General features: G+C 54.3%; 100 protein-coding genes and 2 pseudogenes (1 of these 102 running past the window's edge). 58 read left to right on the forward strand and 44 right to left on the reverse strand.

Annotated features, from left to right (window positions below):
- Positions 1 to 558: pseudogene (locus AOY24_RS01700) on the reverse strand (autotransporter outer membrane beta-barrel domain-containing protein); the annotation flags it as partial.
- A gap of 879 nt (positions 559 to 1,437) precedes the next feature.
- On the opposite strand from AOY24_RS01700, the gene yahO reads away from it, so the two are divergent.
- Positions 1,438 to 1,713 (forward strand): DUF1471 family periplasmic protein YahO, encoded by a 276-nt coding sequence (gene yahO, locus AOY24_RS01705; RefSeq protein ID WP_043001665.1) that lies wholly within the window; start codon positions 1,438 to 1,440, stop codon positions 1,711 to 1,713.
- Positions 1,714 to 1,791: 78 nt separating this feature from the next.
- Here yahO and prpR read toward each other — a convergent pair whose 3' ends face one another.
- Entirely contained in the window at positions 1,792 to 3,387 is a 1,596-nt protein-coding gene (gene prpR, locus AOY24_RS01710) for a propionate catabolism operon regulatory protein PrpR (protein ID WP_054176047.1), read from the reverse strand.
- Positions 3,388 to 3,637: 250 nt separating this feature from the next.
- On the opposite strand from prpR, the gene prpB reads away from it, so the two are divergent.
- The 5 genes and pseudogenes from prpB to AOY24_RS25305 form a co-directional block, all read left to right on the forward strand.
- A complete protein-coding gene (gene prpB / locus AOY24_RS01715) occupies positions 3,638 to 4,516 on the forward strand; it encodes a methylisocitrate lyase (RefSeq protein ID WP_054176048.1) in 879 nt (292 codons plus the stop codon).
- 79 nt (positions 4,517 to 4,595) lie between these two features.
- Positions 4,596 to 5,765 (forward strand): 2-methylcitrate synthase, encoded by a 1,170-nt coding sequence (gene prpC / locus AOY24_RS01720; protein WP_043001662.1) that lies wholly within the window; start codon positions 4,596 to 4,598, stop codon positions 5,763 to 5,765.
- A 40-nt stretch (positions 5,766 to 5,805) separates the two neighbouring features.
- Complete coding sequence (locus tag AOY24_RS01725; protein WP_044327221.1) at positions 5,806 to 7,257, forward strand: bifunctional 2-methylcitrate dehydratase/aconitate hydratase; 1,452 nt, start codon at positions 5,806 to 5,808, stop codon at positions 7,255 to 7,257.
- Between the two features lie 39 nt (positions 7,258 to 7,296).
- The gene (prpE, locus tag AOY24_RS01730) at positions 7,297 to 9,183 is read left to right on the forward strand and encodes a propionate--CoA ligase (RefSeq protein ID WP_054176049.1); all 1,887 of its coding nucleotides are present in this window, start codon (positions 7,297 to 7,299) and stop codon (positions 9,181 to 9,183) included.
- A 39-nt stretch (positions 9,184 to 9,222) separates the two neighbouring features.
- Positions 9,223 to 9,336: pseudogene (locus AOY24_RS25305) on the forward strand (hypothetical protein); the annotation flags it as partial.
- Between the two features lie 39 nt (positions 9,337 to 9,375).
- Here AOY24_RS25305 and AOY24_RS23360 read toward each other — a convergent pair.
- From AOY24_RS23360 to AOY24_RS01750, 5 genes are all read right to left on the reverse strand, one after another.
- Positions 9,376 to 9,792, reverse strand: a complete 417-nt coding sequence (locus tag AOY24_RS23360; RefSeq protein WP_054176177.1) for a hypothetical protein — start codon at positions 9,790 to 9,792, stop codon at positions 9,376 to 9,378.
- Positions 9,761 to 11,641 (reverse strand): hypothetical protein, encoded by a 1,881-nt coding sequence (locus AOY24_RS01735; RefSeq protein ID WP_054176050.1) that lies wholly within the window; start codon positions 11,639 to 11,641, stop codon positions 9,761 to 9,763. Before AOY24_RS01735 ends, AOY24_RS23360 begins: the two co-directional genes overlap by 32 nt.
- A gap of 362 nt (positions 11,642 to 12,003) precedes the next feature.
- On the reverse strand, positions 12,004 to 15,081 hold the full coding sequence (locus tag AOY24_RS01740) for a beta-galactosidase (RefSeq protein ID WP_054176051.1): 3,078 nt from the start codon (positions 15,079 to 15,081) through the stop codon (positions 12,004 to 12,006).
- Between the two features lie 100 nt (positions 15,082 to 15,181).
- A complete protein-coding gene (locus tag AOY24_RS01745; RefSeq protein ID WP_054176052.1) occupies positions 15,182 to 16,150 on the reverse strand; it encodes a GlxA family transcriptional regulator in 969 nt (322 codons plus the stop codon).
- 19 nt (positions 16,151 to 16,169) lie between these two features.
- A complete protein-coding gene (locus AOY24_RS01750) occupies positions 16,170 to 16,946 on the reverse strand; it encodes an MBL fold metallo-hydrolase (RefSeq protein ID WP_054176053.1) in 777 nt (258 codons plus the stop codon).
- Between the two features lie 584 nt (positions 16,947 to 17,530).
- On the opposite strand from AOY24_RS01750, the gene AOY24_RS01755 reads away from it, so the two are divergent.
- On the forward strand, positions 17,531 to 21,304 hold the full coding sequence (locus AOY24_RS01755) for an autotransporter outer membrane beta-barrel domain-containing protein (protein WP_054176054.1): 3,774 nt from the start codon (positions 17,531 to 17,533) through the stop codon (positions 21,302 to 21,304).
- Positions 21,305 to 21,656: 352 nt separating this feature from the next.
- Positions 21,657 to 22,589: a homocysteine S-methyltransferase gene (gene mmuM / locus AOY24_RS01760; RefSeq protein ID WP_044259070.1), complete on the forward strand. Its 933-nt coding sequence runs from the start codon at positions 21,657 to 21,659 to the stop codon at positions 22,587 to 22,589.
- Positions 22,590 to 22,629: 40 nt separating this feature from the next.
- Here the strand turns inward: mmuM and fbpC are convergent, their stop codons facing one another.
- From fbpC to AOY24_RS01790, 6 genes are all read right to left on the reverse strand, one after another.
- A complete protein-coding gene (gene fbpC / locus AOY24_RS01765) occupies positions 22,630 to 23,676 on the reverse strand; it encodes a ferric ABC transporter ATP-binding protein (protein ID WP_044259069.1) in 1,047 nt (348 codons plus the stop codon).
- 11 nt (positions 23,677 to 23,687) lie between these two features.
- Positions 23,688 to 25,766: an iron ABC transporter permease gene (locus AOY24_RS01770; RefSeq protein ID WP_044259080.1), complete on the reverse strand. Its 2,079-nt coding sequence runs from the start codon at positions 25,764 to 25,766 to the stop codon at positions 23,688 to 23,690.
- 139 nt (positions 25,767 to 25,905) lie between these two features.
- Positions 25,906 to 26,937, reverse strand: coding sequence for an ABC transporter substrate-binding protein (locus AOY24_RS01775; protein ID WP_043001654.1), 1,032 nt, complete (start codon positions 26,935 to 26,937; stop codon positions 25,906 to 25,908).
- Positions 26,934 to 28,262 carry an MFS transporter family glucose-6-phosphate receptor UhpC gene (gene uhpC / locus AOY24_RS01780; protein ID WP_255352580.1) on the reverse strand — a complete coding sequence of 443 codons (1,329 nt, stop codon included), beginning with the start codon at positions 28,260 to 28,262 and terminating at the stop codon, positions 26,934 to 26,936. The genes AOY24_RS01775 and uhpC overlap by 4 nt, the downstream gene beginning before the upstream one ends.
- 60 nt (positions 28,263 to 28,322) lie before the next feature.
- The gene (locus tag AOY24_RS01785) at positions 28,323 to 29,864 is read right to left on the reverse strand and encodes an MASE1 domain-containing protein (RefSeq protein ID WP_054176056.1); all 1,542 of its coding nucleotides are present in this window, start codon (positions 29,862 to 29,864) and stop codon (positions 28,323 to 28,325) included.
- Positions 29,864 to 30,493 carry a response regulator transcription factor gene (locus tag AOY24_RS01790; RefSeq protein ID WP_043001651.1) on the reverse strand — a complete coding sequence of 210 codons (630 nt, stop codon included), beginning with the start codon at positions 30,491 to 30,493 and terminating at the stop codon, positions 29,864 to 29,866. The genes AOY24_RS01785 and AOY24_RS01790 overlap by 1 nt, the downstream gene beginning before the upstream one ends.
- Positions 30,494 to 30,827: 334 nt before the next feature.
- Between AOY24_RS01790 and tauA the strand changes: the two genes are divergently transcribed.
- From tauA to tauD, 4 genes are read left to right on the forward strand one after another with little or no spacing between them, the layout of a single operon-like run.
- On the forward strand, positions 30,828 to 31,790 hold the full coding sequence (gene tauA, locus AOY24_RS01795) for a taurine ABC transporter substrate-binding protein (RefSeq protein WP_043001650.1): 963 nt from the start codon (positions 30,828 to 30,830) through the stop codon (positions 31,788 to 31,790).
- A gap of 11 nt (positions 31,791 to 31,801) precedes the next feature.
- Positions 31,802 to 32,569 (forward strand): taurine ABC transporter ATP-binding subunit, encoded by a 768-nt coding sequence (gene tauB, locus AOY24_RS01800; RefSeq protein WP_054176057.1) that lies wholly within the window; start codon positions 31,802 to 31,804, stop codon positions 32,567 to 32,569.
- Positions 32,566 to 33,393, forward strand: a complete 828-nt coding sequence (gene tauC / locus AOY24_RS01805; RefSeq protein ID WP_054176058.1) for a taurine ABC transporter permease TauC — start codon at positions 32,566 to 32,568, stop codon at positions 33,391 to 33,393. Before tauB ends, tauC begins: the two co-directional genes overlap by 4 nt.
- On the forward strand, positions 33,390 to 34,241 hold the full coding sequence (tauD, locus tag AOY24_RS01810) for a taurine dioxygenase (protein ID WP_043001647.1): 852 nt from the start codon (positions 33,390 to 33,392) through the stop codon (positions 34,239 to 34,241). Before tauC ends, tauD begins: the two co-directional genes overlap by 4 nt.
- A gap of 42 nt (positions 34,242 to 34,283) precedes the next feature.
- On the opposite strand, the gene AOY24_RS01815 is transcribed toward tauD, so the two are convergent.
- The gene (locus tag AOY24_RS01815) at positions 34,284 to 36,005 is read right to left on the reverse strand and encodes a lysophospholipid acyltransferase family protein (protein WP_043001646.1); all 1,722 of its coding nucleotides are present in this window, start codon (positions 36,003 to 36,005) and stop codon (positions 34,284 to 34,286) included.
- 120 nt (positions 36,006 to 36,125) lie between these two features.
- On the reverse strand, positions 36,126 to 37,100 hold the full coding sequence (gene hemB / locus AOY24_RS01820; RefSeq protein ID WP_043001645.1) for a porphobilinogen synthase: 975 nt from the start codon (positions 37,098 to 37,100) through the stop codon (positions 36,126 to 36,128).
- A 510-nt stretch (positions 37,101 to 37,610) separates the two neighbouring features.
- Here hemB and ehaB point away from each other — a divergent pair.
- Positions 37,611 to 40,532 carry an autotransporter adhesin EhaB gene (gene ehaB, locus AOY24_RS01825; protein ID WP_044259058.1) on the forward strand — a complete coding sequence of 974 codons (2,922 nt, stop codon included), beginning with the start codon at positions 37,611 to 37,613 and terminating at the stop codon, positions 40,530 to 40,532.
- An 88-nt stretch (positions 40,533 to 40,620) separates the two neighbouring features.
- On the forward strand, positions 40,621 to 41,244 hold the full coding sequence (gene iprA / locus AOY24_RS01830; protein ID WP_043001643.1) for a hydrogen peroxide resistance inhibitor IprA: 624 nt from the start codon (positions 40,621 to 40,623) through the stop codon (positions 41,242 to 41,244).
- On the opposite strand, the gene ampH is transcribed toward iprA, so the two are convergent.
- Positions 41,245 to 42,402, reverse strand: coding sequence for a D-alanyl-D-alanine-carboxypeptidase/endopeptidase AmpH (gene ampH / locus AOY24_RS01835; RefSeq protein WP_044259053.1), 1,158 nt, complete (start codon positions 42,400 to 42,402; stop codon positions 41,245 to 41,247). It abuts the gene before it with no gap.
- Positions 42,403 to 42,603: 201 nt separating this feature from the next.
- Here ampH and AOY24_RS01840 point away from each other — a divergent pair, with 201 nt between their 5' ends.
- The 3 genes from AOY24_RS01840 to AOY24_RS01850 all read left to right on the forward strand — a co-directional run bounded on the left by AOY24_RS01840 (position 42,604) and on the right by AOY24_RS01850 (position 45,585).
- Positions 42,604 to 43,137, forward strand: coding sequence for an isochorismatase family protein (locus tag AOY24_RS01840; protein ID WP_043001641.1), 534 nt, complete (start codon positions 42,604 to 42,606; stop codon positions 43,135 to 43,137).
- A gap of 118 nt (positions 43,138 to 43,255) precedes the next feature.
- On the forward strand, positions 43,256 to 44,476 hold the full coding sequence (gene sbmA, locus AOY24_RS01845; RefSeq protein WP_043001640.1) for a peptide antibiotic transporter SbmA: 1,221 nt from the start codon (positions 43,256 to 43,258) through the stop codon (positions 44,474 to 44,476).
- Positions 44,477 to 44,490: 14 nt separating this feature from the next.
- Positions 44,491 to 45,585, forward strand: a complete 1,095-nt coding sequence (locus AOY24_RS01850; RefSeq protein WP_054176059.1) for a DUF1615 domain-containing protein — start codon at positions 44,491 to 44,493, stop codon at positions 45,583 to 45,585.
- An 11-nt stretch (positions 45,586 to 45,596) separates the two neighbouring features.
- Here the strand turns inward: AOY24_RS01850 and AOY24_RS01855 are convergent, their stop codons facing one another.
- A complete protein-coding gene (locus tag AOY24_RS01855; protein WP_054176060.1) occupies positions 45,597 to 45,905 on the reverse strand; it encodes a YaiY family protein in 309 nt (102 codons plus the stop codon).
- Positions 45,906 to 46,162: 257 nt separating this feature from the next.
- Between AOY24_RS01855 and AOY24_RS01860 the strand changes: the two genes are divergently transcribed.
- Positions 46,163 to 46,369 (forward strand): DUF2754 family protein, encoded by a 207-nt coding sequence (locus AOY24_RS01860; protein WP_043001637.1) that lies wholly within the window; start codon positions 46,163 to 46,165, stop codon positions 46,367 to 46,369.
- Between the two features lie 42 nt (positions 46,370 to 46,411).
- On the opposite strand, the gene ddlA is transcribed toward AOY24_RS01860, so the two are convergent.
- Positions 46,412 to 47,506, reverse strand: a complete 1,095-nt coding sequence (gene ddlA / locus AOY24_RS01865; RefSeq protein ID WP_054176061.1) for a D-alanine--D-alanine ligase — start codon at positions 47,504 to 47,506, stop codon at positions 46,412 to 46,414.
- Between the two features lie 128 nt (positions 47,507 to 47,634).
- Here ddlA and AOY24_RS01870 point away from each other — a divergent pair, with 128 nt between their 5' ends.
- The 6 genes from AOY24_RS01870 (at position 47,635) to adrA (ending at position 53,361) form a co-directional block, all read left to right on the forward strand.
- Positions 47,635 to 48,294, forward strand: a complete 660-nt coding sequence (locus AOY24_RS01870; RefSeq protein WP_082010113.1) for an extensin family protein — start codon at positions 47,635 to 47,637, stop codon at positions 48,292 to 48,294.
- Between the two features lie 168 nt (positions 48,295 to 48,462).
- A complete protein-coding gene (locus AOY24_RS01875) occupies positions 48,463 to 49,686 on the forward strand; it encodes a multidrug efflux MFS transporter (RefSeq protein WP_054176062.1) in 1,224 nt (407 codons plus the stop codon).
- Between the two features lie 235 nt (positions 49,687 to 49,921).
- Positions 49,922 to 50,182 (forward strand): anti-adapter protein IraP, encoded by a 261-nt coding sequence (iraP, locus tag AOY24_RS01880; protein WP_043001633.1) that lies wholly within the window; start codon positions 49,922 to 49,924, stop codon positions 50,180 to 50,182.
- Between the two features lie 98 nt (positions 50,183 to 50,280).
- On the forward strand, positions 50,281 to 51,696 hold the full coding sequence (gene phoA / locus AOY24_RS01885; protein WP_054176063.1) for an alkaline phosphatase: 1,416 nt from the start codon (positions 50,281 to 50,283) through the stop codon (positions 51,694 to 51,696).
- 127 nt (positions 51,697 to 51,823) lie between these two features.
- Positions 51,824 to 52,144, forward strand: coding sequence for a phosphate starvation-inducible protein PsiF (psiF, locus tag AOY24_RS01890; RefSeq protein ID WP_043001631.1), 321 nt, complete (start codon positions 51,824 to 51,826; stop codon positions 52,142 to 52,144).
- Positions 52,145 to 52,260: 116 nt separating this feature from the next.
- Positions 52,261 to 53,361 (forward strand): diguanylate cyclase AdrA, encoded by a 1,101-nt coding sequence (adrA, locus tag AOY24_RS01895; protein ID WP_054176064.1) that lies wholly within the window; start codon positions 52,261 to 52,263, stop codon positions 53,359 to 53,361.
- 15 nt (positions 53,362 to 53,376) lie between these two features.
- On the opposite strand, the gene proC is transcribed toward adrA, so the two are convergent.
- Positions 53,377 to 54,186, reverse strand: coding sequence for a pyrroline-5-carboxylate reductase (proC, locus tag AOY24_RS01900; protein ID WP_054176065.1), 810 nt, complete (start codon positions 54,184 to 54,186; stop codon positions 53,377 to 53,379).
- 148 nt (positions 54,187 to 54,334) lie between these two features.
- Between proC and AOY24_RS01905 the strand changes: the two genes are divergently transcribed.
- The 5 genes from AOY24_RS01905 (at position 54,335) to ppnP (ending at position 57,024) form a co-directional block, all read left to right on the forward strand.
- Complete coding sequence (locus tag AOY24_RS01905; protein WP_043001628.1) at positions 54,335 to 54,793, forward strand: YaiI/YqxD family protein; 459 nt, start codon at positions 54,335 to 54,337, stop codon at positions 54,791 to 54,793.
- 182 nt (positions 54,794 to 54,975) lie between these two features.
- Entirely contained in the window at positions 54,976 to 55,521 is a 546-nt protein-coding gene (gene aroL, locus AOY24_RS01910) for a shikimate kinase AroL (RefSeq protein ID WP_044326523.1), read from the forward strand.
- A 25-nt stretch (positions 55,522 to 55,546) separates the two neighbouring features.
- Complete coding sequence (gene yaiA, locus AOY24_RS01915; RefSeq protein WP_043001626.1) at positions 55,547 to 55,738, forward strand: protein YaiA; 192 nt, start codon at positions 55,547 to 55,549, stop codon at positions 55,736 to 55,738.
- 253 nt (positions 55,739 to 55,991) lie between these two features.
- Positions 55,992 to 56,669, forward strand: coding sequence for an AroM family protein (locus AOY24_RS01920; protein ID WP_054176066.1), 678 nt, complete (start codon positions 55,992 to 55,994; stop codon positions 56,667 to 56,669).
- Positions 56,670 to 56,739: 70 nt separating this feature from the next.
- Positions 56,740 to 57,024 (forward strand): pyrimidine/purine nucleoside phosphorylase, encoded by a 285-nt coding sequence (ppnP, locus tag AOY24_RS01925; protein ID WP_042324593.1) that lies wholly within the window; start codon positions 56,740 to 56,742, stop codon positions 57,022 to 57,024.
- 37 nt (positions 57,025 to 57,061) lie between these two features.
- On the opposite strand, the gene rdgC is transcribed toward ppnP, so the two are convergent.
- On the reverse strand, positions 57,062 to 57,973 hold the full coding sequence (gene rdgC, locus AOY24_RS01930; RefSeq protein ID WP_044259030.1) for a recombination-associated protein RdgC: 912 nt from the start codon (positions 57,971 to 57,973) through the stop codon (positions 57,062 to 57,064).
- A gap of 125 nt (positions 57,974 to 58,098) precedes the next feature.
- On the opposite strand from rdgC, the gene mak reads away from it, so the two are divergent.
- Complete coding sequence (gene mak / locus AOY24_RS01935) at positions 58,099 to 59,007, forward strand: fructokinase (RefSeq protein ID WP_054176067.1); 909 nt, start codon at positions 58,099 to 58,101, stop codon at positions 59,005 to 59,007.
- 39 nt (positions 59,008 to 59,046) lie between these two features.
- Here mak and sbcC read toward each other — a convergent pair whose 3' ends face one another.
- Both sbcC and sbcD read right to left on the reverse strand, forming a co-directional pair.
- Entirely contained in the window at positions 59,047 to 62,190 is a 3,144-nt protein-coding gene (gene sbcC / locus AOY24_RS01940) for an exonuclease subunit SbcC (protein WP_054176068.1), read from the reverse strand.
- Positions 62,187 to 63,389, reverse strand: coding sequence for an exonuclease subunit SbcD (sbcD, locus tag AOY24_RS01945; protein ID WP_054176069.1), 1,203 nt, complete (start codon positions 63,387 to 63,389; stop codon positions 62,187 to 62,189). Before sbcD ends, sbcC begins: the two co-directional genes overlap by 4 nt.
- A 196-nt stretch (positions 63,390 to 63,585) precedes the next feature.
- Here sbcD and phoB point away from each other — a divergent pair, with 196 nt between their 5' ends.
- The 5 genes from phoB (at position 63,586) to malZ (ending at position 70,744) form a co-directional block, all read left to right on the forward strand.
- Positions 63,586 to 64,275, forward strand: coding sequence for a phosphate response regulator transcription factor PhoB (gene phoB / locus AOY24_RS01950; protein ID WP_043001622.1), 690 nt, complete (start codon positions 63,586 to 63,588; stop codon positions 64,273 to 64,275).
- Between the two features lie 41 nt (positions 64,276 to 64,316).
- On the forward strand, positions 64,317 to 65,612 hold the full coding sequence (phoR, locus tag AOY24_RS01955; RefSeq protein WP_043001621.1) for a phosphate regulon sensor histidine kinase PhoR: 1,296 nt from the start codon (positions 64,317 to 64,319) through the stop codon (positions 65,610 to 65,612).
- A 406-nt stretch (positions 65,613 to 66,018) separates the two neighbouring features.
- Positions 66,019 to 67,338, forward strand: a complete 1,320-nt coding sequence (gene brnQ, locus AOY24_RS01960; RefSeq protein ID WP_044259012.1) for a branched-chain amino acid transporter carrier protein BrnQ — start codon at positions 66,019 to 66,021, stop codon at positions 67,336 to 67,338.
- Positions 67,339 to 67,415: 77 nt separating this feature from the next.
- Positions 67,416 to 68,789: a proline-specific permease ProY gene (gene proY / locus AOY24_RS01965; RefSeq protein ID WP_043001619.1), complete on the forward strand. Its 1,374-nt coding sequence runs from the start codon at positions 67,416 to 67,418 to the stop codon at positions 68,787 to 68,789.
- Between the two features lie 137 nt (positions 68,790 to 68,926).
- Positions 68,927 to 70,744 carry a maltodextrin glucosidase gene (gene malZ / locus AOY24_RS01970; protein WP_054176070.1) on the forward strand — a complete coding sequence of 606 codons (1,818 nt, stop codon included), beginning with the start codon at positions 68,927 to 68,929 and terminating at the stop codon, positions 70,742 to 70,744.
- Here malZ and AOY24_RS01975 read toward each other — a convergent pair.
- Positions 70,738 to 71,640 (reverse strand): LysR family transcriptional regulator, encoded by a 903-nt coding sequence (locus AOY24_RS01975; protein WP_044259007.1) that lies wholly within the window; start codon positions 71,638 to 71,640, stop codon positions 70,738 to 70,740. The genes malZ and AOY24_RS01975 overlap by 7 nt on opposite strands.
- A gap of 269 nt (positions 71,641 to 71,909) precedes the next feature.
- Between AOY24_RS01975 and AOY24_RS01980 the strand changes: the two genes are divergently transcribed.
- The 5 genes from AOY24_RS01980 to AOY24_RS02000 all read left to right on the forward strand — a co-directional run bounded on the left by AOY24_RS01980 (position 71,910) and on the right by AOY24_RS02000 (position 79,310).
- Positions 71,910 to 72,551: a hydrolase gene (locus AOY24_RS01980; RefSeq protein WP_043001616.1), complete on the forward strand. Its 642-nt coding sequence runs from the start codon at positions 71,910 to 71,912 to the stop codon at positions 72,549 to 72,551.
- A gap of 139 nt (positions 72,552 to 72,690) precedes the next feature.
- On the forward strand, positions 72,691 to 73,236 hold the full coding sequence (locus tag AOY24_RS01985) for an antibiotic biosynthesis monooxygenase (protein WP_043001615.1): 546 nt from the start codon (positions 72,691 to 72,693) through the stop codon (positions 73,234 to 73,236).
- Between the two features lie 21 nt (positions 73,237 to 73,257).
- On the forward strand, positions 73,258 to 75,126 hold the full coding sequence (locus tag AOY24_RS01990) for an amidohydrolase (RefSeq protein ID WP_043001614.1): 1,869 nt from the start codon (positions 73,258 to 73,260) through the stop codon (positions 75,124 to 75,126).
- Positions 75,127 to 75,240: 114 nt separating this feature from the next.
- Complete coding sequence (locus tag AOY24_RS01995) at positions 75,241 to 77,919, forward strand: DUF2339 domain-containing protein (RefSeq protein WP_054176071.1); 2,679 nt, start codon at positions 75,241 to 75,243, stop codon at positions 77,917 to 77,919.
- Positions 77,916 to 79,310, forward strand: coding sequence for a DUF3999 domain-containing protein (locus AOY24_RS02000; protein WP_044259000.1), 1,395 nt, complete (start codon positions 77,916 to 77,918; stop codon positions 79,308 to 79,310). Before AOY24_RS01995 ends, AOY24_RS02000 begins: the two co-directional genes overlap by 4 nt.
- Before the next feature lie 100 nt (positions 79,311 to 79,410).
- On the opposite strand, the gene fba is transcribed toward AOY24_RS02000, so the two are convergent.
- From fba to acpH, 7 genes are all read right to left on the reverse strand, one after another.
- Positions 79,411 to 80,271 carry a class II fructose-1,6-bisphosphate aldolase gene (gene fba, locus AOY24_RS02005; protein WP_044327308.1) on the reverse strand — a complete coding sequence of 287 codons (861 nt, stop codon included), beginning with the start codon at positions 80,269 to 80,271 and terminating at the stop codon, positions 79,411 to 79,413.
- A 29-nt stretch (positions 80,272 to 80,300) separates the two neighbouring features.
- Entirely contained in the window at positions 80,301 to 81,263 is a 963-nt protein-coding gene (locus tag AOY24_RS02010) for a carbohydrate kinase family protein (protein ID WP_043001610.1), read from the reverse strand.
- 66 nt (positions 81,264 to 81,329) lie between these two features.
- The gene (locus tag AOY24_RS02015; protein ID WP_044258993.1) at positions 81,330 to 82,721 is read right to left on the reverse strand and encodes a PTS ascorbate transporter subunit IIC; all 1,392 of its coding nucleotides are present in this window, start codon (positions 82,719 to 82,721) and stop codon (positions 81,330 to 81,332) included.
- A 20-nt stretch (positions 82,722 to 82,741) separates the two neighbouring features.
- The gene (locus AOY24_RS02020) at positions 82,742 to 83,029 is read right to left on the reverse strand and encodes a PTS sugar transporter subunit IIB (protein ID WP_004099415.1); all 288 of its coding nucleotides are present in this window, start codon (positions 83,027 to 83,029) and stop codon (positions 82,742 to 82,744) included.
- Positions 83,030 to 83,034: 5 nt separating this feature from the next.
- Complete coding sequence (locus tag AOY24_RS02025; protein WP_044268241.1) at positions 83,035 to 83,478, reverse strand: PTS sugar transporter subunit IIA; 444 nt, start codon at positions 83,476 to 83,478, stop codon at positions 83,035 to 83,037.
- A gap of 460 nt (positions 83,479 to 83,938) precedes the next feature.
- Positions 83,939 to 84,541, reverse strand: coding sequence for a peroxiredoxin (locus AOY24_RS02030; RefSeq protein WP_043001608.1), 603 nt, complete (start codon positions 84,539 to 84,541; stop codon positions 83,939 to 83,941).
- Positions 84,542 to 84,745: 204 nt separating this feature from the next.
- Positions 84,746 to 85,327 carry an ACP phosphodiesterase gene (gene acpH, locus AOY24_RS02035; RefSeq protein WP_044268238.1) on the reverse strand — a complete coding sequence of 194 codons (582 nt, stop codon included), beginning with the start codon at positions 85,325 to 85,327 and terminating at the stop codon, positions 84,746 to 84,748.
- Positions 85,328 to 85,419: 92 nt separating this feature from the next.
- Here acpH and queA point away from each other — a divergent pair, with 92 nt between their 5' ends.
- The 7 genes from queA to AOY24_RS02070 all read left to right on the forward strand — a co-directional run bounded on the left by queA (position 85,420) and on the right by AOY24_RS02070 (position 92,111).
- Positions 85,420 to 86,490, forward strand: a complete 1,071-nt coding sequence (gene queA / locus AOY24_RS02040) for a tRNA preQ1(34) S-adenosylmethionine ribosyltransferase-isomerase QueA (RefSeq protein WP_044258985.1) — start codon at positions 85,420 to 85,422, stop codon at positions 86,488 to 86,490.
- 54 nt (positions 86,491 to 86,544) lie between these two features.
- The gene (gene tgt / locus AOY24_RS02045) at positions 86,545 to 87,672 is read left to right on the forward strand and encodes a tRNA guanosine(34) transglycosylase Tgt (RefSeq protein ID WP_012133574.1); all 1,128 of its coding nucleotides are present in this window, start codon (positions 86,545 to 86,547) and stop codon (positions 87,670 to 87,672) included.
- Between the two features lie 22 nt (positions 87,673 to 87,694).
- Positions 87,695 to 88,027 (forward strand): preprotein translocase subunit YajC, encoded by a 333-nt coding sequence (gene yajC, locus AOY24_RS02050; protein WP_042324569.1) that lies wholly within the window; start codon positions 87,695 to 87,697, stop codon positions 88,025 to 88,027.
- Between the two features lie 27 nt (positions 88,028 to 88,054).
- Positions 88,055 to 89,902 carry a protein translocase subunit SecD gene (gene secD, locus AOY24_RS02055; RefSeq protein ID WP_071888433.1) on the forward strand — a complete coding sequence of 616 codons (1,848 nt, stop codon included), beginning with the start codon at positions 88,055 to 88,057 and terminating at the stop codon, positions 89,900 to 89,902.
- A gap of 10 nt (positions 89,903 to 89,912) precedes the next feature.
- Complete coding sequence (secF, locus tag AOY24_RS02060; protein ID WP_043001604.1) at positions 89,913 to 90,884, forward strand: protein translocase subunit SecF; 972 nt, start codon at positions 89,913 to 89,915, stop codon at positions 90,882 to 90,884.
- A gap of 153 nt (positions 90,885 to 91,037) precedes the next feature.
- On the forward strand, positions 91,038 to 91,403 hold the full coding sequence (locus AOY24_RS02065; RefSeq protein ID WP_054176072.1) for a VOC family protein: 366 nt from the start codon (positions 91,038 to 91,040) through the stop codon (positions 91,401 to 91,403).
- A 15-nt stretch (positions 91,404 to 91,418) separates the two neighbouring features.
- Positions 91,419 to 92,111, forward strand: coding sequence for a YafY family protein (locus AOY24_RS02070; RefSeq protein WP_043001602.1), 693 nt, complete (start codon positions 91,419 to 91,421; stop codon positions 92,109 to 92,111).
- A 43-nt stretch (positions 92,112 to 92,154) separates the two neighbouring features.
- On the opposite strand, the gene AOY24_RS02075 is transcribed toward AOY24_RS02070, so the two are convergent.
- Positions 92,155 to 93,039 (reverse strand): nucleoside-specific channel-forming protein Tsx, encoded by an 885-nt coding sequence (locus AOY24_RS02075; protein WP_044258980.1) that lies wholly within the window; start codon positions 93,037 to 93,039, stop codon positions 92,155 to 92,157.
- A 298-nt stretch (positions 93,040 to 93,337) separates the two neighbouring features.
- Positions 93,338 to 93,877, reverse strand: coding sequence for a DUF3251 domain-containing protein (locus AOY24_RS02080; RefSeq protein ID WP_043001600.1), 540 nt, complete (start codon positions 93,875 to 93,877; stop codon positions 93,338 to 93,340).
- A gap of 152 nt (positions 93,878 to 94,029) precedes the next feature.
- On the opposite strand from AOY24_RS02080, the gene nrdR reads away from it, so the two are divergent.
- From nrdR to pgpA, 6 genes are all read left to right on the forward strand, one after another.
- The gene (gene nrdR, locus AOY24_RS02085; protein WP_042324561.1) at positions 94,030 to 94,479 is read left to right on the forward strand and encodes a transcriptional regulator NrdR; all 450 of its coding nucleotides are present in this window, start codon (positions 94,030 to 94,032) and stop codon (positions 94,477 to 94,479) included.
- Positions 94,480 to 94,482: 3 nt separating this feature from the next.
- Positions 94,483 to 95,586, forward strand: a complete 1,104-nt coding sequence (gene ribD / locus AOY24_RS02090) for a bifunctional diaminohydroxyphosphoribosylaminopyrimidine deaminase/5-amino-6-(5-phosphoribosylamino)uracil reductase RibD (protein WP_054176073.1) — start codon at positions 94,483 to 94,485, stop codon at positions 95,584 to 95,586.
- Positions 95,587 to 95,681: 95 nt separating this feature from the next.
- Positions 95,682 to 96,152, forward strand: a complete 471-nt coding sequence (gene ribE / locus AOY24_RS02095) for a 6,7-dimethyl-8-ribityllumazine synthase (RefSeq protein WP_001021161.1) — start codon at positions 95,682 to 95,684, stop codon at positions 96,150 to 96,152.
- A gap of 19 nt (positions 96,153 to 96,171) precedes the next feature.
- Positions 96,172 to 96,591, forward strand: a complete 420-nt coding sequence (gene nusB / locus AOY24_RS02100) for a transcription antitermination factor NusB (RefSeq protein WP_042285962.1) — start codon at positions 96,172 to 96,174, stop codon at positions 96,589 to 96,591.
- A 77-nt stretch (positions 96,592 to 96,668) separates the two neighbouring features.
- On the forward strand, positions 96,669 to 97,646 hold the full coding sequence (thiL, locus tag AOY24_RS02105; RefSeq protein ID WP_054176074.1) for a thiamine-phosphate kinase: 978 nt from the start codon (positions 96,669 to 96,671) through the stop codon (positions 97,644 to 97,646).
- Positions 97,624 to 98,139: a phosphatidylglycerophosphatase A gene (pgpA, locus tag AOY24_RS02110; protein ID WP_043001597.1), complete on the forward strand. Its 516-nt coding sequence runs from the start codon at positions 97,624 to 97,626 to the stop codon at positions 98,137 to 98,139. Before thiL ends, pgpA begins: the two co-directional genes overlap by 23 nt.
- A gap of 98 nt (positions 98,140 to 98,237) precedes the next feature.
- On the opposite strand, the gene AOY24_RS02115 is transcribed toward pgpA, so the two are convergent.
- The 4 genes from AOY24_RS02115 to xseB are packed head-to-tail and all read right to left on the reverse strand — an operon-like array spanning position 98,238 to position 102,301.
- Complete coding sequence (locus AOY24_RS02115; protein ID WP_054176075.1) at positions 98,238 to 99,212, reverse strand: aldo/keto reductase; 975 nt, start codon at positions 99,210 to 99,212, stop codon at positions 98,238 to 98,240.
- Positions 99,213 to 99,268: 56 nt separating this feature from the next.
- Entirely contained in the window at positions 99,269 to 101,131 is a 1,863-nt protein-coding gene (gene dxs / locus AOY24_RS02120; RefSeq protein ID WP_054176076.1) for a 1-deoxy-D-xylulose-5-phosphate synthase, read from the reverse strand.
- Positions 101,132 to 101,158: 27 nt separating this feature from the next.
- Positions 101,159 to 102,058 (reverse strand): (2E,6E)-farnesyl diphosphate synthase, encoded by a 900-nt coding sequence (gene ispA / locus AOY24_RS02125; RefSeq protein ID WP_043001594.1) that lies wholly within the window; start codon positions 102,056 to 102,058, stop codon positions 101,159 to 101,161.
- Positions 102,059 to 102,301, reverse strand: a complete 243-nt coding sequence (gene xseB / locus AOY24_RS02130; RefSeq protein WP_042324547.1) for an exodeoxyribonuclease VII small subunit — start codon at positions 102,299 to 102,301, stop codon at positions 102,059 to 102,061.
- Between the two features lie 320 nt (positions 102,302 to 102,621).
- Here xseB and thiI point away from each other — a divergent pair, with 320 nt between their 5' ends.
- On the forward strand, positions 102,622 to 104,070 hold the full coding sequence (gene thiI / locus AOY24_RS02135; protein WP_043001593.1) for a tRNA uracil 4-sulfurtransferase ThiI: 1,449 nt from the start codon (positions 102,622 to 102,624) through the stop codon (positions 104,068 to 104,070).
- Between the two features lie 36 nt (positions 104,071 to 104,106).
- On the opposite strand, the gene AOY24_RS02140 is transcribed toward thiI, so the two are convergent.
- A complete protein-coding gene (locus AOY24_RS02140; RefSeq protein WP_044267669.1) occupies positions 104,107 to 104,802 on the reverse strand; it encodes an IclR family transcriptional regulator in 696 nt (231 codons plus the stop codon).
- Between the two features lie 170 nt (positions 104,803 to 104,972).
- Here AOY24_RS02140 and AOY24_RS02145 point away from each other — a divergent pair, with 170 nt between their 5' ends.
- From AOY24_RS02145 to AOY24_RS02155, 3 genes are read left to right on the forward strand one after another with little or no spacing between them, the layout of a single operon-like run.
- Positions 104,973 to 107,306 carry a molybdopterin-dependent oxidoreductase gene (locus AOY24_RS02145; protein WP_054176077.1) on the forward strand — a complete coding sequence of 778 codons (2,334 nt, stop codon included), beginning with the start codon at positions 104,973 to 104,975 and terminating at the stop codon, positions 107,304 to 107,306.
- Between the two features lie 4 nt (positions 107,307 to 107,310).
- Entirely contained in the window at positions 107,311 to 107,856 is a 546-nt protein-coding gene (locus AOY24_RS02150; RefSeq protein WP_044258969.1) for a 4Fe-4S dicluster domain-containing protein, read from the forward strand.
- A gap of 10 nt (positions 107,857 to 107,866) precedes the next feature.
- Positions 107,867 to 108,655, forward strand: coding sequence for a DmsC/YnfH family molybdoenzyme membrane anchor subunit (locus AOY24_RS02155; protein ID WP_054176078.1), 789 nt, complete (start codon positions 107,867 to 107,869; stop codon positions 108,653 to 108,655).
- Positions 108,656 to 108,730: 75 nt separating this feature from the next.
- Here the strand turns inward: AOY24_RS02155 and yajL are convergent, their stop codons facing one another.
- Both yajL and panE read right to left on the reverse strand, forming a co-directional pair.
- The gene (gene yajL / locus AOY24_RS02160) at positions 108,731 to 109,321 is read right to left on the reverse strand and encodes a protein deglycase YajL (RefSeq protein ID WP_044327295.1); all 591 of its coding nucleotides are present in this window, start codon (positions 109,319 to 109,321) and stop codon (positions 108,731 to 108,733) included.
- Positions 109,284 to 110,195, reverse strand: a complete 912-nt coding sequence (gene panE / locus AOY24_RS02165) for a 2-dehydropantoate 2-reductase (RefSeq protein WP_044258965.1) — start codon at positions 110,193 to 110,195, stop codon at positions 109,284 to 109,286. Before panE ends, yajL begins: the two co-directional genes overlap by 38 nt.
- A gap of 113 nt (positions 110,196 to 110,308) precedes the next feature.
- Here panE and AOY24_RS02170 point away from each other — a divergent pair, with 113 nt between their 5' ends.
- Positions 110,309 to 110,800: a YajQ family cyclic di-GMP-binding protein gene (locus AOY24_RS02170; protein WP_043001587.1), complete on the forward strand. Its 492-nt coding sequence runs from the start codon at positions 110,309 to 110,311 to the stop codon at positions 110,798 to 110,800.
- A gap of 36 nt (positions 110,801 to 110,836) precedes the next feature.
- On the opposite strand, the gene AOY24_RS02175 is transcribed toward AOY24_RS02170, so the two are convergent.
- The 5 genes from AOY24_RS02175 to cyoB all read right to left on the reverse strand — a co-directional run.
- Positions 110,837 to 112,201 carry an MFS transporter gene (locus AOY24_RS02175; protein WP_054176079.1) on the reverse strand — a complete coding sequence of 455 codons (1,365 nt, stop codon included), beginning with the start codon at positions 112,199 to 112,201 and terminating at the stop codon, positions 110,837 to 110,839.
- A gap of 148 nt (positions 112,202 to 112,349) precedes the next feature.
- Positions 112,350 to 113,240 (reverse strand): heme o synthase, encoded by an 891-nt coding sequence (gene cyoE, locus AOY24_RS02180; RefSeq protein ID WP_080343218.1) that lies wholly within the window; start codon positions 113,238 to 113,240, stop codon positions 112,350 to 112,352.
- Positions 113,241 to 113,251: 11 nt separating this feature from the next.
- Complete coding sequence (locus tag AOY24_RS02185) at positions 113,252 to 113,581, reverse strand: cytochrome o ubiquinol oxidase subunit IV (protein WP_043001584.1); 330 nt, start codon at positions 113,579 to 113,581, stop codon at positions 113,252 to 113,254.
- A complete protein-coding gene (locus tag AOY24_RS02190; RefSeq protein WP_043001583.1) occupies positions 113,581 to 114,195 on the reverse strand; it encodes a cytochrome o ubiquinol oxidase subunit III in 615 nt (204 codons plus the stop codon). The genes AOY24_RS02185 and AOY24_RS02190 overlap by 1 nt, the downstream gene beginning before the upstream one ends.
- A protein-coding gene (gene cyoB, locus AOY24_RS02195; RefSeq protein WP_043001582.1) for a cytochrome o ubiquinol oxidase subunit I crosses the window boundary here: on the reverse strand, positions 114,185 to 115,343 show its 3' portion. The gene runs 833 nt beyond the window's last position; 1,159 of the gene's 1,992 nt are visible here — the last part of the coding sequence; its start codon lies beyond the right edge, outside the window; it ends in the stop codon at positions 114,185 to 114,187. The genes AOY24_RS02190 and cyoB overlap by 11 nt, the downstream gene beginning before the upstream one ends.

The raw sequence follows: 115,343 nt of genomic DNA on the forward strand, positions 1-115,343 counted from the left end.
ATTACGACTGGTGTTACTCGTATTGCCGACGTAGCCAATGTTCATGTGTTCGCTTAAGGAGAGGGTTCCGCCGCGGGTAATCATCAGGTTGCCGCGCCCCTGATCGCCGACCACGCTCCAGACGGAAGAGACGGACGAATTTGCGCCATCGATAGTAACCGTTCCCTGCGCGTTTGCGGCATATTCTCCAATGCGCAATTCATCAATACCGCTGATTTTACTGCCGTTATTCACCCGCAGCGTACCTGAACCATCATGGGTCCCGAGTACCAGATTCAAATTGCCCAGTGTCCAGGTCGCACCATTCGTCAGCGTCACGCTGCCGTTTGCGCCATTACCGATCATACCGGCGGCGGTGGTGATAGCCCGACCATCGATCAGCAGTGAGCCGTCGGAGTTATCACCCACCCAAAGACTGCGGAAGTTATTCCATGCGGGGTCGGTATTTTCCGTGGCGGAAAGCGTAATATTTTGTCCATTATTAATAATGACAGTATCCCCCACACCTGTTGGTGGGGAAATATTATTATTGGCTACAGCAGTGGACGTTAAAGCCATGGAAATTGCAATGGCTAATAGAGTTTCAGGGAAACACTGTGCATTTATTTTCATATATTGACTCTTCCTTAAGATTTAAATATTACATCCAGGCATAAGCCAGAAAAGCCAGTGCTGAATACACGGCTATTTGTCGGGTTGCTCATGCAAATAAAATTCTGATGATTTTTAATATTATTTGCCGCGGGCGATATAGCGTAATCGTTTTGCCGCAGGCTTGCATTCGATATTGATAGGCTGAGTCTATTAACCGTCATTAACAGAGTGAAGATATTTAAGTGATGGCTAATTATTTGATTACAAATGTTTATTGTTTTTGGCTATCCTTCCAGGAATAATGCAAATATAAGGCGAAAAACAACAGGATAGATGAGGTTTTTGATAAGGAAGACTGAATAGATGCGAAGGATTAACATTAGTGTGAATATCGCTTCACTATGTTTAATTACGGACAGTAATAATGTTTTTTAAGAATTTTAGGCTGACTAATTATCATTGTTTTGATGAGTATCAATTTTTACATTGGTATTAATCTGAATGTCTTTTATCGATGTTAAGATTATTACCAATAAGTCTGTAAGGGTTTTGATAATAATCTTAAGTGGAGTTGTTTCGAACAGGGTTATGCATATTTACGCAATAATGAGAGATTTATTAAAAGACAGGGTTGTCGGTCATTATTTTATTTGTATGCAGAAAGTGACTTAACTTTACCGTAGTATGCAAAAAAGGACTGAGCAGGCCGAAATCACAAAAGCAACCTATCACTGAAAGGGCTCTGGATTTTTTCTGGAAGCTGAACTAGTTATTAATCATCCCTGAACAGCGGCATGGATTCAGCGGTGATGATAGCGTCATAACATAACCTGGAGCTTCTCTATGAAAACTGGATATAAACTCTTGATTGGTGCGTTGGCTTTTGTGGCGACAAATGCGTTTGCAGCGGAGCTGTTAACAAAAGCTGAGTTTGAGAAAGTGGAGTCGCAGTACACCCTGATTGGCAACATCAATACCAGCAATGAAACGTCCACTCAGGATGCGAAAGAAGATCTGCTCAAAAAAGCGGATGAGAAAGGGGCTGATGTGGTCGTGCTGACTTCCGGTCAAACCGACAACAAAATTCATGGCACTGCCAATATCTACAAGAAAAAGTAATTCGTAAGCGTGCCGGATGGCGCTGGCCTGGTGAAATGTGTAGGCCGGGTAAGACGCTGTGTGTCGCCATCCGGCCGTTCATTCCTTCAGCCGTCGCCAGAATGTGGTTCTGCTGACCCCCAGATAACGCGCGGCGGCGCGCTTATCGCCGTTAAACTGCGCCAGCACCTGCTGTGGCGTAGCGGAAGGCGAAGGGTATGACGGCGATTCGTTCTCCGCCAGTTCCGGCAGTATCTGCTGTAATAAATGTTCATTCAGTTGTGGCATCGGTTCAACGCTTAAAAACAGTGCCAGCCGTTCCATCATATTGCGCAATTCGCGAATATTTCCCGGCCACTGATAGTGCAACAGCGCACCGGCACTCTGCGCCAGTCCGGCGCGCACCGACTCGGTAAACGGTACGGAGAGCGCGGCCAGCGATTGTTTTAAAAAACCTTCCGCCAGCGGCAGGATATCGGCGGGGCGCTCCCGTAGAGCCGGTAACGACAGACGTAAAATACTCAGGCGATAAAACAGATCGCGACGAAACTGCCCGTGTTTCATCTCGTCTTCCAGATTGCAGTGGGTGGCGCTAATCACCCGCACTGTTACCGGAATGGGGTGATGTCCACCCACCCGGGTGACCTCTTTTTCTTCCAGCACGCGCAGCAGTCGGGTTTGCAGCGGCAACGGCATTTCGCCGATTTCATCGAGAAACAGCGTTCCGCCGTGGGCGATTTCAAACAGCCCGGCACGACCACCGCGTCGCGATCCGGTGAAGGCGCCTTCCTCGTAGCCAAACAGCTCCGCTTCCAGCAACGATTCGGCGATCGCCCCGCAATTCACCGCGACGAACGGATGCGCCGTTTTGTCGCCGCGCGTGCCAGGACGCGTACAAAACTCGCGGTGAATGGCCTGGGCTGCCAGTTCTTTCCCGGTGCCGGTTTCCCCCTGAATCAGGACAGAGGCGGGTGAACGGGCATACAGCATAATGGTATGGCGCACCTGTTCCATCTGTGCGGACTCGCCACGAATATCTCCCAGCCCATAGCGGGTGCGCAGCGCCTGATCGGAGGCATAATGACCGTGGCGACGCTGGGTCAGGCGGGTCATGTCCAGCGCATCACTAAAGGCCTGACGCACCGTGGCGGCAGAATAGATAAAGATACCGGTCATGCCTGCCTCTTCCGCCAGATCGGTGATCAGTCCCGCGCCAACCACCGCGTCAATGCCGTTTGCTTTCAACTCGTTAATCTGCCCGCGCGCGTCTTCTTCGGTGATATAGCTGCGTTGTTCCAGTTGCAGGTTGAAGGTTTTTTGAAAAGCCATCAGCGCGGGGAGCGTTTCCTGGTAGGTCACCACGCCAATGGAGGCGGTCAGTTTTCCGGCCTTTGCCAGCGCCTGCAGAACGTCAAACCCGCTGGGTTTGATCAGGATAACTGGTATCGACAGGCGACTTTTCAGATACGCGCCGTTCGATCCGGCGGCGATGATCGCATCACAGCGTTCGGTGGTCAGCTTCTTACGGATATAGGTGACCGCTTTTTCAAAACCGAGCTGGATGGGGGTGATGGTCGCCAGATGATCAAACTCCAGGCTGATGTCGCGAAACAGATCGAACAGTCGCGTTACCGAGACCGTCCAGATAACCGGTTTGTCATCATTCACCCGCGGGGGAAGCGTTGTCGTCGCCATAGCCAACCCAAAATAAAAGGACAGAGTAATGGGTGTAGTCTTGTTTCATAATTGTTGCAATGAAACCGGTCGGGACGTTTCATGAAACGTTAGCTGACACGCTTTTTTTCGCTTATCGCGGTATGCTGTGGTTTATCTTATTGTTATATCGATGGTTATTTAAAACACTCTCTTTCAAAGCGCCTTTGGCATAGCCCTTGCTTTATGTGAATCAACGGTTAGTTACAAGTTGATAACACGAGGATGGACTATGTCTCTGGATTCTCCGGGTCAGGCATTTCGCGCTGCACTCACCAAAGAAAACCCCTTACAAATCGTCGGCACCATCAACGCCAACCATGCGTTGCTGGCCCAGCGCGCCGGGTATCAGGCGATTTATCTTTCGGGCGGCGGCGTCGCGGCCGGTTCGCTGGGACTGCCGGATCTGGGCATCTCCACCCTGGACGACGTCTTGACCGACATTCGCCGCATCACCGACGTCTGTCCGCTCCCGCTGCTGGTGGATGCTGATATCGGCTTTGGTTCGTCGGCGTTTAACGTTGCGCGCACCGTCAAGTCGATGATCAAAGCCGGGGCGGCGGCGCTACACATCGAAGATCAGATTGGCGCCAAGCGCTGCGGCCATCGTCCGAATAAAGCGATTGTTTCGAAAGAGGAGATGGTCGATCGCATTCGTGCGGCAGTTGATGCCCGTACCGATCCCCACTTTGTGATCATGGCGCGTACCGATGCCCTGGCGGTGGAAGGGTTAGACGCAGCGATCGATCGTGCGCAGGCCTATGTCGAAGCGGGCGCCGACATGCTGTTCCCGGAGGCGATCACGGCGCTTTCGATGTACCGCCAGTTTGCCGATGCAGTCCAGGTGCCGATTCTTGCCAATATCACCGAATTTGGCGCTACGCCGTTGTTCACGACCGACGAACTGCGCAGTGCGAACGTGGCGATGGCGCTCTATCCGCTCTCGGCATTCCGCGCCATGAACCGGGCTGCTGAAAAGGTCTACAACGTGCTGCGCCTGGAAGGGACGCAAAAGAGCGTTATCGACATCATGCAGACCCGTAACGAACTGTATGAAAGCATCAATTACTACCAGTACGAAGAGAAGCTCGACGCGTTGTATATCAAGTAGGCCGGATGGCGGCTACGCCTTATCAGGCCTGGACGAAAACCCTCAGTACCCTACATATGACAATAATGATGAGGACAACATGAGCGACACAACGATCCTGCAAAATAATACCCATGTTATTAAGCCTAAAAAATCCGTCGCGCTGTCCGGCGTACCGGCGGGCAATACCGCGCTGTGCACCGTCGGCAAAAGCGGCAACGATCTGCACTATCGCGGCTACGATATTCTCGATCTCGCCCGGCAGTGCGAATTTGAAGAAGTCGCGCATCTGCTGATTCACGGCAAACTCCCGACCCGTGACGAACTTCAGGCATACAAAAGTAAACTCAAAGCGCTGCGCGGGTTACCGGCTAACGTCCGTACCGTACTGGAAGCGCTGCCAGCGGCATCGCATCCGATGGACGTGATGCGCACCGGCGTATCGGCGCTGGGCTGTACGCTGCCGGAAAAAGAGGGGCACACCGTTTCCGGCGCGCGTGATATTGCCGATAAGCTGCTGGCCTCGCTCAGTTCCATCCTGCTCTACTGGTATCACTACAGTCACAACGGCGAGCGTATTCAGCCAGAAACCGATGACGACTCTATCGGCGGCCATTTTCTGCACCTGTTGCACGGCGAAAAACCGACGCAGAGCTGGGAAAAAGCAATGCACATTTCGTTGGTGTTGTACGCCGAGCATGAGTTCAACGCCTCCACCTTTACCAGCCGCGTGATTGCCGGCACCGGATCGGATGTTTACTCGGCCATTATCGGCGCGATTGGCGCACTGCGCGGTCCGAAACACGGCGGGGCGAATGAGGTCTCGCTGGAGATTCAGCAGCGCTACGAAACGCCGGACGAAGCCGAAGCCGATATCCGTAAGCGCGTGGAAAACAAAGAAGTGGTGATTGGTTTTGGTCATCCGGTTTATACCATTGCCGATCCGCGTCATCAGGTCATCAAACGTGTGGCGAAGCAGCTTTCCGAAGAGGGGGGCTCGCTGAAGATGTACAACATTGCCGATCGTCTGGAAGAGGTGATGTGGGAGACGAAGAAGATGTTCCCTAACCTCGACTGGTTCTCGGCGGTCTCCTACAACATGATGGGCGTTCCCACCGAAATGTTTACCCCGCTGTTTGTCATCGCCCGCGTCACCGGCTGGGCGGCACACATTATTGAACAGCGCCAGGACAACAAAATCATTCGTCCTTCCGCCAACTATACCGGCCCGGACGATCGTGAGTTTGTGCCGATCGATCAGCGTCAGTAATTCATTACCTCTAAAGATAAAAAAACAGGAAACGTACCTTATGTCCGCTCAAATTTTAAATGTTCGCCCGGAATTCGATCGTGAAATCGTTGATATCGTGGATTACGTCGTCAACTACGAGATAGCGTCAACGGTGGCGTATGACACCGCCCACTACTGCCTGCTTGATACGTTGGGCTGTGGTCTGGAAGCGCTGGAATATCCGGCCTGTAAAAAACTGATGGGGCCGATTGTTCCGGGGACCGTGGTGCCCAACGGCGTGCGCGTGCCGGGTACCCAGTTTCAGCTCGACCCGGTACAGGCCGCGTTTAACATTGGCGCGATGATCCGCTGGCTCGACTTCAATGACACCTGGCTGGCGGCGGAGTGGGGCCACCCTTCCGATAACCTCGGCGGGATCCTGGCGACAGCGGACTGGCTCTCACGCAACGCGGTCGCGGCGGGTAAAGCGCCGTTGACCATGAAACACGTGCTGACCGGAATGATTAAGGCCCACGAAATTCAGGGCTGTATCGCGCTGGAAAACGCCTTTAACCGCGTGGGGCTTGACCACGTTCTGCTGGTCAAAGTGGCCTCCACCGCCGTGGTGGCTGAAATGCTGGGGCTAACGCGTGATGAGATCCTCAACGCGGTGTCGCTGGCGTGGGTCGACGGACAGTCGCTGCGCACCTATCGCCATGCGCCGAATACCGGCACGCGTAAATCCTGGGCGGCGGGCGATGCAACCTCGCGCGCGGTGCGTCTGGCGCTGATGGCGAAAACCGGTGAGATGGGTTATCCGTCAGCGCTGACGGCGAAAACCTGGGGGTTTTATGACGTCTCATTCAAAGGCGAGTCGTTCCGCTTCCAGCGTCCATACGGCTCCTACGTAATGGAAAACGTGCTGTTCAAAATTTCGTTCCCGGCGGAGTTCCACTCTCAGACGGCGGTTGAAGCGGCAATGACGCTGTATGCGCAAATGCAGGCAGCAGGTAAAAGCGCTGCAGATATCGAAAAAGTGACCATTCGCACCCACGAAGCCTGCATTCGCATCATTGATAAGCAGGGGCCGCTGAATAACCCGGCCGATCGCGATCACTGTATTCAGTATATGGTGGCGATCCCGCTGCTGTTCGGACGCTTAACGGCGGCGGATTATGAGGACGGCGTGGCACAGGACAAGCGAATCGATTCCCTGCGCGAGAAGATCCGTTGTGTTGAAGATCCGGCGTTTACCGCGGACTATCACGATCCGGAAAAACGCGCCATCGCCAATGCGATCACCCTGGAATTCACTGACGGTTCACAGTTTGACGAGGTGGTCGTGGAGTTCCCGATTGGCCATGCACGTCGCCGTACCGACGGGATCCCGAAACTGATCGAAAAATTCAAAATTAACCTGGCGCGCCAGTTCCCGACTCGCCAACAGCAGCGCATCCTGGAGGTCTCCCTGGACAGAACTCGCCTGGAGCAGATGCCGGTCAATGAGTACATGGACCTTTATGTCATCTAGAACCCGCTTCATCAGGCGTAAGTTCAACAGGAGAGCGTTATGTCTTTTAGCGAATTTTATCAGCGTTCTGTTACGCAACCGGAATCATTCTGGGCCGAACAGGCCCGGCGGATTGACTGGCAGCAGCCGTTTATCCGCACGCTGGATCACAGCCATCCGCCGTTTGCCCGTTGGTTTTGCGGCGGTACCACCAATCTGTGTCATAACGCCATTGACCGCTGGCTGGAGAAACAACCGGATGCGCTGGCGCTGATCGCTGTCTCATCCGAGACCGAAGAGGAGCGCACCTTTACCTTCCGTCAGCTCTATGACGAAGTGAACGTGGTGGCGTCAATGCTGCAATCGCTCGGCGTGCAGCGCGGCGATCGGGTTCTGGTATACATGCCGATGATCGCTGAGGCGCATATCACGCTGCTGGCCTGCGCACGGATTGGCGCGATCCACTCGGTAGTGTTCGGCGGTTTTGCTTCGCACAGCGTGGCGGCGCGCATCGATGACGCGAAGCCGGTGCTGATTGTCTCCGCCGATGCGGGGGCGCGCGGCGGTAAAGTGTTGCCCTATAAAAAGCTGCTCGATGATGCGATCGAGCAGGCGCAACATCAGCCGAAACAGGTGTTACTGGTGGATCGCGGGCTGGCGAAAATGGCGCGTGTGGCCGGTCGCGATCTCGACTTTGCGACGTTGCGCCAGCAGCATCTCGGCGCCACGGTGCCGGTGACGTGGCTGGAATCCAATGAAACGTCCTGCATTCTTTATACCTCCGGCACCACCGGAAAACCCAAAGGCGTGCAGCGCGATGTCGGCGGCTATGCCGTGGCGCTGGCGACCTCAATGGCGACCATTTTTGGCGGCAAAGCGGGGGGCGTGTTCTTCTGCGCGTCGGATATCGGTTGGGTTGTCGGGCATTCCTATATTGTCTACGCGCCGCTCCTGGCAGGGATGGCAACCATTGTGTATGAAGGACTGCCGACGTATCCGGACTGCGGCGTGTGGTGGAAGATCGTCGAGAAATATCAGGTCAACCGGATGTTCTCGGCACCGACCGCCATTCGCGTGCTGAAAAAATTCCCGACCGCGCAGATCCGCAATCACGATCTCTCCTCGCTGGAGGTGCTCTATCTGGCAGGCGAGCCGCTGGACGAACCGACCGCAAGCTGGGTAACGGAAACACTGGGCGTGCCGGTTGTTGATAATTACTGGCAGACCGAATCCGGCTGGCCGATTATGGCGCTGGCCCGGGCACTGGATGACCGGCCGTCGCGCCTCGGCAGTCCCGGCGTGCCCATGTATGGCTATAACGTGCAGTTGCTCAATGAGATGACCGGCGAACCCTGCGGCGCCAACGAGAAGGGGATGGTGGTGATCGAAGGGCCGCTGCCACCCGGCTGTATTCAGACCATTTGGGGCGACGATGAACGGTTTGTGAATACCTACTGGTCGCTGTTCAATCGTCAGGTATACGCCACGTTTGACTGGGGTATTCGTGACGCCGACGGTTACTACTTCATTCTGGGGCGCACGGATGATGTGATTAACGTCGCCGGGCACCGGTTGGGCACGCGGGAAATTGAGGAGAGTATCTCCAGCTATCCGAACGTGGCGGAAGTGGCGGTGGTCGGGGTAAAAGATGCGCTGAAGGGGCAGGTGGCGGTAGCGTTTGTCATTCCCAAACAGAGCGACAGTCTGGAAGACCGCGATGTGGCGCATTCGGAAGAGAAAGCGATCATGGCGCTGGTGGACAGCCAGATTGGCAACTTTGGTCGTCCTGCCCACGTCTGGTTTGTTTCGCAACTGCCGAAAACCCGATCCGGCAAAATGCTCCGCCGCACGATCCAGGCCATTTGCGAAGGCCGCGATCCGGGAGATCTCACCACGCTTGACGATCCGGCGGCGCTGCAGCAAATCCGCCAGGCGATGGAGGAGTAATCTGATGGCCCGATAGGGCGGCGTAAACGCCTTATCTGGCCACATTCACCAGTAGCCGGTCCTAAAATAAATTCGAATGCTTCTGTGAGCGGGTTATTACCTGCGGCCACATATGGCTGGATTGTTGACCAGATATATGGCGCATTGAAATAAAATTAAAGAAGGGACTCTGATAACGTCCCTTCTTGCAATTTACACTATAGTTTCAATGCAAATATAACCAGATAATAGTATAGTCAATATGAACCAAATGGCAGCTTCCACTCTAAAACCTGTAATCAGATAACCAGGTAAACTGCGAATAAATCTATATCCTTCTATGCTCATATCATGATTTGTAACACGATTATATGGAAATACCAAGCTACCCATTATAAAACCAATTTTTGCATGATATGCTGCCGGGGAACCAATCAAACTTGCCCCCCTTGCCATACGCGCTGTCATAGGTAAATGGCCAAATTTTTCCTCATATAATTCCACGATTTTTCCATAACTATCTTTATTAATTACATATGAAACAAATACTAATACAACAAAACTGAAAAAAAAAGCCACACTAAATAACAACTGTATATTATCGAAGTTTTCTATCAAAAAGTTTTTCATATATTAATAAACCTGATTCTTCATTAAACGTATCGGGTGAATGGGTTAATTTATCTGGATTATTATTTATCGCGTCATTAATAGCGCCTCCCAAACGCCCCCCTAATCTTTCACCTGTTTTCTCTGCCATTTTTCCAGCTACAATTCCCGTACCGATACCTGTCACCAGGCATAGTCCCGCTCCGACCGCGCCTGCTTCTGATGTGAGAAGCCCCAGCGCCCACAGACATACACTCCTTGCTGCAGGCCCAGCGATACCTCCCGCAGTAATACCCACTCCCTGCTTACCCCCGAATTTACTATACTCAGTTATCGCTGCTTTTCTACATTCGCTCTCTCGCCCCTTTGCGCAGGCCTCATAAACGTTAGTTGTATAACTCGCAAAATCAAGACCAATACCGACATAGCCTGTTGTTCTCATTATTTTGATTAGTTTTGCGGATTTTTCTATATAGCTTGCATATCCCTCAATATCTTTTACCCCGGTTTGATCCCACTTATGCATAATGGATTTTGTGGATAAACCCAATGCTTGTTTTATTTGTTCGTATTGTTTTAAATCCAATTGTTCTTTTGAAAATTGATTCAAAAGAATATCTAACTTTTTAAATAATCTTTCTCGTTGACCGAAAAACTCCTCTCCAGAAATGAGACCGGAATTTTGGCGATATGTTTTTTTATAAAGCTCCTGAATTTCGTTTAGTATTTTATTTATTTCTTCATAATAACCCCCGCCAGCATCCTTTATGTAACCTAAGATATCTCCGCTTTGTCCTAAAGCATCACTATATAAATTAGATGAGAAAATATCTATCGAGGTTCTGTTTTCATACAATAATTTAGCTTCCTCATTAGTCAGCGGCTCAAGTGCTTTATCAATTTTGTCCCTTGCTGTTTGTACTTGCGCAATTTTTTCAGATGACCTGGATAGTGGGTCAGCAACAACTAAGATTGAACCGGGCTTTTTCTTTTTTTCCGGATTCAACTGATGATATAACTCTTTTACTCCAGATGGTGGATTAACCATTAACTCATATTCATATGATTTGGGTGTCGTCAATTCTGGTACTACACAAAAACCCGGTTCAACTGATTGTCTGGTCTCTGAAATCTTTCTTGTTGCGTGAACTGGATGTGTGGAATTTTGAGGTCTGTTTGCTGATTCATAGCTTGCTAAAATATAATTATCATATCTGTATGCAATATTTAAATGGGGTATAAATCGACAATGGCAAGGACATGTACCGCTGCTATGTGCTGAACCAGCCAGCGAACAGATAATTTCCGTCTCGTATTGAGACATATCATGCCCCATTGCTAAGTAATGATTATATAATTCGTTACTTATCCTGGTTCGGAATTGAAAATGAGACATTCTATGTGAAAAAATACCTCCTTTTTTCTCATTAACGATTGTTTTTTTTCTGAGATTAATCGTTCCTCCCACACTTCCGAGAAATCTGTTATGTTCAAAGCCAAATCCGTTTTCAAAATCCCGAAGAGAATCGGGTTTCCTCCTGTATAAAAAACTTTCTTCATTAAGCCGCTTTATCGACCCTGATGGAGGTTCTACTTTTCGCCCTTCCAAATCTATATCACTATCCCAGGAACTTAAGTAAGTCCGACGAAATGGTTCTTTCCCTCTTTCAATCCGTGAACCTTTAGGTACACCACCTTTAATCTCATATTTTTGACCATTCACCCCGCATATATATTCATCCATTTCATATACTATTTCCATGCCATCAAGAATATAGCGTTCTTTACTCTCTACTATATAACCGCCACAACTTGTTCGATCTCCCGGTGATAATAAAAAACCTTCAAAATGCCTGTCAAATGATCTCACAATGTAAACTCTCGTATGAATTATCAGAGTTTGATATCAGACTATTTTTGTGACTTTCATTGTGACTCTATCCGCATATTCGAAAAAAAACCGTGAATCACTCTATTGGAAATTCAGGTGGTAAATATAAGTTAGTGGGTTTATTGGTCTGGTAAATTAAAATTCTCGAACCTTTTCCATTATCAACTAATCTCAGCAAGACTATCTTTTGTTAGTAGTATCTGAATAGCTCTCTTCCATTTCAATGTTGTTTCACGTTTTTCAACAATATAATCATCTCTATCATAAAGTTTTTTACCTGGACTTTTATTTGAACGTTGTAGGCCTTACCCGGCCTACAACTTAAGCCGCCCATCAGGCACTTAGCTCCAGCTTACACGATAGTGATAACGCCCGGCGCTCAGCTGATATTCCGGCGACACCGAAGGACTCCAGGAGTCGTCGCCGCCGACGCCCATATGGAAACCATCAATATTCAGCCAGGCCCCGGCCTCCGGTTGTAGCAGATGTCGATGGCTGGTCTCCATCAGTTGTTTCTGGCTGAATCGGCTGATGTTGAAAAGAAAATCACCGCGCCAGACGTGCGCACCGTACTTCAGTTCACGCGTACCGCAACGCAGGCCGTTCTCACTGGGGAAAACGTAAGGGGTATACATCTCATCCAGTGATAAATCCCAGCGGTCAAAACAGGCTGAAGACAGGCGATCCGGGTAGTTTTCATGCGGACCAAGCCCCAGCCAGTTCACCCGTTCTGCTTCCTGGGCCAGTTGGCAGGTCAGACCGATACGTGCCGGATGCGGCGTGCCGCTGGCAACATCGACATCAACGGCGATCTGCATTTCGCCGTGGCCGTCGATGCGCCAGGCTTTACGGCTGATAAACAAGGTTTCACCCTGATACTGCCAGGCGTGAACGGTGGCTACCTGAATCGCGTCTGCAAGGGTATCGGCTTCGCATTGCAGCAACACCGCCTGCGCCTGGTAATGCCCGGCGGCTTTCCAGCGCTCAACCCAGGCATTAGGATCGATCCGTGTCACCTCACTGATACCAATATCGTTATCCAGCGGCGCGCGGGTAAATTGATCGCGCAGTGGCGTCAGTAACTGGGCTTCATCGCCAATCCAGTATTGCGTTAACGTGCCCTGCTGGCGGCAGAATTCCCAGCGCTTATGGCCGAGCGTGACGGTAAATGCGGCGTCGCTGACGCTGAGCTGTGGCGCAGTACTGGCGCGCGGTGAGCATACGACGCTCAGTTTTTCCTCCAGCGGCCACTGCTGCCAGGCGCTGATGTGTCCGGCAGGCGACCAGGCGGTTGCCTGCGGTTGTTCCACACGCACCGTCAACCAGAGCTGACCTGCCGCGTCAGGCTGTGTGATGTCCGGCAGGGTGATGCGCTGACGACCCTGCGGCGCGATATCCAGCGTGACCTCCCCGGTGGCAACTGGGTTGCCATCCAGAGCGAGGGTCCAGTGCAGGATCTCGTTGTCGCTATGGCGGAACAGATATTCGCTGGTGACCTCAATCTGACGTTGCGCGCCAGGCAGCCACGTGAACTGGAAAAACTGTTGCGCGTGCTTCGCCTCAAACAACGACGGATGCGGCGTGCGGTCGGCAAACACCAGCCCGTCCATACAGAACTGGCGATCGTTAGGCGTGTCGCCAAAGTCGCCGCCGTACGCGGACCAGGGGTTACCTTCGTCATCGTATTTAATCAGCGACTGATCGACCCAGTCCCAGACGAAGCCGCCCTGCAGGCGCGGGTACTGGCGGAACGCCTGCCAGTATTTGGCGAATCCGCCGAGGCTGTTACCCATCGCGTGGGCATATTCGCAGAGGATCAGCGGGCGCTGTTCGCCGGGCAGCGACAGCCATTTTTTGATTGACCACTTCGGCACTGCCGGGAACGGCTGATCCTGATCGACGCGCGCATACATCGGGCAAATTATATCCGTTGCCGCCGTGTCCGCGCCGCCACCTTCATACTGCACCGGGCGTGACGGATCGTCTGATTTCAGCCAGCGATACAGCGCGTCATGGTTGACGCCGTGACCCGATTCATTCCCCAGCGACCAGATAATAATGCTCGGATGGTTGCGATCGCGTTGCACCATGCGCGTCACGCGCTGGCTCATGGCGGGCAGCCAGGTCGGGTCGTCGCTCAGGCGATTCATCGGCACCATGCCGTGGGTTTCGATGTTGGCCTCATCCACCACATACAGACCATAGCGATCGCAGAGCGTGTACCATCGCGGATGATTCGGATAGTGGGAGCAGCGCACGGCGTTAAAGTTGTTCTGCTTCATCAGAATGATGTCCTGCACCATCGTCTCTTCGTCCATCACCTGACCGTTTTCAGGATGATGTTCATGACGGTTAGTGCCGCGAATCAGCAGTGGCTTACCGTTCAACAACAGCAGGCCATTTTCAATGCACACCTTCCGAAAGCCGACATCGCAGGCCTCGGCTTCAATCAGTGTGCCATCCGCCGTATGGAGCAGCACAACTGCGCGATAAAGATGCGGTGTTTCGGCGCTCCACAGTGAAGGCTGATCGACATGCAGACGCAGCGTCGTGCGATTGCCATAGGCTCCGCGCTCATCAACGATCTCGCTGCCAAAAGGCGCGGTGATTTCGCCCGTCAGCTCGTCGCCATCCCACAGTTGAACGGTCACGCGCAGAGTGTCACGGCATTCTCCACGCATTCTGACCTCGGCGGCAAAGATTGCCCGGCTGAAATCCTCGTTGAGGTGGGTGGTGATGCGTAAGTCGCTGATTTGCGTGGCGGGTTTGTTTAACAGGGAGACATCGCGGAAAATGCCGCTCATTCGCCACATATCCTGGTCTTCCAGATAGCTGCCGTCGCTCCAGCGTAGCACCATCACCGCCAGACGGTTCTCACCGCTGACCAGAAACTCACTGAGATCAAATTCCGACGGCAGGCGACTATCCTGACCGTAGCCCACCCAAAGCCCGTTGCACCAGAGATGAAAAGCGGAATTTACGCCATCAAAGATAATTCGCGTCTGTTCATCATGTATTTCAGCTTCGCTGATTGTAAAGGTGAGCGAATAACATCCTGTCGCATTTTCATGCGGCACATACGGCGGATCCACCGGGATCGGATAGGTCACGTTGGTATAAATGGGGGCGTCATAGCCAAGCAACTGCCAGTTTGATGGCACCGCGATCGTATCGGCATCGTCCAGATCGCCCAGACGCCAACGTTCCGGCACCGCTTCCGGCGAGGCGAACCAGATAAATTTCCACGCACCGTTCAGACTGCGAACGGAGGGTGAGGCGGTATTGTGACGCGCATCAGTCGCGTTGCGCCAACTGGCAAAAGGAGGATGCGCCTCCAGACGGTTTAGCTGCGTGACGCCGGGATTTTCCCAGTCGCGTCGGGCCAGTACGGCGGCGAGTGAATTCGTGCTGAAGGTCATGGAGGCATCCTGTTGCGCAGTTTGTTCGTTCACAGGTTGCTGAAGATACGGTGTGCGGTGAAAGCCTGTAAAGGTGAGAAAGAGGAATGAGTGAGGTCTCTCACTCAGAATCTGCTTGCGTCACACCCTGAAAGGTTTTTCGCCATTCTGCCGGGCTGACGCCGAAGCGGGACTTAAAATGCTGTCGCCAGGTCACCGGAGACAGAAAACCGACCTCTGTGGCGATACGCTCGACGGGCAGTCGGGAGGATTCCAGTAGTTCCTGGCTGCGGCGCAGACGTTCAGCAATCAGCCATTCAGCAACGCTTGAGCCAGTGGCTTTCATAAAATGACGGGTCAGAGTGCGGCGACTCATCATCACCTTTTGCGCCAGCGAGTCCAGATCGTGCTGTTCGTGGCTGTGCTGGCGAAGGTACTCCAGCAGGCCGTTAATTCGTTGATCCTGGGTGTTTTTCGCCACCGGTTGGGCAATAAACTGCGCCTGCCCCCCCTCGCGATGCGGTGGCACAATCATCCGGCGCGCAATCTGATTCGCCACCGAACTGCCAAACCGTTGGCGAATGAGATACAGACAACAGTCTAGCGCAGCGGCGGTACCGGCCGAGGTGATGATGCCATCATCGTCGACGTACAGGGCGTTGATATCCAGGCGCGCGGCGGGAAAACGCGTCTGAAAATCGGCTTCAAACTCCCAGTGGGTAGCGGCGCGTCTGCCGTCGAGCAGTCCTGCGTAACCGAGAACAAATGCGCCAAGGCATAACCCGACCACCTGGGCGCCGTTTTGCCGGGCCTGAACCAGCGCATCGAGTAGCGACTGCGGTGGGCGAATCGCGGTCGTCCCCCACCAGGGAACAATCACGATATCAGCCCCCGTCAGCGCTGCAAATCCCTGGCGGGCAGTAACGGAAAAGCCTTCAACAGAGGTGACCACGCCGGGGACTTCTGCGCAAATCTGCACCTCAAAGCGTTTCTTCGTTGCCGCTTTTTCACTGAACATGATGCACGGCACTGAGAAGTGAAACGGACTAAAATCTTCAACGGCGACGATCGCGACGGTAACAGGGCGCATACCACTCCTCGACTGGGGATTAAAACGTCAGGGTTTCTCCATCTTCCGGCACCCGGACACATTCTGCAATCTGGTTATCGCGCGCGTATTCCCTGAGCGCCGCGCGTGTTAGCAGGCAGTGGTTTATCGCCTCCATGTGAACAGCCACAATCTGCGCGTCGGGCAGAACGAAGTGGGTTTTCAGCACATCTTCTGCGCCCATGATAATCGCGCCAAAACCGATCACGTGGGCAAACCCGGCGTTCAGGACCACCACATCCGGCTGGAAGGTGATGAAGTTGCTTTCAACCTCATCGCGCCAGATCGTATCGCCAACCAGATACAGCGTTTTTTCTTGCGGATGCTGGAAGATTACCCCGCAGGCATCGCCCATCCGCTCGGCCATGGCGGGAATGGCGTACAGCCGGTCGGAACCGTGCTGACCGCCCGTTTTGCGCAGGGTTACCTCACCCAATCGGCTCTCGTCCGTCAGTACGGTGAGTTGGCTGAAACCCTGGTCCCGCAGGATTTGCGCATCCTTGTCGTTTTGCACATAAATCGGCTTCTCTTTCGGCACGACCTTTGCGGCGACCTCGTCCCAGTGATCCGCATGGAGATGGGTGACGATCAGGGCATCGGCCTGTAACAGGGTGTCGATGTCGCACGGAAGTTCCACCGTCGGATTACGGATGTCGGCTCGCGCTGTGCCGGGAAAACCGGGATACGCGCCCTGCGGGGCGAGCATAGGATCGACCAGAAAGGTTTTGCCGCCAAAGGTAATCAACTGGGTGGCGTTGCGAATATGGGTAATGTTCATAGTGATACTCCACGTGAGGGGGCCAGTGGTGTCATCGTAGAGTGTTGACCAGAAGCTGAATGTGGGCAAATGGGCGAATACCGATGGGATTGGGCCAATAGAGGGAATTTGTGCCAAATCCGAATACCGCTTCTACATTTCCCAGCTTATTTATTGGTTGCAGATGAAATAAAGAAACTTAAGGATTTATAAACGTACCACTTTATATTGTCGAGTACGAGAGGTAACAGCCTGTTTTTATCAAGAATTAAATTGATGCTGTTGCTTAAGTGATTGTCTCTATATTAATGCCATGGCGATTTGAATTCTAACTAACTTGTTGATTTTGTGTTGTTAATGTTCTTATTTATTAAAGCATAAAGTTATTTAAGAATTATTCGTTACTTTTCTTTTGCTATTTACTCTATAACGGAAGTTCGGTAGTTTTCAAATACTATGCTTGCTACCCATTCAGTGTTAAGCAAAATTCCATAATTTAAATATTCACTGTTTTTCTTACTCGTTAGTTTTTTCAGGCTTATTTATTATCTAAATAATGCATTGAAATGAATTAAATGTTGTAGAAACTAACAAAGGATTTATTTATGCAACATTTTAATAAAAATAAAATAGCGTTATTGCTTGCTTCACTCTTTATTTCCCCTGGACTGGTAATCGGTGCCACGATTCATGTTGATGGCTCATTTCCTTATACGGCGCAATCCAACACAGGGACTCACGGGATTAGCGGCAGCAGTGAAGGCGCCGGAGCCGGGTATGTCTTATCGCCGAACCCGGAAACGACCGCGGCGGATAACGGCGTAAGCGTTGGCAGCGGCACCACGATTAAAGGCGGTAATGGCTACGCTGGCGGCGACGGTGCTGACGGAATGACCGGTAATAATGTAACCATCACTAACGGCGGAGCAATTACGGGCGGTGATGGGAGCTATAGCGTTAGCGGCAGTGGCACAGGGGGGGTGGGAATCTCGGGTTCTGACCTGTCGATAACCAATTCTCGTACTGGCTCTATCACCGGTGGCGAAGGGGACAGATATTCCGCTAGCGGTGCGGGTATCTCAGGTAACAGCCTCATGATCACCAACGATGGTGCTATCACCGGAGGCGATGGCAGTTACGGTTATGATGACTACAGCGGTAGGAGCGGTATTGGCGGTGCTGGAATATCCGGCACTGACCTGACGATTATCAATACTTACCGTATTACCGGTGGTGAAGGCGATTCCAGTGGCGTGGGAGGCGATGCCATTTCGGGTTCTGCGCTGACCATAACCAACAGCGGCGCTATTCTTGGTGGCGAAGGGGGCTATGGCTATGATGGGGCTGAAGGTGGCAATGCCGGCGCCGGAATATCCGGCAGTAATATGGTGATTGATAATATTGCCCGTGGGTCAATTACGGGTGGTCGAGGCGAATCCGGCAGCGCAGGTGGCGATGCGATATCGGGTACCGACCTGAGAATCACCAACGGCGGATCCATTGTCGGGGGCGAAGGAGGGTTTGGCTACGGAGAGAATGCCGGCAATGCTGGCGCGGGAATATCCGGCAGCAATATGACCATTAACAATTTAGCCGGTGGTTCCGTGACCGGCGGTGAAGGCGGCTATGGCGGTCTGGACGATGCCGGCGGTGCCGGGATGCCCAGCGCAGGGGGCGCGGGAATACTGGGTAATAATATGACAATCACCAATGCGGGATCGGTTACCGGTGGTGATGGGGGTTTTTCTGGCGGTCAGACAACAGGCCCCGACGGCGCAGACGGTGGTGCAGGCATATATGGTAATCATCTGACCATAACCAATATGGCCAGCGGTTCGATCGTCGGTGGCGAGGGATCCTACGGTGGCGCTGGCAGTGATAGCAACAACGGTGGTAACGGTGGTACCGGAATCGTCGGCGACAGTCTGACGATTATGAATAGCGGCTCTATTGTAGGAGGGCGAGCCAGCAATGGCAGAAACGGTGGCACTAACGGTGCAGGTGGTGCAGCGATATCCGGCAGTAACCTGACGATAATCAATAACCGCGTGATTACCGGCGGTGCTCCGTACTCGAGCGGTGGCGAAGCTGGCGCGGCTATCAGTCTTAGCGGCGGCAACAACATGCTGACACTGAATACCGACTCGACTATCACCGGCGATATCAGGCTGGCCGATGGCGCGACAACGTTGCAGATCGTCAGTAATGATGAAGCAAACAGAGCCATCAACGGTAATCTGACGGTGAGTCAGGCGGCCAGCGTGACGCTGGCTGAACAGCCGATTGAATTTTCCGGTAATGCTTTGTTTGCCGATGGGGCAGCGCTCACCCTTGGCAGTGACGTCAGCCTCAAGGCGGCATCGCTTACTGTTGGCGACAACGCCTCGCTTAACGCCAACATTACCCACTGGGATATGCAGGACATTCTTCTGGTTGAAACCACAAACGGGATTACGGGCGCTTTTTCTTACAGTAATGCCCTCGTGGCAGGCATGAACCAGCCGGACTTTGCTTATATCAACGCAGGTTCTCGAGTCATTAAGTACTCTCTGTACTGGAACGGGCTGGATTCGGATGCGCACGGAACGTTCACGCTTGATGAGGGCAGAACCTTCGATCTCGGCGTCGCGCTGGCGGACAATACGGTGCAGGTCAATCCGGCCTGGGATGGTAAAAGCCTGACCAAAGCGGGAGAAGGCACGCTGATACTGTCAGCGGAAAATACCTATACGGGGTCGACTTTTGTCAGTGAAGGCATGCTGAAGACGACCACGTCGAATGCATTTGCCAGTACCTCCGGCGTCATCGTCGGCGAGGAAGGGACGCTTAACCTTCACGGCAACAGCCAGATCGTCAACGCGTTGGAGAACCGTGGCACCTTGCTGATTGATGATTATGGTGTTCCGCCTTCCTCACCTCTCAACGTCATGCTGACGGGCGATGTGACGAATAGCGGCAATATCATTCTTAACAACAGCGTGACCAGCGCCGGGAATACATTAACCATCAATGGTGACTATGCGGGTAATGGCGGTACGCTTTCGCTGGGCACCGTTCTCGGCGGCGACAACAGCTTGACGGATAAGCTGGTGATTACCGGCAACGCGACCGGCACGACCTATGTGCATGTTAACAATGAGAATGGCTCAGGAGCCTTGCTGCATGAAGGGATTAAAATTATTGAGACCGGCAGTTCAACGCCAGAGGCCTTTGTGCAACGAGGTCGTATCGTGGCGGGAAGCTATGAATATCACGTGAAGCAGGGAACGGCTTCCGGCAGTGACAGGAATAACTGGTATTTAACCCATTTGGCAGACACGCCTGTTCCTGATGATTCCCCTGATGTCATTGATAACGATCGGCCTGCGCCGGGCGAACCCTCGGATGCGGTCAACCTCTATCGCCCTGAGGGGGGAAGCTATGCCAGCAACCTGGCGGCAGCGAATACGCTGTTTAACACCCGACTGCAGGACCGTCAGGGAGGTTCCTGGTATACCGACCCTGCTACCGGGGAACGGCATATGACCAGTCTGTGGCTGCGTACGTCAGGCGGGCACAGCAAGGGGCGGATGTCGGACGATCAGAACACATTGTCTTCTAACCGCGTTGTTGTGCAGATCGGCGGCGCGTTGTTGCAGGGGAGTGTGAACGGCACGGATGGCTATCAGTTGGGCGTAATGGCAGGCTATGGTAAGCAGGATAACGACATCCATAACAGCCTGTCAGGCTACGATTCTCATGGTGAGGTGAGCGGCTACAGCGCGGGTCTGTACGGAACCTGGTATCAGAACGCCGTGGATAAAACCGGCCTGTATGTCGATTCATGGGTACTCTATAACTGGTTTGACAATACGGTTAAAGGTGATGAGATTGCTCAGGAAAGCTATAAAAGCAAGGGGCTGACGGCGTCGCTGGAATCGGGTTACGCCTTCCATCTGGGGTCATTCATGGCAGCAGACGACATAGAAAGCAACGTGTATCTTCGCCCACAGGCACAAGTCACCTGGATGGGGGTGAAAGCTAACGACCATACAGAGAAAAACGGCACGCGGGTTCAGGGGCAGGGCGACAACAATATTCAGACCCGTCTGGGCATGCGTCTTTACGTCAATGGTAAAAGCGCCGCGGAAAAAGGAACCGTACGCGAGTTTGAACCCTTTATCGAGGCGAACTGGATACACAACTCGAAGCAGTACGGCGTCAGGATGAATGACACGAGCACCTCCCTGCAGGGAAGTCGAAACGTCGGTGAAGTGAAGGTGGGCGTCGAGGGGCGGTTGACCCGGGACCTGAGCGTCTGGGGCAACGTTGCGCAACAAATGGGTCATAACGGTTTTCGCGATACGAGCGGCGTGCTGGGAATCAAATACCAGTTCTAGCCTTATGATGTGCCTCCAGCCCTCCCGGCTTTTTTGCCGGGAGGGCTGTTTCTCTCTTACTTGCCCCGCACGTTGTGGTATGAGCAATAGCACAGCATTCCTACTTTTGTCTTAGTGTCAGGCTGCTTTGCCCCTGCCAGAGTGTAGATAACCCCATGAAGTGGAGGTGTTATGAGCTGGCGACCCATTCTGTATCTGATTGTGACTCCTGATCCTGCATTAAGCGCCCGGCGCGGGTTTTTGCGACTGGTGCAACGCTGACGGTATGTCGGGAATTGCGTGCGAGCGCGGATCCCCGTCGCTGACGCTGTGTTATGGTGACTGTTCTCGTTCGCAAAACAGGAGCCTTATCATGTCGCAATATAATCCGTTAAGTGCCCTCCTGGATAAGCAGGATTTCCTGTTGCTGGATGGCGCACTGGCGACGGAGCTGGAAGCGCGTGGGTGCCATTTAGCCGACAGCCTATGGTCAGCGAAAATTCTGCTGGAAAACCCGGAGCTTATCCGCGAAGTGCACCTTGACTATTTTCGGGCGGGGGCGCAGTGCGCCATCACCGCCAGCTATCAGGCGACGCCAGCGGGATTTGCCGCCTGCGGCTTTGATGAGGCGCAGGCGAAAGCGCTGATTGGGAAAAGTGTCGAGCTGGCGCGTAAAGCGCGTGAGGCGTATCTGGCAGAAAATCCGCAGGCGGGCACGCTGCTGGTCGCCGGTTCGGTTGGGCCTTACGGCGCATTTCTGGCTGATGGTTCGGAGTATCGCGGAGATTACACGCTGAGCGGCGAAGATTTTCAGGCGTTTCACCGTCCGCGCGTGGAGGCGTTGCTGGATGCCGGAGTCGATCTGCTGGCCTGCGAAACGCTACCAAATTTTGCCGAGATTCAGGCACTGGCGGCGTTGTTAACCGCATATCCGCGTGCGCGAGCGTGGTACTCTTTTACCCTGCGCGACAGCGAGCATCTGAGCGACGGCACGCCGCTACGCGAGGTTGTGACGTTTCTCGAACACTATCCGCAGACGGTGGCGGTGGGGATCAACTGTATTGCCCTGCAACAGGCCACCGCCGCTTTGCAGCATCTGCACGGGTTAACGGCGCTGCCGCTGGTGGTCTATCCGAACAGCGGAGAGCATTACGATGCGAGCAGCAAAAGCTGGCATCATCATGATGAATCGTGTGCGCGCCTGGCGGATTACCTGCCGCAGTGGCAGGCGGCCGGGGCGAAGTTGATTGGCGGGTGCTGTCGCACCACGCCAGAGGATATTGCCGCGCTGAACGCGCAACGTTGAGTTTGTGCCGGGTGTGGCTGATGCCTTACCCGGCATTGCATCATGCCGCATCCGCTAACACAAACATGCCGTACGGGTGGATTTCCAGATAGTACGTCTCACCGACATCCGGCTGCAGGCGTGTAGCGTTGACTTGTAACAGGATCTCCTGTCCGTGCCACTCCACCGTGACTTCATACTGCGGTCCCATATAGGCGACATGACGAATCACACAGCGCTGACTCTCCTCTCCGCGATCGCTTAAGGTGATCGCTTCCGGCCTGACGCCAACGGTGCCGGTGCCCTGAGCCACAAAGTGCGTCGGGCGAGGCAGGCGATAACCAAAGATATCAACAGAGGCTTCGCTGAAGGTCGCCGGGAACAGGTTGGCGTCACCCATAAAGCTCGCCATAAAACGGGAGGCGGGTTGGCGATAGAGATCCTGCGGCGAGCCTATCTGCATGATATGCCCCTTGTTCATCACCAGCACGGTGTCGGAAACCGCAAAGGCTTCGCTCTGATCGTGGGTAACGTACAGCGAGGTGATATCAAACTGCTTTTGCAGCTCGCGGATCTTATCGCGCATGCTGCGGCGCAGGTTGGCGTCGAGGTTACTCAACGGTTCGTCAAATAACAGCACCTTCGGTTTGAGGATCAGCGCGCGCGCCAGTGCCACGCGCTGCTGCTGACCGCCGGAGATCTGATCAACATAGCGGTCCTCGAATCCTTCCAGATCGACCATTGCCAGCGCCTCTTTCACCCGCGTCTTCACATCGGCGCGCGACACGCCCAGCATCTTCAGACCGTAGCCGACGTTTTCCCCCAGCGACATATGCGGGAACAGAGCATACGACTGGAACACCATACAAATATCGCGCTGCTGAATAGAACGATGAGTGACGTCTTCGCCATCAATAAAAATTTGACCTTCGCTCGGTTTTTCCAGACCGGCGACCAGGCGCAGAATGGTGGTCTTGCCGCAGCCGGACGGGCCAAGCAGCGTCACCATCTGCCCTTGCGGGATGGTGAGATTGATATTGTCGATGACCGTGTTGCTGCCGAATCGTTTAGTGACGTTGCGCAGTTCAACGAAATTTTTCTGACTCATAGTGCGCTCCATTACGCCTGGTTTTTGGCTTTAGACCGGGAAATACGCGCTTCCCCAATCAGCCAGTCAAAGATGAAAATAATCGCCAGCATGACCACGATCAGAATCGACCCATAGGCAATCGCCACGCCGTACTCGCCGTCTTCCACGCGGTTCAGAATGTAGGCCGTTGCCACGCGGGTGTCCGGGGTGACGAGGAAGACAATCGCGCTGACGGTGGTGATGGCGCGCACGAAGCTGTAGATCAGCGCCGAGAGAATGGCCGGGCGCAGCAGCGGCAACAGAATGTGCGTGATGGTGCGTAAGCTCCCGGCACGCAGACTGAGCGAGGCTTCGTCCAGTGATTTATCGATCTGGCCGAGTCCGGCGATCCCGGCGCGAATACCGACCGGGACGTTACGCATCACCATCGAGATAATGACAATCGCCGCCGTGCCGGTGAGGTATACCGGAGCGCTGTTAAAGGCAAGGATGTACGAAACGCCCGCCACGGTGCCCGGTACGGCAAAGCACAACATGGTGGTGAACTCGATGGTCTTTTTGCCTTTGAACTGCTGGCGCACCACAATCCAGGCGATCAGCAGACCGAAGGCGGCGGTGATCGGCGCGGCAATCCCGGCATACAACAGGGTATCGAGCAGCGAAGGCCATGCGCCGTCACTCATCCCCTGACCAAACAGTTTGATGAAGTTATCCAGCGTCAGGGTGTAGTCCACGCCCCAGTTCACGGTGAAGCTGCCGTAGAAAATGCTGCCATAGAGCAGGGCGTTAAAGGCAATCCATATCGCCAGAATAGCCACCACGCTCCAGACCAGCGTCACCGGCAGCGGCTGGACGTCGCCACGGTACGATTTCCCGGAAACGGTGACGTAAGAGCGCTTGCCAATCCACATGTACTGTACGCAGAACACCAGCAGCGAGAACAGCAGCAGGAACGCGCCCAGCGTACTGGCGGCCTGGTAATCAAGCTGTGAGCCGGTGATGTAGAAGTAAATTTGCGTTGCCAGCACGTCGAAGTTCCCGCCGAGCACCAACGGGTTACTGAAGTCGGCCAGCGACTGCACGATGACAATCAGAAAGGCGTTCGCCAGCGCCGGTTTCAGCAGTGGGACAAACACGCCGTTAAACGTCTGCCAGCGGCTGGCGCGCAGGGTATATGACGCTTCTTCCAGCGACGGGTGAATGGTTTTGATCGCGCCGTCGAGGATCATAAACGCCATTGGGGTAAACGCCAGCACCTGTGCCAGCCAGATGCCGGTAAATCCGTACAGCCAGTTGGTGTTCGTCAACCCGAACCAGTCGACCATTAATTCGGTCACATAGCCGGAACGGCCCATCATCAGCGTGACGCCAAGCCCCACCACAAACGGCGGTGTGACGATCGGCAGAATCGAAAAGATACGCCCAATAATGGCGCTTCGCTGAGCGATGCGGGTAGTATAAATCGCCAGTACCAGACCGAAGAAAGTACAGCCGATACCTACCGCAATCGACAGGGCGATAGAGTTGAGGATCACCTGAATGATATGCGCCTGCGACAGCACATTCATAAACGCCAGCGGCGCGAACTCCCCGGCGTCGTTGGTGAACATTGGGATGAAAATGGCGATGCTCGGCCAGACGATAAAGATGCCGATGAGCGCCACGATAGTGACCAGCGAACCGATCACAAACCGGTCGCCGCCCAGCCATTCGAGGCGGGTCAGCGCCAGCGTCATGATCGCCCCCAGCGCGACAAACAGCACGATAGTGGCGTAGCCTAAACCGCGCCCTTCAACGGTGGCGCTGATGACGATAAACGCCATACACAACAGCGCCCAGCCCGCATCGAGGGTGTGGCGGCTGCGCTGTTCGCGTCTGGCTTCGTGGAACGGGCGTACCAGCAGCAGGCTCGGCAGCAGATACCAGAGCCAACTGATATTGAACCGTGACCAGCCGTAGGCCTCGAGGATTTCATCGCTCGTGGACTCCAGCAGACCGTAATCCAGGCTCCAGCTCGGCAGCAGAACGAATGCCAGCCAGCCGAGTAAAACCCAAAGGAATATCGCATCCCGCTTTTTCACAGGATGGAGTGCAAGTGTGTGTGACATACGTTTTCCGGTGTTCAATCCCGAGTAGGCCGGATACGCGTGAGCGCCATCCGGCATTCAGGGTGACGATGATTGCCGGGGGGCGGCGTTGCCTTACCCGGCCTACGTAACCTTAACGTCAGGAAGTCATCGTGTGGGCTTATTTACCCATCTTCACTTCGCTGACCCATTTATTGATCAACGCTTTACGGACATCCGTTGAACCGTATTTATCCATGTCATAGTTGATAAGCTTCAGGTCGTCGAGCTTCAGCGAGTTCGGCGAGGTTTCGGCGGTGGTATTGGTCAGGATCTGATAGGACTTGCCTTTCTTCCACGCCAGTTCCTGGGCGTCTTTTGACAGTACCCAATCGACAAACAGTTTGGCGTTGTCGAGGTTACGTGCCCCTTTCAGGATGCTGACGCCGCCGATTTCATAACCGGTACCTTCACACGGAGAGATCAGCTCCAGCGGTGCGCCCTGTTCTTTTTCCAGCGAGTAGTCATGCAGGAAGCCAATGCCGATGGCGGTTTCGCCACGAGCCGCGTTACGCGCCGGGGCAATACCGGATTTGGTGTACTGCGAGACGTTGGCGTTCAGTTGTTTCAGGTAATCAAAGGCCTGATCGTCACCCCAGAGTTGGGCGAAAGTGGCCAGTGCGGTGTAGGCCGTACCGGAGCTTTGCGGATCGGCAATCTGAATTTCACCTTTGTATTCCGGTTTGGTCAGGTCTTTCCAGCATTTCGGCACCGGCAGGTTTTTCTCTTTCAGGCGTTGAGTGTTGACGCCAAAACCGAGGATCCCCACGTAGACCGCTGACGAGAGGTTGCCTTTCACTTTCGCCGGATCGCGGAATTTCTCCATGACCTGTTCCAGGTTAGGGGATTTGTACGGCTGCAGCAGACCCATTTCTCCGGCCTGAGATTGTGGATCCAACGTGCCGCCGTACCAGACGTCAGCCTGCGGGTTTTTCTTCTCGGCATCAACCTTCGCCAGCGTGCTGCCGGAGCCGTTACGAATAAACGACGTTTTCACGTCATATTTTTCCCCAAAGGCTTTGGTTTCCGCTTCGCACATCTCGTTGGTGGCGCTGCAATACACCACCAGACGCCCTTTCGCGTGTGCGGCGCCCGATAAGGTCGCCAGCGCAACGGCAGAGGCAATCAGAGTAGAGGTAAGGGTCATTTTCATTGTTTTATCCTTTGACTGAGAGTGGTGGTGATGCCCGCCATCAGCAGCGGCATCAGCAGTAAACCCATAAGTACGGCGGCGACCGAGAGCAAACTGAACATCCCCGACCAGCCGTAGCGTTCAATGACCAGCGACAGAGGCCAGCCCGCCAGCGCTGCCCCCAGGTAGGCGAACAGGCCGAGAAAACCAGTGATTGAGCCTGCAGCCGCTTTGTGCCCGCATTCCACCGCCGCCAGACCAATCAACATTTGTGGACCAAAGACAAAAAAGCCCACCGTAAAGAAACAGACAGCAAGCAGGGCGTAATGATGAACGGGTGCCAGCCATAGCGCGGCGACAGAGACCATCAGGCCCAGCGTAAACAGCAAAATCATCGGCGCCCGCTGACCGCTAAACAGCAGGTCCGACCCCCAGCCGGCAAACAGCGCGCCGAGGAGTCCGCCGACTTCAAACAGCATCACCGTGGCGTTGGCGCTGAGCAGGTTGACGCCGTGGCTTTCCGTCAGCCAGATGTTGCCCCAGTCGTTAAGCGCAATGCGGATCAGATAGACCAGTACATACGAAACGCCCAGCAGCCAGATCATCGGGTTTTTCAGCATCGTGGTACGCAGCATTTGCCACAGTCCCATCGGTGGACTCTGTTGCTCCTGGCGCAGCTCCAGCGGATCGTTACGCCAGTTGCCGACGGACGGTAACCCCTCTTCCTGGGGCGTGCCTTTCAGTTGCAGCGCTAACCCCATTCCCAGCGCCATGCTAATTATCCCTGGCATCAGCATTGCGGTCTGCCAGCCCCACCAGTGGGCGGCGAAGGCGCTAATCAGCGGGATAATCGCCCCGCCAATGTTGATCGACATATTCCAGCAGCCCCACCAGAAGCCGCGTTCGTTACGCGAATACCAGTGGGTCAGCAGGCGAGCACAGGGCGGCCATCCCCAGCCCTGAAAAAAACCGTTCAGCGTCCAGACTGCCAGCAGCAGCGTCAGCGACTCGCCAAAAGCAAACACCACATTCAACAGGCCAGTAGCGAACAGTCCCGCGCCCATAAACCAACGCTGTCCGTGGCTGTCATGCCACAACCCGGCGGTAAATTTCGACAGGCCGTAGGTCAGATAAAACAAGGAACCCAGCAGACCGATGTCACTTTTATCCAGCCCGAGATCGGTTTGCAGCGCTGGCAGCACGTAGTTAACGCTTTTACGCGTCAGGTAAAACGCGGCGTAACCGATGACCATGTACATCAGCAGCCGGGGACGCAGCGTCCGGTAACGTTGTGTGATGTCAGTTGCTGCGCCTGCGTGCATAGCCGTCTCCGTTTTGTTGACTATAAGAAAGAGAAACCGAAAGGGGATGAGAGAAAGTCCGGAGTGACTAAGACTTTTTCCTGGTCAGAAGGCGATTTGTTGCAAATTTGTGGGCAAGTTAACACTTACCCGCGTACCGTGCCGCGATTCCAGCGCCAGTTCACCCCCGAGGGCGCTGACCCGCTCGCGCATTCCCTGAATGCCAAAACCGGCTATCTTGTCTGCACTGATCCCCACGCCGTTGTCGGACACGTCCAGATGCAGCATATCTCCCTGCTGACGCAGAACAATTCGTACTTCGCTGGCCCCGGCGTGTTTACAGATGTTGTTGAGCAACTCCTGTAACAGTCGATAGAGAGTGAAGCGCACCGTTTCATTCTCGGGCGTGGCGGTAAGCAGATAGTCAAACTGGCAGTGAATGCCGCGTTCCGTAAAGGCAAACTCGTTGAGCAGGTGGAGCAGCGCCTCTTTGAACGACAGTTCGTCCAGCGCGGGTGGGCGAAGCTGGCGCAACAACTGGCGGGTGGAGTGATGGATTCGCCGGGCGAGATCGTTGATCTGGCTGGCGGCGGCCTGGGCTTGCGCCGGATCGTGCGCCCGTTTTACCAGTTGCGACTGGATCTGAATGGCGGTGATGTTCTGCCCAATCTCGTCATGCAGTTCGCGCGCCAGGCTCTTGCGCGTATCCTCTTCGGTATGCACCAGTTTCTCGGCCAGCGCGCGCCGCGCCGCCAGTTCCGCTTCCAGACGCCGGCGATAATGGTGCAGGTTTTGCGCCAGATGCTGCTGACGACTGATGGCGATCCCCAGACCAATACCGAGCAGTGACTGTGTCGCGAGAAAAATCTCCAGTTCAATCAGATTGCTGAAGCCCACGCCAATCTGGCGGGCGATGGTGATCATCATGCTGCCGAGTAGCCCCGAGAGCACGCCACCCTGCCAGCCGAATTTCCACGCCATCACCACGTTGGGCAGAAACACCACAATCAACAGCAGGCGTTCAATCTCTGGCGACAGCACCATCTGGGTGCCAATGCCAATGATAAAAAACAGGCTGCACCAGATGATGAGCGAGGTACGCAGCGGCGGGTTATTGGTGTCCAGACCCAGCAGGTGATAGCGATGCTGCTGGCGCAGAAACTCGAAGATCAGATAAACGAACGGCGTCAGTAGCACGCCACCGGTAAAGGACGCCAGCCCGAGCAGCATCGCCGGACTTTTGACAAACGGCGACAGCAGAGCGGCGTTGAGCAATGAGGCGGCTGTTACCGTGGACAGCAGCAGCGTCAGCCGCTGCCAGTAAAGAGGGAAACGGTACCAGAAAGTCTGTGCGAGGCTGGCGGGAATCATGCTGATAAGCGGTGTGGTCAGCAGAATATAACCATTGAGCAGTTGCTCGCTGTGCAGCCAGAACATCATCATCATCGGTGGCAGCACCAGCGCGAGCCAGTAGCGGCGTGAAAGCAGGATCAGCAGCGCCAGGTAGACGCCGTGCGGCAGGAACAGGGCCGCCTGCTGGCCGTTGTGGGTCAGATAAAAACCAAGCGTCCACAGCATCAGCCAACCGGTACCCCAGGCCAGCACAATAAACAGTGAAATGACGACGTGGCGGAGGTTGTGCGACATCAATGCCCCGCCAGTAACTGATGGTCGAGAGCGAAATGAACCAGCTCGATGGTGCTGTGACAGTTCAGCTTGCCCAGCACGTTGGCGCGATGGACATGGACCGTTTTATGGCTGAGATCGAGTTTGAAGGCAATCTCCTTAACGCTGTCGCCTTTGACCAGTAAATCAAACACTTCCCGTTCGCGTGGTGTCAGAACTTCCAGTACCGGTGATGGCGGTTCTCCACCACGCAACGCCCGCAGCGCATCCGCGCAGAGGTAATGTCCCCCCAGTCCAACGGAACGGACGGCCTGCACTAACTCTTCCGGCCCGCAGCGTTTGGTCAGATAACCGCTGGCTCCCGCATCCAGCGCGCTCTGCACGAAGGCTGGTGTGTCATAGATGCTAAGAATAATGGCGCGAAATTGCGGCCTCTGTGCCCGCAGGCGTTTCAGCAGGCTCAGACCGTTTTCGTCCGGCATGGCGATGTCCATCACCGCAACGTTAACGTCGTCCTGCAACAACGCAGGCCAGGCTTCCGCCGCGCTGCTATACTGGCCTGCGACGTCGAGGTCTTCTTCGAGACTGAGTAACTGCGCAAAGCCGGAACGCACCACCACATGGTCGTCCACCAGCACCACACGTATCATGATTTTGCTCTCTTGCCGGATAATGATCCTATGATGCCTGGCGCCGCTGCGCTGGCAATCAATCAGGTACAGTTATGGAATGAATGTAACAAAATGGCAATATTTGGGGGCGCTGGTGGTATGTGTTTTCATGTCATTTCATTAAATGGTTCCACGGTTAGAAATACAAGGCGAACGGAACCGTTTGATACGGTGACATGAAAGTCATATCCCAACTAACCATTCCCACTTTTTTTCTAAAAACGCTTTGTTCTTAGCAAGAATTTTTAATTCCTTTATCAAATCCGGCCACAACGAAATACTGCCTCCATAACAAGACAGGGGAGCAGACACTATGGCCGTTTCATCGCGTAATACACTTCTTGCCGCACTGGCATTCATCACCTTTCAGGCGCAGGCGGTGAACGTCACCGTCGCGTATCAAACCTCCGCTGAACCGGCAAAAGTGGCCCAGGCGGATAACACCTTCGCCAAAGAAAGCGGGGCCACCGTCGACTGGCGTAAATTCGACAGCGGCGCGAGTATTGTGCGCGCCCTGGCCTCCGGCGACGTGCAAATCGGTAATCTCGGCTCCAGTCCGCTGGCGGTCGCCGCCAGTCAGCAGGTGCCGATCGAGGTTTTCCTGCTGGCGTCAAAACTCGGTAACTCCGAAGCGCTGGTGGTGAAAAAAACGATTGGTAAGCCCGAGGATCTGATCGGCAAACGCATCGCGGTGCCGTTTATCTCCACCACCCACTACAGCCTGTTGGCCGCGTTAAAACACTGGGGGATTAAACCCGGTCAGGTGGAGATTGTGAACCTGCAGCCGCCAGCGATTATCGCCGCCTGGCAGCGCGGAGATATTGATGGTGCCTACGTCTGGGCACCTGCCGTTAACGCGCTGGAAAAAGACGGCAAGGTGCTGACCGACTCGGAAAAAGTCGGTGAGTGGGGCGCACCGACGCTGGATGTGTGGGTCGTGCGCAAAGACTTTGCCGAGAAGCATCCGGAGGTAGTGAAAGCCTTCGCGAAAAGCGCCATCGACGCGCAGCAGTCCTATATCGCCAATCCCGACGAATGGCTGAAGCAACCGGAGAACATCAGCAAGCTGTCGCGTCTGAGCGGCGTTCCGGAAGCCGATGTGCCGGGACTGGTAAAAGGCAATACCTATCTCACTCCCCAGCAGCAGACGGCTGAGCTAACCGGACCGGTGAACAAAGCGATTATCGACACCGCGCAGTTTCTGAAAGAGCAGGGCAAGGTGCCTGCGGTGGCAAGCGATTACAGCCAGTACGTCACCGACCGCTTCGTGCAATAAAGGAGGCGCTGATGCTGCAACTTTCTCATCTGTACGCCGATTACGGTGGTAAACCGGCGCTGGAAGATATCAATCTGACGCTCGACAGCGGTGAACTGCTGGTGGTGCTGGGGCCTTCGGGATGTGGCAAAACAACGCTGCTGAACCTGATTGCCGGATTTGTACCGTATCAACACGGCAGCATTCAGCTGGCGGGAAAACGCGTTGACGGGCCGGGGGCAGAGCGCGGCGTGGTGTTTCAACACGAAGGGCTGCTGCCGTGGCGCAACGTGCAGGATAACGTCGCGTTGGGTCTGCAACTGGCGGGCATCGGGAAAGCGCAGCGTGTCAGCATCGCTCAGGATATGTTGAAAAAAGTGGGGCTGGAAGGCGCGGGAAAATGCTTCATCTGGCAGCTTTCCGGCGGTCAGCGCCAGCGCGTTGGCATTGCCCGCGCGCTGGCGGCGAACCCACAGCTGTTGCTGCTGGATGAACCCTTTGGCGCGCTGGACGCCTTTACCCGTGAACAGATGCAAACCCTGCTGCTGAAACTCTGGCATGAGACCGGCAAGCAGGTGCTGCTGATAACACATGATATTGAAGAAGCAGTGTTTATGGCGACCGAACTGGTGCTGTTGTCACCAGGACCTGGCCGGGTGCTGGAGCGTCTGCCGTTGACCTTTGCCCGGCGCTTTGTGGCAGGCGAAGCGAGCCGCAGCATTAAGTCCGATCCGCAGTTTATCGCGACCCGCGAATATGTCTTAAGCCGCGTCTTTGAACAACGGGAGGCCTTCTCATGAGTGTGGTGATCAACGACAAACCACGCCAACGGCCACTGAGATGGCGCTGGCCGTTCTCGCGCCAGATTACGCTGAGCCTGGCGACGCTAACGGTGATTCTGGCGGTGTGGTGGACGGTTGCCGCGCTGCAGCTGATAAGCCCGTTGTTTTTGCCGCCGCCGGACCAGGTGATGCAAAAGCTTATCACCATCGCTGGTCCGCAAGGATTTATGGATGCCACGCTGTGGCAGCATCTGGCCGCGAGCCTGACCCGCATCGTGCTGGCGCTGCTGGCTGCGGTGGTGTTCGGTATTCCGGTCGGGATTGCGATGGGGCTCAGTCCGACGCTACGCGGCATTCTCGATCCGATCATCGAGCTTTATCGTCCGGTGCCGCCGCTGGCTTATCTGCCATTAATGGTTATCTGGTTCGGGATTGGCGAAACGTCCAAGATCCTGTTGATCTACCTGGCAATTTTTGCCCCGGTCGCCATGTCGGCGCTGGCGGGCGTGAAGAGCGCGCAGCAGGTACGGATCCGCGCCGCCCGATCGCTGGGCGCGAGCCGGGCGCAGGTACTGTGGCTGGTGATCCTGCCAGGCGCGCTGCCGGAGATCCTCACCGGATTACGCATCGGACTTGGCGTGGGCTGGTCGACGCTGGTGGCGGCGGAGCTGATTGCGGCAACGCGGGGGTTAGGGTTTATGGTGCAGTCGGCCGGTGAGTTTCTGGCGACCGACGTGGTGCTGGCGGGGATCGCGGTGATTGCGATTATCGCCTTTATTTTAGAACTGGGTCTGCGTGCGCTTCAGCGCCGTCTGACGCCCTGGCATGGAGAAGTCCAATGAGTGAACGTCTGAGCATTACCCCGCTGGGGCCGTACATCGGCGCACAGATCGCCGGGGCGGATTTGACCCGTCCGCTGAGCGACAATCAGTTTGAGCAGCTTTATCACGCGGTACTGCGCCATCAGGTGGTGTTCCTGCGCGAACAGGCCATTACGCCACAACAGCAACGGGCGTTGGCCCAGCGCTTTGGCGATCTGCATATCCATCCGGTCTATCCGCATGCGGAGGGCGTCGAGGAGATTATCGTGCTGGATACCCACAATGATAATCCGCCGGATAATGACAACTGGCACACCGACGTGACGTTTATTGAGACACCGCCTGCCGGGGCGATTCTGGCGGCAAAAGCGTTGCCGTCAACCGGGGGCGACACGCTGTGGACCAGCGGCATTGCGGCGTATGAGGCGTTGTCGGAGCCGTTTCGTCAGTTGCTGAGCGGTTTGCGGGCGGAGCATGACTTCCGCAAGTCCTTCCAGGAATACAAATACCGCAAAACAGAGGAAGGGCATCAGCGCTGGCGTGAAGCGGTGGCAAAGCATCCGCCGCTGGTGCACCCGGTGGTAAGAACCCATCCGATCAGTGGTAAGCAGGCGCTGTTTGTGAATGAAGGCTTCACTACGCGCATTGTTGACGTCACGGAGAAAGAGAGTGAGGCGCTGCTTGGCTTTCTGTTTGCGCATATTACGAAACCGGAATTCCAGGTGCGCTGGCGCTGGCAGCCGAATGATGTGGCGATTTGGGATAATCGTGTGACGCAGCATTATGCGAACGCCGATTACCTGCCGCAGCGGCGTATTATGCACCGTGCCACGATTTTAGGGGATAAACCGTTTTATCGAGCGCCGTAATTTCCGCCTCGGGCCGGTATGTCATTGTCGGCCCGGTACGCGTCACGTCACCGGGCAATGGCGTGATAAATGTGCCTCAATATAGCGCTGATAACGGTTGGCCTTCAGACGGGTCAAATCCACCAATACCAGGCCATCTACGCAGTGGTTAAAATCCGGATCGCTGCCGAAATCGATGAACTGTACGCCGCCGGGTTCGCAGAGCTCTGAGTATTGCTTATAGAGTGGGGGAATACCGCAGCCCAGATTTCCCAGCAGCGACTTCAGCCGCGTCAGATCGTCGGCGTAGTCGCTACCGGTAAACTGCGCCAGCACATCCGGTAGCGAAGCGGGATACGGCTGGCGTGAGACGGCCAGCGGATGCGTGGGCGGGAACCACAGACGATAGAAGGCAACCAGCAGATCGCGCGCATCCGGCGGTAATCCTCCGGAGATAGACACGGGTCCGAACAGGTAACGATACTGCGGGTAACGCGCCAGGTATGCGCCGATTCCTGACCAGAGATAATCCAGCCCGCGACGTCCCCAGTAGCGCGGCTGAATAAAGCTACGTCCCAGCTCAATACCGTGTTTCATGATGTCCGCCATCTGCTCATCGTAATCAAACAGACTGTGACTGTAGAGCCCATCCAGCCCCTGCTTTTCCAGTTGTTGTGCGCAGGGGATAAACCGGTAAGCGCCGACGATCTCAAGATCCTCCTCGTCCCATAAGATCAAATGCAGATAGTCATCATCGTAGCGATCGATATCTCTGCGCTTGCCGCTCCCTTCACCCACGGCGCGAAAGGCGATTTCACGCAGTCGTCCCAGCTCGCGCAGGACCGTCGCTTCCTCTTGCCCGTTGCGCTGCCAGAGATAAATGTGCTTACCGTCGGCGGTTATTCCCAGACATTCCGCCTGTGCCAGCTCGCGTTTCAGTCGCGCTCTGTTTTCCGGCGGGGCGATTGTCGATTCGGTACGAAAGAGACCTGGTCGGCCTTTGCCCAGCGCAATCACGTGCTCCCGGCACTTTTCCGCCTGCTCGCGCACGCTGCTTTTGCTGGTAGACCATTGCGTCCAGGCAATTTGTTGGCCTATACGTACGGGTAGCGTGCTGCCACGGCGGCGAAACATTTGCTGCATTAACAGCAGCAGCGTGGCGCGGGAAGAAACCAGTCCGCTGGCATAGAACAGCGGACTGTTATAGGCCTGAATATGTACCGGCAGTAGCGGCGTCCGGTACTTTTCTGCCATGCGGATAAACCCGGAGTGCCAGCGGCGTTCAGCGATTCCCTTTAGCGTCAGACGCGAAACTTCCCCTGCCGGGAAGAAAACCAGCGCGCCGCCGGTCTGCAGATGGCTATCCATTTGCTGTAACGACGATTTGGGCGTGCGTCCCTGAATATTATCGACCGGGATAAACAACGAACTCAGAGGTTCCAGATGGGAGAGCAGCCGGTTAGTCACCACTTTGATGTCGCGCCGTACGCGGGAGAGGGCATAAATGAGCGCCAGTCCATCCAGCGCCCCGGTAGGGTGGTTGGCAATAATGATCAGAGGGCCATTTTCGGGGATGTTTTCAATGTGGTGCTCGGGGATTTCACAACGTATTTGGAGATGTTCCAGGACTTGTTCCACCATATCCACGCCTTTCAGATGGCAATGGCGGGCGGCAAACAGCTGGAACTCTTTTTCATACAATACGCGTTGTAACACCTTTTTCTGCCAGGGCGTGGTTCTCGCCTCGGGCCAAAGGTCGCTGAGTACGTTATCGAGACTGAACATCACAACACCTCCTTCTTCCTGTGCTGACAGTAGAAGCGGTAAGTGTCGCTGGTATGACGTTTGGGTGACGTTTTGGGGAAAGGCCGGATGGCGAGGCCACCCGGCATGTTCAGGGAAAACTTAACGCAGGATTTTTTTCTCTGCCAGATCCAGTGCGAAGTAGCTGAAGATCAGATCCGCGCCTGCGCGTTTGATAGCGCCTAAGCTTTCCAGTACCACTTTTTCTTCATCAATGGCGCCTGCCATAGCGGCAAATTTGATCATCGCGTATTCGCCGCTGACCTGATACGCGCCGAGCGGCAGCTCTGTGCGCTCACGAATGTCACGCAGTACGTCAAGATAGGCCCCCGCCGGCTTCACCATCAGGCAGTCCGCGCCCTGTGCTTCATCAAGCAACGATTCGCGAATCGCTTCACGGCGGTTCATCGGGTTCATCTGGTAGGTTTTGCGATCGCCTTTCAGCGCCGTGCCCGCCGCTTCGCGGAACGGACCATAGAACGATGAGGCAAATTTGGTGGAGTAGGACATGATGGCGGTGTCGGTAAAGCCTGCGGCATCCAGCGCCTGGCGAATCGCCTGCACCTGACCATCCATCGCCGCGGAAGGGGCGATGAAATCTGCGCCTGCGGCGGCCGCGACAACCGCCTGTTTACCCAGGTTTGCCAGCGTGGCGTCGTTATCGACGCCGTGTTCACACAGCACGCCGCAGTGGCCGTGGGAGGTATATTCGCAGAAGCAGGTGTCTGACATCACGATCATTTCTGGTACGGTCTGCTTGCAGATACGCGACATCCGCGCCACCAGACCGTCTTCCTTCCAGGCATCGCTACCGGTGTCATCGGTATGGTGTGAGATGCCAAAGGTCATGACGGAACGAATACCGGCGTTGGCAATACGCTCAATCTCGCGCGCCAGGTGTTTTTCCGGGATGCGCATGACGCCGGGCATGGCCTCAATCGCTTTGTAGTCGTCGAGTTCTTCTTCAACAAAGATCGGCAACACCAGATCGTTCAAGCTGAGTGTTGTCTCTTCAAACATGGCACGTAGCGCTGCAGATTTGCGCAGACGGCGAGGGCGATGGATTAAGTCTGTCATGGGATGCCTGATGCTTGTGAAAGTGAAGGCCATAGTATACCTGAAGCCGCGGACGAGTGTTTTACGAAAATGGGCCTTATTGTTTTGTTTTATTAATAAATAAAAGAAATCGCATGGCAATTTTTTAATATGAATAGCTAAAAATTCATATTTGAAAGTGTGATTGTTATTCGTTTGGTTATTTTGAATATCTATTTATTTGAGTTTTTATTTATTTAGGTTGGCTGGTTTTTTATTTGTTCGTTATTATCAATGCTCGCTGCATTAAGTATTGATTTATTATATGTATCCTTGTCTTTTTCCTTTTTATTGCATTGATTTATAAGTAATTTTTTATTTTTCAACTGAGTGTTTTCCTGGTTTTTGTTATTGTCCGTTTTCGGACTACGGATAAAGAATAATTGAACCTTTCATTGTGGACACCGCATAATCTTCTTCGCGAAACATAATGTTTTCTATGCATTGATATTGATGGATCAACACTATTACGTCCCTGAGGAGGGATGACAAATGCACTCCTGGAAAAAGAAACTTGTAGTCTCACAATTAGCATTAGCCTGCACTTTGGCAATCACTTCTCAGGCGAATGCTTCAACTGATATTTCTGGCAAGACGTACACCACCTTTGAACACCTTAACGACGCGACTTATGCGGATGGTGTGTACTACGATGGCTATGTCGGCTGGAATAACTACGGCACCGATAGCGTGTATAACGGAGACATCTATCCGGTCATCAATAACGCGACCGTTAACGGTGTGATTTCAACGTACTATCTGGATGATGGTCTGACGACCAACACCAACAGTAACAGCCTGACGATTAAAAACAGTACTGTTCACGGAATGATTACCTCACAGTGCATGACGGAGGATTGTGCCGGACGTGATGCGACCGGCTATGTTTATGATCGTCTGGCGCTGACCGTTGATAACTCAACTATCGACGACAACTACGAACATTATACTTACAACGGCACCCATACCGACGGCACTGCAGATACGCATGTTGTTGATGTCTACAACCTGGGCACCGCGATCACCCTGGATCAGGAAGTTGACCTGGCTATCAGCAACAACTCCCATGTTGCCGGTATTACCCTGACTCAGGGTTATGAATGGCAGGATGTTGACGATAATACCGTCAGCACTGGCGTAAACAGCAATGAAGTGTTCAATAACACCATTACGGTGAAGGACTCTACCGTGACCTCAGGCTCATTGTCTGACGAAGGCACCACGGGTTGGTTCGGCAATAACGGTAACGCCAGCGATTACAGCGGTACAAACACCGCAGATGATATTGCATTAGCTGTGATTGCAAATCCGGCGGCAGACAATGCGATGCAGACCACCGCAACTTTCAGTAATTCTACGCTGATGGGCGATGTGGTTTTCTCCAGCAACTTTGACGAAAACTTCTTCCCGAACGGCGCTGATAGCTATCGTGATACCGATGCAAATGTGGATACCAACGGCTGGGATGGCACCGATCGTCTGGATCTGACATTAGATAACGGTAGTAAATGGGTGGGTGCGGCGATGTCCGTCCACCAGGTCGATACCGATGGCGACGGTGTGTATGACAGCGTTGCTGCGGGTACTGACGCGACTGCTACGCTGATTGATATCGCGTCTAACAGCCTGTGGCCGACCTCAACGTATGGCATTGATAACGGCGACACCGCCTATGACGAAAATGGTCATGTTGTGGGGAAAGAGGTTTATCAAAGCGGTCTGTTCAACGTCACGCTGAAGAATGGTTCACAGTGGGATACCACCAAAACCTCTCTGATTGATACGCTGAGCATCAACAGCGGTTCTGTGGTGAACGTCGGCGATTCATCGCTGGTTTCTGACACCATTGGCCTGACCGGTGGCGCAGCGCTGAACATTAACGAAGATGGTCATGTCGCGACAGATACCCTGACGGTTGACAACAGTACCGTGACTATTGCTGATGATGTGGCTTCAGGCTGGAGCGTGGGTGATGCTGCGCTGTATGCCAACACCATTAAGGTCACAAACGACGGTGTTCTGGATGTCGGTAACAGCGCGGACTATGCGCTGCAGACGGATACCCTGAATCTGACCAGCACCACCGATGCGGGTGGCAATGTGCATGCCGGTGTATTTGACATTCACAGCAACAACTACGTTCTGAACGCTGATCTGGTCAACGATCGCACTGCAGACACCAGCAAGTCAAACTATGGTTACGGTGTTATCGGCATGAATTCCGATGGTCACCTGACGATTAATGGTAACGGTGATGCTTACACCGCTGATCTGTCTGAAGTGGATAACGCGGGCGACGGCATTGCGGCGGCAACCGGTAACTACAAAGTGCGTATCGATAACGCCACGGGTGCAGGCTCCATTGCCGATTACAAAGGCAAAGAGCTGATCTACGTTAACGATAAGAACAGCACCGCGACTTTCTCTGCGGCCAATAAAGCAGACCTGGGGGCGTACACGTACCAGGCTCAGCAGCAGGGTAATACGGTTGTTATGCAACAGATGGAGCTGACTGACTATGCCAATATGGCGCTGAGCATCCCGTCTGCGAACACCAATACCTGGAACCTGGAGCAGGATACCGTTGGAACACGTCTGACCAACTCTCGCCACGGTCTGGCGGATAACGGCGGCGCATGGGTAAGCTACTTCGGCGGCGGTTTCAGCGGCGACAATGGCACCATCAATTACGACCAGGATGTCAACGGCATCATGGTGGGTGTGGATACTAAAGTTGATGGTAACAACGCTAAATGGATTGTTGGTGCGGCAGCCGGTTTCGCTAAAGGCGACATGAGCGACCATACCGGCCAGGTAGATCAGGATAGTCAGTCTGCTTACCTGTACTCCTCTGCCCGATTTGCCAATGACGTCTTTGTGGATGGCAACCTGAGCTACTCTCACTTCAACAACGATCTGTCTGCCAATATGAGTGACGGTCAGTATGTCGATGGCAACACGTCAACAGATGCCTGGGGCTTCGGTTTGAAAGTGGGCTACGACTGGAAAGTGGGTGACGCGGGTTATGTTACGCCGTATGGCAGCGTGTCAGGTCTGTTCCAGTCTGGTGACGACTATCGTTTGAGCAACGACATGCATCTTGATGGTCAGTCTTACGACAGCATGCGTTATGAACTGGGTGTAGATACGGGCTATACCTTCACCTATAGCCAGGATCAGGCTCTGACGCCTTACTTCAAACTGGCGTACGTGTATGACGATCAGGGCAACCATGCGGATGTCAACGGCGATTCAATCGACAATGGCACCAAAGGTTCAGCGGTTCGCGTTGGGCTGGGTACGCAGTTCAGCTTTACCAAGAACTTCAGCGCGTATACCGATGCGAACTACCTTGGCGGCGGCGATGTTGATCAGGACTGGTCGGCTAACGCAGGCGTTAAATATACCTGGTAATCCTTCCCTTACGGAAATGGATATCGCGTCGTTAATCTAAAAAATGCCCGTCAAGAATTTGGCGGGCATTACTGCAAGGAACGCGCAGATGTTATCTCTGAATAAACCGTTAAAAGAATTTGCTCAGCTTGATAAGTCGTTGTCAAAATTTGGGACACGTTTTGAATATGTCCATGCAAAACATCTTCTTTATTCCACTGAAAAGAATCCCGACACGACGGTAGTGATTCTGGAGGGGATTATCTCATTAAGACGTAATGAACATATTCTTGTGGGTATCGCCCAGGCCCCTTTCATTATGGGATTGAGCAATGGGGTGATGAAAAATGATGCTCATTATGATCTCATCAGCGAGGGAGTATGTTCAGGCTATCACCTGCAGTCTTCACAAGCTATTGATATTATTGAAGAATATCAGCTATGGCGTGAGGCGTTTTACTGGCTGACCTGGCAGAACCGTATCCTGCAGCAGCGCGATCGCCAGTTAATTGGTAATAATTCCTACGAACAGATCCGAACCACCCTTTTCTCGATGATTGAGTGGGATGAAGGTTTACGCTCAAAAATTGGGGTGATGAGTTATATTCATCAGCGCACGCAAATTTCGCGTTCCGTGGTAGCAGAGGTCCTTGCGGCGTTACGAAAAGGCGGCTACATCGAAATGAATAAAGGCAAACTGGTGGGAATAAACCGTTTGCCTTCTGATTATTAATTAAGACGCAGGAACCTCGCGCGGTGTATTTTCGCTCAGTTCAACCACCAGTTCGTTAATACCGTCGCTCATGCTTGTGAAGCGGGTGAGCGGAGAGCGAGTGACAACGACAAACGCACCCACATTTTTTTGCGGAATCATTGCCATATAGGTAATGAACCCTCCGCCACCGCCGGTCTTTTGAATAATGCCCGGGCGTCCATTCTTCGGCGCCATATAGACCCATCCTAAGCCCAACGCATCGGCCTTGCCGGGGACATCCATACCGGTTACCCGCGTTAACTGCGCGCGCTGATAAATCAACGTTTGCATTCTGTCGGCCTGATTACTGCGCTGGTAAAAATCAGAGGAAAGATACTGCTGCATCCAGCGCATCATATCCCCCGGCGTTGAATAAACCCCGCCGCTGCCGATGGCTGCCAGCGTGTTATTACACGGACTGGCCCCTTTCTCCGCGACCATCAGACGTTTGCACTGATCGGGAGAGGGAGTATAGGTCGTGTCTTTCATGCCCAGCGGGCGGGTGATTTTCTCTTCAAAAAGCTGGGCATAGGGTTTGCCGGAGGCGTTTGCCAGCGCATCCGCCAGCAGGTCGAACGCCAGATTGGAATAGGCCGCCTGTGAACCCGGAGCGGCTTTTAACGTCGCCGTGGAGAGATAGCTCCAGCGCTGTTCACGCGTCGGCCAGACAAATACCGGGCGCTTTGCCGCGCCGCCGGGTTGTTCACGGGGCAGTGCGCTGGTGTGCGTCGCCAGGTTGACCAGCGTGATCGGTTTTCCCTCATACGACGGTACGCGCGCGCCGACGGGGGCATATTTGCTCAGCGGATCGTTCAGTTTTACGGTGCCCTGATCGAGCAGTTTGACCAGCATTTCACTGGTCATCAGTTTGGTGAGTGACGCAATGCGAATCACCGAATCCAGCTGCGGACGAACGTTATTGCCCGGACGGGTTTCACCGAAGCTGCGAAAAACACGCTGGTTTCCGTCGATCACGACGAGTGCCATCCCCGTCGCGCCGCTGCCATAAAAAATATGTTCGGCGTAACGTTCGACAATATCAGACGCAAAAACCGGTTCGGCAACAGGCTGAGCCGCCTGGACTGAGGTCAATGACGCCGCACACAGCGCGGCAGAAAAAAGCAGACTACGTTTCAACGGTGGTGTCCATGAATGAGAGTAAAAAACTAAGCGTATTTATACTACTGTACCGCCTGTTGCAAAGCGCTAATTAGAGCAAGGATAGTGAGAAAAACGTAACGACGCGTAAACGTAGCGTTTTTGCCGCGAAAGAAAGTCCGCTTTTGTGATCCGGGGCGTGCAATAATCTTTCATTACCACTCTTGGATGGGGCTGACGATGTCTGAAAAACGGGTTGTGATGGTTGTTGATATGCAAATCGGCGTGTTTGCCACGCCGCGTATTAATCGGGATGCGTGTGTGGAACGTATCAATCAATTGACGCGGGCAGCCGATCTCACGATTTTTATTCAACACACCGAGGCGGGTGGCCTGGAGGAGGGGAGCGCGGGGTTTGCGCTGCTGCCTGAACTGGAGACACCCGTGAACGCCAAATATGTTACGAAAACCGCCTGTGATGCTTTTTACAAAACGGCGCTCGAACAGTTGCTCCGCGAGCAGGCGATTTCACACTTTGTCATCTGCGGCTGTGCGACGGACTATTGTGTCGATACCACCATCAGAAACGGTGCCAGCCGGAGTTATCGCATTACGGTTGCGGAAGATGCCCACACCACCGCACATCGCGCGGCTGCACCTGCCCAGACGCTGATTGCGCACCATAATGATGTCTGGCGCAATCTGATCGTGCCGGGCAATCCGGTACGTGTGAAACCCGTCGAAACAATTCTTCAGGACTGGAAAACGAACTAAGCGTCGCCATGTTGGTCACAATGGGCGGTTTCGCCTGTTGTGATCGTTTATTTTTAGTCCGCGCAGCGGCAGAAGCACAGCAGTTGTCATAACGATAAGAAGTTAGCAGGAGAGCATCATGTTTAAGTCTTTTTTCCCAAAGCCGGGTCCTTTTTTCCTTTCGGCTTTTATTTGGGCAATAGTCGCGGTTATTTTCTGGCAAGCCGGTGGTGGGGACTGGGTTGCGCGGATGACTGGCGCAACGGGCGCCGTGCCTATCAGCGCCGCCCGTTTCTGGTCGCCGAGCTACCTGATTTTTTATGCCTACTACGTGCTCTGCGTCGGGCTGTTTGCGCTGTTCTGGTTTCTCTACAGTCCGCATCGCTGGCAGTACTGGTCAATTCTTGGCACCTCGCTGATTATCTTCGTCACCTGGTTTCTCGTTGAAGTCGGGGTGGCCGTCAACGCCTGGTATGCGCCATTTTACGATCTGATCCAGACCGCCCTCAGCGCACCACATAAGGTCACCATGAGCCAGTTCTATAACGAACTGGGGATCTTTCTTGGTATCGCGCTGATTGCCGTGGTGATTAGCGTGCTGAACAACTTTTTTGTCAGCCACTATGTGTTCCGCTGGCGTACGGCGATGAACGAATATTACATGGCGCAGTGGCAGCATTTGCGCCATATCGAGGGGGCCGCGCAGCGTGTGCAGGAAGACACCATGCGTTTTGCCTCAACGCTGGAAAGCATGGGCGTGAGCTTTATTAACGCTATCATGACGCTAATCGCCTTCCTGCCGGTGCTGGTTGCGCTTTCTCCGCACGTGCCCGAACTGCCGATAGTCGGCCATGTGCCTTATGGCCTGGTGATTGCGGCGATCGTCTGGTCACTGATGGGCACCGGTATGCTGGCGGTAGTCGGGATCAAGCTCCCGGGACTGGAATTTAAAAATCAGCGGGTGGAAGCGGCTTATCGTAAAGAGCTGGTATACGGGGAAGATGATGCCAACCGCGCCACGCCGCCGACGGTTCGTGAGCTGTTCAGTGCGGTTCGCCAGAACTATTTCCGTCTCTATTTCCACTACATGTATTTTAATATCGCGCGCATTCTCTACCTGCAGGTGGACAACGTTTTCGGGTTGTTCCTGCTGTTTCCGTCGATTGTTGCCGGTACGATTACCCTGGGTCTGATGACGCAAATTACCAACGTCTTTAGCCAGGTGCGGGGCGCGTTCCAGTACCTGATCAACTCTTGGACAACGCTGGTTGAACTGATGTCTATCTATAAACGTCTGCGCAGTTTTGAGCGTGAACTGGACGAGCGGGATATTCAGGCTGTCACCCACACACTTGGTTAACAAAAGGAAACGTTATGTCGGCGGTGTCTCGTCTTTACCCTTTGTCATTGCTGGCCGGACTGGTGCTGGCGGGATGTAGCAGTCAGCCTTCGCAACCGCTCAAAAAAGGCGAGAAACCGGTCGATGTCGCGAGCGTGGTGCGCCAGAAAATGCCGGCCAGCGTGAAGGATCGGGACGCCTGGGCGCAGGATATCGCCAAAACCTTTGAAAGCCAGAAGCTGGCACCGACGGTGGAAAATATCTGTTCGGTGCTGGCGGTCGCGCAGCAGGAGTCCAACTATCAGGCCGATCCCGCCGTTCCGGGATTGAACAACATTGCCTGGAAGGAGATAGACCGGCGCGCCGAACGGATGCATATTCCGGTTTTCCTGGTGCATACCGCGCTGAAAATCACCTCCCCGAACGGGAAAAGCTATAGCGAGCGTCTGGACACAGTAAAAACGGAAAAACAGCTCAGCGCCATTTTCGATGACTTTATTAATATGGTGCCGATGGGGCAGACGCTGTTCGGTTCGCTGAATCCGGTCCATACCGGTGGTCCGATGCAGGTCAGCATTGCGTTTGCCGAGCAGCACAGCAAAGGATATCCGTGGAAGATGGAGGGAACGGTGCGCCAGGAAGTGTTCAGCCGTCGCGGTGGACTCTGGTTCGGAACCTACCATTTGCTCAATTACCCGGCCAACTACAGCGCGCCGATTTTCCGCTTTGCCGACTTCAACGCCGGATGGTATGCCAGTCGAAACGCCGCGTTTCAGAACGCAGTCAGTAAAGCCAGCGGCGTCAAACTGGCGCTGGATGGCGACCTGATCGCCTACGGCAGTAAAGACGCCGGTAAAACGGAGCTGGCGGTGCGTAAACTGGCGGGAAAACTGGATCTCAGCGAAAGCGCGATCCGTCGCCAACTGGAGAAAGGCGACAGTCTGGCGTTTGAAGAAACGGCGCTTTATGAAAAGGTGTTTACGCTTGCTGAAGCAAAGACAGGGAAGAGATTACCGCGTGAAATGCTGCCCGGTATTCAACTGGAAAGCCCGAAAATCACCCGTAATCTCACCACGGCATGGTTTGCAAAACGGGTCGACGATCGTCGTGCGAAGTGCATGGGGCAATAACCGCCTGGCCATTACTGGTGGCGGTAGCGCCAGCGCAGAATGGCGGCGATGACGCCGAAAATCAGACTGCCGACCAGAAACGGCACCAGACCAAAGATGGTGCCGACGCCCAGCCCAATCTCTACGCGCGGGCGTCCTGTCTCTTGCACTTGCATCAGATGTTCATATACGCCAGGCGCGTGAACCAGCAGGTTCAGGATCTGCGCCCCGACCCAAAAACAGAACAGAACAAACACGGCATAAGCGATATTGCCTGGCGTAGAGGCGGTTTCTCGATGTTTCCCGTTAAACAAGGATTTTGAGAGAGTGAAATCAGCCATAAATGACCTCCGCGAGTAATTCTGCATCTCTGACACCATGCCAGTAACTTACCGTGAGTGTGACAGGTCATCGCGTTTGTCAATATCAGAATGATGGTAATTTCAGTCTGGGATGAATCCTGGATTGCAGATTTTTGTCAGTTGTCACAAATTGGTTACCTTAAATTAAATTTGGCAACATTTAAGAAATTCCGCACACGACACAGACCGGTTTCCCGTAATATGCGACGATACGTTTTTTTCGCTGCGGAGTTTCCATGAACCTGCCTTTAAAAATTCGCCGTGACTGGCACTACTACGCCTTTGCTATCGGCCTGATTTTCATTCTGAACGGCGTTGTCGGGCTATTGGGGTTTGAAGCCAGGGGCTGGCAAACCTATGCCGTGGGGCTGGTGACCTGGATCGTCAGTTTCTGGCTGGCAGGATTGATTATTCGTCGTCGCGTGGAGGATGACGCGGCGTAAGCCTGACAACAAACCGCTGTCAGGCTTATCGGGGAGTGCAGATTACATCGTCGTTTTCAGCGCGTTATCTGCAGCATGGCGTTCCAGCGCCAGTTCGATCAAGCGGGTGATCAAGTCGGTGTAACCTAAGCCACTGGCCTGCCAGAGTTTCGGATACATGCTGATGTTGGTAAAGCCTGGCAGGGTGTTGATCTCATTGATCACCACCTCATTGTCGGCGGTTAAAAAGACATCGACGCGTGCCATGCCAGCGCAGCCCAGCGCCTGATACGCCTGAATGGCGATCTCGCGGATTTTGTCGTTGATGTGCGGATCAATCGCCGCAGGAACCACCACTTTTGCGCCTTTATCGTCAATGTATTTGGTGTCGTAGGCATAGAAATCACTGTTGAGCACGATCTCGCCACAGGTGCTGGCCTGCGGATGATCGTTGCCCAGCACTGCGCACTCGATCTCGCGCCCCTTGATCCCTTGCTCCACCACCACTTTGTGATCGAATTCGAAGGCGAGGGCGACCGCCTGCGCGTACTGCGCTTCGCTGGTGACTTTGCTAACGCCGACAGACGATCCCTGATTGGCGGGCTTAACGAACAGCGGCAGGCCAAGACGGGCTTCTACCTCGGCAAAGCTTATCGTGTTGCGGTTGGCTCGCGTCAGCGTAATAAACGGCGCGATAGTCAGTCCGGCATCACGCAACAAGCGTTTGGTGACGTCTTTATCCATACACGCGGCTGAACCCAACACGTCGGAACCCACGAAGGGCAGATTCGCCACGCGCAGCATTCCCTGCAGTGAGCCATCTTCACCCAGCGTGCCGTGCACAATCGGGAAAATCACGTCTACGGTCGGCAGCGGCTGACCATTTTGCGCATCAATCAACTGTTGCTCGTGTCTGCCCGGAACCTGCGCAAGGCTGGTCGCAGAAGGACGCAGCGCAATATGCGCAGGATCGTTGGCATTGAGCAGATAATTGCTGGCATCGCTGACGTGCCATTGTCCTTGCTTATCAATGCCTAACAGCACGACTTCAAAGCGGGTCTTGTCGATGGCATCGACAATATTTTTTGCCGATTGCAATGACACTTCATGTTCCGCTGATTTACCACCAAATACGATTCCTACCCGCAACTTTGCCATCTTAAACCCATTCCTTCGAACGCAAAGCGTATACATTACCACGACAAAACGAGGGATTCGCGGGCTTCTGCCATAATGTTAGGGAGAATTACACGGGAGGAAGCGTGAGAGGAAAAGTCTGGCTGACGATGATCATTCTGAGCGTGGCGTGTGGCGTGGGATATCACTATCTGCCGTCTTATTATGACCCGCTCGCCCCGCTTGAGTTATCCGATCCACCCAACTGGCTTACCCAATTTAAGCTTAAACGTCTGACGCCAGCGCGCTGTCAGACGCTGTTGCAACAGGCAAACGAGCAGAAGCTGATCACGTCGCAGTCCGTAGCCGACAGCGCTGGCGAATGTCCCTTAACCGACGTAGTACGGGTGCGGGATTTTGGCGCAGTCAAACTGAGCAGCAGCTTCCTTGCCTCCTGTCCGTTAGCACTGCGTTCCGCGCTGTATGTCGCTCAGCAGGCTGCACCCTTAACGGAACGTATGATGGAAAGCCGGCTGACCCGGATCGAGCATCTCGGCAGCTATGCCTGCCGCAACATTTACCATCGCCCTGATGCACGCCGTAGCGAACATGCGAGCGCAGAAGCCCTGGATATCAGCGGCTTTATTCTCGCCGACGGGCGACACGTTACCGTTCTGCGCGGCTGGAAGCAGGAAGAAAACGCAACGTGGCTGCGGGTGCTGCTCAGCGCGAGCTGTCAATATTATGGCAACGGCCTGGGGCCGGACTACAACGCCGCTCACGCCAACCATTTTCACCTGGGAATACGGGGAATTGGCCTTTGTCGCTAAGCATAAAGCCCTGTGGCTTGTTGGGTTTTAATGTGATGTGTATCACAAATGTGGTGAACGGGAAGATAAAATAGCAAATTACGTGCCACCGCACCTGCGGATCCCCTGACAGACGTGGAGATTGCTAAACTAGCCGGCGTTTTCTGCTATTTATCACGATGAGCGTTTATGGAATCCTGGAAAGTTAATCTCATTTCCGTCTGGTTCGGCTGCTTTTTTACCGGTCTGGCAATCAGTCAAATCCTGCCGTTTTTGCCACTCTATATTTCGCAGCTTGGGGTGAACTCCCACGAAGCGCTCTCAATGTGGTCCGGTCTGACATTCAGCGTCACATTCTTAATTTCCGCGATTGTTTCTCCGCTCTGGGGTAGCCTGGCAGACCGTAAAGGTCGCAAGCTGATGTTGCTACGCGCCTCGCTCGGCATGGCGATTGCGATACTGCTGCAGGCTTTTGCTACCAACGTCTGGCAGCTTTTCCTGCTGCGCGGCATCATGGGGTTAACGTCCGGCTATATTCCTAATGCGATGGCGCTGGTGGCGTCTCAGGTGCCCCGTGAACGAAGTGGCTGGGCGCTCAGTACGCTGGCGACCGCGCAAATCAGCGGTGTGATTGGTGGCCCGCTGATGGGCGGTTTTATTGCCGATCACGTGGGCTTACGCCCGGTCTTTTTTATCACTGCAATGCTGCTGATCGTCAGCTTTATGGTCACGCTCTTTTTGATTAAAGAAGGCGTGCGCCCGACGCTGAAAAAGAGCGAACGATTGAGCGGAAAAGCCGTATTTGCGTCGCTACCTTATCCGGCGCTGGTGATCAGCCTGTTTTTCACCACGCTGGTGATTCAGTTATGTAATGGCTCAATCAGCCCGATCCTGGCGCTATTTATTAAGTCGATGGCCCCTGATAGTAATAATATTGCTTTTCTGAGTGGATTAATTGCCTCGGTGCCTGGGGTCTCCGCGCTTATCTCCGCGCCCCGGCTGGGTAAACTTGGGGATCGCATCGGCACCGAAAGGATCCTGATGGCAACGCTGATTTGTGCGGTCGTGTTGTTTTTTGCCATGTCGTGGGTGACGACGCCTTTCCAGCTCGGGGTATTACGTTTTCTGCTCGGTTTTGCCGATGGCGCCATGCTACCCGCGGTTCAGACGCTACTGGTCAAATATTCCAGTGACCAAATAACCGGGCGTATATTTGGTTATAACCAATCGTTTATGTATCTTGGCAATGTCGCTGGCCCGCTGATGGGCGCAACGGTTTCAGCCATGGCAGGATTCCGTTGGGTATTTATTGCCACTGCCATTATCGTGATGATTAACATTTGTCAGTTAGCCCTGGTTCTGCGTCAGCGGCGAAATATCCGCAAGCGGGTTGAAGCGATTAAAAAGAAATGACTTAAGTGAAATTAGTCATTTTTTAGCATAACTTTTGATTATGGCCAGGGGTGACTATTTTATTCCTGGCTTTTAATTTAGCGTTCGGTTTTCGCGCGAGAAACGTTTCGCTCACCGTATTCTGTGATTATTTACGCAAAGTCTTTCCTTTTTTATAAAAATACTACTTTCAGACTCTAGGCAGCATGGATTCATAGTGATACCGTCAGCCTTCTTTGGATAAGGAAATGCGGTCATGAAAAATCTAATAGCTGAGTTGTTGCTTAAGCTTGCCCAGAAAGAGGAAGAGTCGAAAGAACTGGTTGCTCAGGTAGAAGCATTAGAGATTATCGTTACAGCGATGCTGCGCAATATGGCTCAGAACGAGCAGCAAATGCTGATTCATCAGGTAGAGGGCGCACTTGATGACGTAAAGCCCGATGCCAGCGTTCCGGATAACGATACGGAGTTGCTGCGCCAGTACGTACAAAAGCTGTTGAGGCATCCTCGTTACTAGTTTATTTCGTTTCTATGCTGTCATAAACCTGTCATATCAGAGACCTATAGTCGCTTTGTTTTTTATTTTAAGTGTATTAAGTACATGGAGAAAATAAAGTGAAACAAAGCGCTATTGCTCTTGCATTGTTACCACTGTTGTATATGCCTGTGAGTCATTCTGAAACGTCGTCAATGGCGGTGCTGGACAATCGTGCCGCACAGGGTGATATTACAACGCCAGGCGGAGCACGCCGATTATCGGCCGATCAAACACAAGCATTGCGCGAATCACTGAATGATAAACCGGCTAAAAATATTATTTTATTGATTGGCGATGGTATGGGTGATTCGGAAATTACGGCCGCGCGAAATTATGCTGAAGGCGCGGGTGGCTATTTTAAAGGGATTGATGCCTTACCGCTGACTGGCCAATACACCCACTATGCGCTGAATAAAAAAACCGGTAAACCGGATTACGTGACGGATTCTGCGGCATCAGCAACCGCATGGACAACCGGCGTGAAAACCTACAATGGCGCGCTGGGCGTCGATATTCACGAAAAATATCATACGACGCTGCTGGAAATGGCGAAAGCGGCGGGGCTGGCGACGGGTAACGTCTCAACCGCCGAGCTGCAGGATGCCACTCCAGCCGCGCTGGTAGCGCACGTGACGTCTCGTAAATGCTATGGCCCGAGCGTAACGAGCGAGAAATGCCCGACGAATGCGCTGGAAAATGGCGGTAAAGGCTCGATCACCGAACAACTGCTGAATGCCCGCGCGGATGTCACGCTGGGCGGCGGTGCGAAAACGTTCGCCGAAACCGCAACCGCCGGCGAGTGGCAGGGCAAAACGCTGCGTGAACAGGCCGAGGCCCGGGGTTACCAGTTGGTCGGCGATGCGGCTTCGCTGGCGGCGATCGGCGAAGCCAGTCAGGACAAACCGTTGCTGGGCCTGTTCTCTGACGGCAACATGCCTGTGCGCTGGGAAGGCCCAAAAGCGTCTTATCACGGCAATATTGATAAGCCTGCCGTAACCTGTACGCCGAATCCAAAACGCGATGAGACCGTACCTACGCTGGCGCAAATGACCGACAAAGCCATTGAGTTGCTCAGCAAAAATGAGAAGGGATTCTTCCTGCAGGTGGAAGGGGCCTCCATCGATAAACAGGATCACGCCGCCAATCCTTGCGGACAGATCGGCGAGACGGTGGATCTGGACGAAGCGGTGCAGCGCGCGCTGGCCTTTGCGAAAAAAGAAGGTAACACGCTGGTGATCGTCACTGCCGATCACGCTCACGCCAGCCAGATCGTCGCACCAGAGACAAAAGCGCCGGGCTTGACCCAGGCATTAAACACCAAAGATGGCGCCGTGATGGTGATCAGCTATGGCAACTCCGAAGAGGAATCGCAGGAGCATACCGGCAGCCAGTTGCGTATTGCGGCCTACGGCCCTCATGCGGCCAACGTGGTGGGGCTGACCGATCAAACCGACCTGTTCTATACCATGAAAGCGGCACTCGGCCTGAAATAATCCACCCCCGGCAGGATAACTTTTGCTGAAGGGTGGTTTTTTTATCGTTAGCAGCCAGACTTATCTGAATCTCCCGGCGTTTATTCGCGGGAGATAGTCGAGTGAATACTCAAAAAAGGATGGTGCTATGAAAATAACATTACTGGTTACCCTATTGTTTGGTTTGATCTTTTTAACGACCGTTGGTGCGGCTGAGAAAACGTTAACCCCGCAGCAGCAGCGCATGACCACCTGCAATCAACAGGCGACGGCGAAAGCGTTGAAAGGAGATGCCCGTAAGACGTACATGAGCGATTGCCTTAAAAACAGCAAGTCAGCTCCTGGTGAAAAAAGCCTGACGCCGCAACAGCAAAAAATGCGCGAGTGCAACGTCCAGGCGACGGAACAATCGCTAAAAGGTGACGACCGCAGTAAGTTTATGAGTGCCTGCCTGAAGAAAGCAGCCTAGCCGACCTAGTGCTTACGGGTGAGCAAAGAAAAACGCTCACCCGAAATATCATACTTTCCCCGCCTGACCCGTCTCTATAATTTGGGAAAATTGTTTCAGAATGTTCCCAAAAAATAATGAACGACGAAAACTTTTACAAACAAGCGGTCGATCTCGATGAAACCGCTCTTTCATCGCAGCAAAACGACCATCAACGCTCTGGACTGCGATTCGCCCGGCGAGTAAGAGTGCCGCGCGCAGTGGCGCTGGGAGGGATGTTTTTCCCTGTCGCCGCCGCGCTGGTCGCGAACCCTGTCCCCGGCGTCTGGTGGTTGTTGCTGGTGGGATGGGCGTTCGTCTGGCCTCATCTGGCCTGGCAAATCGCCAGCAGAGCCGTCGACCCGATGAGTCGGGAATTTGCCAATTTAAAAACAGATGCGGTACTCGCCGGAATGTGGATGGGACTGATGGGCGTCAATGCGCTGCCTTCCGCCGCGTTGTTGATGATCATCTGTATGAATCTGATGGGCGCAGGCGGTGTGCGACTGTTTGTTACCGGACTGGCTCTGATGGTGGTTGCCTGTCTGGTCACATTGCAGTTAACGGGAACCTCTCTGGCTTTAAGAAGCGCGCCGCTGGAAGGGGTGTTGACGCTGCCGGTCATCGTGATTTACCCGCTGTTATTCTCCTGGATTAGCTATCAGGCCGCGACCAGGCTGGCGCAACATAAGCGTCGGTTACAGGTGATGAGTACCTGTGATGGCATGACAGGCGTTTACAACCGGCGACACTGGGAAATATTACTGCGCAACGAATTTGAGCACTGCCGTCGCCAGCATCGGGAGGCCACGCTGCTGATCATTGATATCGACCATTTCAAAAGTATTAATGACACCTGGGGTCATGATGTTGGCGATGAAGCTATTCTGGCGCTAACCCAACAGCTGAGAATCACCTTGCGCGGGAGCGATGTGATCGGGCGTTTTGGCGGTGATGAATTTGCGGTGATTATGTGCGGTACGCCAGCCGAGAGCGCCATCGCGGCGATGTCACGGATTCATGAGGGGCTACGCGGGTTACGTCTGGCCTGCGCGCCGCAGGTCATTTTACATATCAGCGTGGGCGTTGCGCCGTTAACGCCGCAGTTCAGTCACTATCGGGAATGGTTGAAATCGGCCGATCTGGCGCTCTACAAAGCAAAGAATGCCGGACGTAACCGCACCGAAGTGGCGGCCTGACGTCCGGTTGTTCACTCAGAATTTACTGAGTTTGTCTGACTTCTCCATACACTTCGCCATCGCTTCAATCACCGCCGCACGAAATCCTCGCTCTTCCAGTACGCGGACCGCTTCAATCGTCGTGCCGCCAGGCGAACAAACCATATCTTTCAGTACGCCAGGATGCTCGCCCGTTTCCAGTACCATCTTCGCGGAACCCATGACCGCCTGAGCGGCAAATTTGTAAGCCTGTGCGCGCGGCATACCGCCCAGTACTGCGGCATCAGCCATCGCTTCGATAAACATGAAGACATACGCCGGGGCGGAGCCGCTGACGCCAACCACAGGATGAATCATCGACTCGGCAATCACTTCGGCTTCGCCAAAGCAGCGGAAAATATTCAGCACATCCGCGGTGTCTTCCGGGGTAACCAGCGCGTTTGGCGTCACTGAGGTCATCCCGGCATTAACCAGCGACGGCGTGTTCGGCATTGCGCGTACGATTTTCCGGTCGTGTCCCAGCGCGCGGGCGAGTTGATCGAGGGTCACGCCTGCTGCAATAGAGACCACCAGCGACTCTTTGTTGAGGCTGGAGGTTATCTCGCTGAGCACTTTGATCATAATGCCCGGCTTCACGGCGCCGAAAACAATATCCGCCACCTGGGCGACTTCCTGGGCGGACTGCGCGACGTTGATCCCATACTGATCGTGCAACGCGGCAACTTTATCGGGGGAAGGGGTGTAGACCCAGATCTGGCCTGGAAGCACCTGACCGCTGGCAATCAGGCCGCCGAGGATTGCTTTCCCCATATTACCGCAGCCGATAAAACCGATTTTCTTCTCCATCTCGTCACTCCCTATGGGTGATAGTTGTTGTTTTGTTTGATAAAGCCTAGCTTAGCGCGGATTGAAAGACGCATGAAGGGTAAACAGCACTTTGCCGCAGCGCAAAAGCACGAGACAATAGCCGATTGCACAAGAGACGGGAGCCAGTATGACCATATGGGTGGATGCGGATGCGTGTCCGAACGTAATTAAAGAGATCCTCTATCGTGCCGCCGGGCGCATGCAAATGTCGCTGATTCTGGTAGCGAACCAGAGCCTGCGCGTGCCGCCGTCGCCGTATATCCGTACGCTGCGTGTACCTGCGGGTTTTGACGTGGCGGATAACGAGATTGTGCGCCAGTGTGCGGCGGGCGATCTGGTCATCACGGCCGATATCCCGTTGGCCGCCGAGGTGCTGGCGAAAGGCGCGTCGGCGCTTAATCCGCGCGGTGAGCGCTATACCGAATCGACCATTCGCGAACGTCTGACAATGCGCGATTTTATGGATACATTGCGCGCCAGCGGGATCCAGACGGGCGGTCCGGATAGCCTCTCTGCCCGCGATCGTCAGCATTTTGCGGCGGAACTGGAAAAGTGGTGGCTGGAAGTTCAGCGCAGAAACGCGTGAATGTAATTTATTTTTTACACTTTCCTCGGCGCTTTTTCTTGATATAGTAGGCCGTACATTGATATTTTCACTTTTAGTGGAATAAATACTTTACACTTAACGCTGTACTAGTTTGATGGTATGATTATTCCTTTAATGACATCTGATCCTGCCGCTTTGCGGCCTTCTGGGGAACGCCCACTATGACGCAACCGCTTTATCTTGTTGGCCCACGCGGCTGTGGAAAGACAACGGTTGGCATGGCGCTGGCTACGGCAATTGGTTGTCGGTTTGTCGATACCGATCAATGGCTGCAGTCGCAGGTACAAATGACCGTCGCGGAAATCGTCGAGCGTGAAGGCTGGCCGGGTTTTCGCGCCAGAGAAACGGCGGCACTGGCGGCGGTGACTGCACCGTCAACGGTCATCGCGACCGGTGGGGGAATCATTCTCACTGATTATAACCGTCACTTTATGCGTGATAACGGCATCGTCATTTATTTAAGCGCGCCGGTTTCCACGTTGGTTCATCGTCTTGAGGCCTCGCCTGAAGAGGAGTTGCGCCCCACGCTGACCGGTAAACCCCTGAGCGAAGAGGTGCGGGAGGTGCTGCAACAGCGGGATATTTTGTATCGCGAAGCGGCCCATTTCATCATTGATGCGGCGAATTCACCTGACCAGGTGATTTCTGAAATTCAGCGCAGGCTGGCGCAGCGCGCGCGCTGCAGGCAAGGCGGGGTCTATACTTAAACTTCATTCGACAGAAGGAAGCACTATGCCAACCAAACCGCCATATCCACGCGAAGCGTATATTGTCACCATTGAGAAAGGGACGCCGGGACAGACGGTCACCTGGTACCAGTTACGTGCCGATCACCCTAAACCGGATTCGTTAATCAGCGAGCATCCCAGCGCGCAGGAAGCGATGGATGCGAAAGCCCGTTACGAAGATCCTGATAAAACCTGACGACTGAACGGCTCGGAATGGAATCTGAGCGAGTGTAAACCCAACCTGCATCACATTTTTCGCCGATGAATCGTTGTACCTGAAAACTAACATCAAACAATAACAACCTATTACTGGAATGATCTGGAATCTTTACACAGCGATTTGCGCTGCGCCTGCTACGCTTTTTTGCATTTGCAAAAGGTAAGTGTCGGCAGTGGTGCAGCGCATTTGCCCGGGAATAAACGACGAAGTAAAAAAGAAGGTGGAAAAAATGAGTGCGTCGTTGGCTATCCTCACAATCGGTGTTGTACCCATGAGTGAAGTCTTACCGCTTCTGACTGAGTACATCGACGAACAAAATATCACCCATCACAGCTTGCTCGGAAAAATGAGTCGTGATGACGTTCTGGCGGAATATGCGCTGGAATCCGACGAAGACCCGCTGTTAACCCTGCTTAACGATAATGAACTGGCTTATGTTTCGCGGCAGAAAGTAGAACGCGATCTGCAAAGCGTCATCGAAGTGCTGGATAACCAGGGCTACGACGTCATTTTACTGATGAGCACCGTGTCGATTGCCAGCATGACCGCCCGTAACAGCATTCTGCTTGAGCCGCTGCGTATTATTCCACCGCTGGTGGCCTCAATTGTCGATGGCCATCAGGTGGGGGTGATTGTGCCGGTTGAAGATCTGATGGCCGATCAAGCGGAGAAATGGCAGGTTTTACAGTCGCCGCCGCTGTTCTCGCTGGCGAATCCGGTTCACGGCACCACCGAGCAGTTGATTGAAGCCGGTAAAGATCTGCTGGAGCAAGGGGCAGATGTTATTATGCTCGATTGCCTGGGTTTTCATCAGCGCCACCGCGATGTCCTGCAAAAATCGCTTGATGTCCCGGTACTGCTCTCTAATGTGCTGATTGCGCGACTGGCTTCAGAACTGCTGGTTTAATTTTGCGTGACAGGCCAAAGGGCTGCCCCCTATATTGGTTGTCAATTTACCAACGAGACAGGGTCCGTTTATGCTTCAAAGTAACGAATACTTTTCCGGCAAAGTAAAATCAATCGGCTTTACCAGCAGCAGTACTGGCCGTGCCAGTGTAGGCGTGATGCTGGAAGGTGAATACACCTTCGGTACCGCAGAGCCTGAAGAGATGACGGTCGTAAGCGGCGCGTTGAATGTGTTACTGCCGGATACCACCGAATGGAAAGTGTATGCCGCAGGAGAAGTATTTAACGTCCCGGGCCATAGCGAGTTTCATTTACAGGTCGCAGAACCGACCTCTTATCTTTGCCGCTATCTGTAATATTTTTTCCCTCTCCGTGCGGAGAGGGAATCTTCGTTTAGCGCTGCGCTTCGCCGCCTAAACCTTCCACCAGATTCTGAATCAACGCGGCCAGTTCGCCGGTCATCAGGATAAAGTCCGCGTCGAAACGCTGGGCGAAATCTTCCCGGTCGATGTCTTCGTTTTGATCGCGTAGTTCGTCACTGAATTTCAGGCGCTTAATCGACGCGTCATCGCAGATCATAAACTGAATACGCTGCTGCCAGTCGAGCGCCAGTTTGGTCACCACTTTACCGGCTTCAATGTGCACGGCGATCTCGTCGCTCACCAGATCCTGTTTCTTTGCCCGGATCACGCCGCCGTCTTCCAGCATGGCTTTCAGTTCGGCTTCGTCGAGTAACTGGAAGCCCTGCGCCACGGTGCCGGAACGCACCCACTCGGTGAGCGTCAGCTCAATCGGGTTTTCCAGCGCCAGCGGAACCACCGGCAGAGAGCCGAGGCTCTTACGCAGCAGCGCCAGCGTATCTTCCGCTTTTTTTGCGCTTGCGCAGTCCACCATGATCAATCCGTTCACGGTGTCGATCCACATCATGGTCTGACTAAAGCGGCTGAAGGCGCGCGGCAGCAGCGAATGCAGCACTTCATCTTTCAGCGAGTCTTTCTCGGTTTTCTTCAGCTTACGCGCCTGTTCGGCTTCCAGTTTGGCGATCTTCGCTTCCAGCGCCTGTTTGATCACCGGAGAGGGCAGGATCTTCTCTTCTTTACGCGCGCAAATCAAAATCTGGCCGTTGTTAGTATGCGTCAACGCATCGCTGTGCGATCCCATTGGCGGCACCCAGCCCGTTTTTGCCATATCCTGGCTACCGCAAGGGGTAAACGTCATCGAGGCTAGCTGTTTTTCCATCTCCTCGGCACGCAATGAAATATCGCGGCTAAGACGGTAAACCATTAAATTTTTGAACCACAGCATGATAATTTCCACGGCCTTGTCGTTAAATCCAGCGCGTATAGTAACGAATTGTCGGCAGGCTTGCATTGCCATTCCCTATACCTCGCTCTACTCTGTTGATATTCCCAAAAAAAGAGGAACATCGTGTGCGTATTGGTATTGATTTAGGCGGCACCAAAACGGAAGTGATCGCGCTCAGTGAGGCTGGTGAACAACTGTTCCGCCATCGTCTGCCGACGCCGCGAAATGACTATCAGCAAACCATCGAAACCATTGCCACGCTGGTGGCGATGGCGGAGCAGACCACCGGACAAACGGGGACGGTAGGGATAGGGATCCCGGGTTCCATTTCGCCTTACACCGGCGTGGTGAAGAATGCCAACTCCACGTGGCTGAACGGTCAGCCGTTTGATAAAGACCTCAGCACCCGTCTGCAGCGTGACGTTCGTCTGGCGAATGACGCGAACTGTCTGGCCGTTTCTGAGGCCGTTGATGGAGCGGCTGCCGAGGCAATGACGGTTTTTGCCGTGATTATTGGTACCGGCTGCGGCGCAGGTGTGGCGCTCAACGGTCGGGCGCACATCGGCGGCAATGGGACGGCGGGCGAATGGGGTCACAACCCTTTGCCGTGGATGGATGAGGATGAGCTTCGCTACCGTGAAGAAGTCCCCTGCTACTGCGGAAAACAGGGATGCATTGAGACGTTTATTTCCGGTACCGGGTTCGCCACCGATTACCAGCGCCTGAGCGGTAACGCCTTAAAAGGCAGTGAGATTATCCGTCTGGTGGAGGAGCAAAATGCGCTGGCCGAACTGGCGCTCAGCCGCTATGAGCTGCGGCTGGCAAAATCGCTGGCTCATGTGGTGAATATTCTTGACCCGGACGTTTTCGTTCTCGGCGGCGGAATGAGCAATATTGACCGCCTGTACAAAACGATACCGCCGCTAATTAAACAGTTTGTGTTTGGTGGTGAGTGTGAAACGCCGGTACGTAAGGCTCTGCATGGTGACTCCAGCGGCGTGCGCGGTGCGGCGTGGCTGTGGCCGCAGGAATAATGCCAGGAGAGGCCGGCGCTATCCGGCCTGTCGTACCTGTTATTCTACGGCAAACATCCTGTCGAGTTTGCTGTAGCCCAGTCCGTTGATTTTCTTCACCTTGATCTGCACCGGAATCCGTTCTTTCATCGCTTCTACATGACTAATCACGCCAATGGTTTTTCCGCTGGCGTTGAGCGCATCCAGCGCATCAAGGGCGGTATCCAGCGTTTCACTGTCGAGCGTGCCGAAGCCTTCATCAAGGAACAGCGAGTCAATGCGCGTTTTGTGGCTGACCAGATCGGAGAGCGCCAGCGCCAGCGCGAGACTGACCAGGAAACTTTCGCCACCGGAAAGGGTACGGGTATCGCGTACGGCGTCGGCCTGCCAGGTATCGACCACCTCCAGTTCCAGCGCTTCACTGGCCTTACGTTGCAGTAAATAGCGACCATGCAGGCGGGTCAACTGGTTGTTCGCCAGCCAGACCAGGTTATCCAGCGTCAGCCCCTGGGCGAATTTGCGGAATTTATCCCCCTCTTTAGAGCCGATTAGCGCATTCAGGTAGCCCCAGTCCTCAACCTGTTGCATCGCGTTGTCGATTTTTTGCATCAACGTCTGCTGCTGCTGGCGATTGTCGCTGTCCTGTTTTAGCTGTTGGCGTATTTCGCCCTGACGCGTAGCGTTATCGCGTACCCGATCGTTAAGCTGCGCCACGGTTTGCTGAACATGCTCAATCGACAGCGTGGGATCCAGACCCGCTGGCGGCTGTTGCTGATGTGCCTCCAGCGCTTGCGCCGATTGTGCGGCGAGCGTCTGTGCCTGCTGAACCTGGTTTTCCAGCGACTGTTTTAGCTGTTCCAGACGCGTGACCGCCTCGTCATCCAGCAGCGCGGCAAGAAATGCTGCCTGATCGGCAAACAAACTGTGCGACAGCGCGGCATCGAACTGCGCCTGCGCATCGGCAGCGCGCTGAGTTTCCTGTTTCTCCTGCTGCTGTAATGTCTGCAATTGACTGCGCAGCGACACGCACTCGTCATGAACCTGACGCCAGTTTTCCAGCGTCACGCTTGCATCATCTTCAGCGTCGGTATCAACGGCGGGCAGCGTTTCGAGTAGCGGGGTGAGCTGCGCGATGCGCGCCTGTATCGCCGTCAACTCCGTCTGCCGCTGTTGCCATGTTTGTGCCTCTGCCGCGCGCGCATCTAACCATGCCTCCTCGCTGCCTTCCTCAGGAAGTGACAACGTATAGCGGCTTAACTGTGCTGCCAGCGTCGCCTGGCGCTGGTCGATTTGCTGGCGGAACTGCGCCACCTGTTGTGCATGGGCGGTAATTTGCGCCTGTAGGTCATGGCGCTGGCTCAACTGGTAGAGTTGCTGCTCGTGTTCGTCCTGCGCCGTCAGCCAGGGCTGAATATCATCCTGCGGCTGTAACGTGAGGTTCAGTGCACCGATCGTCGTTTGCCACTGTTGAGTGAGCGCTTGCTCTTCTTTAGCCAGCGTCTGCGCTTCGCTTTCGTCACGCTGTAGCTGCTGGTTGACTGCCTCGGACTGTCCACGCAGGGTGGCGCCTTCGTCGGCCAGCATTTTGACTTCTTTTTCCAGCGCATCGCGTCGCGCCTGATTAACACCAGGTTCGAGTGCCTGATATGCCGCGACAGCAGGATGGGTGGTGGAACCGCAAAGCGGGCAGGGCTGGCCGGACTGCAACTGCGCACGCTGGCTTTCCAGATCTTTGATCCGCGCCTCTTGCTCACAGAGTGTTTTAACATCCTGATACTGCTGATATTTATCTTTATACTGCTGGCGCTTTGCCTCCAGCAGGGTATTGAGTCGGGCCAGTTCCTGTTTGTTATGCGTTATCGTCGCCTGAAGCTGACTCAAACGCGTCAGTCGGGGAACAATCTGACCATGGAGCGAAAGCAGTTGCTGGCGCAGAGGACGCTGTTGCGCATGTTGCACCAACGCCGCTGCGACTTCCTCTGCCGTCAGATTGAGCGTCACTGGCGGCAGCGATTCCAGCTTGCGGCTATCGTTGACCTGCTGTTGCTGCCATTTTGCCAGCTGAACGTTATCGCTGGCCTGCTGAGCAAAAAGGGCGCGCCATCCTCCTGACTCGTTGTTCCATAGGCGAAAGCGATCGTGTTCGTTTAGCCACTCGCTCAGCGTCTGTTGCGTAGCGAGCAGGGCGGTGGACTGTTGCTCTGCCTGGCGTCGGATGTGGTTGCGCAGCGTAAATATACTCTGTAAGCGAGTATTTACTTCGTTAATCTGCTGGCGAGTGCGGGAAACGGTAGCGGATTGTTCCTGAATGCGCTCCCATAATGGGCGCAACGCTCTGGCAGGTTGTGCGAGGCTGAGCGTTGCCAGCTGTGGCTGGGCGTTTTCCAGTGCTTCCTGGGCAACCCGCAGCATCTGCTGACGCTGGTTTGCGTCGGTCTGCAGTTCGTGCTGTCGCGTCAGCCAGTTCAGTTGCTGCTGTCCAGTCTGTTGCTGGGAGACCAGCTGTTTCTCTTCGTCAGTGAGTGCCTGCAAACTTTCTGTCAGCGTCTGCAACGCGTCGGGGGCTAACAGCGCGACGCCGTTGGCCTGCGCCTGTAATTTTTCCAGTTCGGTGCGTGCGGTTTTGTGCTGCTCAAACACCTGGGCAGAGATCTGGCCGTAAATTTCCGTGCCAGTCAGTTCTTCCAGCAGTTCCGCACGCTCTTTCGGCTTCGCGTTGAGGAAGGCGGCGAACTGCCCCTGCGAGAGCAGCATCGAACGGGTAAATCGACCATAATCCAGACCGGTCAGTTCCGCCGTCATCTCCAGTTTGTCTTTCACTTTATCGGCAAGGATTTTCCCGTCGGCACAGCGCGCCAGTTCAACGCGCGGAACCTGTAAATTACCGTCGGGCTGGTTGCGCGCCCGGTTCTGGCTCCAGAACGCACGATACGCTTCGCCTTTGACTTCAAACTCCACTTCCGCCAGACATTCCGCCGTATCACGGGTCATCAGATCGTTCTGCGATTGCGACACGGTATTCAGGCGTGGCGTCTCGTGGTACAGCGCCAGGCAAATCGCGTCGAGCAGAGTGGTTTTACCCGCCCCCGTAGGCCCGGTAATGGCAAACAGGCCGTTGCTGGCAAAGGGCTCCACCGTGAAATCGACCTTCCATTCCCCTTTCAGCGAATTGAGGTTTTTCAGGCGCAGACTGAGAATCTTCATGCCTCATGCTCCCCGGACAGTGTCTGTAGTGTGCGGTGAAAAAGTGCTGTCAGGCGTTCGCACTGCGGCGGCTCAAGTTCTTCCAGCGCCAGACGGCGAGTAAATACCTCATCCACGCTCAGCTCGCTCAGCGTTTCCCGGCGTTCGTTACACAACATGCGTTCGCGCTGCTCCCGACTGCGTCGGACTAACAGTACCTCAACGGGCAGCGTTTCCGTCAGCGTCTGAATTTTCCGCTGCATATCATGCAGGTATTCATCGGTGGTGATTTCGATATCCAGCCAGACCGGGGGGGCCGGAGGGCTGTCACGCCACTGCTCCAGCTGTTCGGTAATGGCGGCGAAATCGCCTTTTAATATTGCCAGCGGTTGCGTAACCGGAACGATGAGTTCCTCAACGCCGGCTAACGCGCCGTCCTGGAAGTCCACCCGATGCACGTACTTGCTTTTGCCGCATTCGTCAAAGCTCAGCGCGATGGGCGAGCCGGAGTAGCGGATGTGCTCCGTACCGCCAATTTTCTGCGCCCGGTGGATGTGGCCCAGCGCGATATAATCGGCAGGCGGGAAGTTCTGCGCCGGGAAAGCATCCAGCGTACCAATATAAATGTCACGCACAGCGTCACTTTTGCTGGCGCCAACGGTGGTCAGGTGGCCGGTGGCGATAATCGGCAGGGCGAGATCGCCACGTAACGCGCAGGCGGCCTCGTATTGCTGCTGATAATAGTCGGTGATGGCACCCAGCAGATGCTGCTGTTTTTCCTGACCGGAGAGTCCCGCCTGACTGCTGACAATGTCGCGCGGGCGTAAAAACGGCACCGGGCACAGCACCGCGCCGGGCTGACCGTCGCGACGATGCAGGAGCTGTGGCGCGTGACCGGCGCTGGCCACCACCGTGGTATTGAGAAACGCCAGAATCTCACGGGATTCATTCAGCGTGGCGACGGAATCATGATTTCCCGCTAATACCACCAGATGACAGCCCGTTTGCTGTAGGTTGACCACAAAACGGTTATAGAGCTCGCGGGCATAGCTTGGTGGTGAGCCGGTATCGAAAATATCGCCTGCCACGATGATCGCGTCCACCTGCTGCTCAACCGCCGTTTCCAGCAGCCAGTCAAGAAAAGCCTGATGTTCAGCGGCACGGCTTTTACTGTAGAAATTTTGTCCCAGATGCCAGTCAGAGGTGTGAAGGATGCGCATAACGGTTCCATGGCAAAAAAGCATAAAGGGGATTATAACCATTCGGGAGCTGTAATATCTCGTTTCTCGGGTGTCATAAATCAACAACCTAAGGTTAACGTCAGCATACATTTTCATAAATCTGTCATAAAACTGACGCATAATGGCGCCGCATTAAGACAGATGATGATAAGCAACTTATATAACAGGGCAAATCATGGCGAGACGTATTCTGGTCGTAGAAGATGAAGCTCCAATTCGCGAAATGGTCTGTTTCGTGCTTGAGCAAAATGGCTTTCAACCCGTTGAAGCTGAAGATTATGACAGTGCGGTGAACCAGCTTAATGAACCCTGGCCGGATTTGATCCTCCTTGACTGGATGTTGCCCGGCGGTTCTGGTCTACAGTTTATTAAACACCTCAAGCGTGAAGCGATGACCCGGGATATTCCGGTCATGATGCTGACCGCCAGAGGGGAAGAAGAGGATCGCGTACGCGGCCTGGAAACCGGTGCGGATGATTACATTACCAAACCGTTCTCACCGAAAGAGCTGGTTGCCCGTATCAAAGCGGTGATGCGTAGGATCTCGCCGATGGCGGTGGAAGAGGTCATCGAGATGCAGGGGTTAAGCCTGGATCCCACATCGCACCGCGTGATGACCGGCGACAACCCACTCGACATGGGGCCGACAGAATTTAAACTCCTGCATTTCTTTATGACACATCCCGAGCGGGTTTACAGCCGTGAACAACTGCTGAATCACGTCTGGGGCACCAATGTCTACGTTGAGGATCGCACGGTTGATGTGCATATTCGCCGTCTGCGTAAGGCGCTGGAAGCCAGCGGCCACGATCGGATGGTGCAGACGGTTCGCGGGACAGGGTATCGTTTTTCGACCCGTTTCTGAAAGGCAAGAACAAGAGCCTGGCTCTGAAGGGAGAGTGACCCGTGCTGGAACGGCTGTCATGGAAAAGGTTGGTGCTGGAGCTGATACTTTGCTGTATCCCGGCCTTCATCCTAAGTGCATTTTTTGGTTACCTGCCGTGGTTTTTACTGGCATCGGTAACAGGACTGCTTATCTGGCATTTCTGGAATTTATTACGTCTCTCATGGTGGCTGTGGGTCGACAGAAGCATGACGCCGCCGCCGGGACGAGGCAGTTGGGAACCGCTGCTGTACGGTTTGCATCAGATGCAACTGCGCAATAAAAAGCGTCGTCGCGAGCTGGGCAATCTGATTAAACGCTTTCGCAGCGGGGCGGAGTCGCTGCCCGATGCGGTGGTATTGACCACCGAAGAGGGGGGGATCTTCTGGTGTAACGGTCTGGCGCAACAGGTGCTGGGCTTACGCTGGCCGGACGATAGCGGACAGAACATCCTTAACCTGCTGCGCTACCCGGAGTTTACGCAGTACCTCAAGCAGCGGGACTTCAGTCGGCCGCTGAATCTGGTGCTTAATACTGGGCGACATCTGGAAATTCGCGTTATGCCGTATACCGATAAGCAACTGCTGATGGTGGCGCGCGACATGACCCAGATGCACCAGCTCGAAGGTGCAAGACGTAATTTCTTCGCCAACGTGAGCCACGAGCTGCGTACCCCGCTTACGGTGTTGCAGGGCTATCTTGAAATGATGCACGAGCAGACGCTGGAAGGGGCAACGCGCGAAAAAGCGCTGTTAACGATGCGCGACCAGACCTCGCGCATGGAAGGACTGGTAAAACAGTTGCTCACGCTGTCGAAAATTGAAGCCGCACCGACGCTTTTGCTCAATGAACAGGTCGATGTGCCGATGATATTGCGCATGGTCGAACGCGAGGCGCAGACGCTCAGTCAGCAGAAGCACACTTTTAGCTTTGAGGTGGATAACCAGCTGAAAGTGCTAGGGAATGAAGAACAACTGCGTAGCGCGATGTCCAACCTGGTGTATAACGCGGTGAACCATACGCCAGCGGGAACCCATATCACCGTCCGCTGGCAGACGGTACCGCACGGCGCGGAGTTTAGCGTGGAGGATAACGGACCGGGCATTGCGCCGGAACATATCCCGCGGTTAACGGAGCGATTTTATCGCGTTGATAAAGCGCGTTCGCGGCAAACGGGCGGCAGTGGACTGGGGCTGGCTATCGTCAAACACGCGGTGAATCATCATGAAAGTCGCCTGATGATCGACAGTCAACTGGGTAAAGGGACGCGCTTTAGTTTTGTGCTGCCGGAACGATTAATTGCCAAAAAAAGTGCTTAAAGTGCAATCGTAAGGTTTTCTTTCCATAAGCCAGCCAATGCTGGCTTATTTTCTTTGCGGCTAAGATAAGTCTGCTGAATTTATCAACGTCTGGTTGTTTTTTGTTCGCATGATAAGCCATGACTTTTTCTGTAGTATGGTGTTTTACACTGGTATGAGATTTGATATCACTATAATCTTCCGGTTTTTGGATCCCTCCTTGCTTTAAAACGTTATAAGCGTTTAAATTGCGCCCCAGATGCTGTCAGACTGACTGTATTCAGGCGGTAAATCGAAAAACTATTCTCTGCTTTCCAGGTTATGGGAGATATCCCTCTGGAATAGCTTAAAAAAACCGCTGTTTCTTCCCGCTGGGAAAGACACTACGTTAATTTAATCAACACCACATCCACAGGCCGTAAGCTTTATGACCCATCAGTTAAAATCGCGCGATATTATTGCGCTGGGCTTTATGACTTTTGCGCTGTTCGTCGGCGCAGGGAACATCATCTTTCCTCCAATGGTTGGTTTGCAGGCAGGCGAAAACGTCTGGATGGCGGCATTCGGTTTTCTGATCACCGCTGTTGGGCTACCGGTGCTGACCGTTATCGCGCTGGCGAAAGTCGGTGGTGGTGTTGATAGTCTGAGTACCCCTATCGGTAAAGTCGCTGGCGTTTTGTTGGCGACTGTCTGCTATCTGGCCGTCGGGCCGTTATTCGCCACGCCGCGCACCGCGACGGTCTCTTTTGAAGTGGGGATCGCCCCGCTGACCGGCGATTCGGCCATGCCGCTGCTTATCTACAGCGTGGTCTATTTTTCCATTGTCATTCTGGTCTCGCTCTATCCGGGCAAACTGCTGGATACCGTGGGTAACTTCCTGGCGCCGCTGAAGATTCTGGCGCTGATTGTGCTCTCCGTTGCGGCCATCATCTGGCCTGCCGGTCCGATCAGCCATGCGATGGAAGCGTACCAGACCGCCGCGTTCTCCAATGGTTTCGTTAATGGCTACCTGACGATGGACACGCTGGGCGCGATGGTCTTTGGTATCGTTATTGTTAACGCCGCGCGTTCTCGCGGCGTAACCGAAGCGCGTCTGCTGACCCGTTACACCGTCTGGGCTGGCCTGATGGCGGGCGTCGGATTAACGCTGCTGTACCTGGCGCTGTTCCGTCTCGGATCTGACAGCGCTACGCTGGTCGATCAGTCGGCGAACGGCGCGGCGATCCTGCATGCCTATGTTCAGCACACCTTTGGCGGTGCGGGCAGCCTGCTGCTGGCGGCACTGATCTTTATCGCCTGTCTGGTAACGGCGGTCGGCCTGACCTGCGCTTGTGCCGAATTCTTCGCTCAGTATGTGCCGCTCTCCTACCGCACACTGGTGTTTATTCTTGGCGGCTTCTCAATGGTGGTGTCCAACCTGGGACTCAGCCATCTGATTCAGATCTCTATTCCGGTGCTGACGGCGATCTACCCGCCGTGTATCGCACTGGTTGTATTAAGTTTTACCCGCTCATGGTGGCATAATTCGACCCGCGTCATTGCTCCGGCAATGTTTATCAGCCTGATTTTTGGTATCCTTGATGGTATTAAAGCATCGGCAATCGGCGACGTGTTACCGGCCTGGACCCAGCGCTTACCGCTGGCGGAACAAGGTCTGGCGTGGTTAATGCCCACTGTCGTGATGGTGGTCCTGGCGGTTGTCTGGGATCGCGCAGCAGGTCGACAGGTGACCTCCAGCGCACACTAAGATTGCGGAAAAGTGTTTTAACCACGGGGCTATTACTGGCCCCGTGGTTTTTTATTGTGTTGATGGGTTAGGAATCGATGGAAAGTAATAACAAGCTGAAGCGTGGGCTAAGCACCCGACACATTCGCTTTATGGCCCTGGGCTCAGCCATTGGCACCGGGCTGTTTTATGGCTCTGCGGATGCCATTAAAATGGCCGGGCCAAGCGTGCTGCTGGCCTACATTATTGGCGGGGTGGCGGCCTATATCATTATGCGTGCGTTGGGTGAAATGTCGGTACACAACCCTTCTGCCAGTTCCTTTTCGCGCTATGCGCAGGAAAACCTCGGCCCGCTCGCCGGTTACATTACCGGCTGGACCTACTGTTTTGAAATCCTGATTGTCGCCATTGCCGACGTGACCGCGTTCGGCATTTATATGGGCGTCTGGTTTCCGACGGTGCCGCACTGGATCTGGGTGCTCAGCGTGGTGCTGATCATCTGTGCCATCAACCTGATGAGCGTGAAAGTGTTTGGTGAACTGGAATTCTGGTTCTCCTTCTTTAAAGTCGCCACCATCATCATCATGATCGTGGCTGGTTTCGGTATCATCATCTGGGGGATTGGCAACGGTGGACAACCGACAGGGATCCATAACCTGTGGACCAACGGCGGCTTCTTCAGCAACGGCTGGCTGGGGATGGTGATGTCGTTGCAGATGGTGATGTTTGCCTACGGCGGTATTGAAATTATTGGTATCACTGCCGGCGAAGCGAAAGACCCGGAGAAATCCATTCCGCGCGCGATTAACTCGGTGCCGATGCGTATTCTGGTGTTCTACGTGGGGACGCTGTTTGTCATTATGTCTATCTACCCGTGGAACCAGGTGGGAACCGATGGCAGCCCGTTTGTGCTGACCTTCCAGCATCTCGGTATTACCTTTGCCGCCAGCATTCTTAACTTTGTGGTGCTGACGGCGTCACTGTCGGCGATCAACTCTGACGTCTTTGGCGTCGGTCGTATGCTGCACGGGATGGCGGAGCAGGGCAGTGCGCCAAAAGTATTCGCCAAAACCTCGCGTCGGGGGATCCCGTGGGTCACGGTGATGGTGATGACTATCGCTCTGCTGTTTGCGGTGTATCTGAACTACATCATGCCGGAGAATGTTTTCCTGGTGATTGCGTCGCTGGCGACCTTCGCGACGGTCTGGGTGTGGATTATGATCCTGCTGTCGCAAATCGCGTTCCGTCGTCGTCTGCCGCCGGAAGAGGTGAAAGCGCTGAAGTTTAAAGTGCCGGGCGGCGTGGCAACAACCATTGTAGGCCTGATTTTCCTCGTCTTTATCATCGGACTGATTGGCTATCATCCCGACACCCGCATCTCGCTGTACGTGGGCTGTGGCTGGATTGTTCTGCTGATGATTGGCTGGATGTTCAAGCGTCGCCACGATCGCCAGATGGCGCAAGCGCAGTAAGATTGTACCGGGTGGCGTGAATGCCATCCGGTCATTTCTCCTCCCCCGAACTCCTCCCCCAATAAACCTTCAGATGATGAGTTATCCTGTAAATCGCTATGGCAAGGTGTGCTCATTTTCATCAAAGGGGATACGTGATGTTGAACGCCTGGCACCTACCGGTTGCCCCATTTGTTAAGCAAAACAAAGACCAACTGGCCATTACGCTCTGGCTGACGGGGGAGAACCTGCCGCAGCGCGTCACGCTGCGTGCGGAGAATGACAACGAAGAAATTGCGCTGGCGATGCATAAATTACGCACGCAGCCGTTCCCGGGCGTGACCGCCTGGCGTGCGGCGATTGATCTTCGCAGCGGGCAGCCGCGTCGGCGCTACAGCTTCAAACTGCTCTGGATCGATCGCCAGTTGTGGTTTACACCGCTTGGGTTCAGCCGTTTTCCGCCTGCTCGTCTGGAGCAATTTGCCGTAGATGCACCGGACAGCGGGCCGCAGTGGGTGGCCGATCAGGTTTTCTACCAAATCTTTCCTGACCGTTTTGCCCGCAGTTCGTCACGCGACGCAGAGCAGGATAAGGTTTATTACCATCACGCCGCCGGGCAGGAGATTGTGCTACGTGACTGGGATGAACCGGTGACTGCGCAGGCTGGCGGCTCCACGTTTTATGGCGGCGACCTCGACGGTATCAGCGAAAAGCTGCCGTACCTGAAAAAACTGGGCGTCACCGCGCTGTACCTGAACCCTGTGTTTACTGCGCCGAGCGTGCATAAGTACGACACCGAAGATTATCGTCATGTTGATCCGCAGTTTGGCGGCGATCAGGCGTTAATGCATCTGCGCCAGAAAACGCAGCAGCAGGGAATGCGGCTGGTGCTGGACGGCGTGTTTAACCACAGCGGCGACTCTCATACATGGTTCGATCGTTATCAGCGCGGCTCCGGCGGCGCGTGCCATAACCCAGAATCGCCCTGGCGTGACTGGTACAGCTTTTCGCCAGACGGCGTTGCGCTGGACTGGCTGGGATATTCCAGTCTGCCGAAGCTGGATTATCAGTCCGAAAGTCTGGTCAACGAAATATATCGCGGCGAAGACAGCATCGTTCGTCACTGGCTGAAAGCGCCGTGGAACATGGACGGCTGGCGGCTCGATGTCGTGCATATGCTGGGTGAAGCGGGCGGTGCGCGTAACAACCTTAAGCATGTCGCCGGGATCGTTCAGGCGGCGAAGGAAACGCAGCCAGAAGCCTACGTCTTTGGCGAACACTTTGGTGACGCGCGACAGTGGCTGCAGGCGGATGCAGAAGATGCTGCGATGAACTATCGTGGCTTCACCTTTCCGCTGTGGGGGTTTCTTGCCAATACCGATATCTCTTACGATCCTCAGCAGATTGACGCGCAGACCTGCATGGCGTGGATGGAAAACTATCGCGCCGGGCTCTCTCATCAGCAGCAACTGAGGATGTTCAACCAGCTCGACAGTCATGATACCGCCCGTTTCAAGTCGCTACTGGGCAACGATGTCGCCCGCCTGCCGCTGGCGGTAGTCTGGCTGTTTAGCTGGCCCGGCGTGCCCTGTATCTATTATGGCGATGAGGTGGGACTGGATGGCGATAACGATCCGTTCTGCCGCAAGACGTTTCCCTGGCAGGCGGAAAAACAGGATGTCACATTGCTTGCCCTGTACCAGCGGATGGCGAAACTGAGGCATAGTATCCCGGCGTTACGCTACGGTGGGTGCCAGGTGGTTTATGCGGAAGACAACGTAGTGGTATTTTTGCGCGTCTACCAGCAGCAGCGCGTGCTGGTAGCCATTAACCGCGGAGAGGCGTGTGAGGTGGTGCTCCCGGCGTCACCGCTGCTGAACGTAACAGAATGGCATTGTAAAGAAGGAAAAGGGCAGCTGGTTGAGGACGTCCTGTCGCTGCCGACGATTTCCGCCACCCTCTGGCTGAATCACTGATACAACTGCGCGATGTCGCGGCTGGCAAGCAGCGTTTCCCGCCACCACTGCTGCGCCAGCCCGTGGCTACCATCGCGCCATGCCATATAGGCGACATCTTTTTCGCGAAAAGAGATGACGCTTTTTTCGACCAGTTCGCCCGTGGCAAGCCACGGGCTGGCGATATGCCTCGGGAGAAAACCGCAGCCCATCCCGGCGCGCAGCAGCGCCACTTTACTGTGAAAATCGTCAACATGGATTTGCGGCTGTTCTTCCATCAGGTTGGTTTGCAGCGGATGGCAAAAACGCGCGCTGTCGCTGATGACAATGGCGCGGTGCAGGCAGAGTTGTTCATTCGTCAGTCTGTCAGAGAGTGCGGCCAGCGGATGATTGGGCGCCACCACAAAAACATTATCCAGAGTCCCTAACATTTTGTAGGACCACGCGGCAGAGGTCGGTGGTTCGTTAATCGCGCCAAGAATGATATCCGCGCCATTATGCGTGAGCTCTTCCCATGACCCTGCCAGCGTGTGATACGAAAATTTAAGCAGCGTTTGTTTGTTCAGCGCGTGGAAGGCGTCGATGAGAGGTAACACCACCTCAAAGGGGAAGGAAACATCCAGCGCAATGACCAGCTCTTTTTCCCAACCGGAGCTCAGTTGCAGCGCCTGCTTTTCCAGATCTTTTGCCGCACTGAGCAGCAAACGCCCCTTTTCCAGCATCATCAGTCCGGTGTCGGTGAATTTGGCCCGATGCCCGGAGCGGTCAAGCAGCTCGATGTTCAGGTCTTTTTCCAGCTTCTGAATCATATAGCTGAGCGCCGCGGGCGTCTTAAACAACGATTCGGCAGCGGCGGCAAAAGTACCGTATTTGTCGATAGCGTCCAGGATAAGCAGAACGTCCAGATTAATGCGCATAGGCTAAATATATCCCTGAAAGTAAACCTCACTGTTGTACCGAATAGCGATAAACAAAACCAGTGAATAAATTAGACGGAAGATCCGCATTTTTTTGAAGGTGCCAGACTATATCGCCGGAAAAGGCTTATTTCATATGCTGGTAAGTTTTCTTTAATAAGTCGTTAGAAATTTCCAACTATACTAAACAGGCTTTCTGATTCAGGATTTGATGGCTGACGGCGGATACCAGACGTCAATTTCTAACTCATTGATTAAGGAAGTATATTATGTCTATTCGGGAACTGATTAATCCTTCTAACTCGACGCTCATTTTTATTGACCATCAGCCGCAAATGGCATTTGGGGTTGCGAATATTGATCGCCAGACGCTGAAAAATAATACCGTCGCACTGGCGAAAGCAGGCAAAATATTTAATGTGCCGGTCATTTATACTTCAGTCGAAACAAAAAGTTTTAGTGGTTACATCTGGCCTGAGTTACTGGCGGTGCATCCGGATGTGAAACCTATCGAACGTACTTCCATGAACTCCTGGGAAGACGCGGCCTTTGTGAAAGCCGTGGCGGCGACCGGGCGTAAAAAGCTGATTATCTCTGCGCTATGGACTGAAGTGTGCCTGACCTTCCCGGCACTGATGGCGCTGGAAGCCGGTTACGAAGTGTATGTGGTGACGGATACCTCCGGCGGTACCTCTGTTGATGCGCATGAGCGCGCGATCGATCGCATGGTGCAGGCCGGTGCCGTACCGGTGACCTGGCAGCAGGTTCTGCTGGAGTACCAGCGTGACTGGTCGCGCAAAGAGACCTATGACGCGGTGATGGATCTGGTTCGTGAACACAGCGGCGCTTATGGCATGGGCGTGGATTATGCCTACACGATGGTGCATGGCGCACCGGAACGTAAGGCCTGATTCTGAATTAAAAACCAGGAAAATCAATTCATTGATTCTCGGCTGATAACCACAAAGAAGGGAAAACCACCTTTTTCCTTCTTTGTCAGCAGTCTGATGGCGGGGTAACCCGCCATTAACCTTCAGCAAGGAACCCGACATGGCGCAGAATAAACCTGTGACGCTGGTGATTACGCATACTTTGCAGCCCAATCAGGCGGCGCGATATGAACAATGGCTGGGGAAAATTATGCCGGTTGCGGCGGAATTTCCCGGACACCTTGGCGCGAACGTCATTCGCCCGACGGACGGGCACAATCTGTGGAGCATCATCATTCGTTTCGACACGCTCGAGCATCTCTATAACTGGACGCAATCAGATACGCGACGGCTCCTGGTCGAAGAGATCGCTCCGCTGTTGGCGGAAGGCGATAAAACCGAGATCCACACCGAAGCGGCATTCTGGTTTACGCCCCCCGCGCCACACGTCCGTCAACCGCTGCGCTGGAAGCAGTTCCTGATCACTTTGCTGGTTATTTTTCCCAGCACTAATCTGGTGCCGTGGCTGACCGGCATGCTATTGCCGTCGCTGAAGGGAACGCTGTTACTGCATCTGATTAACGATGCCTGTGTGGTTGCGCTGGTGGTCTGGTTGTGGATGCCCATCGTAACCCGTCTGTTTGCCGGCTGGCTAAAAAAAGCCTGATCGGCTTATCAGGAGAACGTTATGTCTCAAACTGCCTCATTGATTCTGACCCACGGAAAAATACATACCCTCGACAGCCATAGCCCGCAGGCGGAAGCCGTGGCGATCAAGGACGGAAAAATTCTCGCCACGGGAACGCACGACCAGGTGATGCGTTTTGCCGCAGACGGTACACAGGTGGTTGATCTGAAAGGTCACACTGTGATTCCGGGGCTTAATGATTCCCACCTGCATCTGATCCGCGGTGGGCTGAATTACAATCTGGAACTGCGCTGGGAAGGAGTACCCTCGCTGGCCGATGCGCTGCGTATGCTGAAAGAACAGGCCGACCGAACGCCTTCGCCACAGTGGGTTCGCGTGGTGGGCGGCTGGAGTGAATTTCAGTTTGCCGAACGCCGGATGCCGACGCTGGAAGAGCTTAACGACGCCGCGCCGGATACTCCCGTTTTCGTGCTGCATCTGTACGATCGTGCACTGTTAAACCGCGCGGCGCTGAAAGCCGTGGGATACACCAAAGCGACACCCGATCCGGCAGGCGGCGAGATCGTCCGTGATGGTAACGGTAACCCTACCGGGATGCTTATCGCCAAACCTAACGCCATGATCCTTTACTCGACGTTGGCGAAAGGGCCAAAACTGCCGCTGGAGATGCAGGTGAACTCCACCCGCCAGTTTATGCGTGAACTGAACCGTCTCGGACTGACCAGCGCCATCGACGCTGGCGGCGGTTTTCAGAACTACCCGGAAGATTACGAGATCATCGAGCAACTGCATGCCAACAATCAGATGACGGTGCGCATTGCCTATAACCTGTTTACGCAGCGACCGAAGCAGGAACTGGAAGACTTTGAGCGCTGGACCGATATGCTCAAGCCGGGCCAGGGGACCGATTTCTACCGTGCGAACGGAGCCGGGGAGATGCTGGTCTTCTCCGCAGCGGATTTCGAAGACTTCCTGCAACCGCGCCCGGATTTACCGCAAGGCATGGAGGATGAACTGGAGCGCGTGGTGCGCCACCTGGTGGAGCACCGCTGGCCGTTCCGTCTGCATGCCACTTACGATGAATCGATCAGCCGGATGCTGGATGTGTTCGAGAAAGTGAACCGTGATATTCCGTTCAATGGCCTGCACTGGTTCTTCGACCACGCCGAGACCATCAGCGAGCGCAATATCGATCGCGTGAAAGCGCTGGGCGGCGGCATTGCGGTACAGCATCGTATGGCCTTCCAGGGCGAATACTTTATCGACCGCTACGGGAAAGAAGCGGTGAAACAGACGCCGCCAGTGGCGAAAATGCTGGCCGCCGAGGTGCCGGTGGGGCTCGGAACGGATGCCACCCGCGTCGCCAGCTATAACCCATGGACGGCGCTGTACTGGCTGGTTTCCGGGCGCACGGTCGGCGGTACGGCGATGTATGACGACAACAACCGTTTACCGCGCGACGTGGCGCTGGAACTGTGGACGGCAGGGAGCGCGTGGTTTTCCAGCGAGCAAGGCAAAAAAGGGCGCATTGTCAAAGATCAACTGGCCGATCTGGTGGTGCTGTCAAAAGACTACTTCAGCGTCACGGAAGAGGAGATCAAAGGTATTGAGTCGGTGATGACGATTGTCGATGGCAAAGTGGTGTATGCCGCCGGACCGTTTACTCCGCTCGCGCCGCCAGCGATCCCGGTCGTCCCGGACTGGTCTCCGGTGGTGAAAGTGCCGGGGCACTATCGCGCGGCGCCGCCAGCCGCCGCGAAAGCAGGCGCCGTGGTGCAGATGCACCAGTGCTGCGGGAGCTGCGGCGTACACGGTCATCAGCATGATATTGCCCGCCAGTCGGGGATCCCGGTGTCTGACGATCGGGCCTTCTGGGGCGCGCTCGGCTGTTCGTGCTTCGCATTTTAACGCGCCAGCCGGATGTGTTGTTAACGGCATATCCGGCATTTTCACCTTCAGAGATAGCGCGAATGCAACAATTTGTGTCAATCTTAGTTGATCCCGTACAGTGAAGGTGAATACATGGACGACCTTTTAATCCTCGGCTGCATCATTTTGTTCTTCGCACTGGTCGTGGTGCCTGTTCTGGCGATTGTCGCCATCAGCCGAAGTTCAACAACGCGTGATGAGCTTGCCCGCTTACGCCGTCGGGTAGAGGAGCTTGAACAACGTGGCGTTGTTGCCCCTGCGATAACACCAGCGGCAGCGGCAGCGGCACCGGTTCAGCCTGCGGAGACGGTTATGGAGAGCGACCCAGACCCGATTTCGGTGGCGGCGCCAGAACCTGAACCTGAACCCAAACCGGCTCACGTCAACCCCTGGCGCTCGCATACGCCGCAGAACACGGCAAGCGCCGAGAAAATCGTCGAAAGAGACGTCCCTGTTGCCGCCGCGCAACCCTCCGCCTTTGGCGGCGTGGTGTCATCGCTGGTGCGCTGGTTTATGCAGGGCAATCCGCTGGCTAAGCTGGGGATCCTGCTTCTCTTCCTCGGTCTCTCTTTCCTGTTGCGCTATACGGTCGAGCACTCCCTGTTCCCGCTTGAGCTGCGTCTGGTTGCGGCGGCGCTGTTTGCGATTGTCCTGCTGGCGATAGGCTGGCGTCTGCGGCATAAACAGCCGATCTATGCTCTCATTTTGCAGGGTGGGGCGACAGGTGCGCTCTATCTCACCGTCTTTGGCGCGTTTCGCCTCTGGCAAATGCTGCCGATGACGCTGGCCTTTGTGCTGCTGGTGGTTATCTGCGCAGCAAGCGTAGGACTGGCGATTCTGCAAAAAGCGCTCAGTCTGGCGATGCTGGCAAGCCTCGGTGGCTATCTTGCCCCACTGCTGCTTTCGACGGGAAGCGGTAACTATGTCGCGCTGTTCTCTTTCTATTTGCTGCTTTCTGTCGGCATTCTGGCGATCAGCGCCTGGCAACACTGGCGCGAGCTTAATCTGCTCGGCCTGCTTTTTACCTTTGGCGTTGGCGGCCTCTGGGGGCTGGATGACTATCAGCCAGCGTATTACCTGAACTGCCAATTGTTCCTGATAGCCAACATTCTGCTTTTTGGCGTGCTGAGCGTGGCGCTGTCGCTGCGAGCGCAGACGAAGGGCAAGCAGATTATTGATGGCGTTTTGTTGTTTGCGCCGCCGCTGATCGGTTTTGGCATGCAGTACGCCATTATCCGCCACTGGGAATATGGTCCGGCGCTCAGCGCGTTGGGCTACGGCGGTTTTTATCTGGTGCTGGCCTGGCTGGCATTACGTCGCTACCCGTCGTTGGGCCGACCGCTGGTGCTGGCGGCACTGGCGCTGGGCGGCGCGTTTACCACGCTGGCGATACCGCTGGCGCTGTCGGCGCAGTGGACGGCCATGGCCTGGGCGCTGGAAGGGGTGGGGATCCTGTGGCTGGGAGTACAACAGCAGCAGCGACGCATGAGTTACAGCGGTACCGCACTGCTGGTGCTGGCGCTCGGCAGCGCGCTGTGGGCGCAGGCGAACGGCACCACTGCGCTTTCGCTGATGCTGATCTTTGCCGTCCTTAGCGTTTGCTGGCTGGCAGGGGCGTGGCTGTGGCGCAAGATTCATCTGCGCGGCAGCATGGGACTGCTGGCGGGCGGGGTGATATTCTGGATTGTGGCGCTCGCGGGCGCGGCGCAGTGGCAGTTGACCTCCGATTCGCAGGTGATGGCGGGCGTGCTGGCGCTGATGGCCGTGTCGGTCTGGGGCTGGCGATTTGCCGCCGCACGCCTGACGTGGCAGGCGCTGGATGCCTGCAAATGGTTGCTGTGGCCGATGATGCTGGTGGCGCTGCTGTTTCAGATTTCTCAGCAGCAGATTTTTGCCGCAGGCTGGCAGAATCTGGCCTGGTGTCTGGCATTGCCGGCGGCGGTGGCGTTGCTCTGGCGTGATGCTGAGGCGTTGCCGCCGCGTCTTTCCAGGCTGGCGCATCTCTCATTCTTCTGGATGATTCTGTTGGCGCTGGCGGCGGAACTGTTCTGGTTTGCCCGCGACCTGCCGTGGGGCATGGCGGCCTGGGGCAGCGGTGTGGCAATGGCGGCAGGCGGTGCGCTGATTTTCCTCGTCGCAATGGCCGTTCGTCGTCAGTTCTGGCCGTTCCGGGTCTGGCCCGCGCTGTATGCCTGTCAGGCGCTGATTCCCGTCGCGGCGGCATTGGTCGGGCTGTTAGTGCTGACCAATTTGCAGGACGGCGTAGTCTACCGTCAGACCTGGCTACCGCTGCTCAATCCGCTGGAAGAAGGGGCGGCTTTTGCATTACTGGGATTGATCGTGTTTTATCGCGCCTGCCTGCGCTTTTTCCCGGTGCAGGTGTCGGTATGTCGTCCGTGGCCAGTGGTTGCCCTGGTCGCACTTGGCTTCTGGTGGCTGAACGGTATGCTGTTGCGCGCGTTGGCCTGGTATAGCGACGTGGCGTGGAACATGGAAGCGCTGTGGCATTCGCGGCTGATTCAGACCTGTTTTGCGCTGTTCTGGATGCTGGTGGCGCTGGTGGTGATGCTGCGCGCGACTCGCTATCGTTCACGCCGGGAATGGCTGTGCGGGGCGGCATTGTTAGGGATTGTGATTGTGAAACTGATGTTGGTGGACAGCGCGCGTGGCGGCGGCCTGGCGCGTGCGGTTGCGTTTATCGGTGTGGCTATACTGGTGCTCATTGTCGGGTATTTTTCACCGTTACCGCCCAAAACTGGAGAAGAAAAATGAAATGGATGAAAGCGGTATTATGTAGTGTGCTACTGGGCGTGGCAGGCACCGCCATCGGCAGTGATGACGTGAAGGAGTCACCGAGGGATTACGCGACGGGCGTTATGCTGGAAACGCTCGGCACATCGCCGTGGTATCGCGTGTCGCTCCCGCAGGCGGTGTACCTGGGGACCGCCTGGCCAGATTTGCGCGACGTCCGCGTTTTTAATCATGCGGGGGAGACGGTGCCGTTTACGCTGGTGGCGCAGAAAACCCAACCCGTTACACCGCAAACGGTCACGCTGAGACTCTTCCCGCTGGATATGTCGCCCGTCCCGCCGCGTGAGGAGGGGAGACGTAGCGGGGAATCTTTTGTCTTACGCTCGAAGACCGGCATTGAAATTCATCTGGAAAGTGATGACGTTAAAACGGTTGGACAGAGCTATTTACTGATGCTGCCGGAGGAGATGAAAGACGACTTTTTCCTGGAGCAACTGCGTCTGAACTGGGAGACCCCGACGGGCAACTGGCAGGGGAAAGCGTCGGTCTATGCCAGTCGTGATTTACGCTACTGGCGGTCCGTACAGGAAGAGGCGCCGCTGCTGGCGCTGACGCGTGATAACGATCGGCTGAAAATGGATACCATCAGCGCCAGTCTGAGACTTTCTGCCGATGGGAATCGTTATCTGCTGGTGATCCTCGATTCGCAAAGCCCGGCGCTGACGTTAAACAGCGTCACCGCCATTGCCGAAAACAGCGCGCCGGAATCTGCACGAATCGAGATCGGCGCGCAAGAGGAAAAGGTGTCCAATGACGAAGCGATCTGGCGCTGGACACAGCCGCAGCCTCTGACTTCGCTCAGCATCGTTCTGGATGATGAAGGCGTTTTACCGGTAGAGCTGGCGTGGCGTAGCGCAGAAAAAGCGCCCTGGCAGCCACTGACGAAAACCGTGCTTTATCGCCTGAACGGCAAGCGTTCGGAGGATATTCGTCTTTCCGGTGGGCTGGTTGACGCCGTTCGGATGACGACCATTAACGCTCGCTTGCCGGAGAGACTGCCTGCGCTGAGCGGCGCGCGCGACAGCTATCAACTGGTGTTTAATACTCAGGGAAAAGGGCCTTACATGCTGGCCTGGGGCAACCGGGCGGCGCAAAAAGCGGATATCGGTCTTGATCTGTTGATTCCAGTGTCGCTACGTAAAACACAGGAGATAGACGCTCTGCCACGGGCCACGCCGCAGAATGAGGTCGCCCTCGGCGGCGAGGCGCGACTGACGGCAACATCGGCTGCCGAGCAACAAAGCCAGTGGAAAACGGTGCTGGTGTGGGTGGCGCTGATACTGGGTGTTGCCATTCTGGCGTTAATGGCCTGGCGTATCTGGCGGGAAGTCAAAAAGGATGGGACGCAGTAAGCGATAAAAAGGCTCGCCGTCAGCACGATATCGCCCGCCCCGGCGTTGACCGGCGGCGGGTTTTCCCTGAGATGGCGTCACACGATGAGGCCAAACGTTTCTAATAGCGGTTTTGCGAGCCAAACAGTTCGATGCGCCGCGCAATCATCTCGCGTACCGGTTTTAGCCCCTGATTGATCACTTTCCGCGGGTCATTGACGTCGTGACCGGTATCGGCAGCAAATATCGCTTTCACTTCCTGGCACCAGGCGTACATGTTTTCGGTATTGACGTTAATTTTTGCCGTCCCGCAGGCAATGGCTTTACGCATGTCATCGTCTGCAATACCGGTGCCGCCGTGCAATACCAGGGGGACTTTTACCAACTCGGAAATGGTTTTCATCTCCGTAAACCCTAGTTTAGCTTTGCCTTTATACAGTCCATGGGTTGAACCCAGCGCTGCCGCCAGGCAATCGACCTGGGTTTCTTTGACCAGGGTATAGCACTCCTGTGGGTCGGCGTAGATAACCTCGGAATTGACAATGCCATCTTCACTGCCGGCGATGGTGCCCAGTTCAGCTTCAACCGAAATGCCTTTGCTGTGGGCCAGTTCAACCAGATGACGGGTAATGGCCAGGTTCTCGTTAAACGGCAGGTGCGAACCATCAAACATAATAGAACTGAATCCGGCGTCGATAGCCGCTTCGCAGGCTTCACGGGTGGTCCCATGATCCAGGTGCAGTGCGACCGGAATATCAATGTTTAAATAATCCATCGCATTCACCACGATGTCATGAATACATTTTAATCCCAGCATATGTTTAACTGTACCGCCGGAAACGCCTAAAATAACCGGAGAGCGTAGCTGTTGTCCGGTGCTTAATACCGCACCGACCCATTCCAGATTATTGATATTGAATTGTCCTACGGCATAACCGTCCCGTAGGGCATGCCGAAGCATGTCCTTCATAGAAACTAACATAATCACCTCTTGATATTCATTAAAAGCAATTACTCGCCAAAATATTGCTTTAAGTTTCTTTCGTAGCTATTTAACGAGTTGTGGACAACGGCAAGGTCCGGCATAGATTCGCGGACACCTTTTTTCTCTATGGAAATGGCGGCAGTCAGGCTGGCAAATAAAATGATATTATCAATATGCCATGAATAATGAACGCCGTAAGTAAAGGCACCGTGGAATACATCTCCTGCGCCAGTGGTATCAACGGCATTGCACAGCCAGGCAGGCACAATTTGCAGCATACCATTTTTTAATAGCGCGCAGCCTTTTTCCCCGAGGGTAATAAAGGCTTCCCCACGGCAAATTTTATTTAACTCAATTAGCGCTGCTTTAATTTCCGCTTCGGTACTCAGGGCACGATATCCCATATAGTCACGGGCAAAATGCTCGCTGACCACAAAATAATCGGTCCAGGCCGCTAGTTTAATATTACTGTCACGTAATGAACCGCCGTCCATGACCACCCGTGCCGATGGCAGTTTCTTAATTAAATATTCACTGATTTCGGCTTCATGACCATCAATTAATAGCGTTACGGGCTCGTCTGACGCAATCAACCGTTCAGCCAAATCATCAAGCTTGAGCTTCTGGTCATAAGTCAGCGAAGGTGGCGTTTGCATTTTACGGGTAATTATCGTCCGCGACCCCGTTAAGCGGTTTACCAGCACCGATGCCAGCGGTGTGATCATTTCATCAGAGAACACGACCTGACTGGTATCGACGCCCGCCTGGGCAAACTCATCAATAATACGCTGACCGTAAAGGTCCTGGTTCAGATGGCCAATGTAATAAACATCTTCACCCCATAATCCCAGCAACCACGCCGCATTTGCTGCCGGGCCGCCGCCACTTTCAATAAAGTCATGGCAGAAATTTTTGGTATTTTCCTGCGGCCATTCGTTCAAAAAGAAAAACTGATCAAAACATGAAAACCCGATGGACAAGATAGCCATAACAACTCCTGATTATTTTGTCAGCTGCGGGAAGACATCCCTTCCCGCAGGGAAAAATGAAACGGCTTATTCATTTTTCTTATCCGCAGTGAGCTCCTCATAGCTGAGCGTGTCACCGACTACGCGAACCGAACGGAAGCAGAATGGCACCAGCAGCGCGACGATAAGCGCCAGACAAATCAGGTAGATAGTGATCTGACCAAACTGGGTGAAGGCGTTACCGATAATAATTCCCCACACTGCGAAATCAAAGTCAGCGAAGGTGCTGTTTTCAAAGCCCAGGTTCCCCAATGCCGGAAGCAGCATGGCTGGCAGGAAAGCAAGGAATATGCCGCCGATAAAGGAGGCGATGATGCAGCCGCGTTTACCGCCAAGCTTGTCGGCGAATACCCCGGAAGTCCCGCCACAGAAGAAGTGCGGTACCATGCCCGGAATAATCAGCGCCATTCCCAGTCCGCCCAACATGAGCATACCGACCAGACCGCCAACAAATGAGCTGATAAAGCCTACGACGACTGCCGTTGGGCTGAAGGTGAAGAAGACCGCGCAGTCAACAGCAGGGATCGAGTCAGGAATCAGCTTCTGGCTAATCCCCTGGAATGCCGGAACCAGATCGCCGAGGATCAGCCGCACGCCGTTGTAGACGATGGCGACGCCAACCGCAAACTGCAGACCGGTAAGAATAGAGAAGATCAACATGTTCTGATCCGTTATCGTACGGAGATATTCAGTGCCAGCGACGGCGCTGCATACAAAGTAGATAATGAACATCACAATCCCGGTTGTGACCGTGGTATCGCGCAGAAAACCCCACTTTTCTGAGATTTCAGTATCGGCGAATGAGTTTGCCGGGTTACCGGTTTTGGTGGCGATCCAGGCTGAGATGTAATAGCCCAGGGAGCCAAAGTGTCCCATCGCGATACCGCCGTCTTCGGTCACCTGTTTGGTATAACGCTGGCCGATTGCCGGAGAAATGGCCGACCATGAGCCGAGCAAGAATCCGCCAATTAAAACCAACATCCAGCCGCGGAATTCCGCGGCCTGGAGAACCGCCGAAAACAGGCACGCCAGAAAGAACGAGTGGTGGCCGGTTAGAAAGATATATTTGTACTTGGTACAGCGAGCAATAATGAGGTTAAAAATAAAACCTAACAGCAAAATACTCATGGTTTCCACACCCAGCACCTTCTGTGCGACGGAAACAATGGCCTCGTTGTTAGGGATTACGCCGCGAATATTAAATCCGGCTTCGATAATTCCACCAAGCGGGTTCAGGTTGGCAACGATAACGCCAGCACCTGCGCTTAACATTAAATACCCTAAAATAGGTTTTAAGGTACCGGTGAGCAATTTATTCCCAGGAGAGCGTAGCGCCACTAAGCCGACAAAGGCGATAATCCCCATCAGGAATGCGGGTTGGCTAAATATTTCTGATAAGAAACTAAGAATAGCCTGCATGATCGTTCCCTCAATAATGATTAAGAGTGAGTTGCAGCAATTTTGGTAAGTGCTTCGGTAATATCTTCAGCAATTTTCGCTTTATGCACGTAGCTGCGAATAATGGCGACGTTACAATGCGCAGGAAACTGGTTTGCCAGCTCTTTAATCGTGACATAAAGATCGGCTTTTTCTCCTACAGCGTTAGCGAAATCAACGGAAGCAACGTCGGCTTTGATGCCTAATTCATCACATATTTTTTTGACATTATTCGCAGCCATTAATGAACTGCCAATACCGTTACCACAAACCGTTCTGATAACTAACATAATGACTACTCCATTTGTTTTTGGATGAAATGTAATACTGAATGAATGTCATTTTCCTGCTGAAGAAAGGTCACGATATCGGACTCAATCAATGAGGCGATCAGCTGGATCATTTTGATATGGCTATCGGCATCCGCGCCTGCAATGGCGATGATGACGTTAACCGGATCAAATTCCTCATGGCCAAAGGCAATTGGTTGTTGACTGGTGACTAAAGAAAATCCGGTCAGCAATGCGCCTTTTTCTGGCCGGGCATGGGGCATCGCCAGGCCATAGTCGATAACAATAGCGGAGCCGAAATCCCGGTAGACCTTAACCATTTCACTGACATATTCCGGGCGACAAATATTTTGTCGGACCAGTAACGAGCCAGCCAGTTCGATAGCCTGCTCGGGGCTGGAAATATTCTGCTTAAGCGTAATCAGTCCAGGGTTAAAAATAATGTCCATCATCCGATCCTTAATGCGTTCATATTCCTGAACATGATCATGGCCAAATATAGCAACAAAAATTATGGGACAGATCACATATGGATTTTTAAATGTTGAAGCCGATCACATCAGGGGAATGTTGGCGTTATTTTGTCGACAAACGTTTTATTTTTTATTTTGTTTTATATCAATGCGTTAGAGTTTACCTTTTTGGCGTGGAAGAAATGGAAAGGAAAGATAAGCAGTCAAATGTCTGAATTTAAAATGAAGAAATGCGATTTTTATCACAAATAATGGGGCGTTTTTTTCACAAAGTTTGAACGAGTTGGCAAAAATCAGGCTCGAGGGCGATCCTACTCATTGATGACATCAATATTTGTATGGCGATGCGTTAAAAAGGTGTTGCGTGATGGTAGGGTCAGGCGGTCAGAAACAAAAAAGGCTCGCCGTGGCGAGCCTTTTCGTTAATTCATGCCGATTACAGGCTGGAGACGTTTTCGGTCAGGTATTTTGCAACACCGTCCGGAGAGGCGTTCATACCTTCTTTGCCTTTTTCCCACTGTGCCGGGCAAACTTCACCGTGCTCTTCGTGGAACTGCAGCGCGTCAACCATACGCAGCATTTCGTCGATGTTACGACCCAGCGGCAGGTCGTTAACCACCTGGTGGCGAACCACGCCATTTGCGTCGATCAGGAAAGAACCACGCAGCGCAACGCCCGCTTCCGGATGTTCGATGCCATAGGCTTTCTGGATTTCACGCTTAACGTCAGCAACCATTGCGTATTTCACTGCACCGATGCCGCCTTTGTCGACAGGGGTGTTACGCCATGCGTTGTGGACGAATTCAGAGTCAAAAGAAACGCCAACCACTTCAACGCCGCGCTTCTGGAATTCTTCATAACGTTTGTCGAACGCGATCAGTTCAGACGGGCAAACGAAGGTGAAATCCATTGGCCAGAAGAACAGAACGGTCGTTTTGCCGTTGGTGTGCTGTTTGAAATTGAAGTTCTCAACAATCTCACCGCTACCGAGTACCGCAGCTGCTGTGAAATCCGGAGCCTGACGAGTCACCAGTACCATATTATTCTCCTGCAAAGTTAAGGGTTTTTGGAACGCAACGCGGGCCAGTATAGAAGGTGAAGGCGAATAAGACAAAGAGGCACTGGCAATCGTTCAGTGAGCTTTTACCTATCAATATTCTCAGGGGATCCGGTAAGCGAAAGCGCCACCGGGCAAATCGCCGGGAGGCGGCTTTGCTTTATCCGGTCGACTGAACTACGGGTATCAGAGCGTTTTCTGCCTGGCTTGTTCCATCATGCGCGGATAAAACCGCCAGAAGCGCGCTTCCAGGGCATCATAATGGTTGTCCAGGTCATACCAGGAATCGCGAAGCGCATCCAGACGCGGTCGGCGACTCGCCATTCCGTTCAACACATTCTGAATAAAATCCATATCGCGATAACGCTCCAGCCACTTTTCCGACCACAGATAGTTGTTCAGATTGACAAAACGTGGCGGCGAATCGGGCAGAATAACCGACACCTGCTGATGGGCATAGCGCACGAACGCCGGTAGCGTCATGTCCGGGGACAGCTGTGACCAGTGGCGCGACAGGAAATGATCCCACATCACGTCGAGCGTGATCGGCGCAACACGGCGCGTTTCTGGGCGAAACCACGTTTTGGCCTCCGTTACCTCGGGCAGGTTATCGGTTAGCACATCGATGCGGCGATGCATAAAAATACCGTCGACAACCTCGGGGCAATAGTCCTCTGCGGGGTTGCCGCGCACAAAATCGGCCAGCAAATTGCCGGAAAGAGAGCTGTCAGCGAGATGAGCGAGATGCAGATGAGCGAGAAAATTCATGCGTTTTATTTTTCCAGAAGCGGCTAGTTGTTGCAGCAAGAGGGTGTGAGCACTAGACTATGCCGCCTGTTTTTAAGTCACGAGTATACGTCATGCGCGTCGCCGATTTCTCCTTTGAACTACCTGAATCCCTGATTGCTCACTATCCCATGCCTGAGCGCAGCAGCTGTCGCTTACTGTCACTGGATGGGCCAACGGGCGAGCTGACGCACGGCACGTTCACCGATTTGCTCGACAAGCTCAACCCAGGCGATCTGCTGGTGTTTAATAATACCCGCGTGATCCCGGCGCGTCTGTTTGGCCGTAAAGCCAGCGGCGGTAAGATTGAAGTGCTGGTCGAACGTATGCTCGATGATAAACGTATTCTGGCACATATTCGCGCTTCTAAGGCGCCGAAACCGGGTGCGGAGCTGCTGCTGGGCGATGATGAGAGCATCAAAGCGACCATGACCGCGCGCCACGACGCGCTGTTCGAGGTGGAGTTTGATGACGCGCGCACGGTGCTCGATATCCTGAACGCCATCGGCCATATGCCGCTGCCGCCGTACATTGAGCGCCCGGATGAAGAAGCCGATCGCGAGCTTTACCAGACGGTATACAGCGAAAAGCCCGGTGCCGTTGCCGCGCCGACCGCGGGGCTGCACTTTGACGAACCGCTGCTGGAAAAACTGCGCGAGAAAGGTGTCGAGATGGCGTTTGTAACGCTGCACGTCGGCGCGGGGACATTCCAGCCGGTGCGTGTGGACACCATTGAAGATCACATCATGCACTCCGAATATGCGGAAGTGCCGCAAGAGGTGGTGGACGCGGTGCTGGCGGCGAAAACGCGCGGCAACCGGGTGATTGCGGTTGGCACGACCTCAGTGCGTTCTCTGGAGAGCGCGGCGCAGGCGGCGAAGAACGCGCTTATTGAACCGTTCTTTGGCGACACACAAATTTTCATCTATCCAGGTTATCAATACAAAGTGATTGATGCGCTGGTGACTAACTTCCATCTGCCTGAATCGACATTGATTATGCTGGTCTCGGCATTTGCCGGTTATCAGCACACGATGAATGCATACAAGGCTGCGGTAGAACAACATTATCGCTTTTTTAGCTACGGGGACGCGATGTTTATCACGTACAATCCGCAGGCTATTTCTGAGCGCGTCGGGGAGTAAATCCGCGGCGCAGGTTGACACGTTGGACTGTTTTTCTGACGTACTGGAGAAAAAATGAAATTCGAACTGGATACCACCGACGGACGCGCCCGCCGTGGCCGCCTGGTGTTTGATCGTGGCGTTGTGGAAACGCCTGCTTTTATGCCGGTGGGGACCTACGGCACTGTTAAAGGCATGACGCCGGAAGAAGTTGAAGCCACTGGCGCGCAGATTATCCTTGGTAATACCTTCCATCTCTGGCTGCGTCCAGGCCAGGAGATCATGAAGCTGCATGGCGACCTGCATGATTTCATGCAGTGGAAAGGCCCGATTCTGACGGACTCCGGCGGTTTCCAGGTTTTCAGCCTGGGTGATATCCGTAAGATCACCGAACAGGGCGTACACTTCCGCAATCCGATCAACGGCGATCCGATTTTCCTTGATCCAGAAAAGTCGATGGAGATTCAGTACGATCTCGGTTCCGATATTGTCATGATTTTTGACGAATGCACGCCGTACCCGGCGGACTGGGACTATGCTAAACGATCGATGGAGATGTCACTGCGTTGGGCGAAGCGTAGCCGCGACCGTTTTGATGGTCTGGGCAACAAAAATGCGCTTTTTGGCATCATTCAGGGCAGTGTTTACGAAGATTTACGTGATATCTCTGTGAAAGGTCTGGTAGAGATTGGCTTTGATGGCTACGCTGTCGGCGGTCTGGCTGTGGGTGAGCCGAAGGAAGATATGCATCGCATCCTTGAGCATGTTTGCCCGCAAATTCCGGCAGATAAACCGCGGTACCTGATGGGCGTCGGTAAACCTGAAGATCTGGTTGAAGGCGTGCGTCGCGGTATCGATATGTTTGACTGCGTGATGCCAACACGCAATGCGCGTAATGGTCACCTGTTCGTGACCGATGGCGTGGTGAAAATTCGCAATGCGAAGCATAAGAGCGATACCAGCCCACTCGATGCTGAGTGTGATTGCTACACCTGTCGCAATTATTCACGTGCCTACTTGCATCATCTTGATCGTTGCAACGAAATATTGGGCGCGCGACTCAATACGATTCATAACCTGCGTTACTACCAGCGTTTGATGGCGGGTTTACGCAAGGCTATTGAAGAGGGTAAATTAGAGAGCTTCGTGACCGATTTTTACCAACGTCAGGGTCGACCGGTTCCACCTTTGAACGTTGATTAATTTTAATAATGAGGGAATTTGAATGAGCTTTTTTATTTCTGATGCGGTAGCGGCAACAGGTGCTCCGGCGCAGGGCAGCCCGATGTCTCTGATTCTGATGCTGGTGGTGTTTGGTCTGATTTTCTATTTCATGATCCTGCGTCCACAGCAGAAGCGCACTAAAGAGCATAAAAACCTGATGGCCTCCATCGCGAAAGGTGATGAAGTCCTGACTAACGGTGGCCTGGTAGGCCGAGTGACCAAAGTTGCAGAATCTGGTTACATCGCTATCGCACTGAACGATACCACTGAAGTGGTTATCAAACGTGATTTCGTAGCTGCCGTTCTGCCGAAAGGCACCATGAAGGCGCTGTAATAGTAACTTTTCCCTAAGGGAACTGCCGTGTTAAACCGTTATCCTTTGTGGAAGTACATCATGCTGATCGTCGTCATTGTCGTCGGCCTGCTGTATGCGCTTCCCAACCTGTATGGTGAGGATCCGGCCGTTCAAATCACTGGCGCGCGCGGTGTCGCCGCCAGTGAGCAAACGCTGATCCAGGTCCAGAATACGTTACAAAAAGAAAAAATTACCGCTAAGTCTGTGGCACTGGAAGAGGGCGCGATTCTTGCGCGCTTCGACACCACCGACACCCAACTGCGTGCACGTGAAGCGCTGGTGGACGTGCTGGGTGATAAATACGTCGTGGCGCTTAACCTTGCTCCGGCAACTCCGCGCTGGTTGGCGGCCATCAAAGCAGAACCGATGAAACTCGGTCTTGACCTGCGCGGCGGCGTTCACTTCCTGATGGAAGTGGATATGGATACCGCGCTGGGTAAACTGCAGGAACAAAATATCGATAGCCTGCGCAGCGATCTGCGTACAGAAGGCATCCCGTATACTACCGTTCGTAAAGAAGACAATTACGGCCTGAGCATCAACTTCCGTGATGCTGACGCACGTGATAAAGCGATTGCTTATCTCAGCAAGCGTCACCCGGATTTGGTTATCTCAAGTCAGGGCAGCAATGCGCTGCGCGCGGTGATGACCGATGCACGTCTGAGCGAAGCGCGTGAATACGCGGTACAACAGAACATCAATATCCTGCGTAACCGTGTGAACCAGTTGGGCGTCGCCGAACCGGTGGTACAGCGCCAGGGCGCGGATCGTATCGTGGTCGAGCTGCCGGGTATTCAGGACACGGCGCGTGCGAAAGAGATTCTTGGCGCGACAGCGACGCTGGAATTCCGTCTGGTCAACACTAACGTTGATCAGTCTGCGGCGGCATCCGGGCGTGTTCCAGGTGATTCCGAAGTGAAACAGACGCGTGAAGGTCAGCCGGTTGTGCTGTACAAACGCGTTATCCTGACTGGTGACCATATCACTGACTCCACTTCAAGCCAGGACGAATATAACCAACCGCAGGTAAACATCTCGCTGGATAGCGCAGGTGGCAACATCATGTCTAACTTCACCAAGGACAATATCGGTAAACCGATGGCGACCCTGTTTGTGGAGTACAAAGACAGCGGTAAAAAAGACGCTAACGGTCGCGCGGTGCTGGTGAAACAGGAAGAGGTGATTAACATCGCCAACATCCAGTCTCGTCTGGGTAACAGCTTCCGTATTACCGGGATCAACAACCCGAACGAAGCGCGTCAGCTTTCTCTGCTGCTACGTGCCGGTGCGCTGATTGCGCCGATTCAGATTGTTGAAGAGCGGACCATCGGTCCAACGCTGGGGATGCAGAACATCAAGCAGGGTCTGGAAGCGTGTCTGGCCGGTCTGGCGGTGTCCATCCTGTTCATGATTCTGTTCTACAAGAAGTTTGGTCTGATTGCGACCAGCGCGTTGATTGCTAACCTGGTACTGATTGTTGGCATTATGTCGCTGCTGCCGGGGGCAACGCTGAGTATGCCGGGGATTGCGGGGATCGTCTTAACCCTTGCCGTCGCCGTCGATGCGAACGTCCTGATCAACGAACGTATCAAAGAAGAGTTGAGTAACGGACGTTCGGTGCAGCAGGCGATCAACGAAGGGTATGCGGGCGCCTTCAGTTCCATCTTTGATGCGAACATTACGACGCTGATTAAGGTCATTATCCTGTACGCTGTCGGCACCGGGGCAATTAAAGGGTTCGCGATTACTACCGGTATCGGTGTGGCGACGTCGATGTTTACCGCGATCGTCGGTACGCGTGCCATCGTAAACCTGTTGTATGGCGGCAAGCGCGTCAAAAAGCTGTCAATCTGAGGAGTGCGAAGTGGCACAGGAATATACTGTTGAACAATTGAACCACGGCCGTAAAGTCTGGGACTTTATGCGCTGGGACTACTGGGCTTTCGGCATCTCAGGCCTGTTGCTGGTATTGGCCATCATCGTGATGGGCGTGCGAGGCTTTAACTGGGGTCTCGATTTCACCGGTGGTACGGTGATTGAAATCACGCTGGAAAAACCGGCTGAGATGGACGTGATGCGCGACGCGCTGGAAAAAGCGGGCTTTGTTGATCCGCTTTTACAGAACTTCGGCAGCAGTCACGACATCATGGTCCGTATGCCGCCGACCGAAGGGGCCAACGGCGGCCAGGTGCTGGGCAGCAAAGTGTTGAGTGTGATTAATGAATCCACCAACCAGAACGCAGCGGTGAAGCGTATTGAATTCGTCGGACCGAGCGTAGGTGCCGATCTGGCGCAAACCGGTGCGATGGCGCTGCTGGCAGCGCTGATCTCCATCCTGGTTTACGTTGGTATCCGTTTCGAATGGCGACTGGCGGCGGGCGTGGTTATCGCGCTGGCGCACGACGTCATCATTACGCTGGGGATCCTGTCGTTATTCCATATCGAGATCGACCTGACTATCGTGGCATCGCTGATGTCCGTTATCGGTTACTCGCTTAACGACAGCATCGTGGTGTCTGACCGTATTCGTGAAAACTTCCGCAAAATTCGTCGCGGGACGCCTTACGAAATCTTTAACGTGTCACTGACCCAGACGCTGCACCGTACGTTGATTACCTCCGGTACGACGTTAATGGTTATCCTGATGCTGTTCCTGTTTGGTGGTCCGGTGCTGGAAGGCTTCTCGCTGACTATGCTTATCGGGGTGTCCATCGGTACGGCATCGTCCATTTACGTGGCATCGGCGCTGGCGTTGAAACTTGGTATGAAGCGCGAGCATATGCTGCAACAGAAAGTCGAGAAAGAAGGGGCGGATCAGCCGTCAATTCTGCCGTAACCCGATTTTCAGTTCACGCTCAGAAATCCCGGTCATTCGATCGGGATTTTTCTTTTCTTCCTTTCTCTTGTCCTGCAATCACTCCTGACACTATGCTGTCAGGAGCCCTGTTTTATCCTCTTCCTGAACTTACCCACACAGGCAGGAGGAATGATGAAAAGCATTATTAACTGGTTTGAAATTCCCGTAACGGATATGGAACGCGCGATTGCGTTTTATGAGCCGGTCATGAGGCTGTCGCTGCGTCGTGAAAAAATGGATTTTGCCGATCTGGCGGTTTTCCCGTATGACGAACCGGCCGCCGGTGGGGCGTTGGCGAAGTTTGATGGCATCGCGCCTTCCTTACAGGGCGCCATTATTTATCTGCATACGGACGATCTCAGCGCCACGCTGGATCGCGTCGCCAGTGCCGGTGGCAACTGCGTTTTTGGTCCGCTCGATCTCGGTAAAGAGATTGGTACCATCGCGCTGTTTACTGACAGCGAAGGCAATCGTGTGGGGTTACATCAACCGGCTTAATCACAGAGAGCAACTATGACCCGTCGCGCTGACCGTTTATTTCAGATAGTCCAGATCCTGCGTGGCAGGCGGCTGACAACGGCAGCGCTGCTGGCGGAGCGGCTTGAGGTGTCAGAGCGGACGATCTATCGTGATATCCGTGACCTTTCGCTCTCCGGCGTGCCGGTCGAAGGGGAGGCGGGAAGCGGCTATCGGCTGATGGCGGGGTTTGATCTCCCGCCGCTGATGCTAACGCACCGGGAATCGGAAGCGCTGATTGCCGCCATTCGTCTGCTGCACACCTGGGGCGGTGATCTGCTCTCCAGAGAACTGGAGTCGGCGCAGGAAAAGGTGCTGGCGATATTACCGGAAGAAAGCCGACGTAAAGCCGAGCAGGCACGTATCTTCGCGCCGGATTTTGGCAGGCAACAGCATTCACGCAGCGCGTTCGATATGATCCACCGGGCGGTGAGCACGCAACAGGTGCTGGCGTTACATTATCGTGATGAGGCGGGGCAGCTCACCTGGCGGGACGTGCAGCCGTTAGGGATTTTTTTCCAGGGAGAGTTCTGGCTGCTGGTAGCCTGGTGCGAACGGCGCGAGGACTATCGCTGTTTTCGTGTCGATCGCTGTTTAAGCATCACGCCGCTCGACAGGCGATTTAGCGAGTGCGCCGATCGATCGCTGAGTGATTTTTTACGTAAGATCCGCGACGAAACGCACGCATAAAAAAGCCAGCGCTCTGGCTGGCTTTTGCAGGAAAGGAATGTTATCAGAAGTTGTAGCCGACAACCAGATAGCCACCCCAGCCGGTAGATTTCACGTTGAAGTTACCTTTGCCGAAGTTCAGCTCTGCGTCGTCGTTCCACTGACCCCCGTTGTGCCAGTAACGCGCTACGACCGAATAGTGCCAGTGGTCGTAGTTCAGCGCCAGAATATGGCTGGAGGCGATGGAGTCGTTGGTACGCGCTTTGTTGCCGTTCAGATCGGAGAAGTCGTTGTCGCCCAGATCGGAACCCCAGTCAAAGTTGGTGAAACCGATATAGCTCAGGTTACCGCCCCACAGTTCGGTAATCGGAACAAAGTATTTCACTTTGAAACGGTAGCCGTCCCACTCGTTTTCGTTAGCGGCGCCATAGTTCTGCCACTGATATTTCGCATATACGTTCAGAGACAAACTCATCGGCAGGCCAGTATCAATATCGGTACCCAGACCCATGTACCAGGTGCTCTGACGGCCATCTTTGTTACGACCCATGTCGTAGATGTAGTTATTGGCGAAGTACCACTCTTTAAACGGACCGAAGCTCAGGTCAGTGCCAGTCAGTTTGTCGATGGAGAAACGCGGTTCGATTTCCATAAACAGCGGAGAACCGTGGTTCCAGATCCCTTTCGCGTCGGTGTTACCACCGAAGAAAACCGGCGCATCCATGTAGCCATAGAAGTCAAACCAGTCTTTCTTCGCGAAAGCTTCATATTCCAGATAGGTATCGTTACGGAGCTGCGGTCCGAAACGGGTGTGATAGCTACCGACGACGTTGACGCTCTGGTGCCACCAGTCTGAAAGATACTGCGGTTTGTCATTTTCCGCAGCATTTGCGGTGAATGTCGAGGAGAGCGCGAGCACGGCACCGGCTGCAAGTAATGTTTTTTTCATATTGTATGCCACTGTTTGAAATCCCTGACGGGAGTGAAAAAGGCGCAAATAGCGTTTCTGAATAATTCATGTTTCTGGGAGCCTATTATAGAAATCATTGCTCACAAAAATATGTCTTGTTTCACAGTTCTATCATTCACGTAATCGATTGCGTTCACGTTTGCGTATTTTAGCGCGGCGATTGTACTGACTTTCATGCTGATTGCCAACGTTGACAAAAACTGACGTGGATGTCAGTGGAGTCACAAAAAGAGGCGGAGGGATGTTGCGGAACGCACAAAACGTTCCGCAAGGAGGTTTATTGCGTAACAGGCTGGATGTCGTGGATACGCACAAATCCTAACTGGTCTGGGGTGAGGTTATTCAGTTGCAGCGGGATGTCCACATCGCTCGGTGCCAGCACGCTGGCCGGGGCATTGATCAACTGATTCTGCACATTCACTTCCTGATAATTGTCAGTCGTTCCCTGAATTTGCCCATATTCAACGGTGCCGCTAAAGGCCGGCAGCGGATCGTTGGATTCCCCCTGAATGCGCAGCGTCACCCGGGTGCCAGCGGCATTCGGCGCAATGTTGATAAGCGACATGCGCAGTGTGCCTATCTGACTGTTCAGCCGTGCGGGCGTATTGGAGCCTGGGAGCAGGTAAACACCACGGGTGGATTTAACGTTCAGACTGTTTTGCTGAGTAATCTTCACGGTTTCCTGATTAAGCTGATTCATCTCTTTATTCAGCGTTGAAACGCTTTGATGCATCTGGCGCACTTCGCTTTGTTGCGCGCAGGCGCTCAGACTAAAGAGACTTCCCACCAGGAGAATTCTTAGGTAACGTCTTGTCATCTCTCTTATTTCCTGAATAGTCGCGATACCATAATGGTAGTTCGTAATATGATCAAAGACATCGATCCATTGTCTCAAAAGCGTTGCGCCTTTGTTGTCACGTCAGTTCAGGTTAAAATAGATTTCTGTTAACCACCTGGTCAGGACGCCGTATGCATTGCCCATTCTGTTTCGCCGTAGACACTAAGGTAATTGACTCTCGTCTTGTGGGCGAGGGCTCTTCTGTACGCCGCCGTCGGCAGTGTCTGGTTTGTAATGAACGTTTCACTACCTTTGAAGTGGCAGAACTGGTAATGCCACGCGTTGTGAAAAGCAACGACGTGCGCGAACCGTTTAATGAAGAAAAGCTGCGCAGTGGAATGCAACGCGCGCTGGAAAAGCGTCCGGTGAGTTCCGATGACGTCGAAATGGCGTTGAATCATATTAAGTCGCAACTGCGCGCCACCGGCGAACGTGAAGTCCCCAGTAAGATGATTGGCAATCTGGTGATGGAACAATTGAAAAAACTCGATAAAGTCGCCTATATCCGCTTTGCCTCGGTTTACCGCAGCTTCGAAGATATTAAAGAATTTGGCGAAGAGATCGCTCGCCTACAGGATTAAGCCATGCAGGATGAGTTATACATGGCGCGAGCGCTGAAGCTGGCGCAGCGCGGGCGGTTTACCACCCATCCCAACCCTAACGTCGGCTGCGTGATCGTCAATAACGGCGAGATTGTCGGTGAAGGTTATCACCATCGTGCGGGCGAACCGCATGCGGAAGTGCATGCCTTGCGCATGGCGGGCGAAAAGGCCAAAGGGGCCACTGCGTACGTCACGCTTGAGCCCTGTAGTCATCATGGCCGCACGCCGCCGTGCTGCGACGCGCTGATCGCCGCGGGCGTTTCTCGCGTGGTGGCGGCGATGCAGGACCCGAATCCACAAGTGGCGGGACGCGGATTATACCGTTTGCAGCAGGCGGGCATTGACGTCAGCCACGGGCTGATGATGAGTGAAGTCGAAGCGTTAAATAAAGGTTTTCTCAAACGGATGCGCACCGGGTTTCCGTATGTGCAACTGAAACTCGGCGCTTCGCTGGACGGCCGTACAGCGATGGCCAGCGGCGAAAGTCAGTGGATTACCTCTCCCGAGGCGCGACGTGATGTTCAGCGTCTACGCGCGCAAAGCCATGCCATTTTAACCAGCAGCGCGACGGTGCTGGCGGACGATCCGCAGCTCACCGTGCGCTGGCCAGAACTCGGCGAGGCGACACAAGCTCTTTATCCGCAGGATGCCGTGCGTCAGCCGGTGCGAATTGTGATAGACAGTCAGAACCGCGTAGCGCCGGAGCAGCGCCTGGTACAGCAGCCAGGAGAAACCTGGATTGCGCGCACCAAAGAAGACGCACGCGTCTGGCCCGACTCGGTTCGCACGATTTTGGTGCCGGAGCATAACGGGCATCTGGATCTGGTGGTGCTGATGATGTTGCTCGGCAAACAGCAAATTAACAGTCTGTGGGTGGAGGCCGGGCCGACGCTCGCCGGTGCGCTCTTGCAGGCCGGAGTGGTTGACGAGCTTATCGTCTATCTTGCGCCTAAACTGTTAGGCAGTGACGCCAGGGGATTATGTGTGTTGCCAGGGCTTGAGAAACTGGCTGACGCCCCCCATTTCAAATTCAATGAGATACGCCAGGTGGGCCCGGACGTTTGCCTGCATTTAACCCCTGCGTGAGGCTTTCGAATTATCGAATTATTGGAAGCAGCGCACAGAATATTATGATAAAATCCGCCCCCCTTACGGGGCCATATCGAACCCGAAGGAAGAATATGAACATTATTGAAGCTAACGTTGCTACTCCGGACGCTCGCGTCGCCATCACCATTGCGCGTTTCAACAACTTTATCAATGACAGCCTGCTGGAAGGTGCGATTGACGCCCTGAAACGTATTGGTCAGGTCAAAGATGAAAACATTACCGTCGTTTGGGTTCCAGGTGCCTACGAACTGCCGCTGGCAGCAGGCGCGCTGGCGAAAACCGGTAAATATGACGCGGTGATTGCACTGGGTACGGTTATTCGTGGCGGCACAGCTCACTTCGAATATGTCGCTGGCGGTGCAAGCAACGGCCTGGCGCATGTCGCTCAGGACAGCGAAATTCCGGTCGCCTTTGGCGTCCTGACCACCGAAAGCATTGAACAAGCTATCGAACGTGCTGGCACCAAAGCTGGCAACAAGGGCGCGGAAGCTGCACTGACCGCGCTTGAAATGATTAATGTATTGAAAGCCATCAAGGCCTGATTTTTGTAAGGGGAAATCCGTGAAACCTGCTGCTCGTCGCCGCGCTCGTGAGTGTGCCGTTCAGGCGCTCTACTCCTGGCAGTTGTCCCAGAACGACATCGCTGATGTTGAATACCAGTTCCTGGCAGAACAGGACGTGAAAGATGTTGACGTCATGTACTTCCGTGAACTGCTGTCCGGGGTGGCGACTAACAGCGCGTACCTGGATGGCCTGATGAAGCCTTACCTGTCTCGTCTGCTGGAAGAGCTGGGTCAGGTGGAAAAAGCCGTACTGCGTATTGCGCTGTTCGAGCTGTCTAAACGCAGTGATGTGCCATATAAAGTGGCCATCAACGAAGCGATTGAACTGGCAAAAACGTTCGGCGCGGAAGACAGCCACAAGTTCGTCAATGGCGTTCTGGATAAAGCAGCGCCTGCGATTCGCCCCAACAAAAAGTAATCTCCAGGCCGTCAGTGAAGTGGAAGCGATTCCTCTCCCCTGGCGGCTTTTTCTTTTTTTCTGCTGAGGCATAACGTATGGCATGCGGCGAATTTTCCCTGATTGCCCGTTATTTTGACCGTGTCAGAAGCTCTCGTCTTGACGTCGAAACCGGTATTGGCGACGACTGTGCACTTCTGAACATCCCTGATAAACAGACGCTGGCAATCAGCACCGATACGCTGGTGGCGGGCAACCACTTCCTGAACGACATTGATCCAGCCGATCTGGCGTACAAAGCGCTGGCGGTGAACTTAAGCGATCTGGCGGCAATGGGGGCCGATCCGGCGTGGCTGACGCTGGCAATCACCCTGCCTGAGGTGGACGAACGCTGGCTGGAAACCTTCAGCGACAGTCTGTTTGATCTCCTGAATTACTACGATATGCAACTGATTGGCGGCGACACCACGCGGGGGCCGCTGTCGATGACATTGGGTATCCACGGCTTTGTTCCTGCCGGGCGCGCACTGAAACGCTCTGGGGCGAAACCGGGTGACTGGATTTACGTGACCGGCACGCCGGGTGATAGCGCCGCAGGTCTGGCGATTTTGCAGAACCGTTTGCAGGTTGCCGATGAGGGTGACCGCGAATATCTGCTCAAACGTCACCTGCGTCCGACGCCGCGTATTTTGCAGGGCCAGGCGCTGCGCGATCTGGCCAGTTCAGCGATTGATCTCTCTGACGGACTGATTTCCGATCTTGGGCATATTGTTAAAGCCAGCGCCTGTGGCGCGCGCGTCGATCTCGATGCGCTGCCGTGGTCAGGCGCGATGACGCGTCACGTCGAGCCCGAACAGGCGCTGCGCTGGGCGTTGTCCGGTGGTGAAGACTATGAGTTATGCTTTACGGTACCTGAACTGAACCGCGGCGCGCTGGAGGTGGCTATGGGACAGCTTGGCGTTGCCTTTACCTGCATTGGGCAGATGAGCGCGGATGTGGAAGGGATTCATTTCATGCGTGACGGAACGTCTGTCACTTTTGACTGGAAAGGATATGACCATTTTGCCACGCCATAAAGATGTCGCCAAAAGCCGCCTGAATCTGCTTAACCCGTGGCATTTACTGGCGACCGGGTTTGGTAGCGGCCTCAGTCCGATTGTTCCAGGTACGATGGGATCGCTGGCGGCGATTCCCTTCTGGTATCTGATGACATTTCTGCCGTGGCAACTCTATTCACTGGTGGTGATGCTGGGCATCTGTATCGGCGTCTATCTTTGCCATCAGACGGCAAAAGACATGGGCGTGCACGATCATGGCAGTATCGTCTGGGATGAATTCATCGGAATGTGGATCACGCTGATGGCGCTGCCGACCCTCGACTGGCGGTGGGTCGCCGCCGGGTTTGTGATTTTCCGTATTCTGGATATGTGGAAGCCGTGGCCGATCCGTTGGTTCGATCGCAATGTACATGGCGGGATGGGGATCATGGTGGACGATATTGTCGCCGGAGTGATTTCCGCGGGGATCCTCTATTTCATCGGACATCACTGGCCGATCGGGATTATTTGACGGGTGATGTCGGTGCCGGATGACGGCGTTAACGCCTTATCCGGCCAGGGATCGTGTGCCTGAGCCCGATAAGCGAATCGCCATCGGGCAATGTGAGGCTATTTAAATCCGGCGATCGGATGCGGTTTATACGGTGTTTCCAGCTCGGCGATGTGCTCGGGTTTCAGCGTGAGATCCACGGCGTTCAACAACTCATCAAGCTGTTCTTCCCGCGATGAGCCGATAATCGGCGCGGCAATCCCTGGTTTGCTTAACAGCCACGCCAGCGCCACCTGGGCACGCGTTGCGCCAAGCTCTTCGCTCACGCCGGCCAGCCGGGCGGCAATTTGCGCATCATTTTCGTCGCTTTCGCTATACAGCTTTTTCCCCACTTCGTCAGAAACCAGGCGCGCCGTGGTTTCTCCCCACGGACGCGTCAGACGCCCGCGGGCCAGCGGGCTCCACGGGATCACCGCCACACCTTCCTGATAGCACAGCGGCAGCATTTCGCGTTCTTCCTCGCGGTAGATGAGGTTGTAGTGGTCCTGCATACTGACAAACTGCGCCCAGCCGTGCTGTCTTTGCAGCGCCAGCGCCTGGGCAAACTGCGACGCATGCATTGATGACGCGCCGATATAACGCGCTTTGCCGGCCTTGACCACATCGTTTAACGCTTCCAGCGTCTCTTCAATCGGCGTGTTGTAATCCCAGCGGTGAATTTGCAGGATATCGACGTAGTCCATCCCCAGCCGTCTCAGACTGTCATCAATAGAACGCAGGATTTGCGCGCGGGATAATCCTTCCGGCAGGTCATCCACCCGATTAAACACTTTGGTGGCGACCACCACCTCATCACGACGGGCGAAATCGCGCAGTGCGCGACCGACAATCTCTTCACTGCTGCCGGCTGAATAGTTGTTCGAGGTATCGAAAAAGTTGATGCCGCCCTCAAGGGCGCGCTGGATGATAGGGCGACTGCTCTCTTCGGGAAGCGTCCAGGCGTGGTTTCCACGATTCGGCTCGCCGAACGTCATGCAGCCCAGACAAAGGCGGGAAACCCGGAGGTCCGTTTTTCCTAAGATGTTGTATTGCATTATTTCGCTCCTGTTATGCTCGTTATTCAGTAAGCATAGCAGGAGCGAAGTGGCGATTATGCCAACCAGGCCTTGATTTTCGCCTCAATGCCTGCGGCATCCAGACCCAACCCGGCACGGGCTTCATCCTGAGTTCCTTGCGGAATGAAGAAGTCCGGCAGGCCAATATTCAGGACAGGAACCGGTTTGCGGTGCGCCATCAGCACTTCGTTCACGCCGCTACCGGCCCCGCCCATAATGGCGTTTTCTTCCAGCGTCACCAGCACCTCATGACACGCCGCCATTTCAAGGATCAGGGCATCATCCAGCGGTTTCACAAAGCGCATGTCGACCAGTGTGGCGTTGAGGGATTCCGCGACTTTCGCCGCATCTGGCATCAGCGTACCGAAGTTGAGGATCGCCAGCTTTTCGCCGCGACGCTTCACCACGCCTTTTCCGATCGGTAGTTTTTCCAGCGGTGTCAGCTCAACGCCGACGGCATTTCCGCGTGGATAGCGCACCGCCGTTGGGCCATCGCTGTAGTGATAACCGGTAAACAGCATCTGGCGGCATTCATTCTCATTGCTCGGGGTCATGATGACCATGTCCGGGATGCAGCGCAGATAGGAGAGATCGAACGCCCCCTGGTGCGTTTGTCCGTCAGCCCCGACAATCCCCGCACGATCAATCGCAAACATGACCGGTAGCTTTTGGATCGCCACATCATGAATCACCTGATCGTATGCGCGTTGCAGGAACGTTGAGTAGATAGCGACAACCGGCTTGTAACCGCCAATCGCCAGTCCGGCAGCGAAGGTCACCGCGTGCTGCTCGGCAATCGCCACGTCAAAGTAGCGGTCCGGGAATTTACGCGAGAATTCGACCATGCCGGATCCTTCGCGCATGGCTGGGGTGATCGCCATCAGCTTACTGTCTTTGGCCGCCGTTTCGCACAACCAGTCGCCGAAGATTTTCGAATAGCTCGGCAGACCGCCGCTGCTTTTCGGCAGACAACCGCTGGACGGATCGAATTTCGGTACGGCGTGGAAAGTAATGGGGTCTTTTTCCGCCGGCTCATAACCCCGACCTTTCTTGGTCATGATATGCAGGAACTGCGGACCTTTCAGGTCGCGCATGTTTTTCAGCGTGGTGATAAGTCCCAGGACATCGTGACCGTCGACCGGGCCGATGTAGTTAAAGCCCAGTTCTTCAAACAGCGTGCCGGGCACGACCATGCCTTTGATATGTTCTTCGGTGCGTTTGAGCAGTTCTTTAATCGGCGGTACGCCAGAGAATACTTTTTTTCCGCCTTCGCGCAGGGAAGAGTAAAGTTTACCGGAGAGCAACTGCGCGAGGTGATTGTTCAGCGCGCCGACGTTCTCAGATATCGACATTTCGTTGTCGTTGAGGATGACCAGCATGTCGGGTTTGATATCGCCCGCATGGTTCATCGCCTCGAATGCCATCCCGGCGGTAATCGCCCCGTCGCCAATCACGCAGACGGTACGACGATCTTTACCCTCTTTTTCCGCAGCAACCGCCACACCGATGCCTGCGCTGATCGAGGTGGAGGAGTGACCCACGCTCAGGACGTCGTATTCACTTTCACCGCGCCACGGGAACGGGTGCAGGCCACCTTTCTGGCGGATAGTGCCAATTTTATCGCGACGACCGGTCAAAATCTTGTGCGGATAAGCCTGATGACCCACGTCCCAGATGAGCTGGTCAAACGGGGTGTTATAGACATAGTGTAGCGCCACAGTCAGCTCGACCGTGCCCAGCCCGGAGGCGAAGTGTCCGCTGGAACGGCTGACGCTGTCGAGTAAATAGCGGCGCAGTTCGTCGCAGAGTTTCGGCAGACTCTCTTTTGGTAGCAGTCGTAACTCCTGGGTGGAGTCGACCAGTGCCAGGGTAGGGTATTTGGCGATATCAAAACTCATCAGAGGCCTTTAAGTAAGACAGAGTGTTTATTTATTACGCTGGATTATGTAGTCCGCTAGCGCTTCCAGTGCCGAGGTATCGAGTGACTGTGCGGCCAGTTGGTTTAGCGACTGGCGAGCCTCTGCGATTAAATCCCGGGCTTTATTCCGGGCTTGCTCAAGGCCCAGAAGTGCAGGATAGGTACTTTTGCCAAGCTGCTGATCGGCGCCCTGACGTTTACCCAACGTTGCAGTATCGCCCACCACATCCAGAATGTCATCCTGAACCTGGAACGCCAGACCGATACTTTCTGCGTATTTGTCGAGTATTGGCAGTGCATTTCTGCCTTTTTCTCCGGCACTTAACGCCCCCAGGCGAACCGCGGCGCGAATCAACGCGCCCGTCTTATGACGATGGATTTTCTCCAGCGCCTCCAGCGGCACCTGTTTACCTTCGGCGTCGAGATCCAGCGCCTGACCACCGCACATTCCGGCGATGCCACTGGCGCTCGCCAGCTCGGAAATCATTGCGATTCGATCGCGGTCAGCAACTTCCGGCATCGGGGCGTCGCTGATAATCGAGAATGCCAGCGTTTGCAGGGCATCACCCGCCAGAATCGCATTGGCCTCGCCAAACTTGACGTGACAGGTCGGCAGGCCGCGACGCAGATCGTCATCGTCCATTGCGGGCAGATCGTCATGGATCAGCGAGTAAGCATGAATGCACTCAACGGCGGCTGCCGGGGCATCCAGCGTGTTCAGGCTGATACCAAACATCTGACCGGTGGCATACACCAGAAACGGACGCAGACGTTTACCGCCTAATAATGCGCCATACTGCATGGTTTCGACCACGGGAGTGTTCTGAAAGGGCAGTGGGGCAATAAAACGGCTCAGCGCCTGGTTGGCCTGCTCGACGCAGGCCTGAAGCTGCTGCGAAAAATCCATTTACTCGTTATCCGCTGTAAAAGGCGTAGGGGATGCGTCTTCATTGTCAGACAGCAGAATTTGCACACGCTGTTCAGCCTGTTGCAATTTCACCTGACCCTGACGTGCCAGCTGCACGCCACGTTCGAATTCGTTCAGCGCCTCTTCCAGCGGCAGATCGCCACTTTCCAGACGCGTTACAATTTGCTCCAGCTCGTTCAGCGACGTTTCAAAGCTGACCGGCGCCTCATTTTTCTTCGCCATAATAAATGTCGGACTCTCAGTATTTTCAGCCCTGATATGGTAACGGACTCAGAGCAATTATCAAATTTACCCACCCAACTTCAGGCTGCATGTACGTTGGCCGCATTCGCTCACTCCAGCCGCTTACGTGTTTAGCGCCAGGGGATATTCCCCTTTGCCGCCCGCCTGCAACTTGAATTATTGAGGGTATAACGCGCAATGTGCACAGGAATCGCGTGATAGTGGTATACTTCCGCGCCTGGATGCAGCCGCTTAACGGGGTTGCTGTACTATTTCTCCACGACAAGCCGTAACTGGCTTGCTAAAGAACCATTGCCGCCATGAAGTTTATCATTAAATTGTTCCCGGAAATCACCATCAAAAGCCAATCTGTGCGTTTGCGCTTTATAAAAATGCTGACCGGGAACATTCGTAACGTTTTAAAGCACTATGATGAGACCCTCGCCGTGGTCCGTCACTGGGATAACATCGAAGTTCGCGCGAAAGATGAAAACCAGCGTCTGGCGATCCGCGACGCGCTGACCCGTATCCCGGGGATTCACCACATTCTCGAAGTTGAAGACGTGCCGTTTACCGATATGCACGATATTTTCGAGAAGGCGCTGGTGCAGTACCGCGATCAACTGGAAGGCAAAACCTTCTGCGTGCGCGTTAAACGTCGCGGTAAACACGAGTTTAGCTCTATTGACGTGGAACGTTACGTAGGCGGCGGTTTAAATCAGCATATTGAATCGGCGCGCGTGAAGCTGACCAATCCAGACGTTACTGTGCATCTGGAAGTGGAAGATGATCGTCTGTTGCTGATCAAAGGCCGTTACGAAGGGATCGGCGGTTTCCCGATCGGGACCCAGGAAGACGTGCTGTCGCTGATCTCCGGCGGCTTCGACTCCGGCGTTTCCAGCTATATGCTGATGCGTCGTGGCTGCCGCGTTCACTACTGTTTCTTTAACCTCGGCGGCGCGGCCCATGAAATCGGCGTTCGTCAGGTGGCGCACTATCTGTGGAACCGCTTCGGCAGTTCGCATCGCGTGCGTTTTGTCGCCATCAACTTTGAACCGGTGGTCGGCGAGATCCTCGAGAAAGTGGATGACGGCCAGATGGGCGTGGTACTGAAACGTATGATGGTTCGTGCGGCGTCGAAAGTGGCGGAGCGCTATGGCGTGCAGGCACTGGTCACTGGCGAAGCGCTGGGACAGGTCTCCAGCCAGACGCTGACCAACCTGCGTCTGATCGATAACGTCTCCGATACGCTGATTCTGCGTCCGCTGATCTCTTACGATAAAGAGCACATCATCAATCTGGCGCGCCAGATTGGGACTGAAGATTTTGCCCGCACCATGCCGGAATACTGCGGCGTGATTTCAAAAAGCCCAACGGTGAAAGCCATCAAGGCGAAGATTGAAGCGGAAGAACAGAACTTTGACTTCAGCATCCTCGACAAAGTGGTCGAAGAAGCCAGTAATATCGATATTCGCGACATCGCGCAGCAGACCCAGCAGGACGTGGTGGAAGTTGAAACCGTCAGCGGTTTTGGCCCGAACGACGTGATTCTGGATATCCGCTCCATCGACGAGCAGGACGATAAGCCGCTGAAGGTAGAAGGTGTCGATGTGGTTTCACTGCCGTTCTACAAGCTGAGCACTCAATTCGGCGATCTCGACCAGAATAAAACCTGGCTGTTGTGGTGCGAGCGCGGCGTGATGAGTCGTCTGCAGGCGCTGTATCTGCGCGAACAGGGCTTTGAGAATGTGAAGGTGTATCGCCCGTAATCGCGATTTTCCCCGGCCATCCGCGCCGGGGGAATCTTACTCCTGCAGATGAAGCGCTTCGACGCTTCTCACTAATTGTCCGGCAATCTGCGGCATGTCGTCTGCACTGAAGAACCCCATCGTCACGGCAATCGCCACCAGCTCTCCCTTTTCATTCCGTAGCGGACAGGCAATCGACTGTGCGCCAGGGATCCCCTGTGTCGGATGGTGACGCACCGCGTAGCCCCGAGAGCGTATCTGCTCAATCAGTTGTGCCTGCGCCTGGTTTTGCGGCTGATAAGTGGAATAACTCATGAATACCTGACCCGCTGAACTGGCGTGAAGCGGAACGGGCGTGTTGGGTAGAAAATCGATATCTACATTACGGAAGCTGCGATTGTAGTGCTTCAGCACTAATCCGCCGTCCGTCTCAACCACCACGCCGGTAGAGTGGTTAAAGGTATCGCGAAACGCGATCAGCGCCGTATTGAGTTCACTCACCGGATCGCGTGCTGCTGTTGGATTCCCCGCCATCTGAAGAAGGGTTGACCCCAGGCAGTAAAGTCCTTTTTCGTTTTGCCCCAGCATACCGGTTCGACAGAGTGAGACCAGATACTTGTGTAAACGACTTTTCGACAGATTGCATCCCGTGGCGATATCGATGGCCCGTGTCTGGCCGTTTTGACTGGCAACAAACGCCAGAATATTGACGGCGATATCAACCGAATTGACCCCTTGCGATGTTTCAGCCATATGCGTTCTCTTTTTTGATTCTTCGCGAGTATACCATCGCGGCTGAAATCAGTACTGCCTTCGCAATTTAAAAAACGTACTACGCCTAAATGGTTAGATGTTGACCTGGGTCAGGTTAATCACTGGTGAACCTGGGTTAACTAATAATGAACTATTTTAGAGGCAAGAACATGGACGCATTGAGCAATATCCGCTTAAAAAGAAGAACCCTGTTAAAAGGGTTCGGTGTGGTGGGGTTATCTTCATTAGCACCGACGTTTCTGACGCTACGTCAGGCTAACGGTGCGCCTTTACCCCGATTTCGTCTTAAGCAATCGGAATACCAGGCGTTCCGCTCGACCTGTGCGATGGAATGTTTGCACTGCAACCTGACGGCGTACGTCTGGAAAGACCGGTTAATGAAAATTGAAGCGACGAAAGGCTTCAATGTGAAGTGCTGTTTACGGGGAATTAGCCGTACCAAATGGGTCTATCACCCATTACGGCTGACGCAGCCATTGTTGCGGACAGGAGAAAAAGGCGAGGGGAAATTTAAACCGATCACCTGGGACGCCGCGCTGGATCTCATTGAAAAGAACATCCGGGAGACCATTGCCACTGAGGGCAATAAAGGGTTACTGCTCACTGCCGCTTCCGGGAACATGGACTCCATCAAGAACGATATGGCCAAAGCCTTTTTCGATTATCTTGGTGGCAGTACCAAAACCGCGGGGTCGCTCTGTTGCGCGGCGGTCACTGCGGCGATGATGCCGATGGTTGGCCTGCGCTATGCCGATACCCGCGATACCATTGCAGACAGCCGCTACATTTTGTGTTGGGGGAATAACACGGCGGTCACCATGCATGCCTATTTTAAAAACTACTCACAGGCGCAGAGAAACGGCGCACGGTTGGTGGTGATCGATCCGCGATTTAACGAAACGGCGGCCAAAGCCGACGAATGGGTGCCGATCGTGCCGGGTACGGATATCGCCCTGGCATTAGGGATGATTAACATCATCATGCAGGAGAAACGCTATGACGCGGATTTCCTGCGCGCGCATACCGGTGCGGTTTATCTGGTGGATCCGCAGCAGCAACTGATGCGTGCCGACCCAAATGACGCGGACAGCTATCTGGTGTTTGATACCCAGAGTCAGACCCTGAAACGCCATGATGCGCCCGGCGTAATACCCGCATTGCTCAGCGAGGAATTACCTGCCAACAGTGAATTCACCACCGTGCTGGATAACGTCTGGGCGCAGGCAAAACCCTGGACAGCACAGAGAGTGGAGGTGGAGACTGACGTGCCCGCGCAGACGGTGCTCCGTCTGGCACGAGATTACGCTGCAACGCAACCGGCGATGATTGTTCAGAACATGTCGGGGGCACAGAGAACCGAGTTTGGGACTTACGTCGCTGCCAGCCAGTTCTATCTGGCGTTGATCACCGGCAATATCGGCAAAGCCGGGGCGGGGGTCTGCGATGCGGGTGGCGTCAGACAGATGGCAAAATTCTCGCCCATCGTTCCTCCGGCGCCAAATGCGGCCAAAATTCCCGCCATTCCTATTCCTAAAATTGGTGACTGGGTCGTTAATGAAAAACCGCATGCGATTAAGTTCTGGTGGAATATGACGCTGGGTGCGATGACCCAGTTACCCAACACCAACCAGGTCAGAGAGGCCTTTAAAAAGGTACCGTTTGTGGTAGTAGCCGACAATCTGATGAGTTCGTCTGCGCTGTACGCCGATCTGGTGCTCCCCGTCACGACCATTTTTGAGGATGTCAGCCTTATGGCGGGCGTGCGCAGTCACTATGTGCAACTGATGGAGAAGGCCGTGGAGCCGCCGGGAGAAGCCAAACCCGATTACTGGATTTTTGCCCGGCTGGCTGAACGCTTTGGTTTTGGCGAGGTTTTTAACCAGCCTATTGAGCACTATATCGACACCTGCCTGAAAGGCTCGGGCATTACCCGCGACATGCTGAAAAAGGGGCCGGTATGTCCCGTCGAAGATGACTGGATCCCGTTTAAAGACGGCCAGTTCCTCACCTCGACCGGCAAAGCGCATCTGTACATTGAGGAGTGGGCGAAGAAAGATTTCCTGCCGGTGGTGACCTGGAAGCAGGTGAAAGAATCGGTTAAAGGATCGCCTGAACTGGCTCAAACCTACCCGCTAATGGCGGTGCAGCGCAAACTGGCGCGCAGCGTGCACTCCAGCCACGGGATGAATGAGTGGATCCTGGAGGTTCAGCGTAACCGCCCGAATGTGATGATCCACCCGGAAGATGCCCGTCAGCGAAAGATTCAGTCCGGAGAGTGGGTCGTGGTGTTCAATCACCGCGGTCAGCATCGGGCGATTGCCGACGTGACCACCCATATCAAACGCGGAGTGGTGAGTCTGGATAACGGCTGGTGGGAGCAGCAGGGCGGAAGCAGTAGCCATGTGACTAACGATCAGGTGGAAGTGTTGGGCAATGGACACTGTTGCAACAGTACGCTCGTCGATGTGAGAAGGGAGGCTTAATTGCATGAAACAGTATGGATTTCTTATTGATATGCAAAATTGCTACGGTTGTAAAACCTGTAGCATGGCCTGCAAATCAGAAAACATGACGCCGATGGGCGTTCTCTGGCGTCGGGTTCGTGAACGCCATACGGATGAACCCAATACGCAAGCCTTCATCAGTATGTCGTGCAACCACTGCGATGACCCGCAATGCATGAAAGTCTGCCCGGCGGGGACGTACAGCAAACGCGCCGACGGCATTGTCGTGCAGGATCACGATCGCTGCATTGGCTGCCGGATGTGCATCATGGCCTGTCCGTGGAGTGCGCCGGTGTACGATCCCGCAGAAGGGAAAACCAGTAAGTGCAATCTGTGTGCTGAACGTCTCGATGAAGGATTGCAGCCGCGCTGCGTAGAATCCTGTCCGGCAGGCGTATTACGTTTTGGCGAGATCGCTGAGCTGCGTAAGGAGCATACGACGCCATGGACGGTGCTGGAAAAACGCTACAACCTGCCCGATCACACGATTAGCCAGCCTAATATTGTCATTATTCCACCGCGGGATTAAGGAGAACAACATGGAACAGTATGAATTGCCGTTGGTCTTCTTCACCGTCTTTGCTCAGTGGGGGGCTGGCGGGGTACTGGCGCTGACGCTATGCCAGGCTTTCAGCGCACAGAAATTCAGCGCAATGCAGTGTCGTACGCTGGCGCTTCGGTTCTGGATCATTACCGTGCTGGGGTCCTGTGCGTCGCTGGCGCATCTGGGAGCGCCTGAAGGTGCTTACCGATCTCTGACTGGACTGGGGAGCTCCTGGCTCAGCCGGGAAGTGGCCGCGTTTATTGTGCTCAATGGCGTGATGTTTTGCTGGCTACTGCTGTGCTGGTTCAGGCCTGCGCCGCGCGGAGTGACGCTGCTGGGCGGTGTGACGGCACTGGTGGGATTGGGCACTATTCTGGTGACGTCGCAGGTCTATTACCAGATGCCGTTACACCCGCTCTGGCACAACGCTGCGACGCCTGCCGCTTTCCTGGGAACGGCGTTGCTGACGGGGTTTATGAGTGTCGCCATTGCCAGAGCGTACTGGCACCTTTCACCTTCTACGGTCTGTAATGCGGGGATTGTGACTGGCATTGTACTGAGTGCAGGCGCACTGGGCCTTCGTTATCAGGTTCCGGGTGCCGATGCATCCAGCCCTCTGCTCTGGTGGCAGCTGTTCGCCAGCGTGTGCGTCGCGGTGTGGGGAATATCACGTCTGAACAGCGGGATGCGCAGTTGGCTATGGGTGGCACTCATCATCACGGGAGAACTGGCCGGTAGAATGCTGTTTTACAGCAATGTCATGAGTTCCGCGCCCTGGTTTTGAATGATTGGTCTCCAGGCCGGATGGCGACGCTAAAGCGTCTTATCCGGCCTGGAGACTGACATGTGTGGCGTCATCTTACTCGTAGTAATTATAAATGCCTGCCGCCATCACCAGTTGTGACGCCACTTCGTGGGCTTTCTCACGCCCAACCAGCAGGTCGATAATCTTTAAGCCAAAATCGATAGAGGTGCCCGGCGCCTGGCTGGTCAGTAATTTCACCCGCGGATCCCACACCACGCGTTTATCCTGCCATTGTTCTGCGGGTATTTTATCTTTCAGCGCCGGGAAACCGGTCATATTGCCGATGGGAAAAATGTCATGCGGAACGAGTACGGTAGCGGCTGCCGCGCAAATGGCGGCGACAATCCGTCCGGAACGGTGAAACTGTTTAACGGTTTCAACCAGCAGCGTGCTGTCGCGAAAACACTCGGCGCCCTTAATGCCGCCCGGCAGGACGATGATGTCGTAGTCGCCGTCGGCGACTTCAACCAGCGGCGCATCCGCCAGCAGTTTTACGCCGCGTGAACAGACAATGGTCAGACTGCCGTCGCTGGCGACGCTCGCGGTGGTGACGTTGATTCCACCCCGAACCAGCAGGTCGATAGTGGTAACCGCTTCGGTTTCTTCACTACCAGGGGCGAGGCATACCAGTGCCGATGCGCTCATACTCACTCTCCTTACGTTTTACTAACTCAAACAGGCGGCTGTTTTCCGGCACCGCAATCCCGTGGGCACGGGCGCGTTTCAACAGATAGCCGGTAATGTAGTCTATCTCGGTATGACGCATGGCCCGGATATCCTGCAGCATAGACGAGATGTTTTCTGCTGTGCTGTCAATAACTTGCTCGACATAATAGCGTAAATCGTCCACCGAGGTATGGTGACCTTCGCGCTCAATGACCGCCGCGACTTCCTGGCAGATCAGATTGACCTCTTCAGGATGGTTGCGCAGTTCGCCATTCGGGCAGTTCCACAGCGCGGTCAGGGGATTGATCACACAGTTCACCGCCAGCTTGCGCCACATCTCGGCGCGAATATTATTATGCCAGGCGACGTCAGGCAGCACACATTGCAGCAAATCGGCAAGATAGCTGAAATCGCCATCCTGCTCGCGCGCCGGACCGATACGCGTGGTGCCGTTCGCGACGTGGATAATGACGTTGCCATCGCGACGTGCAGCGTGGGTGGTCGTTCCCATCAGCAAGGGTTGGTGGATAGCGTGCAATTCTTCAATCGTTCCCATGCCGTTATGGATCAACAGAATGGGCGTCATTTCCGACAGCGTTGACGCCAGCGCTTTGACCGCGTCGGAGACCTGCCACGCTTTGAGCGTCACCAATAGCAAATCGCTGGTGGCTAAAAACTCCGGATCGTTTGCCGTCAGGGATTCGTTAAATATCGACCCGTCCGTCTCAATCACATTCACGCTGCAATAGGGCTGCGGAACGCGCAGCCAACCTTGTACTTCATGTCCCTGTTTGCACAGCGCCGAAAGCCATAACTGTCCTAAGGCTCCGCATCCCAGTACGGTAATTTTCATTCTTCCTCCTCACCCGCAACAGCACCAGGTGTTTGCTAACATAGTATAGCGCTGTCTGTTGAGTCACTTTGCAGGTATTATGCTTCGCATCAAAAATGAAGGGAGAGGAAAAGATGCCATCTTTCGATATTGTGTCTGAAGTTGATCTTCAGGAAGCTCGTAACGGCGTAGATAACGCCATTCGGGAAGTTGAGTCACGTTTTGATTTTCGCGGCGTTGAAGCGACCATTGAGCTCAATGATGCCAATAAAACCATCAAGGTGCTGAGCGAATCCGATTTCCAGGTCAACCAGTTGCTGGATATTCTGCGTGCCAAGTTGCTTAAGCGCGGCATTGAAGGGGCATCGCTTGATGTACCGGAAGAGTTCGTACACAGCGGGAAAACCTGGTTTGTCGAAGCGAAGCTGAAGCAGGGCATCGAGAGCGCCGTGCAGAAGAAGATCGTTAAGCTGATTAAAGACAGCAAGCTGAAGGTGCAGGCGCAGATTCAGGGCGAAGAGATTCGCGTGACCGGGAAATCCCGCGATGACCTCCAGTCCGTGATGGCGCTGGTGCGCGGCGGCGATTTGGGACAGCCGTTCCAGTTTAAAAACTTCCGCGATTAATCTTTAACGGTCCGGCTTTCCGGACCGTTTTCTTTTTTACGCCTGGCTGATGGCCTGTTCAACCTCAAAGCGGTTGGTCACTTTGCTGTCGATCTTCACATAGGCGGAATGTTCCTGCTGTGCAATCAACACTTCACTGACGCCTTCTGTTGCCAGTAAACGCTGCTTCAGCACGTCATCGGCTGCAATCTCCGGTGGAATGACCACCCGCAGGCTGCTGACATACGGCGGCTCTTTCATGGTGCTGGCGACGGCAAGCCAGACAACGGCTAAAAACGCTCCGGCAATGAAAACCGTCTGACCGTCAAACATCCCATCGACCCAACCGCCCAGTGACCCGCCCAGCGCGACGCCGAGGAACTGGCTGGTGGAATACACGCCCATCGCCGTGCCTTTATAGCCCGCCGGAGACTCTTTGCTGATGAGCGAAGGGAGGAGGGCTTCCATCAGATTGAAGGCGAGGAAGAACAATTGCACACCGATAATCAGTTCCCAGAAATGGCTGCCCGCGCCCCAGAGAACAATCTCGGCAATCACAATCAGCGCGACGCAAAACAGGAACACCCGTTTCATCCGCCGCTTCACTTCGGCGTAGATAATAAACGGGACGACCGAGCCAAACGAAATCAGCATCGTCACCAGATACACTTTCCAGTGTTCCGCTGCGGGTAGCCCGGCATCAGCCAACTGGCCGGGTAGAGCAACGAAGGTGGACATCAGCAGAATGTGCAGACACATGATGCCAAAGTTGAGTTTCAGCAGTTTCGGTTCCGCCAGCACTTTGCTGAAGCTGCCTTTCACCATTCCTGATTCGCGATTGAGCACGTGGTTGTCACTGTCTGGCACCACCCACAGCGTCAGGATGATCCCAAGCGTCGCCAGGACGGCGATCATCCAGAAGAGGGCGTTGAGACCCAGGGCGTGGGTGATGATTGGCCCAAGCACCATGGCGATCGCGAAGGTGATGCCAAAGCTTACGCCAATAAACGCCATCGCTTTCGTGCGGTTTTGCTCGCGGGTTAAATCTGACAGCAGCGCCATCACCGCGGCGGCAATCGCGCCCGAACCTTGTAACGCGCGGCCAAGAATAATGCCCCAGATGGAGTCTGACAGCGCGGCGATAATACTGCCGAGAATAAACACCGCTAACCCGCCGACAATCAGCGGCTTACGACCGATACGGTCGGAAAGCAGTCCGAAGGGGATCTGAAAAATAGCCTGCGCCAGACCATAGATGCCGATGGCGAGTCCAATCAAGGCTTCACTGGCGCCCTGTAGCGCCATACCGTATGTGGTCAGAACCGGCAGGACCATAAACATGCCAAGCATGCGCAGCGAAAATACGGTCCCTAAACCCCAGGTGGCGCGCAACTCACCCGGCGTCATTTTATAATCGTTCATTCCCACCTCTGTCTCAATTTCGCGCCTAGTGTAAAGCGCTAAGCAGGCGGGGTAAACATGAGGTTATTGAGTAAATATTACCGGAAGAGAGATTTGTGACAGAAATAGAAAAGGGTGCCGAAGCACCCTTTTAATACCGTTATCTGGCTTACCAGACGTAGGTCAGCAGATTGTGTGAATCCGGCACCATAAAGTCGACGGACATCATTACGGAGAGCGCGGTAATGGCGATGATGGAGAAACCGAACAGCTTGCGCGCCCAGACTCTGTCATCTTCCACTTTGTAACCGCGCAGCGCCATGCCTAACCACCAGACGCTCACCGCTGCCGCCACCACCAGATATTTATATCCGGCATAGCCGCCCAGAGAGAGCATCAGCGTCGCGATGGCAAATGCGATGATGTACAGCGTAATGTGGTTCTTGGCGACGGAAATGCCTTTCACCACCGGCAGAACCGGGATGTTAGCCGCCTGATAATCCTTAAAGCGGAAAATCGCGATGGCATAGGAGTGCGGCATCTGCCACAGGCTGAAAATCGCCAGCAGAATCAGCGCGCCGCTGTCGAACTCTCCGGTGACTGCGCAGTAGCCGATCACCGGCGGCGCCGCGCCGGAGAGAGAGCCGATCAGCGTCCCGTAGACCGAGTGGCGTTTCATATACAGGCTGTAAACGCCCACATAAACCACAAAGCCCATCACCCCCAGCCAGCAGGCCAGAGGGTTCGCGCCAAACCACAGCAGCATGAAGCCAGCAATACCCAGCAGGGTGGCGTACACCAGCGAGACTTTAGGAGAGATCAGGCCTCTTACCAGCACCCGATTCTTGGTCCTTTCCATCTTTCTGTCGATATCCCTGTCGATGTAGTTGTTAAATACACAACCCGACGCCACAACCAGTGACACTCCGACCAACGTGTAGATGAACAGGGGATAGTCGATGCTGCCCTTGGAGGCCAGCAGGAACCCCCCGATCACCGAGATCAGGTTGCCAAAGATGATGCCTGGTTTCGTTACTTGCAGGTATTGCTTAAACATCATAACCGCCGCTCTTAGTGCATCATCATATTGTAGTTGAGGTTCCACATGATCCAGATGGAACCGACAACCAGGATGGCGATGATCAGCACGGTAAAGACAAAAGCCGTCATGTTCCAGCCTTCATCAGATTTGGTGTTCATGTGCAGGAAGCACACCAGATGCACCAGAATCTGCACCACTGCCATTGCCAGGATAGTCCCCAGAATTACGGCCGGAGAGGCAGCACCTGTCATTACCATCCAGAACGGAATGACCGTCAGGATGACCGACAGGATAAATCCTGTCATGTAGGTTTTTACGCTGCCATGGGACGCGCCGCTGTTCACGTTAGAATGACTCATTACATCGCCCCCATCAGATAAACAACAGTGAACACACAGATCCACACCACGTCCAGGAAGTGCCAGAACAGGCTCAGGCACATGATGCGGGTGCGGTTGGTGCTGGTCAGGCCGCGACGGGCGATCTGTACCATCAGCACGGCCATCCAGATAAGACCGGACGTCACGTGCAGACCGTGGGTGCCGACCAGCGCGAAGAACGCAGAGAGGAAGCCGCTGCGATCCGGGCCCATACCGTTAACAATCAGATGATGGAATTCATAGATTTCCATCCCGATGAAGCCGGCACCAAACAAGAAGGTCAACGCCAGCCAGGAAACCACCTGGCTCTTGTTGTTCTTGTGCATGGCGATCGCCGCCATGCCATAGGTAATGGAGCTGAACAACAGCAAGAAAGTTTCAACCAGAACGAACGGCAGTTCGAAAATGTCCTTACCTGTCGGGCCACCTGCGGTGCCGTTCACCAGAACGGCATAGGTAGCAAACAGAATAGAGAACAGAATGCAGTCGCTCATCAGGTAGATCCAAAATCCGAAGATTTTGTTCTGGCCTGCATCGTGGTGCCCGTGTTCGTGCGCGTGGGCAGTCGCGTGCGCTAAAGTATCAGTTGCCATTTTTCAGCCCTGCCTTAGTAATCTCATCGAAATGCTGGTTTTCCAGTTTTTCGATTTCCGGGACCGGCACGTAGTAGTCCACATCTTCATCAAAGCTTTTCACAATCCAGCTGATGATCATGCCTGCGAAGCTTGCAATAGCCAGCCACCAGATATGCCAGATCATGGCGAAACCAAACAGCGTCGCGAAGGCGGTAATGACGATACCGGCACCGCTATTCTTCGGCATATGAATCTCTTCATAGTGCGCAGGCTGCTTGTACGCTTCACCTTTTTCTTTCATTTCCCAGAAGGCATCACGCTCATGAACGTGTGGCACAACGGCAAAGTTATAGAACGGAGGCGGAGAAGACGTTGCCCATTCCAGCGTACGGCCACCCCATGGGTCACCGGTCAGATCACGGTTCTGTTCGCGGTCGCGAATAGAAACATACATCTGAATGAACTGGCACAGGATACCGACCGCAATCAGCGCGGCGCCACAGGCAGCAACAACCAGCATCGGATGGAACTGAGGGTCAATCTGCTGGCTGAGACGACGAGTCATCCCCATAAAGCCCAGCACATACAGCGGCATGAAAGCAACGAAGAAGCCGATGATCCAGAACCAGAATGCGCGTTTACCCCAGGTTTCGTTCAGCGTGAAGCCAAACGCTTTTGGCCACCAGTAGGTCATACCCGCGAAGCAACCAAATACGACGCCGCCGATAATAACGTTATGGAAGTGCGCAATCAGGAACAGACTGTTGTGCAGTACAAAGTCCGCGCCCGGGACCGCCAGCAGTACGCCGGTCATCCCGCCGACTGAGAAGGTCACGATAAAGCCGATCGTCCACAGCATTGCTGAGTGGAATACGATACGGCCCTGATACATGGTGAACAGCCAGTTGAAGATCTTCACCCCGGTCGGGATGGCGATAATCATGGTGGTAATACCGAAGAAGGCGTTAACGTTCGCACCGGCACCCATGGTAAAGAAGTGGTGCAGCCAGACGATGAACGACAATACGGTAATACACACGGTTGCCCACACCAGCGAGGTGTAACCAAACAGACGTTTACGTGAGAAGGTCGCGGCGATTTCCGAGAACACCCCGAATACCGGCAGAATCAGAATGTACACTTCCGGATGGCCCCAGGCCCAAATC

Origin of the sequence: Citrobacter sp. CtB7.12 (genome assembly GCF_001297795.1) — a bacterium.
Taxonomy (GTDB): domain Bacteria; phylum Pseudomonadota; class Gammaproteobacteria; order Enterobacterales; family Enterobacteriaceae; genus Citrobacter_A; species Citrobacter_A amalonaticus.

Excerpts from the sequence above, each read along its gene's own strand:
- AOY24_RS01980 (WP_043001616.1), top strand. The coding sequence starts at position 71,910 with ATGTCTATTCGGGAACTGATTAATCCTTCTAACTCGACGCTCATTTTT.
- AOY24_RS01985 (WP_043001615.1), top strand. The coding sequence starts at position 72,691 with ATGGCGCAGAATAAACCTGTGACGCTGGTGATTACGCATACTTTGCAG.
- mmuM (WP_044259070.1), top strand. The coding sequence starts at position 21,657 with ATGTCGCAATATAATCCGTTAAGTGCCCTCCTGGATAAGCAGGATTTC.
- AOY24_RS01920 (WP_054176066.1), top strand. The coding sequence starts at position 55,992 with ATGAGTGCGTCGTTGGCTATCCTCACAATCGGTGTTGTACCCATGAGT.
- AOY24_RS01725 (WP_044327221.1), top strand. The coding sequence starts at position 5,806 with ATGTCCGCTCAAATTTTAAATGTTCGCCCGGAATTCGATCGTGAAATC.
- proY (WP_043001619.1), top strand. The coding sequence starts at position 67,416 with ATGGAAAGTAATAACAAGCTGAAGCGTGGGCTAAGCACCCGACACATT.
- AOY24_RS01750 (WP_054176053.1), bottom strand. The coding sequence starts at position 16,946 with ATGAACATTACCCATATTCGCAACGCCACCCAGTTGATTACCTTTGGC.
- AOY24_RS23360 (WP_054176177.1), bottom strand. The coding sequence starts at position 9,792 with ATGAAAAACTTTTTGATAGAAAACTTCGATAATATACAGTTGTTATTT.
- AOY24_RS02010 (WP_043001610.1), bottom strand. The coding sequence starts at position 81,263 with ATGGCTATCTTGTCCATCGGGTTTTCATGTTTTGATCAGTTTTTCTTT.
- sbcC (WP_054176068.1), bottom strand. The coding sequence starts at position 62,190 with ATGAAGATTCTCAGTCTGCGCCTGAAAAACCTCAATTCGCTGAAAGGG.
- AOY24_RS02025 (WP_044268241.1), bottom strand. The coding sequence starts at position 83,478 with ATGGACATTATTTTTAACCCTGGACTGATTACGCTTAAGCAGAATATT.
- thiL (WP_054176074.1), top strand. The coding sequence starts at position 96,669 with ATGGCATGCGGCGAATTTTCCCTGATTGCCCGTTATTTTGACCGTGTC.
- acpH (WP_044268238.1), bottom strand. The coding sequence starts at position 85,327 with ATGAATTTTCTCGCTCATCTGCATCTCGCTCATCTCGCTGACAGCTCT.
- AOY24_RS02000 (WP_044259000.1), top strand. The coding sequence starts at position 77,916 with ATGAAATGGATGAAAGCGGTATTATGTAGTGTGCTACTGGGCGTGGCA.
- xseB (WP_042324547.1), bottom strand. The coding sequence starts at position 102,301 with ATGGCGAAGAAAAATGAGGCGCCGGTCAGCTTTGAAACGTCGCTGAAC.
- yahO (WP_043001665.1), top strand. The coding sequence starts at position 1,438 with ATGAAAACTGGATATAAACTCTTGATTGGTGCGTTGGCTTTTGTGGCG.
- AOY24_RS02030 (WP_043001608.1), bottom strand. The coding sequence starts at position 84,541 with ATGGTACTGGTGACTCGTCAGGCTCCGGATTTCACAGCAGCTGCGGTA.
- panE (WP_044258965.1), bottom strand. The coding sequence starts at position 110,195 with ATGAAAATTACCGTACTGGGATGCGGAGCCTTAGGACAGTTATGGCTT.
- AOY24_RS02015 (WP_044258993.1), bottom strand. The coding sequence starts at position 82,721 with ATGCAGGCTATTCTTAGTTTCTTATCAGAAATATTTAGCCAACCCGCA.
- AOY24_RS02070 (WP_043001602.1), top strand. The coding sequence starts at position 91,419 with ATGACCCGTCGCGCTGACCGTTTATTTCAGATAGTCCAGATCCTGCGT.
- iprA (WP_043001643.1), top strand. The coding sequence starts at position 40,621 with ATGTTATCTCTGAATAAACCGTTAAAAGAATTTGCTCAGCTTGATAAG.
- AOY24_RS01775 (WP_043001654.1), bottom strand. The coding sequence starts at position 26,937 with ATGAAAATGACCCTTACCTCTACTCTGATTGCCTCTGCCGTTGCGCTG.
- yaiA (WP_043001626.1), top strand. The coding sequence starts at position 55,547 with ATGCCAACCAAACCGCCATATCCACGCGAAGCGTATATTGTCACCATT.
- prpE (WP_054176049.1), top strand. The coding sequence starts at position 7,297 with ATGTCTTTTAGCGAATTTTATCAGCGTTCTGTTACGCAACCGGAATCA.
- tauA (WP_043001650.1), top strand. The coding sequence starts at position 30,828 with ATGGCCGTTTCATCGCGTAATACACTTCTTGCCGCACTGGCATTCATC.
- AOY24_RS02190 (WP_043001583.1), bottom strand. The coding sequence starts at position 114,195 with ATGGCAACTGATACTTTAGCGCACGCGACTGCCCACGCGCACGAACAC.
- AOY24_RS01855 (WP_054176060.1), bottom strand. The coding sequence starts at position 45,905 with ATGGCTGATTTCACTCTCTCAAAATCCTTGTTTAACGGGAAACATCGA.
- adrA (WP_054176064.1), top strand. The coding sequence starts at position 52,261 with ATGAACGACGAAAACTTTTACAAACAAGCGGTCGATCTCGATGAAACC.
- prpC (WP_043001662.1), top strand. The coding sequence starts at position 4,596 with ATGAGCGACACAACGATCCTGCAAAATAATACCCATGTTATTAAGCCT.
- AOY24_RS01850 (WP_054176059.1), top strand. The coding sequence starts at position 44,491 with ATGTCGGCGGTGTCTCGTCTTTACCCTTTGTCATTGCTGGCCGGACTG.
- dxs (WP_054176076.1), bottom strand. The coding sequence starts at position 101,131 with ATGAGTTTTGATATCGCCAAATACCCTACCCTGGCACTGGTCGACTCC.
- ribD (WP_054176073.1), top strand. The coding sequence starts at position 94,483 with ATGCAGGATGAGTTATACATGGCGCGAGCGCTGAAGCTGGCGCAGCGC.
- queA (WP_044258985.1), top strand. The coding sequence starts at position 85,420 with ATGCGCGTCGCCGATTTCTCCTTTGAACTACCTGAATCCCTGATTGCT.
- tauD (WP_043001647.1), top strand. The coding sequence starts at position 33,390 with ATGAGTGAACGTCTGAGCATTACCCCGCTGGGGCCGTACATCGGCGCA.
- brnQ (WP_044259012.1), top strand. The coding sequence starts at position 66,019 with ATGACCCATCAGTTAAAATCGCGCGATATTATTGCGCTGGGCTTTATG.
- thiI (WP_043001593.1), top strand. The coding sequence starts at position 102,622 with ATGAAGTTTATCATTAAATTGTTCCCGGAAATCACCATCAAAAGCCAA.
- AOY24_RS01755 (WP_054176054.1), top strand. The coding sequence starts at position 17,531 with ATGCAACATTTTAATAAAAATAAAATAGCGTTATTGCTTGCTTCACTC.
- tauB (WP_054176057.1), top strand. The coding sequence starts at position 31,802 with ATGCTGCAACTTTCTCATCTGTACGCCGATTACGGTGGTAAACCGGCG.
- AOY24_RS01840 (WP_043001641.1), top strand. The coding sequence starts at position 42,604 with ATGTCTGAAAAACGGGTTGTGATGGTTGTTGATATGCAAATCGGCGTG.
- AOY24_RS01875 (WP_054176062.1), top strand. The coding sequence starts at position 48,463 with ATGGAATCCTGGAAAGTTAATCTCATTTCCGTCTGGTTCGGCTGCTTT.
- AOY24_RS02075 (WP_044258980.1), bottom strand. The coding sequence starts at position 93,039 with ATGAAAAAAACATTACTTGCAGCCGGTGCCGTGCTCGCGCTCTCCTCG.
- yajL (WP_044327295.1), bottom strand. The coding sequence starts at position 109,321 with ATGAGCGCATCGGCACTGGTATGCCTCGCCCCTGGTAGTGAAGAAACC.
- AOY24_RS01905 (WP_043001628.1), top strand. The coding sequence starts at position 54,335 with ATGACCATATGGGTGGATGCGGATGCGTGTCCGAACGTAATTAAAGAG.
- AOY24_RS01995 (WP_054176071.1), top strand. The coding sequence starts at position 75,241 with ATGGACGACCTTTTAATCCTCGGCTGCATCATTTTGTTCTTCGCACTG.
- prpB (WP_054176048.1), top strand. The coding sequence starts at position 3,638 with ATGTCTCTGGATTCTCCGGGTCAGGCATTTCGCGCTGCACTCACCAAA.
- AOY24_RS02185 (WP_043001584.1), bottom strand. The coding sequence starts at position 113,581 with ATGAGTCATTCTAACGTGAACAGCGGCGCGTCCCATGGCAGCGTAAAA.
- AOY24_RS02080 (WP_043001600.1), bottom strand. The coding sequence starts at position 93,877 with ATGACAAGACGTTACCTAAGAATTCTCCTGGTGGGAAGTCTCTTTAGT.
- malZ (WP_054176070.1), top strand. The coding sequence starts at position 68,927 with ATGTTGAACGCCTGGCACCTACCGGTTGCCCCATTTGTTAAGCAAAAC.
- ispA (WP_043001594.1), bottom strand. The coding sequence starts at position 102,058 with ATGGATTTTTCGCAGCAGCTTCAGGCCTGCGTCGAGCAGGCCAACCAG.
- ribE (WP_001021161.1), top strand. The coding sequence starts at position 95,682 with ATGAACATTATTGAAGCTAACGTTGCTACTCCGGACGCTCGCGTCGCC.
- AOY24_RS01870 (WP_082010113.1), top strand. The coding sequence starts at position 47,635 with ATGATCATTCTGAGCGTGGCGTGTGGCGTGGGATATCACTATCTGCCG.
- phoB (WP_043001622.1), top strand. The coding sequence starts at position 63,586 with ATGGCGAGACGTATTCTGGTCGTAGAAGATGAAGCTCCAATTCGCGAA.
- yajC (WP_042324569.1), top strand. The coding sequence starts at position 87,695 with ATGAGCTTTTTTATTTCTGATGCGGTAGCGGCAACAGGTGCTCCGGCG.
- AOY24_RS01975 (WP_044259007.1), bottom strand. The coding sequence starts at position 71,640 with ATGCGCATTAATCTGGACGTTCTGCTTATCCTGGACGCTATCGACAAA.
- rdgC (WP_044259030.1), bottom strand. The coding sequence starts at position 57,973 with ATGCTGTGGTTCAAAAATTTAATGGTTTACCGTCTTAGCCGCGATATT.
- aroL (WP_044326523.1), top strand. The coding sequence starts at position 54,976 with ATGACGCAACCGCTTTATCTTGTTGGCCCACGCGGCTGTGGAAAGACA.
- iraP (WP_043001633.1), top strand. The coding sequence starts at position 49,922 with ATGAAAAATCTAATAGCTGAGTTGTTGCTTAAGCTTGCCCAGAAAGAG.
- AOY24_RS01785 (WP_054176056.1), bottom strand. The coding sequence starts at position 29,864 with ATGTCGCACAACCTCCGCCACGTCGTCATTTCACTGTTTATTGTGCTG.
- AOY24_RS01990 (WP_043001614.1), top strand. The coding sequence starts at position 73,258 with ATGTCTCAAACTGCCTCATTGATTCTGACCCACGGAAAAATACATACC.
- prpR (WP_054176047.1), bottom strand. The coding sequence starts at position 3,387 with ATGGCGACGACAACGCTTCCCCCGCGGGTGAATGATGACAAACCGGTT.
- ehaB (WP_044259058.1), top strand. The coding sequence starts at position 37,611 with ATGCACTCCTGGAAAAAGAAACTTGTAGTCTCACAATTAGCATTAGCC.
- AOY24_RS02145 (WP_054176077.1), top strand. The coding sequence starts at position 104,973 with ATGGACGCATTGAGCAATATCCGCTTAAAAAGAAGAACCCTGTTAAAA.
- tauC (WP_054176058.1), top strand. The coding sequence starts at position 32,566 with ATGAGTGTGGTGATCAACGACAAACCACGCCAACGGCCACTGAGATGG.
- sbcD (WP_054176069.1), bottom strand. The coding sequence starts at position 63,389 with ATGCGCATCCTTCACACCTCTGACTGGCATCTGGGACAAAATTTCTAC.
- AOY24_RS01790 (WP_043001651.1), bottom strand. The coding sequence starts at position 30,493 with ATGATACGTGTGGTGCTGGTGGACGACCATGTGGTGGTGCGTTCCGGC.
- AOY24_RS02115 (WP_054176075.1), bottom strand. The coding sequence starts at position 99,212 with ATGCAATACAACATCTTAGGAAAAACGGACCTCCGGGTTTCCCGCCTT.
- AOY24_RS01740 (WP_054176051.1), bottom strand. The coding sequence starts at position 15,081 with ATGACCTTCAGCACGAATTCACTCGCCGCCGTACTGGCCCGACGCGAC.
- tgt (WP_012133574.1), top strand. The coding sequence starts at position 86,545 with ATGAAATTCGAACTGGATACCACCGACGGACGCGCCCGCCGTGGCCGC.
- AOY24_RS02175 (WP_054176079.1), bottom strand. The coding sequence starts at position 112,201 with ATGAACGATTATAAAATGACGCCGGGTGAGTTGCGCGCCACCTGGGGT.
- AOY24_RS02140 (WP_044267669.1), bottom strand. The coding sequence starts at position 104,802 with ATGGCTGAAACATCGCAAGGGGTCAATTCGGTTGATATCGCCGTCAAT.
- ddlA (WP_054176061.1), bottom strand. The coding sequence starts at position 47,506 with ATGGCAAAGTTGCGGGTAGGAATCGTATTTGGTGGTAAATCAGCGGAA.
- pgpA (WP_043001597.1), top strand. The coding sequence starts at position 97,624 with ATGACCATTTTGCCACGCCATAAAGATGTCGCCAAAAGCCGCCTGAAT.
- cyoE (WP_080343218.1), bottom strand. The coding sequence starts at position 113,240 with ATGATGTTTAAGCAATACCTGCAAGTAACGAAACCAGGCATCATCTTT.
- fbpC (WP_044259069.1), bottom strand. The coding sequence starts at position 23,676 with ATGAGTCAGAAAAATTTCGTTGAACTGCGCAACGTCACTAAACGATTC.
- proC (WP_054176065.1), bottom strand. The coding sequence starts at position 54,186 with ATGGAGAAGAAAATCGGTTTTATCGGCTGCGGTAATATGGGGAAAGCA.
- AOY24_RS01770 (WP_044259080.1), bottom strand. The coding sequence starts at position 25,766 with ATGTCACACACACTTGCACTCCATCCTGTGAAAAAGCGGGATGCGATA.
- AOY24_RS01745 (WP_054176052.1), bottom strand. The coding sequence starts at position 16,150 with ATGCGCCCTGTTACCGTCGCGATCGTCGCCGTTGAAGATTTTAGTCCG.
- nrdR (WP_042324561.1), top strand. The coding sequence starts at position 94,030 with ATGCATTGCCCATTCTGTTTCGCCGTAGACACTAAGGTAATTGACTCT.
- AOY24_RS02065 (WP_054176072.1), top strand. The coding sequence starts at position 91,038 with ATGAAAAGCATTATTAACTGGTTTGAAATTCCCGTAACGGATATGGAA.
- hemB (WP_043001645.1), bottom strand. The coding sequence starts at position 37,100 with ATGACAGACTTAATCCATCGCCCTCGCCGTCTGCGCAAATCTGCAGCG.
- AOY24_RS02150 (WP_044258969.1), top strand. The coding sequence starts at position 107,311 with ATGAAACAGTATGGATTTCTTATTGATATGCAAAATTGCTACGGTTGT.
- AOY24_RS01815 (WP_043001646.1), bottom strand. The coding sequence starts at position 36,005 with ATGTTCAGTCTCGATAACGTACTCAGCGACCTTTGGCCCGAGGCGAGA.
- AOY24_RS01860 (WP_043001637.1), top strand. The coding sequence starts at position 46,163 with ATGAACCTGCCTTTAAAAATTCGCCGTGACTGGCACTACTACGCCTTT.
- ppnP (WP_042324593.1), top strand. The coding sequence starts at position 56,740 with ATGCTTCAAAGTAACGAATACTTTTCCGGCAAAGTAAAATCAATCGGC.
- fba (WP_044327308.1), bottom strand. The coding sequence starts at position 80,271 with ATGTTAGTTTCTATGAAGGACATGCTTCGGCATGCCCTACGGGACGGT.
- AOY24_RS02170 (WP_043001587.1), top strand. The coding sequence starts at position 110,309 with ATGCCATCTTTCGATATTGTGTCTGAAGTTGATCTTCAGGAAGCTCGT.
- AOY24_RS02155 (WP_054176078.1), top strand. The coding sequence starts at position 107,867 with ATGGAACAGTATGAATTGCCGTTGGTCTTCTTCACCGTCTTTGCTCAG.
- sbmA (WP_043001640.1), top strand. The coding sequence starts at position 43,256 with ATGTTTAAGTCTTTTTTCCCAAAGCCGGGTCCTTTTTTCCTTTCGGCT.
- AOY24_RS02020 (WP_004099415.1), bottom strand. The coding sequence starts at position 83,029 with ATGTTAGTTATCAGAACGGTTTGTGGTAACGGTATTGGCAGTTCATTA.
- psiF (WP_043001631.1), top strand. The coding sequence starts at position 51,824 with ATGAAAATAACATTACTGGTTACCCTATTGTTTGGTTTGATCTTTTTA.